We start from the raw sequence: 115,343 nt of genomic DNA, 5'->3' as shown, positions 1-115,343 counted from the left end.
TCTACAACCAGCCGTCCCACGCCTCCGGAGCCGTACGCCACGAGGGGAAGCGGAACGCGGCCGACGGCATGGCGGACGTGATCGGCGTCGACCTCGCGCGCGTGGAGCCCTCGATCGAGCGGATCGTCCTGGTCGCCTCCGCCGACGGCGGTGCCTTCGGACAGGTGCCGGGCCTCTACATCAAGGTGGCCGACGCCTCGACCGGAGCCGAGATCGCACGGTACGAGCCCCAGGACGCGTCCGTCGAGACGGCCTTCGTCCTCGGAGAGCTGTACCGGCGTCAGGGCGCGTGGAAGTTCCGCGCGGTGGGCCAGGGCTACAGCACCAGACTGGAGGGCCTGGCCACGGACTTCGGCATCACGGTCGACGAACCGCAGCAGGCGGCCGCGCCTCCGGCCGCCCCGGTCGCGGCCGTGCCTCCACCCGCGCCGGTCGCCGCCGCGCCCGCCGCCCCGTCACCCCCGCCGCCCGCTCCCGCTGCGCCCACCGCGCCCGTACGGCTGACCAAGGTCACGCTGACGAAGGAGGCCCCCACCGTCTCGCTCACCAAGCAGGGCGGAACCTCCGGGGCGATGCGCGTCAACCTCAGCTGGCAGGTCCGCAAGCAGTTCAAGGGCTGGGGCGCGAAACTCGGACGGGCCGTCGCCATGCACGGCGACCTCGACCTCGACCTGTGCGCGCTCTACGAACTCACCGACGGCCGCAAGGGAGTCGTCCAGGCGCTCGGCAACGCCTTCGGAGCGCTCCACCAGCCCCCGTTCATCCATCTCGACGGCGACGACCGCACCGGAGGGACCTCCGGCGAGAACCTCACCATCAACCTCGACCACCGCCAGCACCTCCGCCGCGTCGTCATCTTCGTCACCATCTACGAAGGCGCGCGCAGCTTCGCCGACCTCGACGCCACGGTCACCCTCCAGCCGCAGCACGGAGCCCCCATCGAGTTCACCCTCGGCGAGTGCACCGTCCCCTCGACCGTCTGCGCCCTCGCACTGATCACCAACACCGGCTCGGACCTCGTCGTCCAGCGCGAGGCCCGCTTCCTGGTCCCGGAGCGCGGAGTGAGCCCGCAGCGCACCATCGACCACACCTACGGCTGGGGCATGAACTGGACCCCCGGCCGCAAGTGACGCGCTCCGCGGCCGGGACCTTACGCGGCGCGCGTCGAGCCCGGCGGCGGGTGGACCCGGCCGCGGATGAGACCGCGCCGGTCCTCGGTCAGTTCTCCGGCGCGGCCTCGGGACGGGCGTAGGTACGCCCCTTCCAGGCCGCGCCGCGACCGCGGTAGTGCTGGACCGCGGAGTCGACGGTCATCAGCAGATACAGCAGGGCCGTGAACGGCAGCACGAGAGCGAACAGCGGCGACTGCCCGTAGTAGCGCAGCATCGGCAGATACGTCGCCGCCATGACCGCCCCCGCCACACCGCCCGCCCACGCCGCGACCGCGTCGCCCCCGACGATCCCGGCGGCCAGCGCGACCGACGGCGCGAGATACACCAGCGCGAGGCCCGCCACCGTGCCCGCCAGCAGCAAGGGGCTGTACCGGAGCTGGGCGTACGCGCTGCGCGACACCATCCGCCACAGATCCGCCAGCCGCGGATAGGGCCGTACGCTCTCCACCCGCTCGGCCAGCCCGAGCCAGATACGGCCACCCGACCGCTGCACCGCGCGCCCCAGCGACACGTCGTCGATCACCGCCTGCCGGATCGACTCCGGGATCCGCGCCCGCTCGGCCGCCTCCGCGCTGAGCAGCGCACAGCCGCCCGCGGCCGCCGCCGTCCGGGCCCCCGGCCGGTTGACCCGGCGGAACGGATAGAGCTGACAGAAGAAGTAGACGAACGCGGGCACCAGCAGCCGCTCCCAGCCGCCGGCGATCCGCAGCCGTGCCATCTGCGACACCAGATCCAGGTCATGGGCGTGGGCGGCGGCCACCAGCGTGCGCAGACTGTCCGGTGCGTGGGCGATATCGGCGTCGGTGAGCAGCAGATACCCCGGCTCGCTCGTCCGGGCCAGCGCGATGCCGTGCCGAAGCGCCCACAGCTTCCCGGTCCAGCCCGGCTCCGGTTCGCCCGGACGGACCACGGTCAGCGGCAGCCCGCCGTACCGCTCCGCGAGCGCACGAGCCACCTCCTCCGTTCCGTCCGTGCTGCCGTCGTCGACGAGGACGACCTCCGCCCGTCCCGGATACTCCTGACGGAGCAGCGACGGCAGACTCTCCGGGAGCACCGCCGCCTCGTCCCGCGCGGGCACCACGATCGCGACATCCGGCCACACCCCCGGGTCCTCACCACGCGGCAACCGCTGGTCCGTCCGCCAGAACAAGCCCTGCCCGAGTAGCAGCCACCCCCAGACGACCAGCGATCCGACGGCGATCCAGGCGAGGGTGCTCATGCGCCGAAGTCTGCCCCACCACAGCGATCGTGCACGTGCGGTCGACTATGGTGACCGGGTGAAGATCGCGCTCATGGACTCCGGAATCGGCCTCCTCGCGGCGGCCGCCGCGGTACGCAGACTGAGGCCGGACGCGGATCTCGTCCTCTCCTCCGACCCCGACGGAATGCCCTGGGGCCCGCGCACCCCCGACGACGTCACCGAACGCGCGCTCGCCGTCGCCCGTGCCGCCGCCGCCCATGGACCCGACGCCCTGATCGTCGCCTGCAACACCGCGTCGGTGCACTCCCTGCCCGCGCTCCGGGCCGAACTCGAGCCCGCGATTCCGGTCATCGGCACCGTCCCCGCGATCAAACCGGCGTCGGCGGGCGGCCGCCCCTTCGCCATCTGGGCCACCCCCGCCACCACCGGCAGTCCCTACCAGCGCGGCCTCATCAAGGACTTCGCCGGCCGCGCCGCCGTCACCGAGGTGCCCTGCCCCGGACTCGCCGACGGCGTCCAGTTCGCGGACGACCTCCGTATCGAACGGGCGATCGGGGCCGCCGCCGCGCTGACCCCCGCCGACGTCACGGACATCGTCCTCGGCTGTACCCACTACGAACTCGTCGCCGAACGCATCCGCGCCGCCATCGGACGACCCGTCGTCCTACACGGTTCCGCCGACGCCGTCGCCGCCCAGGCACTGCGCCGCGTCGCGGCCCCGGCTCTCGCGGAGGCCGGCCCCGGCGGCGGTCTCACCGTCATCCTCAGCGGCCGGGAGTCGGCGCTCTCCGAACAGGCGATGAGCTACGCCGAAGCCCGGCTGCTCCGGCAGGTGACCTCCCTGCCCCGGACCTGACCGCCCCGGGGCTCGACCGCCGTGTCCCCCCAGGGGGGTCATAGGTGAACACGTGATCCTTCCAGCAGACCCCATGCCGCCGCATCCGATGCTGGGTACCCTGCTGGCATGAGGGACCCTTCCCACGACTCGACGCCCCCCACGCACGCCGAGACAGTCCCCGAGATCTGGACCGGCCGTGCGACCAACCGTGTGCAGTGGCTGCTCGCCATCGCCGGGGCCGCGTGCATCGCGCTCGGCATCGAGCTGGCCGTCGTATCGAACTGGACCGGCGGCATCACCCCGCTGGTGATGTCCGTGGTCGGCTGTGTCACCGCGGGCCTGCTGATGCTCTACGGCACCCTCGCCTTCGTCCATGTCGCGGTGAAGGTGGACGGCGACGCCGTGGAGATCCGCTGCGGCCATATGGGGCTGCCCCGCCGCCGTATCCCGCTCGCCCATGTGGTCGGCGCGGAGTTCGAGCCCAAGGTCAACCCCAGACACTGGGGCGGCTGGGGCTACCGCTGGCGTCCGGGGCGGGGCACAGCCGTCGTCGTGCGCCACGGCGAAGGCATCGTCGTCACCCTGGGTGACGGCAGGACCTTCACGGTGACCGTCGACGACGCGGAGGCGGCGGTACGGGCCATCCGAGACCGGCTCGGTCCGGGAACGGGCACGCCCGCGCGGGTGTGAGCCCCGTCCGGCTCAACGCGAGGGCGCTTCCACGGTCGCCGTAGCCGTCGCCGTAGCCGTGCGACGGCCGGTCTCCCGGACGGTTTCCCCGGCCCCACGCGCCGTGGCCAGACCCGCGAGCAGACCCGCTCCCGTGGTCACCGGGGTGAAACTCAGCGCGTTGCCCAGATTGGCCAGAACCGCAAGCGCGGTGAGGGCCGCGCCGGCGCTCAGCACCACCGCGGTCGACCGGGGCGAGCGCGCCAGGGCGAGCAGCAACCACCCGAACGCAGTAGCGAGCAGGACCACTCCCACCAGGCCCTGGTCGGCCGCCTGCTGGAACAGCGCCGAGTGCGGCTTGCCGTCGGAGCCCGCCGACTGGAGAGCGGTGGTGCTCAGCCTGCCGAAGAGACCGGGCCCGGCCCCGCGTACCGGATCCTCCTTCGCGAGCGCGACCGCGTCCTGCCACAGGGCCACCCGGTGGGGGGTCAGCTGCCCCTCCAGCGACACCGTGAGCCCGTCCGGCAGCGCGTCCTCCGCGACGCCCCACGAGACCGCGGCCGCCACACCGGTCACCAGGGCGAGGCCGGCGAGCGCGACCCTACGCCACGGCATACGGGCCGCGGCCACCGAGCAGAGCAGCACTCCGGCACAGGCGGCGAAGCCCGCGGTGGACCCCACCGCGAGCCCGGCGGCGACGGAGGCGAGGGCGAGCAGCCGCAACGCGAGGCGCAGGGCCGGAGGGCGCGCGGCGGCAGCGGCGCAGCAGGCGGCGCCCGCGCTGAGCACCAGCAGCGCCGCCCCCGCTCCTGTGTGCCCCGGCTGGGCGGGAGCGCCCGTGTTCGCGCCCGGCACCCCGTCGGGTGAGGCCAGCGCGAGGCCGAGCGCGGCGAGCGACAGGGCCGTCGCGGCGGTGACCGGGAGCAAGGTGCCGGAGATCCGGCCGCAGGCGTACCCGGCGACGACGGCGAACACGGCGAGGAGCGCACCCTCGGGTCTGGCCTCGCGGCCGGCCGCGCTGATCAGCGGCCACGCCGCGCACAGACCGAGCACGACGACGCCGGCCATGTCGGTCGCACCGCCACGCTCCCGTACCGCCGCCCGGCCATCCGGTCCAGGCACCATCCCGCCGACCCCCCGACACACAGCTGTCCCCGTCGCCGGTCACGGGCCGGCACCGGCCGACGGCGTGAAGGCTGCACTTACGGTAACGGCAGGGACACGGGTTTGTGGATGGTGTCGGCAGATACGGGTGGGCACGGGGTGCGGTACGTGATGTCCGCCAGGCCGGTTCGCGGGAGTCGGGTGAGGTGGGACAGGTGATGCCCGGCCGGAGGGCCGTCGCACGGGCCGCGGGCCTCCGGACGACGGGCTGGTGAGGGTGATACCCCCCTCCCGTAGACTCCGGCGGGTGAGCGCCACCATCACTCCCGTCGACATCACGCAGCCCGACCCGGCCGGGCGAAGCCCGCTGTGGCGGAGGTTCACCCGGCCGGGGGGCGCGCTGCTGGCCGGGGTGCTGTTGTACGTGAGTTTCCCGCCCCGGCCTCTGTGGTGGCTGGCTCTGCCGGGGTTCGCTCTGCTCGGCTGGGCCTTGTACGGGCGCCGGCTGCGGGCCGGTCTGGGTCTCGGCTATCTCGCGGGTCTCGGGTTTCTGCTGCCGCTGCTGATCTGGACCGGCGAGGACGTGGGGCCGGTGCCGTGGATCGCGCTGGCGGCGGTGGAGGCGCTGTTCATCGCGTTCGCGTGCATGGGGATCGCCGCCGTCACCCGCCTTCCGGTCTGGCCGCTGTGGGGCGCGGCCGTGTGGATCCTCGGAGAGGCGGCGCGGGCGCGGGTGCCGTTCGGCGGCTTCCCCTGGGGGAAGATCGCCTTCGGGCAGGCGGACGGGGTCTTCCTGCCGCTCGCCGCGCTGGGCGGGACCCCGGTACTGGGCTTCGCGGTCGTCCTGTGCGGCTTCGGGCTGTACGAGAGTGTCCGGCGCGTCATGGCGTACCGCCGCTCCGGTGAACTGCCGCGCGGTCCGATGGCCGCCGCGCTGCTCACCGTTCTCGTCCCGGTCACCGTGGCGTTCGCCGCCCGGCCGCTCGTCGACGACTCGGCGGAGGACGGCACCGCGACCGTCGCCGCGGTCCAGGGGAACGTGCCGCGCCTCGGCCTCGACTTCAACTCCCAGCGGCGCGCGGTCCTCGACAACCACGCGCGCCGGACCGAGGAACTGGCGGCGGACGTGAAGGCGGGCAAGGTGCCCGCGCCCGACTTCGTGCTGTGGCCGGAGAACTCCTCGGACATCGACCCGTTCGCCAACGCCGACGCGCGGATCGTCATCGACCGGGCCGTCAAGGCGATCGGCGTGCCGACCGTCGTCGGCGCGGTCATCACCCCGGAGACGGGGAAGCTCCGCAACACCCTGATCGAGTGGGATCCCGAAACGGGCCCCGTCGACACGTACGACAAGCGCCATGTGCAGCCGTTCGGTGAGTACATCCCGATGCGGTCCTTCGTACGGATCTTCAGCTCCGACGTCGACCGGGTGCGGCGCGACTTCGGGCCCGGCGACGAGGTCGGCGTCTTCGATCTCGCGGGCACCCGCGTCGGCCTGGTCACCTGCTACGAGGCCGCCTTCGACGACATGGTCCGTGACACCGTCACCCATGGGGCCCAGCTCATCTCCGTCCCGAGCAACAACGCCACGTTCGGGCGCAGCGAGATGACGTACCAGCAGCTGGCGATGTCACGGCTGCGGGCCGTGGAGCACGGCCGGTCCGTCGTCGTCCCCGTCACCAGCGGGGTCAGCGCGGTGATCATGCCGGACGGGAAGGTGGTCCAGAAGACCCGGATGTTCACCCCGGACGCCCTGGTCGCCGAGGTCCCGCTGCGTTCCTCGCTGACCCCGGCGACCCGACTGGGTGTGTGGCCCGAGGCCGTGCTGGTGCTGATCGCCGCGGGCGGTCTCGGCTGGGCGGTGGCCGGGGCCGTACGGGCCCTCCGCGAACGGCGCGGCGCGGGCGGCGCGGAGGGCGCGGCCGCGGAGGGTTAGGGCGGCGGACCGCCGGGCCGTCGTTCCTCGGCCGCCGAGGTTCCGGCGGTTAGGGTCAGGGGCATGGCGACCCCCGACTTCATCCGCGACATCCGGGCCAAGGCCGGCCACCAGTTGCTTCTGCTGCCGGGCGTCAGCGCGATCGTCTTCGACGACGAGGGCCGGGTGCTGCTGGGCCGACGCGCCGACAACGGCCGTTGGTCGACGCTCGGCGGGATTCCCGAGCCCGGTGAGGAACCGGCCATGACCGCCGTGCGCGAGGTGTACGAGGAGACGGGCGTGCACTGTGTCGCCGAGCGGGTCGTGCTCGTCCAGGCCGTGCCCCAGCCGGTGACGTACCCCAATGGCGACCGCTGCCAGTTCATGGACATCACCTTCCGGTGCCGTGCGACCGGGGGCGAGGCGCGGGTCAACGACGACGAGTCCCTGGAGGTCGGCTGGTTCGGCTTGGACGCGCTGCCGGGGCTGAGGGAGTTCGGCCGCTTCCGGATCAAGCAGGCGCTGACCGACGGTCCGGCGTGGTTCCGGCCCACCCCGCAGCCGTGTGAGCCCCCGCGGCCGTGAGCCCCCGCCTCGCTGCCATGAGTCCACGCCCCGGCCCTGTGGCCGTGAGCCTGCGCGTTCCCGAGCCCTCGCGGCCGTGAGCGGGCCTCGGCCCCGGTACGCGCCTCAGCCCCTGTGGGGGAACGAGTGGTGCTCGTGCGTCACCGTCCAGCGCCCGCGTTCCTTGCGCAGCCCGATGGTCAGGCGCAGCCGGTTGCCGGGATCGTCGGCCAGCTCTTGGGGGGTGCCGCAGCGCAGCAGTGCGTACGCGTAGGCGACGTCCGCGCCCGCGGTGACGTCGAGGGAGACGATCTCGAACGAGGCGCCCTGCCGCTGCCAGTCGAAGAAGGGAGGCCAGACCTCGCGGTAGGCGTCGAGACCGCGCACCCCGTCGTCGGGCGGTGGTACATCGAACATCACGATGTCCTCGGCGTGATCGGCGAGCACGCCGGCCAGGTCGCCACCGTGCACCGCCCGCGCCCAGCGCTCGATGAGCGCCCTGATATCCGCCGTGTCCTCGGCCATGGACCGCTGCCCTTCGTTCGTGCGTGCGTGAAGTGAGGTTCGTACGCAGTGAGGTTCCTACGTGGAGTGCGGACCGCCGCGCCGCCGCCGACTCATCGGTCGACTCATCGGTTCCGGTGAAGACGGGGCCGCACCCGCCGGCTCCATTCCGGCGTGCCTCCATTGACCGCAAGCGTGTCAACCTTCGGTTGACGAAACTGGAGTGACAACCTAGGGTTGACGCATGGAGAATCCCGTACAACTCACCGGCGCGGTACGTCTCGACGAACTGATCGCCGCTATCAAGAAGGTCCACACCGACACGCTCGACCAGCTCTCCGACGCGGTCATCGCAGCGGACCACCTCGGGGAGGTGGCCGACCATCTGATCGGCCACTTCGTGGACCAGGCGCGCCGCTCCGGCGCGTCCTGGACGGATATCGGCCGCAGCATGGGCGTGACCCGGCAGGCCGCGCAGAAGCGATTCGTGCCGAAGGAAGGCGACGGGGCGCAGAAGCTCGACCCGAACCAGGGGTTCGGCCGGTTCACCCCGCGCGCCAGGAACGCCGTCATGGGCGCGCATCAGGAGGCCCAGGCGGCGCGCAACGAGAAGATCACCCCCGGCCATCTGGCGCTCGGCCTGCTGATCGAGCGCGAGGGGCTCGGCGCACGGGCGATCGTGGCGCAGGACGTCCTGCTGGACACCGTCCGGCAGGCCGCGACCGACGCGCTGCCCCCGGCCGTCGATGACGCGCCCGACCTGGTCCCCTACGACGCGTCCGCGCGCAAGGTCCTGGAGCTGACCCAGCGGGAAGCCCTGCGGCTGGGTCACAACTTCATCGGCACCGAGCACCTCCTGCTCGCGCTGCTGGAGTGGGAGGGCGGCGACGGACTGCTGACCGGGCTGGGCATCGACAAGGCGGCGGCCGAGGCGTATGTCGCCGACTCCCTGGCCGCCCTCGTGGACCCGGAGGACGGCAAGGCGGGCTGAACCCCGGCCCGCCGGTCTCCGGGCCTCGCGGCTCGACGGCCCTCGGGGCCTCTCGGCCGGCCGCGTGCGGAGGACGCACTCGGCCGGTCGAGCGCGCGGAGGCGGAACCTATACCGGGGTCCGCCTCCGTCGCCGTTCCCGGGCTTCGTGCAGGAGCGCGTCCGTGACGAGCCGGACCCCGCGGGCCAGCCGGTCGAGCTGCTCCAGCTCCACGGCGTACAGCCGGATGGTGTTCTCGACGATCTGGTCGGAGACACCCATCCTCGGCAGTTCGGCCCGGCAGGTCTGGAAGGCGGTGCGCACCGCCCGTATCTCGTGCTGGAGCTGTAGTTGGGCGTGGCGGGCCAGCACGGCGGGATGGCGGGTGAGCGTCGAGTATCCGGCGTAGCGGGCCGGGAGGAGATCGCGCAGCCAGCGGGTCGCCGTCCGCTCCCACTCGGGGCTGCCGGGCGAGGCGACCTGGACCGGCCAGTCGGGGCCGATCGTGGAGGGGGACTGGGGCATAGTCGTCTCTCCGAAAAGGCGGAAAGTCGGGTCGGGGTCACCGAACCGAAGATATTGGCGGCCTCGGCCCAGGGGTTGGCCGAGGCCGCCGAGTTGGGCATCCGCAGGGGGCGGAGCCCTGACGGAACACCTTGGTACTGACGCGAGGAGGTTGCGTCGTCCCCGGTGTCCGGTTCTACATGGCCCGCCGACGCTCGTCGGGACCGCTCGCACCGATGTCGCCCGTCGGTGCGAAGAGGTCCGGCCGTCGGCCGGGCTGGAGGTCGGTTAAGGCGGGATGAGTGGGCATGTGCATGTCGCGGTCTGCCCGCCTTCCTTGAGTGCATGGGTGGTCCAGAGGGCTTGTGGATCTCTGGGCCACTCAGGGCAGTAAATATATATACCGTCGAGTAAGCAAGGGTATGAAAAAATTCATGCAGGTCTGGAGGTGAAAAGTGCTGTTCTTCCAGGGGTGGAGGCGGTGGGGCGCGAGGGGGCGGGATCAGTCCTCGAGGAAGAAATTGTGCTGCTCAGCGGCTTGTTCGTAGCCTTCGAGCCGGGTCTGGGTGCGCTGTGGGTCGGCGTCGGCCATGGCCTGGAGGAGAGCGGCGGAAAGTACGCCGGGCGCCGCATAGGAATCGAAGACCAGCCGCGATCCGGTGGGGGCGACCAGCACCTCGTCGGCCTCGTCGACGAGCGGGCCGAGCGCCAGATCGGTGATCAGCGCGACCTTGAGCCCCGCGCTCCGGGCCGCCCGGATGGCCGCCAGGGTCTCATTGGCGTGCCGGGGCATCGCGAATGCCAGTACCCAGGTGCCGCCCGCCGCACGCGACTGCATGAGGGTGTCGTACGCCACGCTGCCCCCGCGGGTCACCGTGCGCACATCCGGGTGGATCCGCCGCGCCGCATAGGCGAAGTACTCCGCGAGCGAGACGGAGATGCGCAGGCCCAGGATCGTCAGGGGCACCGAGTGGGCCAGCTCGCGGCCGATGTCGAGCACCTGGTTGGTGTCGGCGAGCAGCCGGCGCATGTTCTCCAGGTTCCGGATCTCGGCGTCCACGGCTGCCTGCAGCTCATTGCGCCGGATCTCCTCGCGGGTGTCCGGCAGGCCCGCGATCGCGCTCAGCGCGATCGGCTGAAGGGCCTCCCGGAGCGCGGGGTACCCGCTGAAACCGAGCGAGGAGGCGAACCGGGTCACCGACGGCTGGCTGACTCCGACCCGGTCCGCGAGATCGGTGATCGAGAGAAACGCGGCCTCGGTGAGGTGGTCGGTGATGTACTGCGCGATCCGCCGCTGTCCGGGCGAGAGCCGATGGCCGCCGAAGAGGGCGAGGACCCTGTCCGACGGTGCGGGCCCGTCGTCGGGCTCCAGCCTTCCCGGCGTGATCGCAGACGCCTGTGCGCGTTCCTGCTGATCTGAAGCCACCGGTGTCACTCCTTCTCGTCCCACTGTCGCTCAACATAGCCCAGTCGCCTCGATCCTCAGAGGGCGGAGTCTCCCCTTCCGGTCCTCCGTCTCGGATGCCGGACGCTCCGTGGACGCCCGTGACGTGGGTCAACTCCCGTGTCCGCGAACCCGGTTGCATGAGAACCGTCGTTCTCCGCGAGCTGGGCGACGGCGGAGAGAATGAACGTTCTCTTTGCTCTTCGGTCCGCTGTCCCGATCATGGTGGGTTGACCCTCTGCGGCGAAGGTCGAGCACTGTCGCCGAAGGCCGGTGACCGCTGGGCCTTCTCACTGAAGGCCGAGTGATCGTTGAGGTCTGACTGTCTGGGGAGACGGTGGGGGAACCAGAGGTCCGGCCGGTGCATGTCCCGCCTGCGGGGTAGGGGCTGTTACGCATACGGCGACTCCTTCGGGGACATGCTCCCGCGTATGAATCGGAGCCGGACGCGTGCACTGGTGATCGCGCTACTGGCCGTCGGCTTCGTCGGCTACGCCCTGCTGCTGTGGCAGGGCCCGTGGTGGCTGGACGGCGGACGGCTACGCCGAAGGGATCTCCAGCCGGCCGATGGTGTGGTGATCACGGGGTTCCGCACGACGCTGATCGCCCTCGGCGCCGGTGCGGTCGCCGGGGCGGGCCTGTACTACACCGACCGTACGCTGCGACATACCCGCGACCGGGACCGCGAGCAGGCGGAGATCGCACGGGACGGCCAGGTGACCGCCCGTTACGTGGAAGCGATCAAGCTGCTTGCGTCGGAGCGTACGGTCGAGCGCCTGGGCGGCATCTACGCTCTGGAGCGGATCATGCGGGACTCCGCCAAGGACCACCTCACCGTGGTCGAGGTCCTCGCGGCATTCGTCCGGGACCAGGTATCGGTGGCGCCCGACACGGAGTTGGCCCCCACGGCGCAGCCGGAAGAGTCCGTCCAGGCCGCCTTGACGGTTCTGGGGAGACGGCCGCCGCTGGAGGAGCCGTTCCGCATAGACCTGCGACGCACGGACCTACGCGGAGCGGACCTTCAGGAGGCCCGGCTGGAGCGCGTACGCCTTGCCGGTGCGTGTCTGGAGGGAGCCAACCTGATCGGCGCACACCTGGAGGAGGGATGGCTGAGGGAGACCCGATTCGGTGGCGCGTGGCTCGACCGCGCCCACCTCGAAGGGGCCTACCTGAAGGGGGCCGACCTACGCGGCGCCAGCCTCAAGGCGACACACCTCAAAGGGACCCGCCTGTTCGACGCGGACCTGTCGACAGCAGTCGGTCTGACTCCGGATCAGGTGAGCGAGGCAGTGCTCGACGTGGAGACGAAGCTGCCTCCCGCGGTGGAGGGAACGGTTCGGGCAACCCCGTGAACAGACGCGATGCCGAGTATCCCGGCCCACAGCGACCGAACCGCTCCCAAAGCCGGAAACAGGCGCTCAGCCTTCGATGAGAATGCCCGATCTGCGCTGCGACAGGTCATTCGCTGCGACAGGTCAGGGGTCATGTCCGCGGGGCCTCCCGGCCCTCTTCCCCCGGTGGTGGTCGTCACCGCCGGAGGCGGCGTGGGCGGCGCACGCGGGTGAGGCGACGAATCTTTATGTCGACAGATCAATTCCGCCATGAATTGTAAGGGATTCAACGAGGTAATTCATTCGTTACGAAATGGCGCCTGGTGATCTCCTTCGGGTGAGGATTCTCCGGGAGATCTGAGGATTCCTTGTGGGTTTGTGGTAAGGGGAGTTGATAAGGCATATGCCTCTCGCTCATGAGCCGAATGCACAGGGTGCAACGGAGTCATCGGATACCCGGATGAGTGTTTTCTCACTCACTTGTTGATGAGTAGGGTGTGATCCCGTCGCCGGTGGCCCTCGGGGGCCGGTCGCATTCGGCCGGTCCGGAATGCGCGGGGGAGCGTGGGATCACTGGCGTCCGGGGAGACGGGGGGAGTAGAACGTGTCTGCCGGTTCATTCGACGGCCAGTTCGTCTGGCATCCGGCGGCCGATGACCATCAGCTCGCACGGGCGTGCGTCGATGTGAAGGCGGGCCGGTATCTGAGTTCGCGAGAGATCCTGCGCGAGGTCCGTGACGATTACGGAGTCCGGGCCCACCGCTCTCTGGTGCTGGCGTCCGAAGCCGCCGACTCCGATCTCGCCGAACGCTGGATGGGCGAGCGGCCGGGGCCCGACGCCGCACTGCTCTGGTCGCGGGTCGCGATGCTCCGGGCGCTGCGTGCGGCCGACGCGGGGGACCCTCACACCGGCACCCTCCTGGGCATCGCCACCGCCGCCTGCGAGCGGGCCGCGCGCCTGCTGCCCTCGGACCCCACGCCCTGGGTCGCCCTCCTGGCGCTGGCCCGGATCAGACGGGTCCGTGACCCCGCGCCCCAGGGGCTGCTGACCGCGCCTCGGGGCCCCTGGCGGCTCTTCGCCCGGATCCTGCGGCTCGACCCCTGGAACAGGGAGGCCCACCACCGCTTTCTCGCCTTCTTCTTCAGTCGGCACGGCGGCACCGCGAGCGCCCGCTGGGACGTCGCCTCCTTCCTCAGCCACCGGGCGCCGGCCGCCTCGCCGCTGCGGTTGCTGCCGCTCGTGACCCTCGCCGAGGAGTACGACCCCGCCGCCCTGCTGGCGTACCGCACCTGGCGGCAGGCCCCGTGGGTGGCGACGGCGCTGGGCGGCTACCGGGACTGGTTCCCGGAGGTGCCCGGTTACCGGTTCACCCCGGTCCTGGACCTGTCGTATCTGGCGCACGCCCTCTACATGGGCAGACAGGAGCGCGAGGCGCGTGAAGTGCTCGTCGCGATGGGGCCGTACGCGGCGCGCATGCCCTGGAGTGCCTTCGGTGACCCCAGTGACCAGCTGACCAGGGCGAGGCGCGCCTGCGGGCTTCCCGTGCCCGTCCGCTGACGCGTGGAGCCGGTGAACGGTCCGGCGGCCGGACTCGCCGACCGCCGGACGGTTCTGCCGGTCGGCGGTGTCCCGCGTGAAAGGAGCCACTGGGAGGAACGGGCCGGGCGTCAAAAGGAGCAGCGTGAAGAGGAAACAGAATTCTGAGGAAACAACGTGAGCACTGCACCGGCTGAACTTCTCAGCGGGTGAAAAGAAGACGAACTGAATCATCCACGGGCTGAATCACCATCCACCGCCCCGGTCTGTCCAGTACTCAGGGAAAGGACGCTTTTGTGTCCGAACGGACGACTGTCCTCGGGATCCGCGATCGTCGGCGGGACGGAAGAACCGTCGCTCTCGACGACGACGCGACCCTGCACGCGATGGGATATCCGCGAAGGCTCACCCGGAGATTCAGCGCGTTCGACAACTTCGCCGTTTCCTTCACCATCATCAACGTCATCTCCGGGATCTTCTCCGCGTTCGGGTACGGAATGGCGGCGGGTGGTCCGCTCAGCCTCGTCGTCGGCTGGATCGGGGTGTCGGTCATGGTGCTGTTCGTCGGTGCCGCCATGGGGGAGATCGCCTCGGCCTATCCGACGAGCGGAGCGCTGTACTTCGCCGCCGGCAAGCTCGCCAAGCGGCATCCCGGAGCCTGGTCCTGGTACACCGGCTGGCTGAACTTCGTCGGCCAGGTCGGCGGCACCGCCGCCACCGGCTACGCCGCCGCCACCTTCATCCAGGCGTTCATCGTCATGCGGTGGCCGGAGTACGAGGTCAGCGGAGAGCGAACGGTGATCATCACGGCGGTGATCCTGTTGATACAGGCGCTGGCCAACACCTACACCGTGCGACTGGTCGCCACCTTCAACCGCGTCTCCGTTTGGTGGCTGCTGATCGGTGTGACGGTGATCGTCGGATGCCTGGTGCTGATCCCGGCGGATCACCGGCCGCTGTCGTTCGCCACCCACTTCATGAACCACACGGGGTTCAGCAGCGGTCTGTACGCCGCGATGCTGGGGCTGCTGGTGACCAGTTGGACATTCACCGGATTCGACGGCAGTTTCCATATGTCGGAAGAGACCGTGAGAGCGACGGTCAACACCCCCAGAGGCATCATGCGTGCGATCATCTGCTCAGCCGTCGCGGGGCTGGTTCTCATGCTCGCACTGGTGTACGCGATCCATGACTACTCCGCCACGGCCGGGTCGTCCGCGCCGCCGGTACGGATCCTCGTCGACGCCCTCGGTGCCGTCACCGCCGAACTCCTCCTGCTGATCGTGATCGGGGCCATGCTGTTCTGCGGTCTCGCCAACATGACCAGCAACGCCCGCCAGATCTTCGCCTTCTCGCGTGACGGAGCGATGCCGGGATCGCGGCTGTGGCATTCCGTCTGCCCGCACACCCGGACCCCCGTGAAGGCCGTCTGGCTGGCCGCCGGCTGCTCCCTCGTGCTGACCGCTCCCGCCTGGTGGTCCCACACCGCCTTCGCCGCGATCATGAGCGTCAATGTCGTCGGCCTCTACGTCGCCTACGGCGTGCCCATCTTCCTGCGGCTGCGCCTGGGCGACGCGTTCGTGCCGGGCCCCTGGCACCTGGGACGCTGGGGCGTGCCCATCGCGTGGACGGCCGTGATCTGGATCGCCCTGAGCAGTGTGCTCTTCATGCTGCCCCACAGCTCCCCGATCACCGCCACCACCTTCAACTACGCGCCGATCGCCCTGGGCGTGGTCCTGCTGACGGCCACCGTGTGGTGGTTCGCCACCGCCCGCAGACGCTTCCAGGGCCCGGTGAGCTACGGCAGCCCCGACGAAGTGGCCGCGATGGACCTGATCTGACTCCCCACCACCCGGCCCGCCCTGATCCGTCTCAACCCGGCCCGCTCCCGACCCGGCCCGCCTCCGACCCGCACACCGGCTCCGCGCCCCACCGCCCCTGAAACCCATGCCCTGAACCCCTTGCTCACCCCATGGAAAGGGACAGACCCCATGAACGACCCACTCGCCCGCACCCGCGAGACCGCCGGTCTCACCGTCACCCGCGCATCGGCGCGCGACTGGCGCCGCGTCGCCGAATGGGCCGCCGCCGAAGGGTGGAACCCGGGCGACGAAGACGTCGACTGCTTCCACCCCACCGACCCGGACGGCTTCTTCATCGGCCGCCTCGACGGCAGCCCGGTCTCCGCGGTCTCGATCGTCGCCTACTCCGACCGGTACGCCTTCCTCGGCTACTACCTCGTCCGCCCTGACCTCCGGGGCCGGGGCCTCGGCCTCGCCACCTGGCAGGCCGCCATCCCCCACGCCGGAGACCGTCTCATCGGCCTGGACGCCGTCCCCGCCCAGCAGGACAACTACCGGCGCTCCGGATTCACCCCCGCGTACGGCACCGTCCGCTACAGCGGCCTGCCCCAGCGGACCGGCGACGTGGCCCAGGGGGTCGTACCCGTCACCCCCGGGCTGCTGGACGCGATCGCCGCGTACGACCGTGAGTGCTTCCCCGCCGACCGGAGCGACTTCGTCACCCGCTGGCTCACCGCCGCCGGGCACACCGCGTACGCCCGGCTGCGCGATGGGCGCGTCACCGGGTACGGAGCGATCCGGCCCGGCCGCGACGGCCACCGGATCGGCCCCCTCTTCGCCGATACCGCCGAGGATGCCGAGGCCCTCTTCGACAGCCTCACGGCGCGTCTCGGACCGGATGACGAGGTCTCCGTCGACATGCCCGAGACCCAGCCGGCGGCAGAGACACTCGCCCTGTCCCGAGGGCTGACGGCCCGGTTTCCCACCGTACGCATGTACACCGGACCGGCTCCCCGGATCCGTGCGGAGCGGGTCTTCGGCGTCACGAGCCTGGAACTCGGATAGCCGGCAGCCCTACTGAGACGGCGTCACCGGCGGGGTGGGGCGTGCCGGGAGGGGATCCGCCGCCCGTGACGCCGCTCGGGCGGGCGGCGTGACGGCGTCCGCGGCAGACGGGTTCCCGGTGTTCCGGCGCTTCACGGCCGCAGATACGCGAGGCCGGGATGCGCGGCGGTGTACGCGTCGACCAGGCGGTGGGCGACGCTCACCGAGTCGACCAGGGGATGCAGGGCGAACGCCTTCACCGCCGCGGCGCGCGAGCCGCTCCCGGCCGCCGCCAGCACCTCCCGTTCGACGGCCTTCACCGCGCACACCAGCCCCATGGCATGGTCCGGCAGCGGGGCGACGGAGACGGGGTGCGCTCCGTCCGCGTCGACGGAGCACGGGACCTCGACGACCGCCTCCGCGTCCAGCGCGGAGAGCGCGCCCCGGTTGCGGACATTGAGGATCAGGGTGGTGCGCTGGTGGTGGGCGATGGCCCGCATCAGAGCGAGGGCGACGTTCTCGTAGCCTCCGGACTCCAGATCGTCGGCGGCGCGCTCGCCGGCCCCGGCCGCCTCGCGGTTGTGCGCCATGTACGTGGCCTCGCGCTCCGCCCGCGTACGCTCCCAGGTCTCCAGCGCCGGGGTGCCGGGCCGGTCCATCGCCGCGTAGAACCGGGACTGCTGCTCGTGCAGAAACGCGCCGCGGGTCCGCTCGGCCTCCCGGTAGGCGCACACGGTCTCGCGGTTGAAGTAGTAGTAGTGCAGATACTCGTTGGGGATCGCGCCCAGCGACCGGAGCCACTCCGCGCCGAAGAGCCGGCCCTCCTCGAATGAGCCCAGCAGTTCCGGGTCACCCAGCAGCCGGGGGAGTTCGTCGCGGCCCCCGACGCGCAGACCGCGCAGCCAGCCCAGATGGTTGAGGCCCGCGTAGTCGACCCACGCGGTGTCGGGGTCCGCGCCCAGCGCACGGGCGACGCGCCGCCCGAGGCCGACGGGGGAGTCGCAGATGCCGATGACCCGGTCGCCCAGATGACGGGCCATCGCCTCGGTGACCAGACCGGCCGGGTTGGTGAAGTTGATGACCCAGGCATCGGGCGCGAGCCGGGCGACCCGGCGCGCGATGTCGACGGCGACGGGCACCGTGCGCAGCCCGTACGCGATGCCTCCCGCTCCCACCGTCTCCTGGCCCAGCACCCCCTCCGCCAGCGCGATGCGCTCATCGGCGGCGCGGCCTTCGAGACCGCCCACCCGGATCGCGGAGAAGACGAAGTCCGCGCCGCGCAGCGCCTCGTCGAGATCGGTCGTCACGACGACCTCCGGCGCGTCCGGCACCCCGGCCGCCTGGTCGGCGAGCACGCGCGCGATGGCGGCCAGCCGACCGGCGTCCAGGTCGTGCAGGACGACTCGGCGGATCCGGCCCTCGGCGCGGTCGCCCAGCAGGGCCCGGTAAACCAGCGGCAGCCGGAAGCCGCCACCGCCGAGGACCGTGAGCCTCATACCTCGATCACCCTCACTCCCTCGATCCTCGAACGCGGCGAAGCCCGCTGGGTGCGCCCGAGCCGTCTGTCACCGCCGTGCCGGGGAACGTGCCCGCCTCCGCGAGCGGGACGACCGCGCCCACGGCGGAGACGACGACCGCGCCCACGGCCGAGACCACGGCCCGCTCGACGGGGGCGCGGCCCGCTGGACGGGCGCGCGTCGGACCGGAGCCCAGCAGCCCGGACAGGCCGGTCACGGCCGCAGGGCCGCCGGAACGCGGAGCCCGAGGGATGGATCGATGTCGTCGCTCGGCAAGCACACTCGGCACGCTACTCGCCGAACTCGAACATATCCACGCAACTTCTCGCAGGCGGCATGCCGATCCCGTTCGGTGGGCGGCGCACGATCCAGGGCGCGGCATACGGGCGCGCGACGAGTCGGTGCACGGTCGAGCGGGGACGCGCGCACCTGCCCGGCGACCGGTCCGCGATGCCCGAGGTCCGTGACGGGTTCCGCGTCATGGACCTCGGGCCGGGTCCGTCACCGAGGCTGCCGGAACGCCTCCAGGATTCCCTCCGCCGCGAGGGTCGCCGTCAGTTCCCCGTCCCGCACCCGCTGTTCGAGACCGGGCGCGAGCGCCCGTACCGCGGGGTGCGTACGGAGCCGGTCCTTCAGCTCCTCGTGGACCATCGACCAGGCCCAGTCGATCTGCTGGTCACGGCGTTTGGCGTCGAGCCGTCCCGTCGAGTCGAGAAGAGCGCGATGCTGCTCCACCCGCTCCCACACGGTGTCGAGACCGGTGGACTCCCGGGCGCTGCAGAAGAGGACCGGGGGTGTCCACGCGGGGTCCGCCGAGTGCATCAGCCGCAGCGCGCCGGCCAGTTCACGGGCGGCGGCCCGCGCGTCCCGCTCATGGGGGCCGTCGGCCTTGTTCACCGTGATCACGTCCGCGAGCTCCAGCACCCCCTTCTTGATTCCCTGGAGCTGATCGCCCGTCCGCGCGAGGGTCAGCAGGAGAAAGGTGTCGACCATGTCGGCGACCGCCGTCTCCGACTGGCCGACCCCGACCGTCTCCACGAGCACCACGTCGTACCCGGCGGCCTCCATCACGATGATGGTCTCGCGGGTCGCCTTCGCCACACCGCCGAGCGTGCCCGCCGTGGGCGAGGGCCGTACGAACGCCGAGGGGTCGGTCGAGAGCCGTTCCATCCGCGTCTTGTCGCCGAGGATGGAACCGCCGGTACGGCTGGACGACGGATCGACGGCGAGGACCGCGACCCGGTGGCCGAGTCCCGTGAGCATGGTGCCCAGTGCGTCGATGAACGTCGACTTGCCGACACCGGGCACCCCGCTGATCCCCACCCGCCGGGCCGCGCCCGCGAACGGCAGCAGCTCCGTCAGCAACTCCTGGGCGAGCACCCGGTGATCCGGCCGGGTGGACTCCACGAGGGTGACGGCGCGGGCGATGTACGCCCGCGACCCGTCCCGGACGCCCTTGACGTAACTGTCGATGTCGATCGTGCGGCGCATCGGGGGCACGGCCTCACCGCTCATGGCCGAGCGAGACGCCCAGCTTCTTCACCAGGTCGTACGCAGCGTCCGGGATCACCGTGCCGGGCGGGAACACCGCCGCCGCCCCCGCCTCGTGGAGCGTCGGCACGTCCTGCGGCGGAATCACCCCGCCCACGACGATCATGATGTCCTCCCGGCCCTCCGCCGCCAGTTCCTCCCGCAGCGCGGGCACCAGCGTCAGATGACCGGCCGCCAGCGAGGAGACGCCCACGATGTGCACATCCGCCTCCACCGCCTGCCGGGCCACCTCGGCCGGAGTCTGGAACAGCGGGCCGACGTCCACGTCGAAGCCCAGATCCGCGAAGGCCGTGGCGATCACCTTCTGGCCGCGGTCGTGCCCGTCCTGGCCCATCTTCGCCACCAGGATGCGCGGACGACGGCCCTCCGCCGCCTCGAACTCCTCGACCAGCGTGCGGGTGCGTTCCACGGACGGGGAGTGACCCGCTTCGTTCCTGTACACACCGGAGATGGTACGGATCTGGCCCGAGTGCCGTCCGTACACCTTCTCCAGCGCGTCCGAGATCTCGCCCACGGTCGCCTTCGCCCGCGCCGCGTCCACCGCGAGCGCCAACAGATTGCCTTCGAGACCGGGTCCCGAACCGCTCCCGGCGGCGCGGGTCAGCGCCGCCAGCGCGTCCTGGCACGCCGTCTCGTCGCGCTCCTCGCGCAGCCTGCGCAACTTGGCGATCTGCTGCGCCCGCACCGAGGAGTTGTCGACCTTCAGCACGTCGATCTGCTCGTCACTGTCGGCGCGGTACTTGTTCACGCCGATGACGGGCTGACGTCCGGAGTCGATCCGCGCCTGCGTACGGGCCGCCGCCTCCTCGACACGGAGCTTCGGAATGCCCGCGTCGATCGCCTGCGCCATACCGCCGGCCGCCTCGACCTCTTCGATGTGCTGCCAGGCCCGGCGCGCGAGATCGTACGTCAGCCTCTCGACGTACGCGCTGCCGCCCCACGGGTCGATGACCCGGTTCGTCCCGGACTCCTGCTGGAGGAGCAACTGCGTGTTGCGGGCGATCCTCGCGGAGAAGTCCGTCGGCAGGGCGAGGGCCTCGTCCAGCGCGTTGGTGTGCAGCGACTGGGTGTGACCCTGCGTCGCCGCCATCGCCTCCACACAGGTCCGCGTCACATTGTTGAAGACGTCCTGAGCGGTCAGCGACCAGCCGGAGGTCTGCGAATGCGTGCGCAGCGACAGCGACTTGGGATTCTTCGGGTCGAACGTCCGCACCAGCTTCGCCCACAGCAGCCGCGCGGCCCGCAGCTTGGCGATCTCCATGAAGAAGTTCATGCCGATCGCCCAGAAGAACGACAGCCTCGGTGCGAACGCGTCCACGTCGAGCCCCGCGTCCAGCCCCGAGCGCAGATACTCCATGCCGTCGGCGAGGGTGTACGCCAGCTCCAGATCGGCCGTCGCACCGGCCTCCTGGATGTGATAGCCGGAGATCGAGATGGAGTTGTAGCGGGGCATCCTCTGCGAGGTGTACGCGAAGATGTCCGAGATGATCCGCATCGAGGGCCGGGGCGGATAGATGTAGGTGTTGCGGACCATGAACTCCTTGAGAATGTCGTTCTGGATGGTCCCGGCCAGCTTCTCGGGCGGTACGCCCTGTTCCTCGGCGGCGACGATGTACAGCGCCAGAACGGGCAGCACGGCACCGTTCATCGTCATCGACACGCTCATCCGGTCCAGCGGGATGCCGTCGAAGAGCTGCCGCATGTCGTAGATCGAGTCGATGGCCACGCCCGCCATGCCGACATCGCCCGTCACCCGCGGATGGTCGCTGTCGTAACCGCGGTGGGTCGGCAGATCGAAGGCGACCGAAAGCCCCTTCTGACCGGCGGCCAGATTGCGCCGGTAGAAGGCGTTGGACTCCTCGGCGGTCGAGAACCCCGCGTACTGACGGATCGTCCACGGCTGATTGACGTACATCGTGGGATACGGGCCGCGAAGGAACGGCGCGATACCGGGATACGTGCCCAGGAAGTCCAGGCCCGCGACATCCTCCCCGGTGTACAGGGGCTTCACCGAGATGCCCTCCGGCGTCTCCCACACCAGATCGGCGTCGCCCTTGCCGGTGGACTCCTTGACGGCCGTACGCCACTGGTCGTCGGAGCCGGCCGGCGCACCGGCGCCCAGCGCGATCGTGGTGAAGTCGGGGATGGTCATCGCGCCACTCCGATCCGGTCGAGTGCCAGGGAAAGGACGGCGACCGCGTCACCGCCCGCGACGACGAACTCGTCGACGCCGGCCCGCTCCCAGGTCTCACGCAGTTCGCCGGGACGCCCCGCGAGATAGACCCGCCGCGCGCCGGCGGCCTTCAGTGCCTCGGCCACCGGGCCGGCCTGCTCCGCGTACAGGGCGTCGCTGGAGCAGATGCACGCGATGTCCGCACCCGAGGCGCGGAATGCCTCGGCGGCCGTGGCCGCGTCGACGGAGACCGGGTCGTGGACCGGTTCGACGCCTCCCGCCTGGAAGAGATTGGCGGCGAAGGTGGCGCGCGCGGTGTGGGCGGACGCCGGACCGAGCGCCGCGATCAGGACCCGCGGCCGCGCGCCGGACCGGGCCAGATGGGCGTCCGAACGGGCGCGCAGCGCCTCGAACGCCTCGTCACGGCGCACCTTCGGGAGTCCGCCGGACGGCCGGGCGGGCGCGGGGTCGCGCTCCACCGGAGCCTCGGCGAGCAGCGGGAACTCGCTGACGCCGGTGATCGGCTCACGCCGTTTGGCGAGGTTCTCGCCACGGGCCCGCCAGGTCGCGCCGATCCGCTCGGAGACCAGCCCGCCGCGGAGCGCGGCGAGCTGTCCGCCCGCCCGCTCGATCTCCTGGAACCACTCCCAGGCGGCGTGCGCCAGTTCGTCCGTCAGCCGCTCCACGTACCAGGAGCCGCCGGCCGGATCGACGACCCGGCCCACATGCGACTCCTCCACGAGGATCGTCGAGGTGTTGCGGGCGATCCTGCGGGCGAAGGCGTCCGGCAGGCCGAGCGCGTGGTCGAAGGGCAGTACGGTCACCGCGTCCGCGCCGCCGACGCCGGCGGCGAGGGAGGCGACCGTGGTGCGCAGCATGTTCACCCACGGGTCGCGCCGGGTCATCATCACCGGTGAGGTCACGGCGTGCTGACGCTGGGCCCCGGCGGCGGACTCGGCGCCGCTCGCCTCGGCCACCCGCGCCCAGACCCGCCGGGCCGCGCGGAGTTTGGCGATCGTCAGGAACTGGTCGGCGGTGGCCGCGTACCGGAACTCCAGCTGTGCGCACGCGGCCTCGACCGGCAGTCCGGCGGCGGTGAGAGCGCGCAGCAGGGCGACGCCGGTCGCCAGCGAGCACCCCAGCTCCTGCGCGGCGGAGCCGCCGGCCTCGTGGTACGGCAGCGCGTCCACCGTCAGCGCCCGCAGTCCGGGCCGGGTGTCGTGGACGAGCCGGGCGAGTTCGGCCGCGGCGGCCGTACGGTCGGCGACCTCGTCGTACACGCCGGTCCGCGCGGCATGGCCCAGCGGGTCCGCGCCCAGATTGCCGCGCGCGTCGTCGACGCCCCGCTCCTCGTACAGCCGCAGCAGTTCGCGTGCGGCGGGCTCGAACGCGTCTCCGGCGTCGAGGACGACGGGCGCGAGATCGAGGAGGACACCGTCGAGCGCGGTGGCTATGCCGGAGACCGGCACACCGCTGTCACCGACCGAGAGCCAGAGGGAGGTGACCCCGTTCTCCAGATCGGCGAGCACCGCCTCGTTCGTCAGTACCGGGTCCGGGCGCTCGTGCCGCTGGCGCACGTCCCAGCCGGAGACCGAGCCGCCCTCGGGCCTGCCGCCCCTGGTGAACGGGGCGAAGCCCGGATAGCCGCCGCTGTCGGGGCTGTCGTCCGGTGTGTACAAGGGACGGGTCACGAGCCCGTCCTCCAGGAGCGTGGACAGCGTGTCCTCGGCCGCCGTGTCCGGAACGTCCTTGCCCGCCTTGCGCAGTACGCCGGCGACAAGACGCTGCCACTGCTCATGGGTGGCGTCCGGGAATTCGGCGGCCAGAGAGAACCCGTCGTCGGGGAGGACCGTCATGCTCGGATGCTAGGTCATGCACACATTCGTTCAGGAGGTCCACAGGCTGTGACCTTGCACTCGCCCCGATGGTCTTGATTTCTTCTTTTCTTCCTTTTGTCGCCTAAATGTCGGATGGGGTGGCGCGTCGTGGGGCGGTCCGGCGCGGGGGAGAGCCGAGGCGGCGGCGTCGCGGCAGGGTGCCCGCGCCCGCGTCCTCCGGCGCGGTTCCCCTTCGCCGGTGAGCCTCCCCGCGAAGCCCGTATTCGGACACCGTCGCCCGTGTGGACCTGGCCACACCGGCGAGGCGGGGCGCGGACCCCGGCCCGGCGCCGGCGGAGTTGTCGGCGGCGGGGGCGCGATCCGGGCGTGTCCCACGGCGGTTGGGGCGGCCGACGGTCCGGACCGCGGTTCTCGTCCGGTCGGGTGCGGTCGGGCGACGGCGACCGTACGGTAGGACCACGGGACCGGGAGCGGGCGCCAGGACCGTACTCGGCGGGGACCGCACCCCGGAACGCGCCCAGGAACGCACCCGGGAACGCACTCAGGAAGGCGGACGTGGTGATGGCCGGTGAGATCTCCTTCTTCGAACTCGGTGTGGGCGACTTCGAGAAGGCGCGTACTTTCTACGGCTCCCTGTTCGGCTGGACCTTCGGTCCCGGCGCGGCCGAGGGGGCCGGCTATGAGATCCGTACGCCCAACGTCCCCGGCGGAGTCCACGGCGGCGACAGCGGCGCCGGCCCCTACGTCTTCTTCCGGGTCGACGATCTCAAGGCCGCGCTCGACCGGGTCGTCGAACTCGGCGGCACGGTGGACGACTTCGACTTCGGGCAGGACGACGTGTCGGCGGCCCGTTACGGACGCTTCACGTTCTGCCACGACGACCAGGGCTCGCCCTTCGGACTGCACGAGCCGCCGAGGGACGCCTGACGTCCGTCGAGGACGCCGGTTCCGCTCCGGGTCCGTGCTCCGGGACCTGGCTTTCGGTTCCGGCTCTTCGCCCGGGTGACAGCGGGTGCCGTGCCGCGCGATGGAGCATCCTGTCCATGACACCCGGTCGATCCGGTCCGCGTCCTTCACCTCTGGGGAACATCCATGCGCATCGCCCTGAGCCAGCTCACCACCGGCCCCGACCCCGTGCGGAACCTCGATCTCGTACGGGAGCAGGCCCGGCGCGCGGCCGGGGCCGGGGCCCGTCTCATCGCCTTCCCCGAGGCCACCATGGCCTGCTTCGGCACCCGGCTCGCCCCGGTCGCCGAACCGCTGGACGGGCCCTGGGCCACGGAGGTGCGGCGGATCGCCGAGGAGAGCGGGCTCGTCGTGGTCGCGGGCATGTTCACCCCGGCGGCAGACGGCAAGGTGACCAACACCTTGCTGGCGACCGGCCCCGGCGTCGAGGCCGCCTACGACAAGATCCATCTGTACGACGCCTTCGGCTTCACCGAGTCCGCCACCGTCGCCGCCGGCTCCGAGGTCGTCACCATCGACGTCGAAGGCGTCCGCGTCGGCCTCGCCACCTGCTACGACGTCCGCTTCCCCGAACTCTTCCGCGCTCACGCCGACGCCGGAGCCGTCCTCACGCTGCTCCCCGCCTCGTGGGGCGACGGGCCCGGCAAGCGCGAGCAGTGGGAACTGCTCATCCGCGCCCGCGCGCTCGACGCCACGCTCTGGGTCGCGGCCGTGGACCAGGCCGACCCGGCGGCCTCCGGCCGGACGCCCTCCGCCAGGACCCCGGCCGGAATCGGGTTCAGCGCGGTCGTCGGCCCCGACGGCACCGTACGGTCGAGGCTGGAGGCGGGGCCGGATCTGCTCGTCGCCGATCTCGACCCGGCCGAGGTGGAGTCGGTACGGCGCGCCGTGCCCGTCCTGGCCAATCGCAGGCTCGGATAGCCGGAGCCCCCATGTGCTGGAGCGCGACGGCCGACCTCGTGGCGGGCACGGCCGTCTGTGCCGTCGGCGTGGTCTGTGTGGCACGGGTGCGGGACCTCCGCGATCTGCCGCTCGCCGCGCTGCCCCTGCTGCTCGGAGCCCATCAGATCGTCGAGGCCGCCGTCTGGCGCGCCGGCGGCGGGACCGGCCAGGCGACCGACGCCTGGGCCGTCATCGCCCTTCCGCCGCTGCCGCTCTGGGTGCCGCTGGGCGTCCTGCTCGCCGCTCCCGCCGCCGTAGGCACCCGGCTGGCCCTCCCGGTCGCCGCAGGGCTCGCCACGTCGGGCGTTCTCGCGTACCACCTGGCCACCCGGACGGTGACGGCCGAGATCCGCGGACGCACCGTCGGCTATCTGCTCGATCTTTCGCACCCGGCGGTGATCACCGCCGGATATCTGCCGGCCACCGTCGGCGCCCTGCTCCTGAGCGGTGACCCGGTGCTGCGGCTGCTGGGGATCGTGACCGGGGTCGGCGCGGTGGTGTGCCGGCTGCTGTGGCGGACGGAGTCCGTCTCCACCTGGTGTGCGGTGGCCGCCGTGGCATCGGTCCTCGTCCTGGCCTGGGTGCGGCGGCGTCCGCGGGGCGCACGAGCGGCCGATGGAGCCCGCCTCTCGTCGGGGGCCGGCCCGTCGCGTACGGAGTGAGTTCTCCGCGTGACAGCGGGAACACTCCGGGCGTCGGGGGCGCGGACCCGCTCGCCGGTCCGACTCGCTTTCGGGACCGGACCGGGCGAGCCTGGAGTTGTCACTCCTCGGCAGGAGAAGGCAGCCGCGGAACTGCGCGGGACATCGCGCACGGACAGGGCGGAGAGCGAGGGATCACGGTGAACAGCACCGAGCAGCACGCCGAGCCGGTGGTGGTGACCATCTGCGGGTGCACCACCCAGGACGCCCACGCCGTCTTCCAGGTGCTGAGGCGGGCCTACACATCCGATCGCGAGGCCGAGGACCGGCCGGAGTACGTCTCCGAGGGCCACGAAACGGTCTGGACGGCCACCTTCGACGTGGCCACCGGGTCCGGCGCTCCGGCCGGGTCCGTCGCCCTGACCGAGGCCGTGGAGACCGAGATGCAGGGCGGCTACTGGGCCGTCGACCAGATGACGGTCACCCTCGCCGCGGCCTTCGACGTCGAGATGCAGGGCATGGCGGCAGGGGACCAGGAGAAGGCCGTCCAGCTGCGGCTGGCGAGCCGGGCCGCGTGACGGGGCGCGCCGCGCGACCGGGACTCCGTCTTGCGGGACGGCCGCGGGCGCGCGAATGTCGAAGGGCCGTGGGCGGATGCGCCGACCGCCGGACGTATCCGCCGGTGGTCGGCGTTCCGGCGACGGCCCGCGGGGACCAGCCCGTAGAACCGGCCTGCGGGTACCGGCCCGGCGAACCAGCCTGCGGGTACCAGTCCGTGACAGGCGGAACACGGGAGATGCCCGGCGCACGACACCGTTCGGGAGACAGCGCTCGAGGAGGACAGCACCATGCCCATCGCCACGGTGAATCCGGCCACCGGTGAGACGCTCAGGACCTTCGAGCCCATCGGGGCGCAGGAGACCGAACGGCGTATCGCGCTCGCCGACGCCGCCTTCGTCGAGCACCGCACCACGGACTTCGCGACCCGCGCCCGGCTGCTGAACCGCGCCGCCGATCTCCTGAACGAGGACGAGGACCGTATCGCCCGCACGATGACCGCCGAGATGGGCAAACCGATCGCGGCGGCCCGCGCCGAGGCGGCCAAGTGCGCCAAGGCGATGCGCTGGTACGCCGCACACGCGGCCGGACTCCTCGCCGACGAACAGCCCTCGGCCGCCGACACCGAGGACTCCGGGGCCCTCCGGGTGACCGTGCGCTACCGGCCGCTGGGCGTGGTGCTGGCCGTCATGCCGTGGAACTTCCCCCTCTGGCAGGTCATGCGGTTCGCCGCGCCCGCCCTGATGGCGGGCAACACCGGACTGCTCAAGCACGCGTCCAACGTGCCGCAGACCGCCCTGTACCTGGAGGAGCTGTTCCGGCGCGCGGGCTACCCCGAGGGCTGCTTCCAGACACTGCTCGTGGGTTCCGGGGCCGTGGAGGGCATCCTGCGCGACCGCCGAGTGGCCGCGGCGACCCTCACCGGAAGCGAACCCGCCGGACGGTCCGTCGCCGCCGTCGCGGGCGACGAGGTCAAGCACACCGTGATGGAACTGGGCGGCAGCGACCCGTTCATCGTGCTGCCGTCGGCCGACGTCGAGAAGGCCGCCGCCACCGCCGTGACGGCACGGGTCCAGAACAACGGACAGTCCTGCATCGCGGCCAAACGGTTCATCGTCCACACCGACGTCTACGACGCTTTCTGCGCGCGCTTCACCGAGGGCATGCGCGGCCTCACGGTCGGGGACCCGGCCGACGAATCCGTCCAGGTCGGCCCGCTCGCCACCGAACAGGGCCGCGCCGACCTCGAAGAACTCGTGGACGACGCCCTCGAACGGGGCGCGACGGCCCTCTGCGGCGGCGGCCGGCCCGAGGGCCGGGAGAAGGGCTGGTTCTACGAACCCACCGTCCTCGCCGGAGTCGACGACCGGATGCGCATCCACCGCGAGGAGGCGTTCGGCCCGGTCGCCACCGTCTACCGGGCGGCGGACCTCGCCGAAGCCGTCGCCCTCGCCAACGACACCCCCTTCGGCCTCAGCTCCAACGTCTGGACACGGGACGAGGCCGAGATGGAGCGGTGCGCCCGCGACATCGAGGCCGGCGGCGTCTTCTTCAACGGAATGACGGCCTCCCACCCCGCGCTGCCGTTCGGCGGCGTCAAGCGTTCCGGTTACGGCCGGGAGCTGTCGGGCCACGGCATCAGGGAGTTCTGCAACATCACCACGCTCTGGTACGGGCCCGGGAACTGATCCCCGACGGACCACACGAGGACCACACATGTCGCATACGACGGCCACGAACGACGTCACCACGACCGCCGGGACCGGCCCCGCCGGGGCCGAACCGACCGGAGCCCACCTCACCGCCACCGAACTGGCGGCCCTCGACGCCCACTGGCGCGCCGCCAACTATCTGGCCGTCGGGCAGATCTACCTCATGGCCAACCCGCTGCTCACCGAGCCCCTGCGCCCCGAGCACGTCAAACCCAGGCTCCTGGGCCACTGGGGCACCTCGCCCGGACTCAACCTCGTCTACACCCACCTCAACCGCGTCGTCTCCGGCCGTGGGCTGGACGCCCTCTGCGTCTGGGGGCCCGGCCACGGCGGACCGGCCGTACTCGCGGGCTCCTGGCTGGAGGGCACGTACTCCGAGACGTATCCCGACGTGACCCGCGACGGCGCGGGCATGGCGCGGCTGTTCCGGCAGTTCTCCTTTCCCGGCGGCGTGCCCAGCCATGTCGCCCCGGAAACACCCGGCTCCCTCCACGAGGGCGGCGAACTGGGCTACTCCCTCGCCCACGCCTACGGAGCCGCGTTCGACAACCCGCATCTGCTGGTGGCCTGTGTGATCGGGGACGGGGAGGCGGAGACCGGACCGCTCGCCGCGTCCTGGCACTCCGACAAGTTCCTCGACCCCGTGCACGACGGAGCCGTGCTGCCGATCCTCCACCTGAACGGCTACAAGATCGCCAACCCGGCGGTACTCGCCCGTCTCCCCGAAGCCGAACTCGACGAACTGCTGCGCGGCTACGGCCATGAACCCCTCCATGTCACCGGCGACGAGCCCGAGGCCGTCCACCGGGCCATGGCGGCGGCGATGGACCGGGCCCTCGACCGGATCGAGGAGATCCAGCGCGCCGCCCGCAGGGACGGTGTACGCGAACGGCCGCACTGGCCCATGATCGTTCTGCGTACCCCGAAAGGGTGGACCGGCCCCGCCACCGTGGACGGCACCCCCGTGGAGAACACCTGGCGCTCCCACCAGGTGCCGCTGTCCGGCGTACGCGACAACCCGGACCATCTGCGGCAGCTGGAGGCGTGGCTCCGCTCCTACCGTCCCGAGGAACTCTTCGACTCCGCCGGACGGCCCGTGCCGCGGGTCCTCGGCTGCGTCCCCACCGGCAGCCGCCGGCTCGGAGCCTCCCCCCACGCCAACGGCGGACTGCTCCTGCGCGAGCTGCCCCTGCCCGCCCTGGACGAGTTCGCCGTCGAGGTGGACAAGCGGGGCACGGGCCGGCACGAGCCCACCAGGGTGCTCGGCTCACTCCTCGCCGCCGTGATGGAGGCGACCGCCGAACGCCGGGACTTCCGCGTCGTCGGCCCCGACGAGACCGCCTCCAACCGTCTCGACGCCCTGTACGGAACCACCGGCAAGGCATGGCAGGCGGCGACGCTCCCCACCGACGAATGCCTGTCCCACGACGGACGGGTGATGGAGATCCTCTCCGAGCACCTCTGCCAGGGCTGGCTGGAGGGCTATCTCCTCACCGGCAGGCACGGACTGTTCTCCTGCTACGAGGCGTTCGCGCACATCGTCGACTCGATGGTCAACCAGCACATCAAATGGCTGAGGACCTCCCGCCGCATCCCCTGGCGCCGCCCCATCGCCTCTCTCAACTACCTGCTCACCTCCCACGTCTGGCGGCAGGACCACAACGGCTTCTCCCACCAGGACCCCGGCTTCGTGGACCACGTCCTCAACAAGAGCCCCGAAGTGGTCCGCGTCTATCTGCCGCCGGACGCCAACACTCTTCTCTCCGTGGCCGACCACGCGCTGCGCAGCCGCGACTACGTCAATGTGATCGTCGCGGGCAAACAGCCCTCCTTCGACTGGCTCACCATGGCCGAGGCCCGCGCCCACTGCGCCCGCGGAGCCGGGGTCTGGCCGTGGGCCGGCACGGAGAACGGCACCGGAGAACCCGATGTGGTGCTGGCCTGCGCCGGGGACGTCCCGACGCAGGAGACCCTTGCCGCCGCCGAACTGCTCCGCCGTCACGCGCCCGACCTGGCCGTACGCGTGGTCAACGTCGTCGACATGGCCCGGCTCATGCCGAACGGGGAACACCCGCACGGCATGACGGACTTCGAGTACGACTCCCTCTTCACCCGCGACAAGCCGGTGATCTTCGCCTACCACGGCTATCCCTGGCTGATCCACCGGCTCGCCTACCGCCGCGCCGGCCACCCCAACCTCCATGTCCGCGGCTACAAGGAGGAGGGGACGACGACCACGCCGTTCGACATGGTCGTCCGCAACGACCTGGACCGGTACCGCCTCGTCATGGACGTCGTCGACCGCGTTCCCCGGCTCGGCGCACGCGCGGTGGCGCTGCGCCAGACGATGGCCGACGCGCGCTCCCGCCACCACGACTGGATCCGGGAGCACGGCACGGACCTCCCCGAGATCGCCGACTGGAGCTGGAGCGGCTGAGACACCCGTACGGCCCCGAATCCCCAGGTTCGCGCGTCCCATGACAGGCCGGTCCTGGGACAGCGGAGCGGCGGAGCAGCGGAGAGGAGGAGTCGTGGAACTGCGGAACTCGTTCACCGTCCCCGCGCCCGTCGAGATGGCGTGGCAGGCGCTGCTCGACATCGAGTGGATCGCGCCCTGTATGCCGGGGGCGACCCTGCGGGAGTACGACGGCGAGACCGTCACGGGCGACGTCAGAGTCAGGCTCGGAACGGTCACCGTCGACTTCCGGGGGACCGCGGTCTTCCTGGAGAAGGACGAGAGAGCGCACCGGATGGTTCTGAGCGCGCGCGGCAAGGAAACGCACGGCCCGGGGAAGGCTTTCGCGGTCGTCACCTGCACCTTGGCCGGGTTCCGGGGCGGAACCGAGGTGACCGTCGTCACGGATCTGACGGTCATCGGCCGCCCGGCCCGGTTCGGCCGGGCCACCATGGTCGATGTGGCCGACAGGCTGGTCGGCCGGTTCGCCGACTGCCTCGCGGGTCGGCTGGCCGATGACACCGGCGTGGGAATTCCGGCAGGAGCCACCGGGTACACCCCGTACACGTCGTACGACCGGTATGCCGGGCCCTCCGTGACCGGCGACGGTGTGTACGAGCCCGAGCCGATCGACCTCCTGCGTACGGCGGGTGTCCCGGTCGCGAGGAGAGCGGCGGAGGTCCTCGGCGCGGTCGCCCTCGCCGTACTGACCGTCCTCGCCGTCCGGCGCGCCCGCGGACGACTCCGCCTCTGCGGCGGTCATCACCGAGGCGGCTCTCGGGCGTTCCGCCGTGGCGGGTGCCGACGCCTCGCAGGGCCGCCACCGTGTCGTTGGCCCGCTCGCCGCCGTCGAACCCCTCACACGGCCGCTCGGGGTACGGCCCGAAGGTGCCGACCGGCGGAGACGACTCGCTGATCTGCCGTTCCTCGTCGCCGGGTCGCGCACCGGGCACACCACCGTCCTGCGGTCCGGCCGCTCCCACCGGACGCGGTGCGGCGGTGTCCCGCCGGGGTTCAGTTCCCGACCGCGCTGTGGGGCGCGGCCACCGGGGTGCCGAGCCGCGAGCCGGCCGGGGGACCGGCGGGGGGCTCGATCGGGGCGTCGACCGGGGGACAGGCAGGGGCGTCGATCGGGCGGACACGGGCGTCCGGGTCGATCCAGTTCACCGGAACCGGGTCGAGGAACGCCTCGGCGTGGGAGACATGGCCCCGCTGCTTGACCGACGACGGCAGCGGATCGCGGATCAGCGACTCCTCGGGCAGCCCGCACGCGAAGAGCAGCTCCGCCGTCTCCTGGACGAACATTCCCGGCCCGCAGAGGTAGACGCTCTCACCGGGCCAGTCGCGTCGCGCCCGCAGATGGGCGTGCAGCCGTTCCGCGGCGCGCGTCTTGCCCTCGTCGCGCTCCTGGTACCACCAGTAGGCGCTCAGATACGGGTGCTCGCCGATCAGGTCGTCGAGCGCGGCGCCGTCGTAGAAGTGCGCCTCGCCGCGGGCCACGGCGTCGATCCGGATCCGGGGGGTCGGTCTGCGGCGGAGCAGCTCGTCGAGGACCGATTTGATCGGCGCCCACCCCGTCCCGGCGGCGATGAGCGTGACGGCGGGTGTGCCGGGGGCCGGGGTGAGAGCGGACCCGGAGGCCGGCCCGAGCCGCAGCCGCGTGCCGGGCCCGGTGCGGTCGCACAGCACATTGCTGAGCAGGCCGTTCGGCACCCGGCCCACATGGAATTCGAGCACCCGCTCCCGGTCCTCGCCTCTCGCCCCGCCCGCTAGCGAGTACGGCCGCCACACTCCGGGCAGTTCCGGGTGCTCGACCGTGGCGTACTGGCCGGGCAGCCAGGGGTACGGGGTGCGCACGGCGGCTCGGAAGACCGCCGTGTGATCGCCGTGCAGACGGTGGGAGAGGACGGTCGCTTCCCAGAACGCGGGCTCACGGGCGGCGGCCGACCGGTGTGCGCCGCCCGTCATCATCCCGGCGATCTCCCCGTACACCCGCTGCCAGGCCGTCTCGGTCCGCTCGTCCCACAGGCTCGGGCTGTGATGGCGTACGGCGGCGAGGAGGCTCGCCCCCACGGCCGTGTAGTCCCCGTCCACGATCCCGAACTTGCGGTGATCCCGGCCGAGCCGTTCCAGATGGCCGGGGAGTCCGGGGTGGCCGAGATGCTCCACCACCCGGATCAGGGTGGCGAAGAGCCGTTCGTACTGATCGTCCATCGCGGCGGGGAACAGCGCCCGAAGATGGGGCTGGCCCGCGAACAGATGCGCGTAGAAGTACCGCACCACATGCCCAGCCCGCCTTCTGACGCGCTCCAGGCTGGCTCTGACCAGGGTGATGTCGTCGTGTGCGGTGCTGTCGTCGTCCATGTGGTTCCCCCGAGGCCGCACGTTCCGCGCGCCTACTGAACGCGCGAGTAGTGCCGAGCCAGCGCACCGTATCAACTCGGGGGCGGAAATGAGCCGTTGAATGCTTAATTTGTTCCGGCCGAAGCGTTTTCGGCCTTCCGGCCGGAACATATGTGACGACCCGTCTCAGATGCCCTGCCAGTCCGGTTTCGCGGCGTACGTGGCACGGAAGTAGTCGGAGAGTTTGAGCCGCGCGGCCGCCGCTTCGTCCGCCACCACGGTGGCGTGCGGGTGGAGTTGCAGGGCCGAGGCGGGTACCAGGGCGGAGAGCGGGCCCTCCACGGCGAGCGCCACGGCGTCGGCCTTGGCCGCGCCGGTGGCCAGCAGCACCAGGTGGCGTGCCTCCAGGATGGTGCCGATTCCCTGGGTGATCACATGGTGCGGAACCTCGTCGACGCCGGAGAAGAACCGCGCGTTGTCCAGCCGGGTCTGCTCCGTGAGCGTCTTGAGCCGGGTGCGGGAGGCGAGGGAGGAGCAGGGCTCGTTGAAACCGATGTGACCGTCGGTCCCGATGCCGAGCAGTTGGAGATCGACTCCGCCGGCCTCGGCGAGCGCCCGGTCGTACGCCGCGCACGCCGCCGCCATGTCATCGGCGGTGCCGTCGGGGCCCATGAAGGAGGCTTCGGTCAGTCCGAGCGGCTGGACGACCTCCCGCAGGACCACCGAGCGGTAGGACTCGGGGTGGCCGTAGGGCAGTCCCACGTATTCGTCGAGCTGGCATATCCGGGCGCCGGAGATGTCCGCCTCGGCGGCGCGCACCTTGGCGGCGAGCGCTTCGTACACGGGCAGCGGTGTCGACCCGGTGGCCACCCCCAGCAGGGCGTTCGGTTTGCGTCTCAGCAGCTCGGCCATGGCTTCGGCGATGAGTTCCCCGCCGGCGGCGGCATCCGGAACGATGACAACTTCCACGGAGGTCCCCGTCTCTGTGTGGGCTCTGTGCGTGCCCTCGATGCGCACGGTGGTGTAGACCAATCTACCCGGTGGGTGGGGGTCCTGTCGCGTGTAGGGGTCAGGTATTCGGCCGGCGAGCCGCCGTGACGCGTGCCGCGACACGTCGAATCCGCCCTCGCCGTGCCCACCCGGCCCGGCTCGCCGACCCCGTCCGCGGAGGTGTCGGCCGAACCGTCGGTGCACCACCCGACCGATCGGATGCCGTGGTTCTTCGATGAACTCTCGTGCCCGTGACCGGGAGGCCCGCGATGGACGACACCGACCACCGGCCCGACTACCCACCCAGAACCCCGCCGCCGCCGAAGAAACCGGTCCGGCCGCCGCGGCCCCCCGCTGCCGGGCGAGGCCGGTGCCCGAGCGCTCGTCCCGCGCCCGTGGCCGTACGGCGGGCGCCCGGCGGACGACCTCTCCGACCGGCACGGACCCCTCACCCCGGTGCCCCGCGTACTCCCCGGCGTCAGGCGTGGCGGGGCGGGCCGTCGGCGGATCAGCCGCCGAGGCTGTCGTAGAACCCCTTCTGCGCCGGGTAGTAGGTCTCGAACTCCGGCAGCGTCGACGCGCCGTCGTACACCGCGGTGAACATGTCCAGGTAGTACTCCCAGCCGGGGCCGATCTCACCAAGTCCTGTGCCCCTGATGCCCGCGGAGAGATGGTGGGACAACTCGACGGTCGTCCGCCCGTCCTCCTCGGTCAACCGGACGTCCAGAGACCAGGTTCCCGCCTCGTCGTCCAGTGAGAGAGCCAGTCGGCGCGGCGGTTCGCACGCGTCGATCCCCACGTCGGACCACGGCGTCCCCTCCTCGAACCCCATCTGCACCTCGATGCTCCGACCGGGCCCGGCCTCGCCCTTCCAGGAACCGAACCAACGCGCCGTCCGATCCGGCTCGGTGAGGTGCGCCCAGACGTCCGTCAGGGATCCGGAGAGCGTGCGGCTCAGCACCAGATCGCGGCCGTCGGGGGTGTCCAGCAGACGGCCGGTGGGTTGTGGGGATGTCATGGCTCTGTCTCCTCCGGAATCGACGCACCCTCACACGAGGGCACTGACGATTTCAGGCTAGGGGCCGCCACTGACATCGCCGCCCGAGGAGCGGGAGGAGCCGGAGAGGGGTGTCAGAACAGAGGCAGCTGACCGGGGAAGACGGGAATCACCGCCCCGTCCAGCGACGGCTGGAGCGCAGGGTCGTACGGAGCCTGCCGTCGTGAGCCGGGACAGGACACCAACTCGGCACCGGTACGGGAGTTGACCGGGTCGTGCCGGGCGAACCGGCCGGCGACCACGGCGATTTCGCGGCGGCATACCGGGCAGAGACGACGTGGAGCGGACATGCCCCCAGTCTGCCCCACCTTCTCCTCACCTCCTGTCGCCCCCGCCGCGAGCCCGGCCTCGGTCGCCCCGCCCGTCGGCGGCGGGTCCGGGAAACCGCTCAACGGACGTCGACCAGCCGTGCGAAGACGACGACATTGGCCTCGTAGCCCGTCTCCTCCGAGTACCGGCCCCCACAGGTGATCAGCCGCAGTTCCGCTTCCGGCCCGTCGCGGTAGACGCGGTCGGCCGGAAAGTCGTCGAGGGCGTGCGTCTCGACGTCGTGGACGGCGAACACGGCCGTGCTGCCGTCCTCCCGGAGGATTTCGACACGGCTGTCCCGCTTCAGCGTGCCGAGCCGATGGAAGACGGCGGGCCCCGCTTCGTTGTCGACATGGCCGACGACGACGGAGGTGCCGCGTTCACCGGGTGCCACGGCGTCCCGGTACCAGCCCGTCAGATTGCTCTCGGACTGCGGCGGGGCCTCGATCCCACCGTCCCCGTCCAGCCCGACTCCGGTCACCGCCGCGTCCACGCCCAGAGACGGCACGGTGATCCGCCTCGGCGGGGAGTGGGGAAGCGGACCGGGCGCGGGCGGCTGCGCGTCCGCCGTGTCCCGGCGCGGCGCCGCGGCGGTGGTCGTGTCCGGGCCGGGCGGGCTGCCTCCGCCTGTTTCGGCGCTCAACAGGAAGACGCCGAGCAACAGGACGGACAGGAGCGTGAACCAGGTATGGCGTCGGGAGGCCGACTGCATGGCGTACCGGTACGCGGCTCAGGCGCCGTTCCGGGCACGGCGCAGCAGCAGCACGCCCGCACCGCCGACCGCGCCCGCGACCAGGACGGATCCCACGACCGCCCGCGCCGGGCCCGCCTCGGAGATGCTGCCGCCGGTCCCCGCCCTCACACCGCCGTCCGGCTTCGACAGGGCACTCGGCGTCTGTGTGCCGGTTCCGGCGTACGTACCCTTGCCCATCGGTGAATCGGACGCGCCGACCGTGATCCTCGCCGTGCCCCGCTCGCCCTCGCAGTCGAAGGCGACCTCGTACACGGCGTTCGGCTCGGCGTTCTCGGAGATCGTCGCCGTGCCCGGCAGGCCGTCGGTGAGCGTGACGGTCTCGAAGACGCCCGACGACGCGGTCACCGTCGGCGCCTCGCACTCCGTCGCATGGAGCGTCACGGTCTCACCGGACGCGACCCGCTCGGGGGTGACGGTGAAGCCGAACGAGGTGATGTCCCCCGCGTTCGTCGCCGCGCTGATGTCCGTGTCCGTGCCTGTGTCCGTGTCCGTGTCCGTGTCCCGAGTCACGTCCTCGTCGCCGACGGGTACCGGGACCGGCGCGGGTGTCGCGGCCGCGACGCCCGCGCCGAGGGCGCCGAAGACCAGGAAGGCGGTGCCGAAGAGGGCGAGGGACGCGTCACGTATGCCACCCATGGGCAGGTCTCCGATGGTAGGAAATGCGCCATATTCCGACAGACGCTAGGAGGGGGACCGGGACGTCGCCACCGGCGGTGGGCCGAATGGCTGACGCCACCGGCCGCCCGTCCGCGCTCGGAGGGCGTATCGGAGGTCGTGGGGGAGCGCACCCCGCGCGTGTACGTTCCGGGGCCGTACGGCACCCGGCTGCCGACGGGGCCGGCGCGCCCTTCGCCCTGCCCCTGCCTGCTTCTGCCCGCCCGGCCCCGTCCCTGACCGCCTCGCGCCGACCGGTCCGTCCCGTAGCTGCCAGATGCCGACTACCGGCCGCCGCGCGTCCCGGTCTCGGACCTGCCCGGCTCCCGCGCCCGCCGTCCCGTAACACCCGCATCCGCGCTGACCGGCCGCTCACACCTTCCGGTAGGAGTACGCCTCCGAGGCCGCGGCCTCGACCGCGTCCAGGTCGCCGCCCGCCGAAGCGGTCACCACGGCGGCGACGGCTCCTTCCAGGAACGGCGCGTCGACCAGACGCGTACGTTCAGGGAGTTCGCCGCCCTCGGCGAGCAGCGCCTTCACGGTCAGCACGGCACTTCCGAGATCGACCAGCACGGCGACGCCGGCGCCCGCGTCGACCGAGGCCGCCGCCCCCGCGATGAGTTCGGAGCTGGTGCCGAGGCCGCCGTCCGGGGCACCGCCCGCGGGGGCGACGGGCGCGGTCTCGCCGCCGCCCGCGAGCCCCTTGGCCAGCGTGGCGACCGCCTCGGCCGCCTCCCTGCTGTGCGAGACCAGTACGATCCCCACCCGCTCGCCGTCGCTCATCCGCCCACCGCCCGCGCGAGGGCGGCGACGATGAGCGCGGACGAGGCGGCTCCCGGATCCTCGTGCCCGATACTGCGTTCGCCCAGATAGCTGGCCCGGCCCTTGCGCGCCTGCATCGGCACCGTCGCCAGTGAGCCCGCCTCGGCGGCCTCGCGCGCCGCGGCGAACGAACCGGTGGTGTCGCCGAGGGCCCCGACGGCCGGTTCGAGCGCGTCCAGCATGGTCTTGTCGCCTGACTTGGCGCCGCCGAGCTGTGCCACCGCCGCGACACCGCTCGCCAGGGCCTGTGCGAGCTGTGCGGGCGTCACCTCGATCCCGTCGCCGAGCGCCTTGCCCGTGCTCCGCAGCAGCGTTCCGTACAGCGGACCGGACGCTCCGCCGACCGTCGAGATCAGTTCGCGCCCGGCCAGGACCAGCACGGCGCCCGGCGTCGCCGGATCCTTCTTCTCCAGCGCCGCCGTCACCGCCGCGAACCCGCGCCGGAGATTGCTGCCGTGGTCGGCGTCGCCGATCGCCGAGTCCAGCTCGGTGAGACGGCCGGCCTCACGGTCGATCAGAACGGCCGCGCCGGTCAGCCAGCGGCGGAAGAAGTCGGCGTCGAGCACATGAACTCCCAGTGTTCGGTGGACCCCGGCCCGGTCAGCGGCCCCAGCGGAGCGCCGGAGTCTCCACCGGAGCGTCCCAGAGCCGCAGCGTCTCCTCGTCGGCCTGGCAGATCGTCACCGAGCAGCCCGCCATGTCGAGAGAGGTCACATAGTTCCCGACGAGGGTACGGGCCACGGCCACCCTGCGCTCGGCCAGTACCCGCTGCACCTCCGCATTGAACCCGTACAGCTCCAGCAACGGAGTGGCCCCCATGCCGTTGACGAGCACCAGGACCGGCCCCGACGGCGGGCGGTCCTCCAGCACCGCGTCCACGGCGAAGTCCGCGATCTCCCGCGAGGTCATCATCGGCCGCCGCTCCCGCCCGGGCTCCCCGTGGATGCCGATCCCCAGCTCCAGCTCGCCGGGAGGGAGATCGAAGGTCGGTGTCCCCTTGGCGGGTGTGGTGACCGCGCTGAGCGCCACACCGAAACTGCGCGACCGGTCGTTCACCCGCCGCGCGATCGCCTCCACCCGCTCCAGCGGCGCACCCGCCTCGGCTGCCGCACCCGCGATCTTCTCCACGAACAGGGTGGCGCCCGTACCGCGCCGGCCCGCCGTGAAGAGACTGTCGGTCACCGCCACATCGTCGTCGACCAGCACCTTGGCCACCCGTACGCCCTCGTCCTCGGCCAACTCGGCGGCCATCTCGAAATTGAGGACGTCCCCGGTGTAGTTCTTGACGACGAACAGCACCCCCTCCCCGCTGTCCACGGCCGCCGCCGCCCGCACCAGCTGATCGGGCACCGGACTGGTGAACACCTCTCCGGGGCAGGCCGCGGAGAGCATCCCGGGCCCGACGAACCCTCCGTGCAACGGCTCATGACCCGACCCGCCGCCGGACACGAGCCCCACCTTCCCGGCCACGGGCGCGTCCCGCCGTACGATCACCCGATTGTCCACATCGACGGTGAGTCCCGGGTGTGCGGCCGCCATCCCCCGGAGCGCGTCGGCGACGACGCTCTCGGGAACGTTGATCAGCATCCTCAACTGTTTCTCCTCCGCAGACTGGTGGACAGCGCCCTGAACTGTGTTCTCGCAGCTCAGGGCATGTGTAGATGGTTGTGGATCTTGGCGGTCCATGGTGGTCGGGGGCGGGTTGCGGCCGGAACCGATGCCGACCCGATGCCGGCTTCTGTTCTGGTGCGTCAGGTTCTGTGAGGCTGGTCTGTGCTGGTCTGTGCTGGTCTGTGCTGGTCTGTGGTTTCGGGCGCGAACACTCGGAATCCAGTATCAGGCGGGAGTGTCTCTGTGCGTGGGTCGATGACCGGCCACGGTGAGCGCTCGGCGCTGTCCGCCCCGCCCGTCCTCCGTGCGGCGGCCCTCCGGAGCGAACCTGCGCGGGTTGCCCGGGGGAGTAGCCCTCCCGGGTGGCGCGGTGGTGCGAGGCCACCCGCATGCGAGGGCGTCAAGAGGCGGACGCACCACGAGCCGCCAAGCCCCACCAATACATGAATTGCAAAACTCTGCAATTCCCTACATGCTGTGTTGGCCGTGTCCGGAGATGGCCGGGGCACGGCATCAGACGACGCCTCCGAGGACTCGGGGTGGTGAAGGGAGTCCGACGACCGTGCCGGTTCCGCTGTATCAGGCCAAGGCAGAGTTCTTCCGGATGCTCGGGCACCCCGTCCGCATCCGCGTGCTGGAACTGCTGCAGGCGGGGCCGATGCCGGTCCGAGACCTCCTCGCCGCGATCGAGGTGGAGCCGTCGGCGCTGTCGCAGCAGCTGGCGGTGTTGCGCCGCTCGGGCATCGTGACCGCTGTCCGGGAGGGCTCGACCGTGGTCTACGAGCTCGCGAGCGGGGACGTCGCAGAGCTGATGCGGGCCGCGCGCCGGATCCTGACCGACATGCTGGCCGGGCAGAACGAACTCCTCGCCGAGCTGCGGGAAGCCGAGGTCTCCGCCCGGTGAGTACGCTGACTGCCCGGTCCTGGGACCGGGTCTCCGCTCTGCTGCCTGCCCGCGCCGACTTCGCCGTCATGGCCCGCGATCCTCGCCGTGACCTCCTCGCCGGACTCACCGTCGCCATCGTCGCGCTGCCGCTCGCGCTGGGCTTCGGTGTCTCCTCCGGGCTCGGAGCCGAGGCCGGGCTCGCCACCGCCGTGGTGGCCGGCGCGCTCGCGGCGCTGTTCGGCGGCTCCAACCTCCAGGTCTCCGGTCCCACCGGGGCGATGACGGTCGTACTGGTGCCGATCGTGGCCCAGTACGGGCCGGGCGGGGTGCTGACCGTCGGGCTGATGGCCGGTGCCCTGCTGATCGGGCTCGCGCTGCTGAGGGCCGGCCGGTACATGCGCTACATCCCCGCCTCGGTGGTGGAGGGCTTCACCCTCGGCATCGCGTGCGTCATCGGCCTCCAGCAGATCCCCAACGCTCTGGGAGTGGTCGCGCCGGAGGGCGACAAGGTCCTGGTGGTGGCCTGGCACGCGATCGAGGAGTTCGCCCGGAGCCCCAACTGGACCGCCGTCTGCCTCGCCCTGGCGGTGGCGGCCATGATGCTGCTGGGCGCCCGGTGGCGGCCCACCGTTCCGTTCTCCATCGTCGCGGTCGCCGCCGCCACCCTCACCACGCAGCTCTTCCACCTGGACGCGGCCGCCCCGATCGGCGACCTGCCCTCCGGACTTCCCGCCCCTTCCCTCGCTTTCCTCGACCTGTCCGCGGTGGGTTCGCTGCTCGCCCCCGCCGTCGCGGTCGCCGCGCTGGCCGCGTTGGAGTCGCTGCTGTCGGCGACCGTCGCGGACGGGATGACGGTGGGCCAGCAGCACGACCCTGACAAGGAACTGTTCGGGCAGGGCGTCGCGAACCTGGCCGCCCCGCTGTTCGGTGGCGTCCCCGCCACCGCGGCGATCGCCCGTACCGCCGTCAACGTCCGCTCCGGAGCGGGCTCCCGTCTCGCCGCGCTCACCCACGCCGCCGTCCTCGCGGTCATCGTGTTCGCCGCCGCCCCGCTGGTCTCCAAGGTCCCCCTCGCGGCACTGGCGGGGGTGCTGCTGGCCACCGCGATCCGCATGGTCGAGGTCGGCGCGCTGCGGGCGATGGCCCGCGCCACCCGCTCCGACGCGATCGTCCTGGTCCTGACCGCGGTGGCCACGCTGGCCCTCGATCTCGTCTACGCGGTGATCATCGGCCTGGTCGTGGCGGGAGCCCTCGCCCTGCGGTCCGTCGCCAACCAGGTCCGGATGGACCAGGTCGACTTCCGCCCGGACCTGCCCGGCGAGCACAGCGAGGAAGAACACGCGCTGCTGGCCGAGCACATCGTGGCCTACCGGATCGACGGCCCGCTCTTCTTCGCCGGCGCCCACCGCTTCCTCCTCGAACTCTCCGAGGTCGCCGACGTCCGGGTGGTGATCCTGCGGATGTCGCGGGTGTCGACGATGGATGCCACCGGGGCCCTGGTCCTCAAGGACGCGGTGGAGAAACTGAACCGGCGCGGCATCGCCGTCATGACCTCCGGGATACGCCCCGGCCAACGCCGAGCCCTGCAGTCGGTCGGAGCCCTGGACCTGCTGCGACTGGAGGGCCGGGAGTACGCCACCACGCCGCAGGCCATCGCCGGGGCCCGCGCCCACCTGCACCGGGCCGGGCTCCTGCCCGCCGCTCCCGTCACCGAAGAGGCTTCCCGATGAGCACTCCCACCCCACGCCACATGGTCGAGGTCTCCGGCACCGAGGCACTGTGGCTCCTCGAAAGCGCCGCCCACGGCCGCCTGGTGTACGTCCAGCGCGAGCAGCCGGTGCTCCGTCCGGCCGTGCATGTCTTCAAGTACGGGCAGCTGGTCGTCCGCACTCCGGCCCAGGCCGCAGCCCTGGCGGTGCGGGCCCGGCTCACCTATCAGTCGGACACCGTCAAGGCGGCCGGCGGCACCGGCTGGACCGTGACCGCCACGGGCCCGGCCGAGGTGATCACCGATCCGGACGAGGCCGCGCACTACCGCCGTACGCTGCCCGGCTGGGCACACGGCCCGCACGACACCCTCGTCCGCATCCGCCCGCAGACGGTGACCGGATTCCGCCTGGCCCACGCCGAGGCCGCCCGGTGAGCACAGAGCTCGAATTCCTGCCCCTGCGGCACGTCCTGACGGTGCCCACGATGGGCTCGGCGGTCCGGATCGCCCGCGAGACCACCGAACAGGTCCTGGCCGAGTGGGGCGTCAGCCGACGCCATCCCACCGTGGATCCGGCGCTGCTGATCCTCTCCGAGCTGGTCACCAACAGCGTCCAGCACGCCGCCGGCAGGTCTCCGAACGTCACCGTGATCTACGCCGCCGGTACGGACACGTTCGCGTTCGGCGTCCACGACCGTCACCCCTACCAACCGGCCCTCTTCGGTGCGGTGACGGGAACGGGCGGCGGCGGGCTGGGCACCGTCATGGAACTCACTTTGGGCCTGGGCGGCACCGCCGTCATACGCGGTGACGCGGACGGCGAGGGCAAGAGCATCTGGATCACCCTCCCCCTGTGAAGGACGGAGGCAGCGGCGGATGACCATGGAGTGGTACGACAACCGCCCACCCCGACCAGGGCGTTCACTCCCCGGCCGGCCATCCGGGCTCCGGAGCGGTCGACGCTCGCCGCCCACCGGACGGCTGCCGATGAGCGGCGCCAGTGGTGCGGCGAGGCATGGCCGGGCGAGCAGGCGGTGACGACATGAAACCTGATGTCAGTGATGCACAGGAACGTACAAGGCAAGGGAAGACGATGACCGATGTGACCGAGACACTGCCGCCGTGCCCCGAATGCGCCGGCGTGTACACCTACGAGATGGGCGCGCTTCTGGTCTGTCCCGAATGCGCCCACGAGTGGTCGCCGACCTCCGCCGAGTCCGAGGGCGGCGGCGAGGACGGGGTGATCAAGGACGCGGTCGGCAACGTGCTCGCCGACGGCGACACCGTCACCGTGGTCAGGACGTTGAAGGTCAAGGGCAGCCCGTCCGGGATCAAGGCCGGCACCAAGGTGCGCAACATCCGTCTCGTGGCAGGCGTCGACGGCCACGACATCGACTGCAGGATCGACGGCTTCGGTCCCATGCAGCTCAAGTCCAGCGTGGTCAAGAAAGCCTGACCAGGCGCCCCGGCCCGCGCTGGTGCTGCGGCCGGAGGGGTTTGCCGTCGGCGCGCGGCGTCCGGTGCGGTGCGGTGCGGCGCAAGGCAGAGGTCCGCGGCTCGTACTCTCCGTACTCGCGCGGTCCGGCAACGCGGCGTGGGGGTACCTCCCGGGCCGCAGGGCCCAAGCATGGGGGTACCTTCCGGGCCGCAGGGCCCAGGGGGAGCAGGGCGTCGCGGGCCGGTGAACGTCTCCGGTCACCGCACCAGGCCGCCCACAGGGGCAGGCGGTCCCGTCCCGAGCGGCGAGGCGCCTGCCCGTGGCAGGCACATGGGACGGAACCGTACGCGGAGTTCATCCGGGAGGTCGGCGAGACGGCCGGACGGTCGCCGCGCCCGGACAGCTCACCGAGGAGGGCGCGAGCCCGGCCCGGCGCCGTGGCGGCACCGGCCGAAGAAGTCCGGCCTCACGCAGGCCGCGGCTGCCGGGGTGCCCCACCTCGTCGGCCCTGACGTCACGGAGTACCCCGTCCGCCGTCGGCCCTGACGTCACGGAGCACCGCGTCCGCCGTCGGTCACGGCTTCCGTGCCACGCCGCCCCACCCGGCCCGCACGGTCAGCCGACCGGTAGTGGCGTCGGGGTGCCAGTTCGGCCAGGACACGTACCCCGGCTCTACGAACCGCAGCCCTTCGAACAGTGCGATCGTCTGTTCGGGCTCGCGGAAGATGTAAGGAATGGCGCCACTCCGGTTGTATTCGTCCTGAATGGCCCGGTGCTCCTCGTCCGCGGCGGTCGAGTGGCTCAGCGACAGGTAGCTGCCGGAGGGCAGACGGTCCATGAGCCGGCGCACCAGCCCCAGAGCCTCGTCCCAGTCGACGATGTGCCCGAGTACGTCATTGATCACCAGGGCGACAGGCCGGCTCAGATCCAGGGTCTTCACGGCACCGTGGAGGACGGTTTCGGTGTCGCGCATGTCGGCGAGGATGTAGTCCACCGCGCCCGCGGTACTGCTCTCGCCCATGGCCTCGACGTGCCGCAGGACGAGCGGGTCGTGGTCCACGTACACCACACGGGACTCCGGGGCGACGCGCTGGACGACCTCATGGGTGTTGTCGGCCGTGGGGAGCCCGGCGCCCAGGTCGAGGAACTGCCGTGTCCCCGCCTCACGCGCCAGGTAGGTCACGGCGCGGACCAGGAAGGCCCGGGACTCCCGGGCCATGGGGCGGATGTCCGGATATCCGGAGCAGTAGGCGTCGCCCGCCGCCTGGTCGGCGGGGTAGAAGTCCTTGCCGCCGAGCCAGTAGTTCCACACCCGGGCGCTGTGGGCCACGGACGTGTCGATCTCGCCCGGCTTCATGGGTTCGGTCATGCGGGGTCCTCCCTGGACTGTCTGGGATGGGGCGTGATCACGCGGGATCGGTCCGGCAACCGGCGGAACGCGGTCACCGGTGAGGCGGCATCCCGGATATCGGCTGTCGAGGCCCCTTCCCGGTCCCCGTGATCCGGTGTCCCGGGCACGGCGACCCCGGAGAAGGCGGGTGCGGGCACGCCGGTCGGGGCCGGCGGGGCTCACGCCGGCTGGGCGCCGGCTTTCCCGACGAACCGTCAAGGTGGCTCCGCTCCTGTCGTCGGCGATGGCCGGGGTGTCCAGTATCGAAGAGACCCCACATGATCGGGAAGCGCGCTTCCGGCCCGCCGCGTGCTTCCGCGTTCCTCTGACGGAGTGTCGCCGTTTCCCTCTGGCCCATCCCGAGCCGCGTCGGCGATCGCGGGACGGTAGGACGGAGACGACGGAAGGAAGTGGTTCGCGATGCAGATCGTTGTCGACCTCAATCGCTGCCAGGGCTATGCGCAGTGTGTGTTCCTGGCTCCGGAGGTCTTCGAGCTCCATGGCGAGGAGTCGCTGATGTACGCGCCGGCCGTCCCCGACGAACACCGGGAGCGGGTGGGCCGGGCCGTGGCGGCCTGCCCGGTCCAGGCGATCTACGCCGGTGAGCCGGCGGGCACCGATGTCCGGTGAGCCGCGCGGCGGGCGCATCGTGGTCGTGGGGGCGTCCCTGGCCGGGCTGCGGGCGGCCGAGGCCCTTCGGGAGAAGGGGTTCTCCGGTGAGCTGACCATCGTCGGGGACGAGCCCCGCCCGCCGTACGACCGGCCCCCGCTGTCCAAGCAGGTACTGCTGGGCCGGGTGTCCGCGGACGACGTCGGCCTGCCGTGGCGCCGCGCGGTGGACGCGCGGTGGAGACTCGGGACGCCCGCCGCCGGGCTCGACCCCGCGAGGAAGCGCGTGCTGCTCGCCGACGGCGAGGAGCTCCCGTACGACCGGCTGCTGATCGCCACCGGAACACGGGCGCGTCCCTGGCCGCACCCCGACGAGGCCGCTCTGGACGGGGTGCTCACGCTGCGCACCGTCGGCGACGCCCGTCTGCTGGCCGCTCGTATGGACGCCGAACCCCGCCGGATCCTGGTGATCGGCGCCGGATTCACCGGTTCGGAGATCGCCTCCGCCTGCCGGGAACGCGGACTGGAGGTCACGGTCGCCGAGCGCGGGCCGGCGCCGCTGGTCGGCGCGCTCGGGGGGACCCTCGGCCAGCTCGCCACCGTCGCCCAGCTGTCGCATGGGGTCGATCTGCGCTGCGGGGTGACCGTCACCGGGCTCGTGGGCTCCGACGGCCGCCTCACGGGCGCGGACCTGTCCGACGGCAGCCGGATCGAAGCCGACGTCGCCGTCGTCGCCCTCGGCGCGGTCCGCAACACCGAATGGCTTGCCGGGTCGGGGCTCGCGGCAGGGCCCCGAGGCGTGGCCTGTGACGCGGGATGCCGTGCTTTCGACATGTACGGCATCGTCACCGACGACATCTTCGTCGCGGGTGACGTCGCCCGCTTCCCGCATCCGCTGTTCGAGTACCAGATGCTCTCCCTCGAACACTGGGGGAACGCGGTCGCGCAGGCCGAGGTGGCCGCCCACAACATGGTCAGCCCGGGGCCGGACAGGCGACCGCATCTGGCGGTGCCCGTGTTCTGGTCGAGCCAGTTCGGACTCAACATCAAGTCCGTGGGCGTGCCGACCTTCTCCGACCAGGTGATGCTCGCGCAGGGCTCGCCGCGCGAGCGCAAGCTGGTGGTGGTGTACGGCTACCGCGGGCGCGTCACGGCGGCGGTCAGCGTGAACCGGGCCAAATGGCTGGAGTACTACCAGCATCTGATCGAGACGGCCGCGCCCTTCCCGCCCCCGCCCGGCGCGGCCGACGGCCCGACGGCCCCGGCCCCCGTCCCCTCCGACGTTCCGGACCCCGCCGTCCTCTCGCACGGTCCCACCGTCGCGCTCACCGGCCATCTGCCCGACCGTCGCCTCGCCGTCGTCCGCCGGGACGGCTGAGCGGCCCGACACCCTCACCGACGAGGAGCACCCGACTGGTGCCCGCGACAGAAAGGGTCCACCAGTGACCTCGGACACCCTCTACGACCGGATCACGGACTACGCGAACCGCGCCGACCCCTACCCCCTCTACGCCGAACTGCGCGAGAACAAGGTCGCACGGCAGCACGACGGCACCTATCTGGTGGGCACCTACCACGAGATCACCGCCCTGCTCCACGACCCCCGGATCAGCTCGGACACCCGCAACCGCACCGACCCGGAGCAGTACGTGTTCCGCGACGAGCTCCTGCCGCCGTCCTTCATCGCCCTCGACGATCCCGAACACGACCGGCTCCGCGGCATCGCGATGCGCCCCTTCGGCCCGCCCCACACCCCCGGACGCATCGACGCCTTGCACGCCGACATCACCGCCATCGCCCGTGAACTCATCGCGGGGCTCCGGGACAAGGGCAGCGTCGACCTCGTCGACGACTTCGCCTACCCACTCCCGGTCACCGTCATCAGCCGGCTGCTGGGTGTGCCCCACGACGACATTCCCCGTGTCCACGCCTGGACCACGGTCATCATCGCCAGCCTCGACTTCAGACCCGGTGAGGATCCGGTCGAGCGCCGCGAGGCCGCGTCGGAGGCCCGTGTGCAGATGGCCGAGTACCTCGGGGAGTTGGCCCGTGACCGACGCGACAACCCCGGCGACGACATGCTCTCCGCACTGGTCAACGACATCGGACCCGAAGGGCCCCTCACCGAGATGGAGTTGAAGACCACCGCGGTCCTGCTGCTCATCGCCGGGCACGAGACCACGGTCAACCTCATCACCAACGGCATGCTCACCTTCCTGCGCCACCCCGAAGAACTCGCGCGGCTGCGCGACGAACCCGAGCTGATGCCGGCGGCGGTGGAGGAACTCCTCCGCTACGAACCCCCGGTCCAGCTGCTGCCGCAGCGCACCCCGCTCACCGACATCGAGGTCGGGGGCACCACCATTCCCAAGGGCGCGCCGCTGATTCTCGTCCTGGCCTCCGGGAGCCGTGATCCACTGCGGTTCGAGCACCCCGACCGATTCGATCCGACCCGCCCGGACAACCGGCACCTCGGCTTCGGCAGCGGTGTCCACAGCTGTTACGGCGCGCCTCTCGCCCGTATCGAGGCACAGATCGCGCTGACCGAGATCCTGCCCCACCTCGGTTCGTTCCGGCTGGCCGCCGACCCGCCTCCCTACCGTCGCAGCCCCGTCCTCCGCGGCCCCCGCCATCTGCCGGTCGAACGCGGGGGCGCGGGCTGAGGCTCCGGACCCCGGCCCACCTGCGGCGCAGGGGCCCGGGATGCCGAAGGACGTGTCCGGGGTTTCAATGGTGGGTGGCTCGACTTCAGAGTCAGCACGAGGCGCCGGTTCGGTTCGGTACGAATGCCCGGCCGGCAGCCGCAGCCGCGTGGAGCGGCCTCGGGCCGACAGCCCGTCTCTCGTCCGGATCCGGTCGTTTCGGCCCTCAAGGGTCTTTCCCGTCAGGAATGAGGAACCGGCATGAAATCCATCCGTGTCCGTCGCACTGCCATGGCCGCCACGGCGGCTCTCTCCCTTCCGCTGTCCCTGGGCCTGCTGTCGCCGCAGGCGCTCGCCGACACCGCGACACCGAGCCCGACGACACCCAGTGCGTCCGAGCCCTTCGGGCCGGGATGCTCCTCGCTCCCGAAGAGCGGGACCGGCAGCGCCATGGAGATGGCGAAGGAGCGGGTGGCGACGGCGATCGACACCAACCCGCATCTGTCGATGCTGGCGGACGCGGTGAAGAAGGCCGATCTGACCAGCACGCTGGACAAGCTCAAGAACAGCACGGTCTTCGCGCCGACGAACGCCGCGTTCAACACGATGGGCAAGGCGAAGGTGGATGCCCTGCTCAACGACAAGGCCCAGCTCAAGAAGCTGCTGACCTACCACGTGGTCGAGAAGGACATCAAGCCGGCCGATCTCCCCCACGGCAGCTTCACCACCCTGGAGGGCAGCAAGCTGACCACCTCCGGATCCGGTACCTCCTACAAGGTCAACGGCACGGTGCCCATCAGCTGCGGCAACATCCACACCTCCAACGCCAAGCTGTACATCGTCGACGGCGTGCTCGCTCCGCCCTCGTAGCCGACCGCGGTTCTCTGCGGGTCCGCAGGCGTCACCGTGCCTGCGGACCCGCACGGCTGCGCGCTTACGGAGGTCGGAGGCGGTGCGGGATCCGGCACAGAGCCCGGTAGCCCGGGGCGGGCGGGGCCCGGCGGGGCCGGGGTTGTGCGTCAACTGTCAAGGCCGCTGCGCGGATCGGCAACGACATACCCCGTGAGCTTGCGGATCCTGATGGCGGGCCGGCGTACGAGACGCCGGCCTCCGGCTATCGGAAGGGGTAATCATGCGCACCCGCAAGATCCTCGCAGGGCTCGCCCTGGGCTCGGCGCTGGCGCTGGGCGGCCTGGCGTCACCGGCTCAGGCGGTCCCTGGAGCCGCCGCGGAGACCTCGCCCGCCGCCGTCGCCGCAGCCGACTGGTCGTGCAGCACCATCGCGAACCAGTACATGTACTTCCAGCCGAACACCCCCATGCACGCCGCCCCACTGGGCAGTTCCCAGGTCTACGCGTGGTTCTCCAGCCCGCAGTTGATCAACGGTTCATGTGTGAACAAGCACGGCAACCAGTGGTGGCGCACGGACTACGGCGCCGTCTACGGCTACATCTACAACGGCTACCGGACCGGCTGACCGGCCGTCACGGCACATCCGCCCCGGACACGGCGGCGGGCCCGGCAGGACATGCGAGGCGCTGCCCTGAGACGGTTCGTCCGAACCGTCTCAGGGCTTCCGCGTGCTCACGCCGATCGCGCTCGCGGCGTCGGCCGGGCTGGACACGGTCGCCGTACGCGGTTCGGCCGCCCGTTCGGCAGGCATCCGTCCAACGTCTTACGCCGTGACGTTCTCACGCGCCTCACAGAGATTAGCCATGGCCGCAACCGGAGCCACACGCGGGTGACCGGCCTCCGGGCGGCCCCGCGTCGTCGCACGGCTGCCTTCCGTACGCGTCCTCGGATGTCCCGCTCGTCCGCCGGTCCGGGAGGGGCCGAGGGCCGGCCGCATGGACGCCCTGGGTCGCCGAGGCTCCCACCCGCCCCCGGACGGGCCCGCCACCCGCTCCCTGCCACAGCGGCTCCCGCCGTCCCCGTATCTCTCGCGGATCTCTCCCGGAGATGAATTTCCGGTCAGCCCTTGACGAACTTTCGGTCAGCAATCCACAATTCCAGTCACGCCCGGTCATCTGTGGGCGATTGCAGTCAGGAGTTGTCATGCTTCCCGCAGAGCGTCATCGGCGGATCTCCGCCGTCGTGGACCGCGTGGGCACTATCAGCACCGAGGATCTCGCGGACCAGCTTCAAGTGTCGGCCGAGACGGTCCGCCGTGACCTCGGCCAGATGGAGAAGCGGGGCGCGCTCCGCCGGGTGCGCGGCGGGGCCGCGTCCCTCGCCGTGGCCCTCAGCGTCGGCGGCGAGGAGGCGTCCTACACGGACCGCGCCCAGTCGGGGACACGCGCGAAGGCCGCCATCGGCGCCGCCGCGGCGAGCCTGGTGCGGCCGGGGACGACCCTCGTCATCGATGTCGGAACGACGGCCGTGGAGATCGCCCGCGCGCTCCCGCTGGACTTCCGCGGCACCGTGGCGACCCCGTCCCTGCTCGTGGCCGGCATCGTCTCGGCGCTGCCGCACGCGACCGTGCTGCTGCCCGGCGGCCGGCTGCGCGGCGGCGACCTCGTCTGCTCCGGCCCCGAGACGGTCCGGTTCTTCGCCGAGCTCTACGCGGATCTGGCCTTCATCGGCTCCGGCGGCATCGACGCCTCCGCCGGCGTGACCGACTTCCACTACGAGGAGATCTCCACCAAGAAGCAGATCCTCGCCAACAGTGCCCGCGCGTACGCCGTCGCCGACGGCAGCAAGTGGGGACAGGTCGCCGGACACCGTGTATGCGCGACCGGCGACTGCACGGGTGTGATCACCGACACGTCCGCGCCGAACGAGCTGATCGCGGCCGTGAGGGAGACGGGATGCGAGGTGATGGTGGCCTGAGAAGTCACCACGGCATTCGCACGGTCAACCTCTTGAGTTCCTGTTCTCTATATTGAGCAGGGTTTTGAAAGGAAACACTCCCATGGCCACCCATGAATCAGCGATCACCGGCGGCGCAAGACCGCAGGAACCGGGTACCGGCGGTCAGCAGGAAATGAAGCGCGAACTCACCCGGTACGCGTCCTTCGCCATGGCATTCGGATTCGTGTCGATCGCCACCGGAATCTTCACCACCTACGGATCCGTGCTGAACAGCTCCGGGCCGCGAGGAATATTCGCCTGGCCCATAGCCGTCATAGGCCAGCTCTCCGTCGCGCTCGTCTTCGGCGCCCTCGCCGCCCGCATCCCCATCAGCGGCTACGCCTACCAGTGGGTGTCCCGCCTGGTGAACCCGGTGTGGGGCTGGATCATGGGCTGGATCTCCTTCTCCTTCCTCGGCGTCGTCGTGGTCGCGGTCGACTACACCATCGCCTCGACGATTCTCCCGGAACTCTTCCAGTACCAGGGAACCCAGCAGAACGCATGGGCGATCACCGCCGTCGTGATTCTGCTGCAAGCCGTGCTCGTCGCCTGGTCCACGCACTTCACCCACCAGGTCAACAAGACCGCCGTGACCATTCAGCTCGTCGGCATGATCGCCTTGACCGTGCTGCTCTTCGCGGTCGGCGCCTTCACCGGGAAGCTCGACTTCTCCACGCTGTTCCAGACCGCTCCCATCCCGGAAAGCGGCTACTACAGCCTGGGCACCGCCGGTGAAGCCGGACCGTTCGCACTCGCATTCCTGCTCGGCGCTTTCACGATCGTCGGCTTCGAATCCGCGGCCAACCTCGCCGAGGAGACCCGCGACCCCGCCCGGGTCATTCCCAAGGCCATGGTCCAGGCCGTGCTCTCGCTCGGCGTCCTCGGCTTCCTCTTCCTGATCGCGATCACCGCGCTGATCGAGGACCCCGTCGCCATGGCCCAGTCCGCCACCCCCGTCGCCACCGTCATCACCGAGGTCCTCGGCTCCGGAGTCGGCAAGGCGCTGCTGGTCCTGGTGGTCGTCGCGATCTTCTCCTGCGGTCTCGTCATCACCATGAGCGGCACCCGACTGGTGTGGGCGATGTCCCGCGACGAGCGCTTCCCCGGCTGGCAGTCGCTGCGCAAGATCCACCCCACGCGCGGCACACCCCTCAACGCCACCCTGTTCATCTTCTTCGTCGCCCAGATCATCCTGGCGAGCTTCGCGATGTCGACCGACGCGCTGTTCTCGCTCTTCTCCGCCGCGACCCTGCTGCCCGCCATCATCTACGCGGGCACGGTCCTCATGTACGTCGTCAAGCGCAAGTCGCTGCCGCCGACCCAGGGCTTCTCGCTGGGCCGCTGGGAGATTCCCGTGATCGTCGTCGCCTCGGTCTGGCTCGCGTACGAACTGCTGATCTTCCGTGACGCGTCCTTCCGCGACCCGTGGATGTACGTCCTGGTGCTCTTCGCCATCGGCGGCGTCTACTTCGCCTACCTCCTCGTACGCCGCGGAGTCTCCGGACTGACCATGCCGGACATGGCGGACGTCGACCGGGCACTGGACGCCGACAAGACGGTCCCCGCCCCCGTGACCGCCGAGACGGCGGCGCTCTCCGCACCGGACGAGGTGACCGGACGATGACCGTCGTTCTCGCCGTCGACCAGGGAACCTCCGGCACCAAGGCGGTCGTGGTCGACGGCTCCGGCGAGGTCCTCGCCATCGCCGAGGCCGAGCTGCGGCCCCGCTACGGCGACGGCGGAGTGGTGGAACAGGACCCGCGGGCCATGCTGGCGTCCGTCCTCGACACCGGCCGCCGCGCCGTGGCCGAGGCCGGACGCACCATCGACGTCGTCGCCCTGGCCAACCAGGGCGAGACCGTCCTCGCCTGGGACCCAAAGACCGGTGAACCCCTGTCCGAGGCGATCGTCTGGCAGGACAGGCGCGCCGAATCCGTCTGCGCGGAACTGAGCGAGCACGCCGAGTGGGTCGCCGCCCGCACCGGACTCGTACTCGACTCCTACTTCTCCGCGCCCAAGATGGCCTGGCTGCGCCGGAACGTCACCACCGAAGGCGTGGTCACCACCTCCGACACCTGGCTGGTGCACCAGCTGACCGGTGAGTTCGTCACCGACGCCGCCACCGCCAGCCGCTCCCTGCTCACCGACATCGACGCCGTCGAGTGGGCCCCCGAGCTGATCGACCTGTTCGGTCTCGGGGCGGAGCGGCTGCCCCGGATCGTCGCCTCCGACGAGATCATCGGGACGACGCGCGCCTTCGGCGGCGAGATCCCGGTGGCCGGACTGATCGTCGACCAGCAGGCCGCCCTCCTCGCCGAGGGGTGCGTCGACGTCGGAGAGGCCAAGTGCACCTTCGGCACGGGAGCCTTCCTGCTGGCCAACACCGGCACCACGGCGGTCCGCTCCACCTCCGGACTCACCTCCTCCGTCGCCTGGCGGACCGCCGAAGCCACGCCCTACTGCGTCGACGGCCAGGTGTACACGGCCGCGTCGGCGATCCGCTGGATCCGCGACCTGGGCTTCATCAAGTCCGCCGGCGATCTGGACGCGGTGGCGGCGAAGGAGTCGGACGGCACCCTCTGCGTCCCCGCCCTGGCGGGCCTCGCGGCCCCCTGGTGGCGGCCCGACGCCACCGCCACCTTCACCGGCATGACCCTGTCCACCCGCCCCGAGCATCTGGTCCTCGCCGTCCTCCAGGGCATCGCGGCCCAGGTCGCCGCCCTGGGCGAGCTGGTCGAGGCCGACCTCGGCACCCCGCTGACCCGGCTCCGCGCCGACGGCGGCCTCACCCGCAGCCGAACCCTGATGCAGGCACAGGCCGACCTGGCCCAGATGCCCGTGGACATCTATCCCTCCGCCCACGCCACACCGCTCGGAGCCGCCGCACTGGCCCGCCTGGCGATGAACCCCGCGATGACCCTCCGCGACGCCGTCGGCGCGTGGCAGCCCTCGGCCGTGTACGAGCCGCGGTGGTCGGCGGACCGGGCGGCGCAGTTCCGCAGTACATGGACGGCGGTCGCCGAGGCCACCGTCCGCAAGGGAGATCTGACATGAGCAACACCCCCGGCCTCGATCCCGCTCCCATCCACGACGTCGTCGTGATCGGAGGCGGGATCGTCGGCGCGGCGATCGCCCGCGAGCTGGCGGGGAACGCGGTGTCCGTGGCACTGGTGGAAGCACGCGGCGACATCGGCGACGGCACGAGCAAGGCCAACACCGCCATCCTGCACACCGGCTTCGACGCCACGCCGGGCACCCTCGAATCCCGCATGGTGGCCCGCGGCTACGAGCTGCTGTCCCGGTACGCGACCGAGACCGGCATCCCCGTCGAGCACACCGGAGCCATCCTCGTCGCCTGGAACGAGGAGGAGCTCCAGGCCCTGCCCGGCCTCAAGGAGAAGGCCGAACGTAACGGATACCGGGAGTCCCGGCTGATCGGGCCGGACGAGGTCTACGCGGCCGTCCCCGCCCTGGGCGAAGGCGTCCTGGGCGGTCTGACCGTGCCCGGCGAGTCGATCATCTGCACCTGGACGACCAACCTCGCCCTGGCGACCGACGCCAAGGAGCGCGGCGTCACCGTCCTGCTCGACCACCCCGTCACGGCCGTCACCGCCGACGCCGAGGTCACCACCCTCCACACCGAGGCCGGCCCGGTCCGGGGCCGCTGGATCGTCAACGCCGCCGGTCTCGGCGCGGACCGCGTCGACGCCCTCTTCGGACACGAACGCTTCACCGTCACCCCCCGGCGCGGCGAACTCTTCGTCTTCGACAAGCTGACCCGCGGACTCGTCGACAAGATCGTGCTGCCCGTCCCCACCTCCCGCGGCAAGGGCGTCCTCGTCTCGCCGACCGTGTACGGCAATGTGATGCTCGGCCCCACCTCGGAGGACCTCACCGACCGCACCGCCACCGGAACGTCCGAGGACGGCTTCGCCTTCCTCCTCACCAAGGGCGCCCGGCTCATGCCGAGACTCCTCGAAGAGGAGGTCACCGCGGTCTACGCCGGTCTGCGGGCCGCCATCGACCACCCCGACTACCTCATCGAGGCCGACACCGCCCAGCGGTACGTCCTGGTCGGCGGCATCCGCTCCACCGGACTCACCGCGGGCATGGCCATCGCCGAGTACGTGAGGGACCTCCTCGCCGACTCCGGACTCGCTCTCGAGAAGCGGGACGACCTGCCCGAGCCGCCGCGCATGCCCAACATCGGCGAAGCCGGCGTACGCCCCTACCAGGACGACGCCAAGATCGCGGAGGACCCGGCCTACGGCGAGATCGTGTGCTTCTGCGAGCGCGTCACGGCCGGCGAGATCCGCGACGCCTGCCACGCCCCGCTCCCCGCCCGCACACCGGAAGGGCTGCGCCGCCGCACCCGGGCCATGAACGGACGCTGCCAGGGCTTCTTCTGCGGCTCCGCCGTCCAGCAGCTCATGAACGAACACAGCGCACCCGCCGACCACGCGCGGACGTGCCACGAGGTGACCCGCTGATGAACACGCCCGCGACACCCCCCACCACCCTCACCCCGGACGTCCTCGTCATCGGCGGCGGCCCCGCCGGGCTCACCACGGCCGCCGCCCTCGCACCGCGCATCGGCGGAGAAGTCCTCGTGCTGGAGCGCGAGAAGGAAGCCGGCGGCATCCCCCGCCACAGCGATCACACCGGCTACGGGCTCCGCGATCTGCACCGGCTGATGACCGGCCCCGCCTACGCGAAGCGGCTCACGGCCGACGCCTCCCGCGCCGGAGCCGTCATCAGGACCGGTGCCATGGTCACCCACTGGGCCTCCGACCACGCCGTCGACGTCACCAGCCCCCAGGGCCGGTTCAGAGTCGAGCCCAAGGCCATCGTCCTGGCCACCGGAGCACGGGAACGCCCCCGCACCGCCCGCCGCGTCCCCGGCGACCGCCCCGCGGGCGTCTACACCACCGGCCAGCTCCAGAACGCCGTCCACCTCCACCACCAGAAGGTCGGACAGCGCGCCGTCGTCGTCGGCGGCGAACTCGTCAGCTGGTCCGCCGCCCTCACCCTCCGCGAAGCGGGCTGCTCCGTCGCCCTGATGGTCAGCCAGTACGAACGGACCGAGTCGTACGCGGCCTTCAACCTCGGCGGCAAGGCCCTGCTGCGCGTCCCCGTCGCCAACCGGACCCGTGTGGTCCGTGTCATCGGCAGGCCGCGCGTCGAGGCCGTCGAGATCGAGGACCTCGACACCGGAGCGCGCCGCACCGTCGCCTGTGACACCGTCGTCTTCACCGGGGACTGGATCCCCGACCACGAACTGGTGCGCGACGGCGGCCTCGAACTCGCCCCCGACACGCTCGGACCGCTCGTCGACACCGCGCTGCGCACCAGCCGGCCGGGCGTCTTCGCCGCGGGGAACCTGCTCCACCCCGTCGACACCGCGGACATCGCCGCGCTCGACGGGAGGCACGTCGCCGACCAGGTGAAGTCCTGGCTCGACGGCGGCGGTCGTCCGAAGGAGCCGACGCCGGGTGTGCGGCTGCTCGCCGAAGCCCCGCTGCGCTGGGTCTCGCCGGGAGTGCTGCGGCCGGGTGACCCGGCTCCGCCCCGCGGGCGTCTGCTGCTGTGGACGGACGAGTTCATCCGCGTACCGCGCGTCACCGTCTCCCAGGCGGGCCGTGTGGTCTCCGAGAAGACCCTGGCCTGGCCCGCCGCGCCCGGCCGTGTCTTCCGCGTGCCGTGGTCCGTCATCCGCGGCATCAGCCCGAACAAGGGGCCGGTCACCATCGCGGTCCGCTGAGCGGGCGCACGCCTCCGGCGAGATCCCCGAGCGTGCCGTACCGGTGCTCTCCCGCACCGGGAGGCCACCGGCCGGGGCGGGCGCGGACATCGCCCTGCCCCCGGTGACCCGGACCGGGGGTCCGCGTACGGCGGTCCCATGGCGCGGCGGTCCCGCGATCCGGTGAACCCGAGTCCCGTGCCCGGCCCCCGTCGCGATCGCGGGGCCGGGCGTCCGACGGGCGTGTGCGACGATCGGCCGCATGAGCGCCACCACGGGACGACGAGTCGGACGGCCGCGTGCGTCGCAGCGGCCGGAGAGCGGACTGTCCGTACGGGACGAACTCCTCCGGGCAGCAGTGGAATTGTTCACCACACGCGGCTACGCGGCGACCACGACGAGGGCGGTCGCGGAGAGCGCCGGGATGCGGCAGGCGACGATCTACCACTACTTCACGGGAAAGGAGGATCTGCTGGCGGAACTCCTGGAGTCGACCGTGGCCCCGTCCCTCGCCCTGGCGCGCCGTCTCCTCGCGGACTCCGGCCGCCCGGCCGAGGACCGTCTGTGGGAACTGTGCCGCTCGGACGGCGAACTCCTGTGCCGGGGCCCGTACAACCCGGGCGCGCTCTATCTCCTCCCGGAGGTGCGCGGCGAGCGTTTCGCGGACTTCCACGCCACACGGGCCGAACTCAAGGCCGCGTACGGCGAGTTACTGGCGGCGACGGAGGCCGGCGGCGGACTCGACGCCACCGAGCGCGCGCTCCGGACGGATCTCGTCTTCGGTCTGGTCGAGGGCCTGATCCTGGTCCACCGCGACGACCCGGCCCGTGGGCCGGACGGCCTGGCCACGGCGATGGCGGACGCGGCGCTGCGTATCGCGGGCGCGGGGCGGTGAACGCTGTCCCGTTCGCGGGCGCGCGGCTGTAAGGGCCGTCCCGTGCCGTGACGGCCCCGCTTGCCGGACGGGCGATCGCACTCTCCGGAGGCGAGGGCGGCCGCCCCTTCCGGCCCGGCGCGGCGCCGTTACCCGGTAGACCCACCCGGGCTCAGCGGTCCTTGACGGTGACGCCGAGCGCCTGTGCGAACAGCGGCGCCAGGTCCATCAGCTGCGGACTGCTGATCGTGGCCCCCTTCAGCGACTCTCCACCGTCGGCGATTCCCAGCTGCGCGACGGTGCGCAGATCCACCTTGCTCATCCGCGACGTGGCGAAACGGACGCTCTCCAGGGTGGAGCCGGGGAAGGTGACCCTCTCCAGCCGCGCCCCGGTGAAGTCGACGTCACGCAGCAGACAGTCCACGAACGAGACGTCGAAGAGCGTGGCCGCCCGCAGATTGACCGAGTCGAGCTTGCAGTTGTGGAACGTCACCCGGCGCAGCTCCGCGCTGAACATCTCCAGCCCCGCCAGCGAGCCCGCCACGATCTCCGCGTCCATCCATCCCGTCTCCACCAACTCGGTGGCCACCCAGCGGACCGTGTGCAGCCACACCTCGTTGAAACGGGCGCGCCGCATCCGTCCCCCGGCGAAGACGACCGAGGTGAGCGCCGACTCGGTGAAACGGACGCCGTCCGCGTCGAGGTCGTCGAACGTCTCCTCGTCCAGACGAACGCAGTCGAGATCGCCCTCCCGCTCCAGCCCGCCGGCGAAGGGGACCAGATGATGCACATACGGAAGCTGCGACAGACGGCGCGGTTCGGGCATGACGGACCTCATGGCTGGCTCGGATGGACGGCTGAGGGGCGGCCGGGCGGCGCGGGGCATGCCCGCCCGCCGGGAGAGCCGGCCTACCCGGCCGGCCGCGTCCGCCCCTCACACTACCCCGGCCGAGAGGTGATCGAATGCCCTGAACGGCCTTCCTTTCAAAGGCTCCGAGGCGGCTCCTGAAGGGCCCTCTCGCAGCCTTTTCGAAACCTGAACGTCGGGCCGTATGGAAAGGGGCGCGAAAGGCGCTCAGGCGGCGATCTGTGGCTTCGTGGTCATCGGGTCAGCAGCTTCAGCACCGCCTCCGCCACGCCCGCCGCCGACGCGGGGTTCTGACCCGTCACCAGCCGTTCGTCGACGACCACATGTGCCTGGTAGATCCCCCCGTCACTGTGGCGCGCACCGCGCTCCGCCAGCGCGTCCTGGAGGAAGAAGGGCACGACGTCGTCCACACCGCTCTCCCGCTCCTCGGCGTTGGTGAACGAGGTGACGTTCCTGCCGTCGATCAGAAACCGACCGTCGGGCAGCGTGAGGTCCAGCAGTCCCGCCGGACCGTGGCACACGGCCGCCACCGCGCCGCCCGCCGCGTACACGGCGGACCCGACACGGGCCAGCGCGGCGTTGCCGGGGAAGTCCCACATCGCGCCATGGCCCCCGACGTACAGAACCGCGTCGTAGTCGGCCGGGTCCACGTCGTCGAGCCGCGCGACGACGTCGAGATCGATCTCCTCCAGGAAGGCGCGCTGGACCGGATCGGAGATGTCGGCGCCGTCGATCGGGGGACGGCCGCCCCGGACGGACACCAGCTCGACGCGGCAGCCGGCGTCCGTGAACACCCGCCAGGGATGCGCCGCCTCGGAGAGCCAGAACCCGGTCTCCCGGCCGGATGAGCCCAGTTCGCCGTGGCTGGTGAGCACGAAGAGGATCGCCGGGGTGTGAGGTGCGGACATCGTCTCTCCTGAGTGTCGATCGGTTGGAGTCGGTGACGGCCGGGTCTCCGGGGCGCGACCGCCGCGTCACGGCCATGACGGCCGGTCCCGGCCCGCCAGGGATTACGGGACAGCCCTCAGCCGGGGGACTGGGCGGTACGGCGGATGAGAGCCGCGGCCCGTTCGGCGATCGCGAGCGTCGGAGCGTTGGTGTTCCCCCTCGGCACGGCGGGCATCACCGAGGCATCGGCCACCCGGAGTCCGGAGACCCCTCGTACCCGCAGCTCGGGGTCGCACACCGCCGTCTCCGCTCCGCCCATCGCGCAACTGCTCGTCGGATGGTGCATGGTGACGACGTTCTGACGGATCCACTCCCGTATCTCCCGGTCGGCGCTCCCGGTCCGCGTCCCCGGCGCCGTCTCACCCGCCGTCAGTCCGGCGAACGGCTCGCGGGCGGCGATCTCACGGGCCATGCGCACCCCCGCCGCGAGGATGTCGACGTCGGTCTCGTCGGCGAGATACGCCGGGTCGATCGCGGGGGCGTCCGCGGGGTCGGACGAGGCGAGCAGGATCCGGCCACGGGAGTGCACCTCGGAACAGGTCACCAGGACGATGACGCGTTCCGCGTCGTCACCGGCGGCGGGAGAGGGAATCGCGGGCGGGACGACGTGGTACTGGAGATCCGGCGCGGCCAGTCCGTCACGAGTGCGCAGAAAGCCGCCGCTCTCACCGCCGTTGGAGGTCAGCGGCCCGCGCCCCAGCACCCGCCACAGCAGCTCGCTGCCCCGCCCGCCGCCCGCGGGCCCGGGAACGCGCCACACCATGTCGACGCGCGGATGGTCCTGGAGCCCCACACCCACCGACGGCGAGTCGACGACGGCGTCGATGCCGTGCTCGGCGAGATGCCCGGCATCGCCCACGCCCGACAGCATGAGCAGCTGCGGCGAGCGGATCGCTCCGGCGCACAGGATCACCTCCCCGTCCGTACGGGCCTCGTGCTCGACGCCGTCCCGGAGATAGCGCACGGCGGTGGCGCGTCCCCCTTCCACGACGATCCGGGTCGCCAGCGCTCCCGTCGTCACCGTGAGGTTGTCCCGCCCGGCCGCCGGGCGCAGATAGGCGTCGGCCGCCGACCGGCGCCGGCCGCACCGCTGGGTGAGCCGGTAGAAACCCACGCCGTCCAGTTCGCCGGAGCCGTCGGGCGTGTCCGCGGCGAACCCGTCGTTGGGGCTCAGTCCGTACGACTCGGCGGCGGCCACCCAGGCGCGGGTCAGCCGGTTGCGGTGACGGTGGGTCTCGACGCCGAGCGTGCGTTCCACCGTACGGAAGTACGGCAGCAACTCGTCGAAGCCCCAGCCCGCGCAGCCGTACTCCTCGCGCCAGGAGTCGAAGTCCGCGCGGCTGCCCCGCACATAGATCATGGCGTTCGTCGACGAGGTGCCGCCCAGGGTCCGGCCGCTGGGCCAGTACACGCTGCGGTCGGCCGCATGGCGCTGGGCGACGGTGGAGTAGGCCCAGTCGTAGGGGCTGTGGAACAGCTTCCCCATGGCGGCGGGGACGCGGATGTCGTCGGAGTCGTCCGGCGGTCCGGCCTCCAGCAGCAGGACCCGGCACGCGGGGTCCTCGCTCAGCCGGGCGGCGAGCACACAGCCCGCGCTGCCCGCGCCGACGACGATGTACGTGTACGGACGCGTCATCCCTTCACCGCCCCGGCCATGATCCCGCCGATGAGCTGCCGCCCGAGCAGGGCGAAGACCAGCAGTACGGGAAGAGTCGCGAGCGCCGTCCCGGCGAGGATCAGCGAATAGTCCTGGAAGTAGCCGGCCGAGAGCGTGGAGATGGCCACCTGGACGGTGGGGTCCTCGGGGGTGAGCACCACGAGCGGCCAGAAGAAGTCGTTCCATGCCTGCATGAAGGTGAAGACGCCGAGCACGGCGGCGGCCGGCCGGATGGCGGGCAGGATCACATGCCAGTACACGCGGAAGGTGTGACAGCCGTCCATCCGCGCCGCCGCGATCAGCTCGTCCGGCACGCCCTCGCTGATGAACTGCCGCATCCAGAAGACCCCGAAGGCCGTGACCATGCCCGGCACGATCACCGCGGGCAGCGTTCCCGCCCAGCCGAGCCGCCCCATCAGGATGTAGAGGGGGATGATGCCCAACTGCGTGGGGACCATCATGGTGCCGATCACGATCATCAGCAGTGCCTGACGGCCGCGGAACCGGAGCTTGGCGAAGGCGAACCCGGCGAGCGAGCAGAACACCAGCACCGAGACGGTGATCGCGCCCGCCACGATGGCCGAGTTGACCAGCGCGAGCATGAAGTCGGTGGTCTCGAAGACCCGCCGGATGTTCTCCACCAGATTTCCGCCAGGGATCAGCGGCGGGGGAGTGCGGGCGACGGCCTCGTTGTCGTGCGAGGCGACCACGGCCGTCCAGTACAGAGGGAACGCGGACGCGAGGACGACGGCGGTCAGGATCGCATAGGTGAACGGTCCCGCCTCGTTGAGCCGTGTCAGCCGTGGACGACGGCGCGGCCGGAGCTTCCCGCCGCCTCTGGTGTCCGTGGCGGACGTGGCGCCCGTGGCGGCCGTGTCGTCAGGGGGGCCCGCCCCGCCGGCCGGAGTCCCGGTCGCGGGGGCGTTCCCCGCGCTGTTCACCGTCATCGCTCTCCGTTCCTCTCCGCGAGTCGTCGTCGGCGTCGTCGACATCGTTGGGTCGTGGGGGTGAGCGGCCGTCAGCCGCTGCTGCGGATCCGCCGGGTGATCAGATAGTTGACGGCCGCCGCCAGGACGATGACCAGGAACATCACCCAGGCGATGGTGGCCGCGTAGCCGAAGTCGAACTCGCGGAAGCCCTGCTCGTACAGGTAGATCGTGAGTGTCTGGAACTGCCGGTCCGAACCACCGGTGACGCCGCCGGGCGTCGGATCGAACAGCAGCGGCTCCGCGAACAACTGGAGCCCCTGGATCGTCGAGACGATCACGGTGAAGATGATGACCGGCCGCAGTGACGGAATGGTGATGTGGCGGAACATCTGGAAGCCGCTCGCGCCCTCCGTCAGCGCCGCCTCGTACCGCTCACGGGGAACCGTCTGCATCGCGGCGAGATAGATGAGCGCGTTGTAGCCCGTCCAGCGCCAGATCACCATCACCGAGATCGCGATATGCGACCCGGCCCGGTCGCCCTGCCAGTCGACGGGGCCGACGCCGACGAGGTCCAGGCTCCAGTTGACGAGCCCGAAGTCCTTCCCGAAGAGCTGGGTGAAGATGATCGCCACGGCCGCGACCGAGGCGACGTTGGGCAGGATCACGCCCATCCGGAACGCCGTCCTGGCACGTAGCCGGACGTTGAGCATATGCGCGAGTCCGAGCGCGAGGAGGAGCTGAGGGACGGTGGAGAGCACCCAGATGGAGACGGTGTTGAGGAGCGCGTTCCAGAAGTACTCGTCGGTCAGGAGCCGCGCGTAGTTGCCCAGGCCGACCCATTCGTCGGGGCTCGTGCTGATGAGCTCCCACTCGTGCAGCGACACATAGAGCGTGTAGCCGATGGGGAAGAGGCCGAAGCCGAAGAAGAGCAGGAAGAACGGGGAGACGTAGAGGTACGGAGAGAGCTTCTCGTCGAGCCGCCGCCAAGGCGATCCCCGGTCGGGTCTGCCGCCCTTCCCGGCCCCGCTCCCCGGCGCGCTTCCCTCTCCCTTCTCCTTCCCCTCCCTGTTCCTTCTCTTCTTCCCGGCACCGGCCGGGGCCGGGTCCGGGGAACCCGCCCCGGTCCCGGCTCCGGCCTCGGCCGTGGCGCCGCTAGTCAGCAGCCTTTTTCGCATCGCTCACAGCCTTCTTCCAGGCTTCCTCCGGTGTCTCACTGCCCTGCTCGACCCGGCGGATGCCGTTCTGGATCGCCAGCCGTACGGCGGCGGCCTTGGGGCCCTGGTACTGCGGTTTCAGCGCCTTGGCCGAGTCGGTGAAGATCTTCCCGATCGGCGCGTTGCCGAAGAACGGCTTTGTGAAGCCGGTCATGGCCGGGTCCTCGTACACCTTCGGAGTGGAGGGCAGATTGCCGATCTTCTTGAAGACCTTCATCGCCTGCTCCGGCGCGGTCAGCCACTGGGCCAGCTTGTACGCCTCCTCGGCGTTCTTGGACTGCTTCGGCACGGTCAGCCACGAGCCACCCCAGTTACCCGCGCCGCCACCGGGCACCGATGCGATGTCCCACTGGCCGGACGTCTTGGGCGCTTGGCTCTGGATGAAGGCCGTCACCCAGGCGGGACAGGTGACCGTGGCGAACTTGCCCTGCTGGAACGCGGTGCCCCAGGCCGGGCTGAAGGCGGCGATGTTCGCGGAGAGACCGGCTTCCGTGGCCCTCGTGGCCAAGTCGAAGGACTCCTTGACCGCCGGGTTGCTCTCGACGATGAGGGAGTCGTCCTCGTCGTAGAACGCCTTCGGCCGCTGTCCGAGGACCGCGTTGAACATCAGCGCGCCGCTGTCGAAGAACTTCGCCCCGGTTTTCGCCTCCATGAAGCGTTCACCGGTCTTGATGTAGCTGTCCCAGTCGGGCCAGAGCTTGGAGACCGACTCGCGGTCGCTCGGCAGGCCCGCCTTCTCGAAGAGGTCCTTGCGGTAGCAGATGGCGAGTCCGCCGACATCCGTGCCGAGCCCGATCTGCGTTTTGGCGTCGGCCTTCGACTGCTCCCACTTCCACGGCAGCCACTGGTCCTCGAGCTTCTCGGCGCCGAAGTCGTACAGATTGTTGAAGTTCTGCGGCTCTGCCGTGAACTGGCCGAGGAAGTCACCCTCGATGGCCACCACATCCGGAGCGCCGCGGCCCGAGGCGAGCCGGGTCGCGAGCTGCGTGTGATGCGTCTGGTAGTCGCTCACCCGCTCCACGATGGTGACATTCGGGTTCTGTTCCATGTATTCCTTGTACAGATCCTTGAAGCCGAAGTCGTTGAACGTGCCGATCGTGAGACGGACCTTGGCGTCCTTGCCTCCGTCGCCGCTCCCACCCCCGCCGCATCCCGCGAGCGCCGCTACGAGCGTGCCCACGGCCACGAGGACGACCGGCGCGCGTCGGCTCCCTCTCGTCCGTCGCGATCCCTCCATCTGAACGCCTCCTTCGCCTGGCGTGAGGGTCCGGGCTGTATGTCCCCGATGTGATGGCCCTCCCGGGTGTGGGTGAATCTAACCCCGCACTCCTTCCAGGGCAATAGATAGGAAGGGGTGCTTACCAAGTCGTGTCTTTCCCCCGTCGGCCCCGGTCGGCCCCGGTCAGCCGTTCCAGATCGCGGGGAGGTTGTGCCGGTGCTCGTGCAGCAGCGCGTCCAGCAGGGCGAGGGCCGGCGCCCTGTCCTTGACCAGGGGATTGGCCATCAGGGCGAGGCGAGCGGCCCGGCGGTCGCCGGTCAGGGCGGCGGAGACGGTGAGCCGCTCGTACGCCTTGACCTGCTGGACGAGTCCGAGCAGCTCGGGCGGGAGCGGTCGGCCGCTCAGCGGGGTGGCGCCATTCGCTCCGATACGGGCCGACACCTCCACCGCCGCGTCGTCCGGCAGGCCGGGGATCGTCCCCTCGTTACGGACGTTGACCGCCTGGACGTCGCCGCGGTCGTCGTGGAGCGAGGCGATCAGCTGGACCGCGGCCTCGCTGTAGTAACTGCCGCCGCGCCGGGTGAGCAGCTCGGGCTTGGTGTCGAGCGACGGGTCCCGGTACAGCTCCAGCAGCTCGGTCTCGATCCGCATCACCTCGCGCGCGCGGATCCTCCCCGCCCGCTGCGAGGCCAGCATGTCGGCCGTGCGGTAGTAGAACCGCAGATAGCGCGACGGCACCGCGCCGAGGTCGTCGAGGAGGTCGCGGGGGAGTTCGAGGTGGTCGGCCAGGGCGTCGCCGTGCACCGCGAGCAGCTTCGGCAGGACGTCCTCGCCGTCCACGCGCACGGCGCGCTCCCAGGTGAGGTGGTTGAGCCCCACGTGCTCCAGCTCCACCCGGTCCGCGTCGACGCCGAGCAGCCCGGCGAACCGCCGCTGCAGCCCGATCGCCACATTGCACAGCCCGATCGCCCGGTGGCCGGCGTCCAGCAGGGCCTGGGTCACGATCCCCACCGGGTTGGTGAAGTCCACGATCCAGGCCCCCGGTGCCGCGTGCCTGACCACCTGCTCGGCCAGGTCCAGCACGACGGGGACGGTCCGCAGCGCCTTGGCGAACCCGCCCGCGCCGGTCGTCTCCTGGCCGATGCGGCCCTCGGAGAGCGGGATGGTCTCGTCCAGCAGCCGGGCGTCCTGGCCGCCCACGCGCAGTTGTACGACGACGAAGTCCGCGCCCTCGACCGCCTCCGGCACGCTGGTGGTCGTGGTGAGCCGGCCCTCCCAGCCGCGCCGCCGCAGAATCCGCCCGGCGACCGCGCCGACGGTCTCCAGCCGCTCGGCGGCGATGTCGTGCAGCACCAACTCGTCCACCCGGATCCGGTCCCGGAACCGGGCGAGTCCGTCGACCAGCTCGGGTGTGTAGGTGCTGGCCCCGCCGATCACGGCGATCTTGACCGTCATTCGGATCACTCCTCATTGCTGGATGCAAACACTGTAGATAGTTATGATCCCTTACTATAGTCGCTGAGTGACAGAGCTCTGCGGACTCGGGATGACGGGGCACAGGTGACACGGGACACGATCACGAAGGCGGCCGTCCTCGCGGTGGACGGCGGCAACTCCAAGACAGATCTGGCGCTTGTGGCGTCCGACGGCTCGCTGATCGCCGCGGTACGCGGACCGGGCACGTCCCACCAGCGCCTCGGCGTGCAGGGAGCCATGCACGCCCTACGGGAAGGAGTGGCCCTGCTGCGCGCGAAGGCCGGCGCTCCGTACGGCCCGGCACGGCCCGAGGGCCCCTGCGGTCCGCACATCGGGCCGCCGGGGCCGCCCGGCCCGGCGGCCGTGCCCCCGCACGACGACCCGCTCGCCCGGATCGGCGTCTTCTGCCTCGCGGGCATCGACCTGCCGGTGGACGACCACCGGGTCGGCTCCGCGCTGCGGGCGGAGCGGCTCACCGACTCGCTGCTCCTCAACAACGACGCCTTCTCGGTGCTCTGGGCCGGCTGCCCGGAGAAATGGGGCGTCGCGGTCGGCGCGGGCACCGGTCTCAACTGCGTCGGCATCGCGCCGGACGGACGCCAGCTGCGGTTTCCGGCCCTCGGCCGGATATCGGGCGACTGGGTCGCGGGCGGACGGTGGCTGGGCGTACGCGCCCTCGGCCAGGCCGTACGGGCCACCGACGGCCGCGGCCGGCCCACCATCCTGGAACACGTCGTTCCGGCGTACTACGGACTGCCCACCCCGATGGCGGTCGCGGAGGCCGTGTACACCTCCCGTATCGAGGAACGCCAGCTCTTCGCGCTCGCGCCGACCGTCTTCCGCGCGGCGGCCGAGGGGGACGCGGTAGCGCGCGAACTGATCGATCAGATCGTCGACGAGATCGTCACCTACGTCGCCACGGCGGTACGCCGTCTCCGACTCGCCGACGCCGAGGTCCCGGTCGTCCTCGGTGGCGGCCTCTTCAACTCAGGCGACCAGAAGTTCCTGGACGGTGTGCGCGAGGGCGTCGCCGCCGTCGCTCCGCGCGCGCTCATCCGCGTACTGGAGTCGCCGCCGGTCCTGGGCGCGGCGCTGCGAGGACTGGCCTCGCTCGGCGACGCGGCACCGGACGCGGCGGCGCGGATCGCCGCGGCCTTCGCGAACCGCCCGACCCCGACCCCGGCGCGCGACGGCGCGCTCCGACCGGCGGCGGTCGACGGAGGACCGGCATGAGGGCCGGTGCGGGGACCCGTGCGGGGGTGTGCGCGCGGTCCGGCGCCGCGCGCGGTTCGGGGTTCTGTGTCCCGCTTGGCGCCGGAGTCCGTGAGGGATCGCATCTGCGGCGCGATGCGGCAGCCCCTGCGACCGCCCCTGCGACCGCCGCGGTACGCGCCGCCACCGGCCCGTACGCCGAGATCGACCGGAGCCCGCACCCCGCCCCGGAGCCGGGGACTCAGCCCCCGGTCGCGGCTCCGCTCACGGCGTCCGCCGCGGCCGACGGCTCACGCAGGAGCCGGTCCCACGCCGTCGAGACCGCGCTGCCGACCGCGCCGTGCAGCACCGCGTCCGTGCCGAGCATCGAGTTGACGACCTGCACCGACAGCGGGGTCAGCGACCGCAGCGCCGTTTCGAGCGGATGCATCAGCAGATCGCCGTTGTGGCCGACACCGCCGCCGAGCACGACGACCTCGGGGTCGACGACCGCCGCGACCGTGGAGACGGCCCGTGCCAGCAGCCGCGCCTCCGTCTCGACGACCTCGCGCGCGAGCGGATCGCCCTTGCGCGCGAGGGAGAAGACCGCACGGAGCGTCATCGGGCGCTCGACGCCGCGCGCCGCGCCCAGCCGGGCGATCGCGTCGGAGACCGCGGGGCTGGCGAACCAGCCGCGCCACGGCGGACCGTTCTCCGCCGCGCCGTCCAGACCGATCGGGAGGTACCCGATCTCACCGGCGAGCCCGCGGGCCCCCCGGTGCAGTCGGCCGTCGATCACCAGGCCGAGGCCCACACCCGTGCCGACCGAGAGATACGCGAAATTGTCGCACTGCCGGCCGTACCCCTTCCACAACTCGCCCAGCGCCGCGAGATTCACGTCGTTCTCGATGTCGACGTCCGTCTCGAACTGCGCCCGGATCTCCTCGACGATGCCCTGGCGCTCCCAGCCCGGCAGGTTCGCCGCCAGCATCATCAACCCGCGCGCGGGATCGACGACTCCGGGGCTGCCGACGGTCACCTGGTTGACCCGGGGCCAGTCGACGTCCCTCTCCCGCATCACCGTTCGGGTGATCGCCCCGATCTGGCTGAGCAGGGTCTGGTTGCTGCGCAGTCGGACGCGCTCGTCATGACGGGCGACGATGGTGCCCGACAGATCGGCGAGCGCCGCCCGCACCCAGCGGCGTCCCACGTCGATTCCGACGACCCAGGCGGCTTCATTGTTGACTTCATACAGAACGGCCTTCGGGCCCTGGTTCCCATGCGTCGAACCGGCCTCGCGGATCAGTCCGGCGGAGACGAGATCGGTGAAGACCTGCGAGACGGTCGGCTTGGACAGCCCCACCACACGCGAGACCTGGGACCGCGACAGCACGCCATGGTGCTGGATCGCGTCGATCACCGACCGCTGGTTGATGGCGCGGACCATCGAGGGATCGGCCTTGGCGAAGGTACGGCGCTCGACGAACGTGGTCCCCACCTCCTCACAGGCGACAGATGAGCGCGCCAATCGTACTCACACATCGGACGGTCGATCATGAACGATCCCACCAAGGGCACGGTGCCCCAACAGCTGGACGCCCCGCTGGAGCTCGATCCGGCGGCGTGGCCGCAGCGTGACACCTACCGTCTGCTGACCGGTCTGGTGGTGCCGCGCCCCATCGCCTGGGTCTCCACGCTCGGCCCGGACGGCGTCCCGAACGTCGCCCCGCACTCGTTCTTCAACCTCGTCGCCCACGACCCGCCGCATGTGCTCTTCAGCGCGACCGACGTACGCGACACCGTGCGCAACATCCGTGCCTCCGGTGACTTCGTGGTCAACACGGTTTCCGAGGACCTGGTCGAGGCCATGAACCTCACCTCGGCCGACTTCCCGCCGTCGGAGGACGAGTTCCGCTGGGCGGGCCTGACGGCCGCGCCGTCGGCACGGGTCCGGGCACCGCGGGTGGCGGAGGCGAAGGCACACCTCGAATGCCGTCTGGCGCGCGAGATCGAGGTCGGCGGCGCGACGATCGTCATCGGGGAGGTGGTGCACATTCACGTCGACCCCTCCGTCTGGCGTGACGGCCGGGTCTCCCCGGAACTCCTCGCGCCCGTCTGCCGGCTGGCCGGCTCGGCGTACGCGTCGCTCGGCGAGGTGTTCGCGATCGCGCGACCGCGCTGGGATCCGGAGGAGCAGGCTCCCACGAACGTCCGCAGGAAGCCCGAGGAGCGGTGATGCACGCAGGAGAGGAGCGGTGATGCTCGCGGGAATAGCGGCCGGACGAACCCACTTCAGATGCGCGATCGGCACGGGACCGGGCGATGTCCACGACAGTGCGGAGTTCCCGACCACGACACCCGACGAGACCGTGGACCGGGTGACCCGTCATCTGGCCCGGCAGGGGCGACGGTACGGCGGGATCACCGCGCTCGGCCTCTCCTGCTTCGGCCCGCTCGGGCTGCGGCCCGGTGAGCCGGACTACGGCCGGGTGACCTCCACGCTGATGACGGACTGGCAGGAGTACGACCTGGTGGGCGCGGTGCGGCGGATGCTCCCCGTCCCCGTCGTCCTGGACACGGACGTCAACAGCGCGGCCATGGCCGAGTGGTCGGCCGGCGCGGGACGGGGGCGCGGCACCGTCGCGTACCTCACGGTCGGCACCGGCCTCGGGGCGGGCGCGGTCGTGGGCGGGCTCCCGGTTCACGGTCGCGCGCACCCGGAGATGGGCCATCTCCCGGTGGCCCGCCATCCGTCCGACGAGGTGATCAGCCGCTGCCGGCACCACCGCGACTGTCTGGAAGGGCTCGCGAAAGCCGGGTCGATCGCCGCCCGGCTCGGTCTGAACCCCTCCGCGCTGGGCGGGCTGGACGACGCCGCGCTGCAGCGGCTGCCCGACGAGGCGGTCCGGCTCGAAGCCTGGTATCTCGCCCAGCTCACCACCGCCCTCACCTACCTCCTCTCCCCGGAGCGGATCGTCGTCGCGGGCGTCGTCATGGCGGTGCCGGGAATGCCGGCCGCGCTGCGGGAGGCGACCGCCGAACGGCTCGGCGGCGACCCCGGCGTGGCACCCGTCGTCCGGCACATCGACGACTACATCGTGCCGTCACCACTCGGCGGCCGGGCCGAACTCCTCGGGACTCTCGCGCTCGCCAGGACCGCCGCCGAGGGTCCGGCCACGACACTCAATGGTTAACCACTTTCCCTAACTACAGACATCAGTCGGATCGGAGTGTCAGGCTGTATCCGCATAGAAGGCGGTATACGCCTGATGAAAAGTTAGGGAACCTTTCGCATAAACGACATAGACATCACTCTCAAGACACGGAAGGCTGACGCCATGGGCACCTCTACCGAAGGCATCCGGCATGTACAGAATCTGATAGGCGGCACCTGGCGGCCCGCCCGGTCCGGTCTGACGCTCTCCCGCGAGAACCCGGCCGACACCGATCAGACGGTCGCCACCTGCCCCGCCTCCGCGGCCGAGGACGTCACCGATGCGGTGGCGGCGGCCAAGGCGGCGGCGCCGGGCTGGGCCGCCACCGATGTGCGGGAGCGGATCGCGATCATCGGCCGGGCGCTGGGCATCCTCGGCGATCGCGCCGCCGAACTCGCCACCGCCGATGTGCTGGAGTCCGGGAAGACCCTCAGCGAGTGCGAGGGCGAGATCGCCCGCGCCCTCGCGGCGACCGCGTACCAACTGGAGATCGCGCCCGGACTGCTCTACGACGAGTTGTCCCTGCCCTCCGGCCTCGACGTCGAGATGACCCGCTCGCCCGTGGGCGTCGCCGCGCTCATCACCCCGTGGAACTACCCGTTCAGCGCGGTCATCCGCAAGACGGTCCCCGCGCTGGTCGCGGGCAACGCGGTCGTCGTCAAGCCGTCCGAACTCACGCCGGTGACCGCCGAGATGACGGGCCGCGCCCTGACCGAGGCGGGCCTGCCGCCCGGCGTCTTCAACCTGGTGTACGGCACCGGGCAGGACGTGGGCGCGCCGCTGGTGGACGATCCCTCGCTCGGGGCGATCTCCTTCACCGGTTCCACCCGCGTCGGACTCGCGCTCTCCGGCGAGACGGGCGGCCGGGATGTGAAGGTCCAGGTGGAGATGGGCGGCAAGAACCCGCTCGTCGTCCTCGCCGACGCCGATCTGGACCGCGCGCTCGACGCGGCGGTCGCCGCCTCGTACACGGCCGCGGGGCAGTGGTGCATCGCGACCAGCCGGATCATCGTGGAGGAGGGGGTCTTCGAGGAGTTCCGGGACCGTTTCGTCGCCCGTACCAGGAAGGTCCGTGTCGGCGACGGGCTGTCTCCGGACGCCGACATGGGGCCCGTCAGCTCCAAGGCCCAGTACGACAAGGTGCTTTCCCACCTCGCCGCCGGCGCCCTCAGCGGGACGGTCCTGGTCGGCGGCGGGGCGTACACCGGCGACGGCGTCGCCAACGGCTACTACATCGAACCCACCGTCGTCGAACGCCCCGACACCGACTCGCCCCTCGTCCAGCAGGAGGTCTTCGGCCCGGTCGTCTGCCTGCTGTCGGCCGCCGACCTCGACGACGCCATCCGGCTCGCCAACGACACCTCGTACGGTCTGTGCGCGGCCGTCTTCACCGAGGACATGGACCGCGCCCGGCGCTTCGCCACCGCGGTCGACGCGGGCCGGGTCGGAGTCAACATGCCGACCTCCGTCGGCGACCACCATGTGCCGGGCGGCGGCCGGAAGAACAGTGGTCGCGGCGAGTACGAGGGCGCGGGTGACGGCATCGTCTTCTTCACCCACCTCAAGCCGGTCTTCATCCCCCGCTGACCCCGGCCGACCCCGCTGACCCGCGGATCCTGCCGACCCCGTTCACCCCGCCGCCCCACTGCCCCGCGGATCCCGCTGACGGAACCCCGCGCCGGGCAGCAACGGCCGCCGCGGGACCACGGCCGGGCCCGGTCCTCTCTTCCCCGGTGGACCGGGCCCACGGCCGTGACCGGCCGTCGGGAGTCCGGCGGACGTGCCCTGCGGACGTGCCCTGCGGAGGGGCCCTGCGGACAGGCGCGGTCGACGCCGGCAGGACACGGCGATGCGGACAGGCCGGTGATTTCACCCGAACGGCCGACCTGTTCCGCCCCGATCGGGGCCTTCGGCCAGGGCCGGTCGGCACCGGACCGGGGACCTGTGGCCGCCGTGCGAGGACCGGAGGCCCCTCGCACGCGCGCGCCCGAACACTCATGCTGTTGGGGGATCACCGACGATCCCGTCCGTTCCTGGAGGTGTGCACCATGCCCAGCACCGTCACTGTCGGCCTCGACGGCTCCCGAGAGAGCCTGGCCGCCGCCGCATGGGCGGCCCGCGAAGCCGCGTTGCGCGGTCTGCCACTGCGACTGGTCAACGTCTGGGAGCCCGTGCCCATGGCCGCACGGGCAACGCTCCTCGGCGTCGACACCCAGCAGCACTGGGCGGAGCGGATCCCCCGTGAGGCCGCGCAGGAGGTGCGGAGCCGCCACCCCGAGCTGGACGTCCGGATCGACCAGCTCACCGGCCGTCCCGGCGAGAAGCTCGCCGAAGCGGCCGCCGAATCCGCGCTGCTCGTCCTGGGCTCCCGTGGACTGAGCGGCTTCAGCGGCTTCCTCGTCGGCTCGGTCGGGCAGGCCGTCCTCGCGGACGTCAAGAGTCCGGTCGTCTTCGTCCGTGCCCCCGAGTCCTCCTCGGACACCGAGCCGGTGACCACGGACGGCCCGGTCGTCCTCGGACTCGACGCCAATGAACCCGACGACGCGCAGATCGAGTTCGCCTTCGAGGCGGCCGTACGCCGTGGCACCACGCTGCGGGTCATCCACGGCTGGACCCTGCCGCCCTACTTCGCCTACGGCCTCCCGCCCGACCCGGTGCTCGACGCCGAACTCGCCAAGCAGGAGACCGCCACCCTCAAGGAGGTGCTCGCCCCCTGGCGGGAGAAGCACCCGGACCTGCGGGTCGTCGAGGAGTCCACGGTCGGCAAGCCGGTCGACCTGCTGGTGGAGGCCGCCAAGGAGGCCGCGCTGCTGGTCGTGGGCCGCCGTATCAGGCGCGCGCCCTTCGGGGGCCGCATCGGTTCCGTCGCCCACGCGGTCCTGCACCACGCCTCAGCGCCCGTCGCGGTCGTTCCCCACAAGTAGCCGGCCGCATGTGCCGTGCCGCTCCCCGGACGGTGAGAGTCGTCCAGGGGAGCCGGGACCCGGGATCCGGCCGGGTCTCTCACCGGCAGGGCCTCTCTCCGGCCGGTCGGTCGCGGCCCTGCCCGCAGGGGGCACGGCCTCCCGGCCGCTACTGCGTCAGACCGGCCGCATGGTCGGGGACGTACGTCTGCAGATCCTTCGGCGGCCTGACGTACCCCGTGGACGGCGGCCGGTCGGGGATCTCGATCACCGGCAGCGGGACCTCGCCGTAGGGGACCGAATCCAGCAGATGGGCGATCATATTGAGCCGCGCCCGCTTCTTGCTGTCGCTCTCCACGATGAACCAGGGCGCGTCGGCGATATCCGTGTGCACCATCATCTCGTCCTTCGCCCGCGAGTACGCCTCCCAGCGGGTGATGGACTCCAGATCCATCGGCGACAGCTTCCACCGGCGCGTCGGATCCACCAGCCTGCGCCGGAACCGGTCCTCCTGGACGGCGTCGCTCACCGAGAACCAGTACTTGCGCAGCAGGATCCCGTCCTCGACCAGCATCCGCTCGAAGATGGGGCACTGGTGCAGGAACCTCTGGTGCTCCTCCTTGGTGCAGAAGCCCATCACATGCTCGACGCCGGCCCGGTTGTACCAGCTGCGGTCGAACAGGACGATCTCCCCCGCGGCCGGCAGATGCTCGACATACCGCTGGAAGTACCACTGACCGCGTTCACGTTCCGTGGGCTTCGGCAGCGCGGCGATCCTCGCGACACGCGGATTGAGATGCTCCGCGACCCGTTTGATCGTGCCGCCCTTGCCCGCCGCGTCCCGCCCCTCGAACACCACGACGAGCCGGGCGCCCTCCGTGCGCACCCATTCCTGGAGCTTGACCAGCTCGGTCTGGAGCCTGAGCAGCTCCTCCTCGTACACCGCACGGGGCAGTGTCGTCACCGAACGCTCTTTCTTACCGGCCATGCAGCCTCCACGCCTCCCCAGCCCGATTCCCAAACTCCGTACCCGTCGACCTTACGGAGTCCTCGCACGGCACGAACGCGACCGGCCGGGGAACATCTGCTCGGTTCCGGTCGTTTTGGTTGTGGGTGTACGGGTGGTGCCGACCGGGCCCCGTACCCGCTCCCATCCCTCTCGGCCGACGATCCGGACCGCTCATGGACATATCCCGAGCCGTTCCCCGCGCGCTCGCCGGAGCGCTCACCGCACTGCTCGCCGCCGCCTGCACCACCGCAGGCGGCGGGGCCACGGACGCCCAGGCCGACCCACCACGGGCGACGGCCGCCTCCGGCCCCCCGTCGGCCCCCGCCTCCTCCTCCCCGGCACCGGGACCGAGTGCGGACCCGAGCCATGACGCGAGCCGGGGTCCGATCCGGGACGCGAGCCGCGATCCGATCCGGGACGCGAGCGCCGAAGAGACCCGGACGGCGAATCCCCGGACACAGAGCGCGACGATGTCCATCGCGGCCCTCGGGCTCCGCGATCTGCCGGTCGTCCCGTACGAGGGGACGACCGACGACCGGGCGGGCACCCGGATCCAGGACCGCGGAGTCGCGGCCAGCCCGTACGGCGAGCGCGGCGGAGTCGGCCCCGGCGAGATCGGGAACTACCTGGTCACCGCGCACCGGCTCTCCGCCGGCGGCCCGCTGCGCGAACTCCCGTCCCTCAAAGAGGGCGACCTGGTGAGCGTCGCCCTGGACGGCCGGGTCTACGAGTACGAGATCACCGAGACCCGGAAGACCTCCTTCCGATCCGACCGCTCCCTCGCCGAACAGCGCGCAGCGGTCCCCGGCAGGCCCGGCGAGACCCCCACCCTGGCGATGATCACGATCTCGACTTGTGCGACCCCCGAGGACAACGCGGCAGGGAATTTCTGGCGCGACGAGAACAGCAACCCGGAGCACCGCATCGACAAGATCGGCGTACTGCGAGCCGGGCCCGAAGCGCCCTGATCCGGCCCGCCTCCGCCCGGCCCGGCAGCACCGGTCCGGCAGCACCGGTCCGGCCGTGTCGCCCGCCGTACGCCCGCTCACGCCCCGGCCGGTTACGCCCGGGTCCAGGCGAGCAGCTCGTCCGCGCCCCAGGTGTTGATCACCCGCTCGGGCGGCACCCCGGCCCGCTCCGCGCGGGCACACCCGATGATCTGCCAGTCGAGCTGGCCCGGAGCGTGCGCGTCCGTGTCGATGGAGAAGTGGACCCCCGCGTCGACCGCGAGACTCAGCAGCCGCATCGGCGGGTCGAGCCGCTCCGGCCGGCTGTTGATCTCCACGGCCGTACCGGACGCGGCGCACGCCTCGAAGACGGCCGCCGCGTCGAACCGCGACTCCGGCCGCGTCCCGTCCCGCCCCGGCCGGCCCCCGCGTGACCTCTCCCGTCCGATGACCAGCCGCCCCGTGCAGTGCCCGAGGACGTCCACCAGCGGATTCCGCACGGCCCTGACCATACGGCGGGTCATCTTCGCCGGCTCCATCCTCAGTTCGGAGTGGACCGAGGCCACCACGACGTCCAGCTCCGCCAGCAACTCCGGCTCCTGGTCGAGGGATCCATCAGGCAGGATGTCGCACTCGATGCCGGTCAGCAGCCGGAAGGGCGCCCATCGGCGGTTCAGTTCGGCCACGACCGCCAGTTGCTCGCGCAGCCGCGCGGCGGTGAGACCGCGGGCGACCGTCAGCCTGGGGGAGTGGTCGGTGAGCACGGCCCACTCGTGCCCCAGCGCGATCGCCGTCCGGCCCATGTCCTCGATCGGACTGCCGCCGTCCGACCACTCCGAGTGGAGATGGCAGTCGCCGCGCAGCAGAGCCCGCAGACTCCGCCCGCCGTCCGCGAGGGGCGCCGACGCCTCGTCCTCCAGCCGCCTCAGATACTCCGGTACCGCGCCCGTGAGCGCTTCCCGTACGATCGCGGCCGTCTTCGGGCCGACGCCCTTGACCGACTCCAGCGCCCGCGATCCCGCGAGCCCGGCGATCTCGGACCGGGACATCTCCGCCAGCGCGGCCGAAGCGGTACGGAAGGCACGGACCCGGTAGGTGTCCGCGCGCGAGCGCTCCAGTAGAAACGCCACCCGGTCCAGCGCTTCCACAGGGTCCATCGTCGGCTCCTTCGCGCACCCTCGCGGCACGGTCGCCGCGCCCCCGGACCAGGCCGGAGTCCCCTCCCACTCTCGCCCGCCGAGTGCGCGTCGGCACGTCGGCGCCCGCCACCGGTCCGCGGGCAGGGGCGGGAGTCCGGCAGTCCGGCAGTCCGGCCGTGAACCCCTTGATCACCGACATCGTCCGGGGCCGCTCGCGCCCCGCCACCGCGTCCCGACGGCCCGCACTCGGCCGGTAGGGTCATGATCTCGTGCTTTCATCTGAAAATCAGCCGCTCGCTGTGCCGGGGATGGGACGAACGGGCACTCCACACCCATGAGTCACTTCCGCTCCGCCGCAGGCAGTGCCTGAACCGCGTCGGCCGGGCCCGGCGTCGGTGATCGGGTTCATCGGCAGGCACTACCGCGACCCCGTCGTCGTCCAGACGCTGCGCTCCACCGCTGCCGCGACCATCGCGTACGTCGTCGCCCTCTGGCTCACCAACGAGCCCGCCCCGCTCACCGCGCCCCTCACCGCCCTGCTCGTGGTCCAGGTGACCCTGTACTCCACGCTCACCACCGGCATCCGTCGGGTGAACTCCGTCGTCGTGGGCGTGCTGATCGCCAGCGGGTTCAGCCTGCTCGTCGGGCTCAGCTGGTGGAGCCTCGGCCTGATCATCCTGGCGTCACTGGTCGTCGGTCATATGGTCCGCGTCAGCGAGTTCGTGCCCGAGGTGGCCATCAGCGCCATGCTCGTCCTCGGCGTCACCCGCGTGGCGGCCACCGCATGGGACCGGGTGCTCGAAACACTCATCGGGGCGGGAGTGGGGCTGCTCTTCAACGTGCTGTTCGTACCGCCCGTATGGGTGGGGACGGCCGGGGCGTCCATCGAGGACCTGTCCCGCCGGATGCGGCGGTTGCTGCTGGCCATGGGCGAGGAACTGCACACCCCCGCCTCCGTCGAGACGGCCGCGGCCAGACTCCACGAGGCACGCCGCCTCGACAACGACGTCGCCGACGTCGACGCGGCACTGAGGCAGGCCGAAGACAGTCTCAGGTTCAACCCCAGGGTCAAGGAAGGGCTGCTGAACCGGGTCGTACTCCGTACCGGACTCGACACGCTGGAGATCTGCGCGGTGGTGCTGCGCGTCCTTGCCAGGACCATGACCGACCTGGCCAGGCAGCGCGATGACGAGGACCTCTTCCCGCGGGAGGCCGTACTCGCCATCGAGGAACTGCTGGCCCATGTCGCCGACGCACTGGTGAGCTTCGCCGTCCTGGTGACCACCCAGGTCTCCGAGAGCGCCGAGGCCGCCGAACGCCGACTGGCGGGGGAACTGGGGGCCGCCGCGGCCGGCCGCGAACGCACGGCGCGCCTCCTCCTCGTCGGCGTACAGCGGCATCCGCGCCACTGGCAGCTGCACGGCGCGCTCCTCGCCGAGATCGACCGCATCCTCGACGAGCTGGACCCGGAGCACCGTTCCCGGCGGCTGATGGAGGAACTGGACCGCAGCGCCCGCGAGACACGGGAGAGGCACCCGCGACTGGCCGCCGCCCGCGGATGGATGACCGGCAGACGACGGGAGCGCGCCGAGGCCCGCTGACCACGGCACCGGCGTACGGCCCGATGCGGCGTTCGGACGACGGCTTGCTCGGACGACGGCTTGCTCGGACGACGGCTCGCTCGGACGACGGCTCGCTCGGGCGCCTCGGGGCCCGCCGTTCCACTTCTCGGGCCAGGGGGTGCGGGAGGGGCAGGCGCAGGGGACGCGGCACGCATCAGGGGCGCGGGAGCGCTGAGGGGCGAGGGGAAGGCTGGACGGATCCGGGTGCTCAGATGCGGCCGGTGACGGTGAACAGCGCGCCGTCGGGGTCGCGCACCGTGGCCTCGTCGGCCCCCTCCTGTGTCGTACGCCGGTCCAGGATCGCCCCGCCGGCCCCCAACGCCGCACGGACCGTGGCCTCCACGTCGTCCACGGGGAAGTGGACGTCCCAGCGGGGCCTGAGCAGCGGATCGGGCGCCGCTCCCTGGGCCCCCGAGCTGAGCCGCGCCAGCACATGGCCATGGCTGACCAGCACCACTTCGTCGTTCTCGAAGGCGACGTCACAGCAGCCGGGACACTCGCTGGCCCAGTCGAGGATCTCTCCGTAGAAGATCGCCGCGTCGAACGCGTCACGGGTCCGCAGCAGCAGCCACGCGGGCGCGTCCTTGTGCCCGGACTGCCAGTCGGGGATCAGCGCCCCCTCCCAGATCCCGAAGACGGCCCCGTCCCGGTCGGCGGCCAGTGCGCCACGCCCCAGCGAGAACGCGAGGGGGCCGACGGCGACCGTGCCGCTGCGCTCCCTGATCCGCGCGGCGGCCACATCCGCGTCCGTGATCGCGAAGTACGGGGTCCAGGCGACCGCGACCTGCAGCTTCGGCGCGAGCGCCCCGATGCCGGCCACCGGAGCGCCGTCCAGCACGGCGACGCTGAACTCGTCCCCCAGCTTGGCCTTGCGGAACTCCCACCCCAGTACAGCGCCGTAGAAGTTCTGGGACGCCTCCAGATCCCGGGCCATGAGACTGACCCAGCAGGGCGCGCCGAACACCTCCGCGCTCGATGTCAGACCCGGCACTGAATCCGGTCTCGTTTTCCTGTCCATCACACTCATGTCCTGAGAGGTACGGCGGTGTGCGCGATGTCCGCGACGCGCCCGGCGTATGGCGACGGGCCAGGGGTGGGTACGCGGCCGACACCCGGACGTACTCATCCTCCACTCCAGAGCACGTCCACGCGAGTCGCGCGCCTGCCGGGAGTGCGGCGAGCGCGGCGGGCGGAAGGCTCGGGGAGCGGCCCCGCCCCGGTTGCGGAGCGCCGCTCCAGGGGGCCGGATGGTGCGGACACCGTGCGGTACCCGCGAGGTCCACGAGCCACACCCCGGTACCACCGGACGGAAGGAGCACGGCTGCCATGACGCAGGCCGAGAACGAGCACAGGGGCATCGACGCCGCCCGCCTGGGCGAGCACGAGCTGATCCGGGAACTGGAGGCCATCCACCGGAGCCGCCACGACACGCTGCTCCACGGATCGGCCGCCGCGCTGTCCGCGCACACCACCCGGATGGCCGAGCTGGAGGCGGAGTATCTGCGCCGTCATCCGGACCGCCGGGTGGCGGCGGGCCGGACCCGTGCGGGCGCTCGCGCGCGCAGCAGACAGCCGGAATGACCCGCCGAGCGGTGATCCGCGGGTAGCGGGCCCGCGCGCTTCGGCAGAGCAGGCTCTTTGCCCGCCTCCGCCGTGATTCCGTCTTCCCTCCGTCCCGGTCCGGACGCCCTGGTCCGCATGAGCCGGTCCGGACGCCCCAGGCCGTCGGTCACCGGAACCGTCGGCGCGATCCACCACAGCGCCTTACGGAGGTCGTTCGGCGAACTGGATCCGGTGCGTGCCCACAATCCCTGGGCCGGGGCTGGTGCGTGCCCACAATCCCTGGCCGGGGCGCGCCGGGGGAGCGCCGTGCGCTGTGCCGGGGGCGAGCGGACGTATTCTCCGTGCGGTTGCGGAAGCGGTGCTCCCCGAAGTCACCCGACGCGCCGGTACAGTCGCGGCGGCACCGCCGGGGGACGCTGCTTGCCACGAGCCCGACCAGCCGTGATCCGGGAGACCTGGTGGACCGAGGCAGAGCGGGGACGAGGCCCGCACCGACTGCTCCCTTGCCCGTCCGACGCGTTCAGTCAGCCCTGTCAGCCCTGTCAGCCCTGTCAGCCCTGCCGGCGCTGTCGGCGTTATCTGTGTTCTCGGTGTTCTCGGTGTTGTGCGTTCTGGTGGCCGGGGCTCATCCCCCGGCCGTCGCCGCCACCGGACGGGCCCCTCGTACCGGGACCACCGCCGAAACACGACAACCGGTCGCGCTCCCGCCCGCGAGCGGCCCAGCCCGCCGGACGTGGGCCGTCGTGGCGGGCGACGGCGCCGAGACCGCGCGCACCTCACGGGTGATCGCACCGGGCATCCGCCTCACCTCGTACGACCGGATCGAAGCCGCCGCACGGCTCCGTGTCGACATGCTCTCCGTCGATCTCGACGGCAGCGGCGCGGAGGTCGGCTATCTCTCGGCCGGAAAGGTCACCGGCCGCGACACCCTGTCCCGGCTCGCCGCCCGACACCGTCCCGGCCCCGGCCGACGCACCGTCGCCGCGGTCAACGGCGACTTCTTCGACATCGGCCGGACGGGCGCGCCCCAGGGCCCCGGCATCCGGAACGGCGAGATCACCCACTCGCCCGTCGCAGGAGCCGACCGGGCCGTCGGCATCGGCCCCGGAGGCGCGGGGCGTGTCCTCCGGCTCTTCTTCGACGGCACCCTGACCCTGCCGTCCGGACGCCGGCCGCTCAACGCGTACAACGCCGCGAAGGTGCCTGCCGGGGGCATCGGCGTGTACACCCCGGCCTGGGGAGACGCCGACCGGGCCCTGACCGTGGGCACGGCGGCTCCCGTCGCCGAAGCGGTCGTCAGAGACGGGAAGGTCGTCTCCGTCGCCGCCCGGCCGGGGCGCGGGCCCGTCGCCGCGGGCACCACCGTCCTCCTCGGCCGGGAGTCCGGAGCCGGGCAGCTCGCGGCGCTGCGCCCCGGCGACCCCGTGTCGCTGGAGTACCGGCCGCGCGCGGGGAGCGGACCGGTCCCGCGTACGGCGGTCGGCGGCCGTGAACTCCTCGTCGTCGACGGGGTCGCGCGGAACCACGAGGGCAGGGGCAACAACGCCGCGGCCCCCCGCACCGCCGTCGGCTTCTCCGCCGACGGGCATGTCATGCATGTGATCACCGTCGACGGACGGCAGGTCCACAGCGGTGGGATCACCCTCACCGGACTCGGCCTGATGATGAAACGGGCCGGAGCCCACAACGCGCTCAACCTCGACGGCGGCGGCTCGTCCACGCTCGTCGCCAGGGAACCCGGCGGGGACTCCCTACGACTGGAGAACAGCCCCTCCGGCGGGAGCGAGCGCGCGGTCCCCAACGGACTCGTTCTCACCGTGCCCGACGACAGCGGACGACGGCCCGGCCACCGGGTCGCGACCGGGAATCCGGCCGCGGACACGTTGACCGACTCCCCGGTCAGGAGCGGCCACCCCAAGCGAGTCCCCGGACTGAAGCGAGGACGCGGCAGGGGCCGCCGGGTCGCTCGGCGCACCCCACCCCATGCGGACCGTCCGGCGTCGGGTGACGTTCACCGTGCCGCCGGAGGCCGCCGGGCTCGCCCCGCTTTCGCGCCGGCCTCCGATACCCGGCCTCTCCATTTGTGATCCGCCGCGTGCGCCGCGTCCACCGAAGACAAGCCGAATCGGGATTCCCCACGTAATCGGACTTTATGTCGGCGCGAGGAGCACAATCGAGTGAGGGGGTGTGTGAGCTGCGAACCCAGAGGTGATCAGATGGCAGCGAAACGGCCCCGATCCCGATACGCCCCGGACCAGGGACTCACCACTCGCATGGTGACGACCATGTTCTTCATCGGGCTGCTCTACGTCGTCTTCGTGGGCGTTCTGCTCGCCCTGCTGAGGGGCGCGTGGCCGATCATCGTGCTGGTGGCGGGCGGCCTGTTCATCGCGCAGTTCTGGTTCAGCGACCGGATCGCCGCCCACAGTATGGGCGCGCGGGAGGTCACCCCCGAGCAGGCGCCCGAACTGCACGGCGCGGTCGATCGTGTCTGCGCGCTCGCCGACATGAGCAAACCGAAGGTCGCCATCGCGGAGAGCGATGTGCCGAACGCGTTCGCCACCGGACGGAGCGAGAAGACGGCCCTGGTCTGCGCCACCACCGGGCTGCTGCGGAGACTGGAACCGCAGGAACTGGAGGGAGTCCTCGCGCACGAGCTGTCGCATGTCGCCCACCGCGATGTCGCGGTGATGACGATCGCCTCGTTCCTCGGCGTCCTGGCCGGTGTGATGACCCGGATCGGCCTGTACGGCGGACTGAGCCGGGCCGGCCGCAGCAACAGCAACACCGCGCTCGCCGTGGCCCTGATCCCCCTGGTCAGCGCCGCGGTCTACACGATCAGCTTCCTGCTCACCCGGCTGCTCTCCCGCTACCGGGAACTCTCCGCCGACCGGGCCGCCGCCCTGCTCACCGGCCGTCCCTCCGCACTCGCCTCCGCGCTCACCAAGGTGACCGGCGAGATGGCGCGGATCCCCACCCGGGACCTGCGCAAGGCGGAGCCGTACAACGCCTTCTGGTTCGCCCCCGCGTTCTCCTCGCGGGAGAGCCTCAGCCGACTGCTCTCCTCGCACCCCACGCTGGAACAGCGGCTGGATCAGCTGGCCCGCATCAGCGCCGAGCTGGCCCGCCCGTGACCCCGAGGACCGCCGCACCCGCCTCCCTCCGCACCCGCCTCCCTCCGCACCCGCCTCCCTCCGCACCCGAGCCCGTGGCCGGTGCGGGGCCGTACCGCCCGGAACTCGCGCGGCCGCGCACCGGCGCCACCGTGAACCGGCACCGCCCCTGCGCCTGTGGCGGAGACCTGAAGACCGCGCGATCCGAGTTCATACCGACCGAAAAGGTGGTTCCGTGGGACTTCTCGATACGATCCTCGGCCGCAGCAAGCCCGTACGCCCCGACCTCGACCAGCTCTTCGCCCTGCCGTCCGCGGCGATCACCCTCCAGGCGGGAGCGGGACTCACCCCGACCGGCACCGGGTCGGTCTGCTTCGCCAGCGTCGAGGGCGGCGCCTTCGCCCGGATCCAGCAGGACGTACGGGATCTGCTGGACGCCGACGCCGGACGCGGCGGCGTCCCGGTCGAGTTCAGCCGCGACGCGTACGGCTACACCTGGCTCCTCGTCCGGCAACCGGCCGATGACACGGCCTCCCTGGTCAACGATCTCCACGCGGTCAACACGCTGCTGGAGGACGGCGGATTCGGCCCCCAGTTGCTCTGCTCCCTGATCGCGTTCCGGGAGGCCGCGGGCGAAACCGGCGGTCGGCCGCTGGCGCTCGTCTATCTCTACAAGCGCGGCACGTTCTACCCCTTCGCGCCGATCCCCGGTGCGGTGGAGAGACGGGACAACGCCCTGGAACTCCAGGCCCGGGCGCTGCTCACGGACGATCTGCGGGTCGAGAAGGATCTCGCCCGGTGGTTCCCCGTCTGGGGCGCACCCGGACTCTCGGGCTGAACCGCCCCGGACCGGCGGGCTGAAACGCCCCGGACCCGCAGGCTGAACCGCTCCCGTCCCACGGGCTGAACCCCATCCTCACGCACCCGCCGAGGGCAGCCCCGACCGGTCCGGCAGGCGCGACCGGTCCGGTCGGCCGAGGCTGCCCTCGGCGTGGGCGGCGATTGCTCGTCCGGAGCAGTCCAGCAACGCACCGACTCACCGTCTGCGGCAACCTGATGGTGTCCGGGGTGCCGGCGGTCTCAGGGCACTGCCGAGCAGAGCGAAACAGGCAGCAACGCTGGAGTCGGTCCGACGAGCGCTGGAGGACGCGGTGGTCACGAGACGGCGTGTCGTGCAGGCAGCGGCCGGCGGAGCGGTCGCGCTCCTTCCGGTCGGTTACATGGCTCCGCGGCTCTGGACGTCGGCCGGCGGGGGCGTTCTGGATCCGGGGAAGGTGGACAAGTACGTCACGCCGCTCGTCGTACCGCCCGTCATGCCGCAGGCCGGGGGTGGCGACGCCGATGGCGTCGAGCACTACGAGATCGGCGTGCGGCAGTTCCAGCAGCAGGTGCTGCCCTCCGGTCTGCCGGCGACGACCGTGTGGGGATATGGATCAACTCGGCATTCGGGCAGTTTCCACTACCCCGCGTTCACCATCGAGGCCCGTGCCGGAACACCTGTACGGGTGAGGTGGAAGAACCAACTGTTCGATCGCTCGGGCCGTTACCTGCCGCACCTGCTGCCGGTCGACCCCACACTGCACTGGGCGAACCCTCCCGGCGGAACCTCGGACCGGGACATGCGCCCCGAATTCCGCTCGACACCCGGGCCGTACTCGGGCCCGGTGCCGATCGTGACCCACCTGCACGGCGGGCAGAACACGGAGGAGAGCGACGGCTACACCGAAGCCTGGTACCTTCCCGACGCGGTCAACGTTCCTGCGGGATACGCTGAAGTCGGCTCCTTCTACGAGGAGTTCAAGGACAAGTTCGAAGACCGGTTCGGCGACGCCTGGCGCCGGGGGGACGCCGTGTTCCAGTACGCCAACGCGGAGAGGCCCTCGACCTTCTGGTTCCACGATCACGCCATGGGTGTGACGCGGCTGAACGTCTACGCCGGACTGGCGGGGTTCTACCTCCTGCGAGGCGGACCCGCGGACCTTCCCGAGGGAGTGCTGCCGGGTCCCGCACCCCGGTTGGGGGATGTGCCCGGCCGGAAGTACTACGAGATCCCTCTCGTCATCCAGGACCGCTCCTTCCACGCCGACGGCAGCCTCTACTACCCGGCCGGACGCGCCGCCTTCGACAAGTTCAAGGGCCCCTACATCCCGGCCAGCGACATCCCGCCGATCTGGAACCCCGAGTTCTTCGGCGGCATGATGGTGACCAACGGGAGCACCTGGCCGGTCCTTCGAGTCGAACCGCGCCGCTACCGGTTCCGGCTTCTCAACGGATGCAACTCGCGGTGCCTGATCCTGAAGATCGTCACCCGCCCGCTCGCCCATCGGCCCGCGGCCCCGGCCCTCCCGTTCTGGCAGATCGGCAGCGAGGGAGGCTTCCTCCCCGCGCCGGTACAGCGGGACGAGGTGCTCATCGCCCCCGCCGAGCGCGCCGATACGGTCGTCGACTTCACGTCCCTACCCGTCGGTACCGAGTTGTATCTCATCAACGAGGGCCCCGACATGGCATTCCAGGGCGGGAAGGCGGGTAAGGACTTCTCCCCGGCGGACCCGGCCACCACCGGGCAGGTCATGAAACTCGTCGTCGAAGCGCTCACCGCACCGGACACGACCGTGAAACCGTCCCAGCTGTCGCTTCCCTCGTTCGAGCCGCTGGGGAAGGAGAGCCGCACCCGACAGCTCTCCCTCAGTGAACAGAACTCCGCGTCGCTGCCGCACGTCGGCCCCCGGCAGATGCTGCTAGGGACCCTGGACCGGAACGGAGCCGCCGTCCCGAAGTACTGGGACGACCCCGTCACAGAGAATCCGGCCGTGGGCGCGACCGAGATCTGGGAGATTCACAATTTCACGAAGGACGCCCACCCGATCCATGTCCACGAGGTCCAGTTCCAGGTCCTCGACCGGCAGCAGACCGGCCATGGCGCCCGGCCCGCTGAGCCGTGGGAGAGAGGGCTCAAGGACACGGCACTCGCCTACCCGGGTGCGGTGATGAGGCTGAAGGCGACATTCGACCGGGCGGGGCGATACGTCTGGCACTGCCACATGCTCGAACACGAGGACAACGAGATGATGCGCCCCTACACCGTCGGATGACGATGCGGTCCATGCCGCCAGGCAGGCCGAGTCACCGGTGTCCGGGCCCTTCGACGAGGCCGGGTCGGGCCCTTGGACGCGGCCGGGCCGGTCGGCTGAACCGCCCGCTGGATCAGGCCGTGCACGGATAGCACAGGCACGTGCGCGGATGTCCATGGAGTCCGGTGCGGCCGTGCCCGCATCCTGATGCCTGGCAATCCCCCGGATTCAGGAGGACTCATGCTCGGACGATCACGGTTACGGATCCGCCTCGCCGTCGCGCTCGCCGCGACGGCCCTCGCCGTCGGCGTCGCCCAGGCGCCCGCGAGCGCGGGCGAGGCCAGAGCCCTGGCCTATCGCGACGGGATCAGCTACGGCAACTGCTGGGGCGGGTTCGTGAACATCGACGTCGTCGCCGACGGCACTCATGGCGGCCGCGACAACTGGGACGTCTCGGGATACGGCAATGTGTGGTCGAACACCAACTGCGCCAGCTGGATCGACAAAGGCATCATCCAGTGGAGCGGGCAGCTGTGGCGGTCAGGCGCCTGGGAGAACTTCGGCTGGGTAGAAGCGCCCTGGTACGGGACCTACTACAACGTCACGGCCGAGGACTCACGCAATGTGCACTTCCGCGTCTGCAACGTCAAGAACGGCGTCGTGTCCGGGTGCGCGGCGCTGACCTGACCCGACCCCGAACATCACCCCGCCCCCTCCTCGCTCGCGCGGGAGGGGGCGCTTCGCGTGTTCCCCGCGCGTGGGCGGGGTGTGCCGTGCCGCGCCGCGACCGTCCCGTGCTCGTCGGCGGCTTCCGCCAGGTCACATCTTGAGAGCGATGGCCCGTCCGGGGCCCGGCACACGGCCCACCCCGTACAAACTCCACAGCCACAAGGCCATACTGGACGGGCCGGGGAGGGCGGAGCGGAGCGACGGGGGCGACAGCACGCGATGGCGGAAACGAGGCTGATCCAGGGCCGGTACCGGCTGCTCGAACTGATCGGGCGCGGCGGCATGGGCGAGGTGTGGCGGGCGGTCGACGAATCCCTCGGACGGCGGGTCGCGGTCAAGTGCCTCAAACCGATGGGACCCCACCACGACGCCTCCTTCTCCACCGTCCTGCGCGAGCGGTTCCGGCGCGAGGCACGCGTCGCCGCCGCCCTCCAGCACCGGGGGGTGACCGTCGTCCACGACTTCGGCGAGTACGAAGGCGTGCTCTACCTGGTGATGGAGCTGCTGGAGGGACGTAACCTCAGCCAGCTGCTGGAGGAGAACAGACAGCGCCCGCTGCCCGTGCACGAGGTCGTCGACATCGCCGAGCAGGTCGCCGACGCGCTCGCCTACACCCATGAACGCGGCATCGTCCACCGCGATCTGAAACCCGCGAACATCATGCGGCTCACCGACGGAACGGTGAAGATCTGCGACTTCGGCATCGCCCGCCTAGGCGAGGACATCGGCTACACCTCCCGCCTCACCGGCACCGGCGTCGCCATGGGCACCCCGCACTACATGTCACCCGAGCAGATCGGCGGCGGCGCGATCGACCACCGCAGCGATCTCTACTCGCTGGGCTGTGTGCTCTACGAGATCGCCACCGGCGTCCCGCCCTTCGACCACGAGGACGCCTGGGCGGTCCTCGTCGGGCACCGGGACACCCCGCCCCAGCCCCTGCGCACCCACCGGTCGGACATCCCCGACCACTTCCAGAAGATCGTGCTCGATCTGCTCGCCAAGACTCCGGACGGACGGCCCGACGACGCCAAGGACCTGCGGCGGCGGATGGCCCGCGACGGCCACGCCTATCTCTCGCTCTCCCCGCCGGCGGCCGTCCCCGGCACGGCCGGACTGCCGCCGTGGACGCGGGGGATGACGGGCGGCCACCAGGCGACGGCGACCGCGCTGCGGCCCGTGGTGCCCGACCACACGGCCGGCCTGACCGGCGAGTGGACGACCACCGCCGACCCGCGCGGGACGACCCTGACGCCGCCGGTGACCGGACCCGGGCGGCCCACCCCGTCGCCGGAGGTGCTGGCGGTGCTCGCCGGCCGGCACAGCGCGGGTCTCAGGCTCGGCCGGCTCGGCCGCTGGGAGGAGGCGGGCGAGGTGCATCGCGCCGTCGCCGCCGAGCGGGAGCACGCGCTCGGCCCCGGCCATCCGGACACGCTGGCCAGCCGGTACGAGGTCGGCTTCACCCTCAGCAGGACCGGCCGCTCCGAGGACGCCCTGCGCGAGTTCCGCAAGGTCGCCGAGGGCCGTGAGCGGGCCCTGGGAGCCGATCACCCCGACACCCTGGCCGCGCGCCAGGAGTCCGCGTACGTCCTCGGCCGGCTCGGCCGCCACTTCGAGGCGCACGACGTGTACGCCTCCGTACTCGCCTCCCGTGAGCGGACGATGGGGGCCGACCACCCCGACACCCTGCGCTGCCGGCACAATCTCGCCTTCAACCTCAGCAGGCTGGGACGGCTGGAGGACTCGTTCGCGATGGCGTGCGAGGTGGCCGCCGCCCGCGTCCGCGTCCTCGGTCCCGAACACCCGGACACCCTGGTCACCCGGTACGAGGTGGCCTACGCGCTCGGTCAGCTCGGGCGGTGGACCGAGGCGCTGGAAACCTACCGCGAGGTGGCCGCCGCCCGTGCCCGTGCCCTGGGAGCCGACCACCCCGACACCCTCGCCGCCCGCTACGAGATCGGGATCAGCCTCGGCCGCCTCGGCCGCAGCGCGGAAGCCCTCGATCTGTACCGCGCGCTCGTCGAGGACCGCACCCGGCTGCACGGCCCCGACGACCCCGAGACCCTGCGCGCCCGCCACGGCATCGGGGTGAACCTCGGCCGTCTCGCGCGCTGGGACGAGGCCCTCGCCGAGGCGCGCGACATCGGCGTCCGGCGCGAGCGGGTGCTGGGAGCCGACCACCCCGACACCCTCGTCAGCCGCCGGGAGGTCGCCGTCGGCCTCGGCTGGCTGGGCCGCTGGGCGGACGCCCTGACCGTCTACGGAGAGGTCGCCGCCGCCCGCGAGCGCGTCCTCGGCCTCGACCACCCCGACGCCCTGGCCAGCCGGAACGACGAGGCGCACTGCCTGGAGCAACTGGGGCGGCACACGGAGGCGGTGGAGCTGTACCGGCGGGTCGCGGCCCTGCGCGAGCGGCGCGGCACGCAGGGGCGGTAGGGCGTGAGTCGCAAGCAGCGCCGCGGGACCTGCGGTGTCCGGTGCGTGCCATCGCCAGACGGAGGGCCGCCCTCGTACGGGACACGCTCGGGCGATTCCGACGACGCCGGGGTCCCTCCCGCGCCGAAGGCAGCGGGGGAGAGTGTGCGTGCCGGGCGTCGCAGGCCGGGCGGGACTCTCGGAACACGCCCTACGGCTCCGCCGTGACGCCACGGTCTTCCCGGACCCTTCGGAACGCGCGGTGCGCCGCGAGCCGGTGCGCCCTTCCGGCGCGGCCGGGTCCGCGCCGGACCGGGTCCGCTCCGCACGAGCCCCGCGCCGGACCGGGGCCGGCGGGCCCGCCGGCGGTTAGTGTCCGATCATGCCCGCACTCACTTCGTACGATGTCGTGATCGTCGGCGGCGGTCACAACGGTCTGGTCGCCGCCGCCTACCTCGCCCGCGCCGGGCTCTCGGTCCTGGTTCTGGAGCGCAGCGCCACGACCGGCGGAGCGGCCGTCTCCACCCGCCCCTTCGCCGGAGTCGACGCCCGGCTCTCGCGCTACTCCTACCTGGTGTCCCTGCTGCCCGAGAAAATCGTGCGCGACCTCGGGCTGAACTTCTCCGTACGCAAGCGCACCGTCTCCTCCTACACCCCCCGCGGCACCGGAGGGCTGCTCGTCGGGGCCGGACGTACCAGGGACTCCTTCGCCGCGCTGACCGGCGGCGACCGGGAGTACGCGGCCTGGCGGGACTTCTACGGGATGACCGGCAGGGTCGCCGAGAGGGTCTTCCCGACCCTGACCGAGCCGCTGCCCACCCGCGACGAACTGCGGGCGCGCGTCGACGACGAGACGGCGTGGCGGACGCTGTTCGAGGAACCCATCGGAACGGCCGTCGAGCGGCGGTTCTCCCACGACCTCGTACGAGGTGTGGTGCTCACCGACGCCCTGATCGGCACGTTCGCCGACGCCCGTGATCCGGGACTGGTCCAGAACCGGTGCTTCCTCTACCACGTCATCGGCGGCGGAACGGGCGACTGGGACGTTCCGGTCGGCGGCATGGGCGCGTTCACCGACGCCCTGGCCGCAGCCGCCCGGAGCGCGGGGGCGGAGATCGCGACCCTGCGCGAGGTGACCCGCGTCGAGACCGACGGAACCACGGCCGAGGTCTCCTTCCACACACCCGACGACACCGGGGCCGGGACCGACGCCGCGACCGGGTCGGGGGGCGGGGCCGAGGGCACGGTCACGGCCCGCCGGGTACTGGTCAACGCCTCGCCGCGCGAACTGGCCCTGCTGCTCGGCGAGGAGCCCCCCGCCCCCGCCGAAGGCGCGCAGCTCAAGGTGAACATGCTGCTGCGGCGGCTGCCGCGCCTGAAGGACCGTTCCGTCGATCCCCGCGACGCGTTCGCCGGGACCTTCCACGTCTCCGAGGGATACGAACAGCTGGCGACCGCGTACCGGGAGGCCGCCGCGGGCGCACTGCCGAGCGCGCCGCCCTCGGAGATCTACTGTCACTCCCTGACCGACCCGTCCATCCTCGGCCCCGAACCAGCGGCCCGCGGCTACCAGACGCTGACCCTCTTCGGACTGCACACCCCGGCACGGCTCTTCGCCGCCGACAACGACCGGGCCCGGACCGAGCTGCTGGCGTCCACCCTCGCCGAACTCGACGCGTATCTGGAGGAGCCGATCACCGGCTGTCTCGCTCTCGACGAGAACGGCGCGCCCTGCATCGAGGCGAAGACGCCCCTCGATCTGGAGCGCGAACTGCGGCTGCCCGGCGGCCATATCTTCCACCGGGACCTGTCGTTCCCGTACGCCACCGAGACGACCGGCCGGTGGGGCGTGGAGACCGCGCACGCCAATGTGCTGCTCTGCGGAGCGGGCGCGGTCCGCGGCGGGGGAGTGAGCGGGGTGCCCGGTCACAACGCGGCGATGGCGGCGCTCGGCCGGTAGCCGCGCACCGCCCGAGGCCGCTGCCCGAGGTCGTCGCCCGAGGTCGTCGCCCGCGCGGAGAACGCGTTCCCGGCGGGCGCCTGCCTCACTCCCGTGACGCCGTCCAGCCGTCGGCCTCGATACGGGCGGCGTCGCGGGGCCGGGCCTCGTCGAAGACGGTCCGGCCCCGGTCCTCGACCCGGATCGCGTTCACGTACACACCCCGTCCGGTGGCGAGCCGTTCGGTCGTGTACCGCCAGCGCAGCCGCGGTGCGCCGCCGCTCCATGCCGGGAGATCCGCAGTGAGCCGGTGCCAGACCCGCCCGGACCAGCCGGACACCGAACCCGTCGGGTGCTCCCGCGGCCCGGCTCCCGCCCCTGCGGTGGTGAAGGGCACCGCCCACCAGGTCGCCCCGCCGTCAGGCGAACCCTCCAGACGGAGCGCGTCCCCGTCCGGCGCGATGTCCCACCACAGCGAGCAGCGCAGCCGGGCGCGCCCCGCGCCCTGCCCGGACGCGGGCAGGCGCAGGGCGGGCAGCGTGAGCGTGGCGGAGGCCGGGCCCGCCGCACCCGAGAACCAGGCCGTCCTGCCCCGGTCGGGGCGGACGGCGACGGCACGGGCCAGGGCGTTGGCGGCCGCGACCCGCGGCGCGCTTCCCGAGCGCCGGCTCCGCACGGGATGGACCGAGTTGCCGAGCAGGATCAGAAACGAGTCGGTGCTCGGGTCGAGCACCACGCTCGTACCGGTGAAACCGGTGTGGCCCGCGGTGCGCGGGGTCGCCATCGCGCCCATGTACCAGTGCTGGTACAACTCGAAGCCGAGGCCCTGCCCGTCGCCGGGGAACGCGGAGTTGAAGTCGGTGAACATCAGGTCCACGGACTCCGGACGCAGCACACGGGAGCCTCCGTAGCAGCCGCCGTTCAGGAGCGTACGCGCGAGGATCGCGAGGTCCCAGGCGTCGGAGAAGACTCCGGCGTGGCCCGCGACTCCGCCGAAGGCGTACGCGTTCTCGTCGTGCACCTCGCCCCAGACGAGCCCCCGGTCGAGCCCCGACCACGGCGGCCGGGCGTCCTCGGTGGCGGCGATCCCCGGCCGCCAGGACGGCGGTGGATTGAACCGGGTACGGCGCATCCCGAGCGGAGCGGTGATCTCCTGGTGGAGCAGGACGTCCAGAGTGCGCCCGGAGAGATGCTCCAGGATCAGCTGGAGCGCGATCATATTGAGGTCGGAGTAGCGGTACGCGGTACCCGGCGGGCTCGTCGGACGCTCGTTCCACAGCATCCGGAGCCTGCCCTCCCGCGTCGGCTCCCGGTACAGCGGAAGCACGGCGCGGAACCCCGAGGTATGGGTCAGCAGCTGACGTACGGTGATGTCCCTCTTGCCCGCGTGCCCGAACTCCGGGAGATACGAGGCGACCGCGGCCTCCAGCTCCAGCTCGCCGCGCTCGATCCGCCGCACGGCGAGGATCGAGGTGAACAGCTTGGAGACGGACGCCAGATCGAAGACCGTGTCCTCGGCCATCGGGATCCGCCGGTCAGCCGGGAGTTCCACGGCCGTGTCGGTCTTCTCGTCGTACGAGGCGTAGCGGACCGCGTGGCCGATCGCCCGGTGCAGCGCCACCGTGCCGCCGCGCCCGGCGAGGAGCACCGCGCCCGCGTACCACGGGTACTTCGGGGAGGGACGGAGGTACGCCTCCGTGTCGGTGACGAGCTGTTCGAGCCGATCGGCGATCAATCCCGCGCGCTCGGGCGAGCCGTGTCCGAGCGTGGGCCCCCCGGCTCCCGTACCGCCCCCGGATCCCGTTCCGCCCCCGGATCCGTCCACCGCCGCCTGCGCGAAGGAAATCGGCGCGAGAACGAGCGCCCCGCCCACGGCGAGCAGCCCGCCGCCCAGCCTTCTCCTGCCGATCCCTCTGCCCTCCGCCGCCGCTTCCTCCGTCACCCGGAATCCTCTCCCGCCCGTATGCGTCCCGCACGGTCGACCAGCCCCAAAGGGCCTGACGTACCATCAGAGAATCTCTTCCCTCGCACGCGGCTGCGGCATTCCGCCGCCCATGGAGACGGAGCTGAGCCAGCGGCCGGCGATCGAGCACGCCATCCTCGGCTGCACGCGGTTCCCGGCGGTCGCGTACGCATGTCACCGACGCGCGGGTCTCCGCGGAGGACCCCCGTTGGCGCAGTACCTCGCGCGCCGTACCACCGCTGCTGGCAGCGTGGCGGGCATGAAAACCGGCACGGCGGCGATCGCCTCGCAATGGACCACCTGGGTGCCGGTCGCGGCGGTGGTCGCCCTCGCGCTCGCCTGGGGCCGTGAGCTGCCCGGATGGGCCGTCCTCGGCATCGGCCTCTTTCTGATCGGCTCCGTGCTGGCCGCCGTGCACCATGCCGAGGTCGTCGCCCATCGGGTCGGCGAGCCCTTCGGATCACTCGTGCTCGCGGTCGCGGTGACCATCATCGAGGTCGGACTGATCGTCACCCTGATGGCGGGCGGCGGAGCCAAGGCGTCCACGTACGCCAGGGACACCGTCTTCGCCGCCGTCATGATCACCTGCAACGGCATCGTCGGACTGTCCGTCCTGGTCGCCGCCTTGCGCACCCGAGTCGTCGCCTTCAACGCCGAGGGCTCCGGCGGAGCCCTCGCGATGGTCTGCACGCTCGCCACGATGACGCTGGTGCTGCCCACCTTCACGACCGGCCATCCCGGCCCTGAGTTCACCGGGGACCAGCTGGCCTTCGCCGCGGTCTCCTCGATCCTGCTGTACGCGCTCTTCGTCGGCGTGCAGACCGTGCGCCACCGCGACTACTTCCTGCCCGTGGAGCGCGACGGCCACAAATGCGACCCCGACGCGCACGCGCCCCCGCCGAGCGCCAAGCAGACCAGGCGGAGCCTCCTGCTGCTGTTCCTGGCGCTCGACTCCGTCGTCGGCAACGCCAAGCTCGTCTCCCCTTCCATCGAGAGCGGAGTGCAGTCGGCCGGACTGCCCACGACCGTCGTCGGCGTCGTCATCGCCCTGCTGGTGCTGCTGCCCGAGACACTCGCAGCGGTGCGCGCCGCCCGCCGGGACCGGATGCAGACCAGCCTCAATCTGGCGTACGGCTCCGCCATCGCCAGCATCGGGCTGACGATCCCGACCATCGCCCTCGCCTCGATCTGGCTGCCGGGACCCCTGGTGCTCGGCGAGAACGCCACCCATATGGTCCTGCTCGTTCTCACCGCCGTGGTCAGCGCGCTGACCGTGATGCCGGGCCGGGCGACGCTGCTCCAGGGCGGGGTCCATCTGGCGCTGTTCGCCGCGTTCGTCTTCCTCTCGTTCAGCCCATGAGCCATGCCCCTTCTCGCCGGCCGGTCAGGCGGGCCCCGGACACGGCCTCCGGACGCCGGTGAACGGGCACCCGCCGCCTGGCCCGGCCGGACGTGCGCTCGTACCGCGTCTACCGCAGATCCACGATCCTCTTGATCTTCCCGACCGATCGCTCCAGCGCCTCGGGATCCACGATCTCGACCGTCACCGACAACCCGACGCCGTCCTTGACCGCCGCGCCGATCTCCCGGCTTGCCGCCTCGCGCTGCTCGGGCGTCGCCCCGGCGCGTGCCTCCGCCCGTACAGTCAGCGCGTCCAGCCTGCCCTCACGGGTCAGCCGCAACTGGAAGTGCGGGGCCACATGGGCGGTGCGCAGCACGATCTCCTCGATCTGGGTGGGGAAGAGGTTCACTCCGCGCAGGATCACCATGTCGTCGCTGCGGCCGGTCACCTTCTCCATCCTGCGGAAGACGCGGGCCGTGCCCGGCAGCAGCCGGGTGAGGTCCCGTGTCCGGTAGCGGATGACCGGCATGGCCTCCTTGGTCAGGGAGGTGAAGACCAGCTCGCCCGGCTCCCCGTCGGGCAGCACCTCACCGGTGAACGGATCCACGACTTCCGGAAAAAAGTGGTCCTCCCAGATGTGCAGACCATCCTTGGTCTCCACGCATTCCTGCGCCACCCCCGGTCCGATGACCTCCGAGAGCCCGTAGATGTCGACGGCGTCGATCGCGAACCGTTCCTCGATCTCGCGCCGCATCTCCTGCGTCCACGGCTCGGCCCCGAAGATGCCGACCTTCAGCGAGGTCGTCCGGGGATCGACCCCCTGTCTCTCGAACTCGTCGAGCAGGGTCAGCATGTACGAGGGAGTCACCATGATGATCTCCGGGCGGAAGTCCTGGATCAGCCGCACCTGGCGCGAGGTCATGCCCCCGGAGGCGGGGATGACGGTGCAGCCCAGCCGCTCGGCGCCGTAGTGCGCGCCGAGCCCGCCGGTGAACAGCCCGTATCCGTAGGCGATGTGCACCTTGTGGCCAGGACGGCCGCCCGCGGCGCGGATCGAGCGCGCGACCACGTCGGCCCAGGTGTCCAGGTCGCGCTCGGTGTAGCCGACGACGGTGGGCGCCCCGGTGGTGCCGCTGGAGGCGTGGACGCGCCGTACCCGTGACTGGTCCACCGCGAACATCCCGAAGGGATAGTTGTCCCTGAGATCGGACTTGGCGGTGAAGGGGAACCGGCCCAGATCGGCGAGCGTCCGGCAGTCGTCCGGGCTCAGCCCCGCCTTGTCGAAGGACTCGCGGTAGAAGCGGACGTTGTCGTAAGCATGGCGAAGGGTTGCCCGCAGCCGCTCCAGTTGGAGCGCCTCCAGCTCCGCGCGACTGAGCCGCTCCCCGGCGTCCAGCAGGTCCCTCTCGCGCGTCATGCCACGCAACCCCTGTCCCAAATCGGGCGACCGATCATTCGGTCGTTCTGTTGTGGAACAGTAATTCAGTCCGTCCGCGCTCGTGGCAAGGGGATGGGCTCCACTTCTTCCGTACGAACGCACCGGCCGCGGCCTGCTCTCCCCGCCCGCCGCCTGATCCCGACTCCCGGTCCGGCCCGTTCCGGACCGGATCCGGGCATGATCGGCCGGCTGTCTCCGCGTCTGTCCCGCGAGGCCGTCCCCGGAGGCGTCCCCGCGATGTCCGCGACCTGTTGAGGACGGGAGCCGATCGCTAGGCTGACCACGAAACCATGCGGGAGGAGCACGGACGTGGCCGAAGGCACCACCACCACGGAGACGTTGTCGGGATGGGAGAAGCCCGAACTCGACCTCAGCAACGCCGACTGGCAGTCGGGCAGCCAGGGGGCGGGAGACGTCCAGATCGCCTTCGTGGAGGGTTTCATAGCCATGCGCAACGGCGGACGGCCCGGCACCCCGCCGCTGATCTTCGCCCCCGCCGAGTGGCGCGCCTTCGTGCTGAACGCACGCGAAGGGGAGTTCGACCTCACCTGACCGCCTCGGCGCGCCCTCGAGTCCCGATGCTCGTGTACGTACGCGGCTGAACGGAACGGGAGCGGTTCCCGTATGACTCCTCGCACCCCGGATCCCCGGAGTGCGCAGCGTCCCGACAGGGTTCCGTGCCACGAGCGTGAGGATCAGCCATGAACGACGCCGTCCACCCTTCACTCCAGGCCCTGCCCGACGGTGAGGCCGAACTCCGTCTGGTGGTCCGGCTCCCGTGGGAGGACATGGCCCCACTGGGCCAGGAGGCCGGTCGGCTGGCCGCGCGGCTCCAGCGCCCCGTCAGCCCCGACGAGGCGGTCGGCCACCGACTGCGCACCCGGAAGGCAGGCCATGCCGGGCCCACGGGACAGCAGGGCGTGCCGTCGCCCGTGTTGTCCGCGCTGACCGGCCGTACCCCCGGTGAGCACGTCCGCCAGGCGATGGACAGGATCAACGGAACAGCCCCCGCGGGAACCCCGCACCCGACGCGGACATCGGCCTGAGAAACCCGAGCACTTGAGAAGCCCAAGCACCTGAGAAACTCGAACACCTGAGTGACCCACGCCCCCGAGAAACCCGAACGCCCGAGCGAACCGACTCGCCCAGTCCTGACCCGTGCGCCCACGAGTACGGGTTCCAGTGGGGCGCGCGCTCTCGCCGTCCACCGGACCGGCCGTGGCCGATTGTATGGTCTGGCACCCCCAACTCCCCTCTCAACAGCAACTTTTCGCCTACCCGGCTCCACAGGGGCCGTCCGCTGGCGTAATCTGAGCTGCCTCTAGGACGTGTTGTCCGGTGGCCCCTGCACCGTGCCGGGCGTGGCCGGGGCGTGGGGGTTTGCACATGACGCGACGGGTCGGCGCGGCGAAGCGGCGTCTCTTCGAGCGGGAAGCCGAACTGGCCGCCGCCGAGGAGGCGCTGAACGAGCTGACGGGGGCGCGTCCCGACGACCGGAACACAGGACGCGGCCACCCTCGGGGTTCGCTGCTCGCCTTCGCCGGCCACGCCGGTCTCGGCAAGACGACCCTGCTCACCGAGGTGCGTCACCGGGCCGCCGCCAAGGAGTGCACCGTGCTCTCCGCCCGTGGCGGCGAGCAGGAGCAGCAGGTCGCCTTCCATGTGGCACGCCAGCTGATCCAGCCTCAGCTCGCGGGCTCGTCCCAGGCCGAACTCCGGCTCCAGCTGGGCAGTTGGTACTCCATCGTCGGCCCGGCGCTCGGACTGTGCACCGCCGAGGACGGCTCCCCTCCCGACCCGCAGGGACTCCGGGACGGGCTGGACTGGGTCCTCACCCATCTCGCCGTACAGCGCGCGCCGCTCGTCCTCGTCCTCGACGACGCGCACTGGGCCGACCCCGAGTCCCTCGGCTGGCTCGCGTCGTTCGCGCCCCGCGTCGAACAGCTGCCGATGCTGCTCGCCGTCGCCTACCGGCCGGAAGAACTCCCCGAGCACGCCCACCAGTTCCGACATCTGCCCGGCAGGGCCGGCCAGCGGCCCATCGACCTGGAACCCCTCACCGCTCCGGCGGTCGGCAGACTCGTCCGGGAGTGGCTCGGCGCGCACGCCGACGACGCGTTCTGCCGCGAGACCTGGGCCGTCACCGCGGGCAACCCCTTCGAGACCATCGAACTCATCGCGAAAGTACGCGACCGGGGCATCGCACCCACCGAGTCAGGCGCCCCGGAACTCCGTGATCTCGCCGCCGCGGTCAAGGGCAGCGGACTGATAGCCCGGCTCGAACGCCTCGGCCCCTCCACCGTCCGCTTCGCCTGGGCCGGAGCGGTCCTCGGCACCGAGATCCAGCCCGCGCTCGCCGCCGGCGTCGCCGGCCTCGGCACCGAAGAGGCCGCGGGGGCGGTGGACCGGCTGCGGGAGGCCCGTATCCTCACCGCCGCCCCGGCCGCCGACGGCACACTGGAGTTCGTCCACCCGCTGATCGCCACCGCCGTCTACCGCGCGATACCCGACGGCGTCCGCGTCGCCCTCCACGGCCAGGCCGCCTGGTCCGTCATCGACGCCGGACTCGGCTCCACGGCCGCCGCCCGCCATCTGCTGGAAACCCATCCGGAGGGCGACCCCTGGGTGGTCCAGCATCTGCGCCAGGCGGCCGGCGAGACCCTGCGCGCCGGAGCCCCCGACGCGGCCCGCCGCTATCTCGCCCGAGCGCTGCGCGAACCGCCCGCCCCCGACGACCGGGCCGCCGTCCTGTACGAACTGGGCTGCTCCTCCCTGCTCACCGAGCCCGCCACCACCGTCAACCATCTGCGGGCCGCGCTCCAGGAACCCATCGCCGACCCCGCCCTGCGCCACAACATCGTCTACCGCCTCTCCCAGGTCCTCGCCCACTCCGACCGGCTCGCCGAGGCGACCGAGACGCTCGCCCGCGAGGCACGGCTCACCACCGACCCGCGCACCCGGCTGCGGATGCGGGCCGAGAAGTTCATGTGGGACGCCTTCCGCGCCGACGAACCCGAATCCCCCGCCCGCTCACGGCGGCTGGCCAGACTCGCCGACCGGCTCACCGGGCGCGACGTCACCGAGCGGTACATCATCGGCCTCCGCGCCTGGGACGCCACCCTGCGCGGCGAGCCCGCGCCCGTCATCCTGCACCACGCGGAACGCGCGCTCCACGGCGGACTCAGCTGGGCCATGGAGGACCGCGGCTTCGAGGTCCCCGCTCTCGTCGCGCTCACCTTCGTGTACGCCGACCGGCCGGGCCGCGCCGAGGAACTGTTCGCCGCAGGGACCGCCGAGTTCGAACGCCAGGGCTGGCGGGGCGCGCATCTCGCCTTCGCGAACACCCTCCTCGCCTACATCCGCTACCGGCGCGGACGCCTCGCCGAGGCCGAGGACTTCGGCCGGGCCGGGCTCCGTCTCGCCGAACGCGTCGGACCCCGCACACCCGCCGAGTGGTACTCCGTCACCACCCTCGTCGAAGTGCTGCTGGCGCGAGGGCGCGTGGCGGAAGCCGTCCAGGTCGCGCGCGACCACGACTTCGGCGAACCCTTCCCGGCCGCCGTCACCTTCCCCGACTCGCAGACCGTGTACGGCGAACTCCTCCTCGCCCAGGGGCGGGTGAAGGAAGCGGCCGCCGAACTGACCTCGGTGGGCCGACGGCTCGAACCCCGCGGCATACGCAACCCCACCTGGTGCCCCTGGCAGCTCCACCTCGCCCTCGCCGAGGCCCCCGAAGCGCCGGAGCGGGCCAGGACCATCGCCCTCGACGCGGTGGAGCGCGCCCGCCGCTTCGCCGCGCCCTCGGGAATCGGGCAGGCGCTGCGGGTCGCCGCCGAGGTCTGCGGCGGCCACGAGCGCACCGCCCTGCTGAAAGAGGCCGTCGCCCGGCTGGATCGCTCACCCGCCGCGTACGAACTCGCCCGGGCCCTCGTCGCCCTCGGCTCCGATCTGCTCCGCACCGGCAACCCGCAGGACGCCGCCGACCATCTGCACCGAGGGCTGGAGACGGCGGACCAGTGCGGTGCGGACGCCCTCGCGGACACCGCCCGCGACGAACTCGCCGCCGCCGGACTGCGCCCGCGCCGGCTCCGCGCCATCGAGACCGACGACCTCACCACCCGTGAGCACACCGCGGCCGTGCTGACCGTCCAGGGCTGGGACAGACAGGCCGTCGCCTCCGCCCTCCACATCGACGAACCCTCCGTGACCCGACTCCTCTCGGCCGTCTACCGCAAGGCGGGCACGGACGAGTCGGGCCTCGCGGAGTTCCTCGGCGACCGTCCGGCCGCCCCTCCGGGAGCCGACCTGGTCTGAGCCCGGCCCGCACCGCGCCTCCGCCGCGCTCGGCACACGCCGAGGAGACCGGCGACCGAAGGGCCGGCCGACGCCTGCCAGCCACGGGGAGGTCCGGTGCTCGGGCGAACCCGGCGGCCTCCTCCCCGGCGGCCCACAGCCCCGCCCCGACCCTCGGGCGAACCGCCCCGGACCCCACGCGGGAGGGGACGGGCCTCCGTGTCCGTCCACCGAGAGGCTGTGCCCGGCGGACGCCCGCCCCGTGCTCCGCGCGACCGTTCGGGCGTTCCCGGCCGAGCCGTCCGGGACGCCGCCCCGGCTCGGCCGGGGACGCCCTTACCCGTACCATTGCGGTATGTCCTTCCTCCGCCGCCGCAACGCCGCCACACCCGCGGGCCCGGACTTCGACGTCCTGGCCATGGACCCGGGGGACTGGCCCGGCAACCTCGGCGCGGGGCTGCTGCCCGCACCCGACGGGACCTGCCAGGGAGTCTTCCTCCGCTACGACCTGTTCGGCGGTCGCGGACCCGCGATGATCATCGGCAATCTGCCCGAGGGCTCCCCGGCGCGGGAGACCGAGGAGGGGCAGATCCCGTTCGAGGTGGCGCAGCTTCTGGTGGCCTTGGAGAACGAGGAGCCGGTGCATGTGGTGAGCACGGAGGACATTCCGGTGATGCAGGGGGACAACCTCCTGATCGTGCGCAGGCTGAAGCTCTCCGAGAGCCGGATCTCCTGCGTGCAGTTCGACCGCAGCGACCAGGTCCTGGTGACCATCGCCAGCTGGGACCGGCCGATCACCGACGATCTGTACGCGCTGCTCAAGCCGCTCCCCGCGGAACTGTTCCAGCAGGGCTGACCCCACCCGGCGGACACCGGACCAGCACCGGGACCGGACTGGCACCAGGACCGGACCGGGACCGTGCCCCGGACCGCGCGCCGCGCGAGCCCACACCGGCTCCACGGCGCGCGATCGTCACTCCGGCCCGCCGGGCGCGCCGACGCCCGGTCCGCGCGCCGCCCTCAGCGCGCCAGCAGGGCCGCGACCCGCGCCGCCGCCGTGCCCAGCCCGGCCGGCCGGCCCAGCAGCGCCGTGCCCGCTCCCGAGCGCACCTCGTCCTCGCGGTAGCGGCGAACCCCCCGGTGCCAGTTCAGAATCCCCGCGAGCCAGTCCTCCAACTCGCCCACATAGGCGTCGAGCGCCCTCCGCGCGCTCTCGTCCAGGTCGAAGTCCTCGTACAGCAGGGGCAGCTCATGCTCCTTGACATGGAGGAACTGCCGCAGCCGCCCGCGCATCAGATCGTCCACGATGCCGACGGCGGCCGGATAGTCGCACCCGAAGAACGTCTGCACCACCAGCACCGCATTGTGCAGCTCGCCCTCGACCTCGATCTCCTTCTGGTACGAGAAGAGGTCGTTCATCAGACACGCGTAGTCCGCTGCCGAGTTCTCCAGAGCGGTCACCGTTCCGCTGCTCAGGACCTCGGGCGGAAGTTCGCTCTCGTGCCGCAGCTTGGAGAGCAGCATCGTCAGATCCGATCCGAAGGTGCACCGCCGCATCTCGACATAGTCGACCGGGTCGGGGACGCGGTGCTGCGCCTGGTTGTGCAGCTCCCAGAGCCAGCTCTCCAGCATCACGTCGATGGCGGTACGCAGCTTCCGCCGCGCGTCCCGGCTCATCGGGCCGGTGGTGCGCACCCACAGATCGGCGAGCGCGCGCTCCATCGGACTCACCGCCGACGCCGGAGCCGACGCGGGCTCGTCGACCGGCATGCACGTCATGAGCCGCTCGTTGCAGAGTTTCGCCCCCACGAGATTGCGCGGCCGGCCGAACACCATCGGGTAGTAGTCGTCGGCGTACGTGCCCCAGGTCAGCCACTCCGCGCTCAGCTCCAGCTCCTCGGCGGTGGCGTCCGGGTCCAGCCCGGCCGCGCAGAGCGCGAAGTCGAAGCCGCGCAGCATCGGCCCGTCCCAGATGTCGCCGAGCAGACCCATCCGGTCCGCCCAGGCGACGGACTTGTCCCGCGCGTCCTCGTGGTGCGGGCTGACGGAGAGCGGGAACGGAAGGTCGAACTCCGGCAGCAGCGAGGGCCCGGTCCGCTGATGCGGAACATGGGTGAAGGTCCGCAGCCGGGCCGCGGCCGGGCGGCCGAACAGGGCCCTGACGTCGAGCGCGGACGTGCCGAGGACGCCGGCGACCAGGGACCGCCCGGTGTCGACGCCCTTGTTCATATAGCGGCTGGAGCGCATATGCCACTCCTGTCCGCCGGCCTGCCAGTCCTGCAGGCCCTTCGCGTACAGCGCCACCGCCGCGCACTCGGCCGGAGTGAGCCTGTTCTCCAGACAGAGCGCGGGGATCTCGGTGAGAGCGGTGTTCTCGAACTGCTGGAGCCGGGACGTCAGCAGATCGTTGACGGTCTCCGCCGCCTCCTGGGTCGTACAGCCGAGGAAGGTCTCCAGCACGAGGACACCGTTGCTGAGTTCGCCCTCTTCCTCGACCTCGCGCTGGTACGAGAACAGGTCGTTGCGCAGATGCACCCCGTCGGCGAAGGCGTCGGTCAGCACGCGCAGCGGACGGGACAGCGCCACCGACGCCGGAAGCTCCGCCCCCGCCGCGAACTCCACGAGCTGGGCGGACCAGGGCGCGCCGCCCACCTTGCGGCGCATCTCGATGTACTCGACCGGGTTGGCGATCCGCCCCTCGTTGATGTTGGACAGCTCCCAGAGGGACTCGTTGAGGAGATTCCGCGTCGACTCGGCGAACCGGGCCCGCCACTGCGGACCCATGTGCGGCACCGTCCGCGCCCAGAGGTCGGCGAGCCCCGCCTCGACGGGGTTCGTCGGCTCGGGCGTCTCCTCGCCGGGGTCCATCGGCATGAACGCGGGCAGCCGGTCCAGATACGCCTTGCCGCCCTCCCGGTCCTGGCTGCGTTTGAAGATCTCCAGGAAGTGATCGTCGAAGAAGAAGACCCACACGTACCAGTCGGTGACCAGCGACAGCACATCGGCGTCGCAGTCCGGGTGGGTGTACGAGCACAACCCGGCGTAGTCGTGCGCTTCGAGGTCGTGCTCCTCCCAGATGCCGGATCCCTCCAGCATGCCCATCCCGCGCGCCCACTCCCTGGTGTGGGTCCGAGCCGTCTCGATATGCGGATTGAGCCGTGCCGGATACGGCACATAGAAGTCGGGCAGGACGAACGGCTGAGCCATACGTGCCGGGCCTTTCGGATCGGGCGGAAAGCTACCGGCCAGGCTCTACCCCTCGCCCGTACGGACCACGCACCGAGATCCAATAGTCACACCGGCATATAGTCGGACACGGTGCGCCATCGGGCCCCTGACCAGTGACGCACGCGGATCGTCGCAGTGGCGCCATCGTTCGTACGGGTGTCCTCCCGTACGTGTGTGCGGCCCGGTCGCTCACACGCTCACCCTGTATGCCCCGCCCTCCTCACCACCCGTACGTCCGCCGCCTTCACGAAGGCGACCCGGTGCCCGAACTGGATCTCGTAGTACTTCTCCCGACCGCGCACCACCCGGTGAGCCGAGGTGTCGAACCCCTGCGCGTACAGAAACTCACCGGGCACCTTGCCCCCGGACACATACCTCTGGCCCGCCGGAAGCCGGTACGGCAGCGGGGACGCCGGCTGGACCGGCACGCCCGCCGGATAAGCCGCCGCCTCCGGGTAGGCACGCCCGTACACGGGGATCTCGGCGAGGCCCGGCCTCGGCGTCAGGAGAACCCCGCGCGCGCCCACCGCCGTCCGCTCTCCGCGCGGATTGCGGAACCACGCCTTCAGGCCCAGATACCAGATCGCCGTCCACTCACCCCGGCGCTCCGCCACCGCGTACCGCTGGCCCGTCGACGCCCGCGCACCCGTGTCATGGACCCCGGTGGTGGAGTCGCCGCCGTCGGGCCGCAGACCGATGTCCTTGATCAGCGGAGCTCCGGCGGAGGGCGCCGTATGCAGCCTGACCGCGCCGGAGCCGTGGGGCGGACACGCCCGGCCGGCCGTGTCGCAGCCGGTGTGGAGAGGCCGGTGCGCGGCGTACTCGGGGAGGATGGTGACCAGTTCGGCGTCCGGTCCGGCGGTGGGGACGAACGGCGCGCCGAGCAGTTCGAAGTAGTGCGCCCAGTCCCAGTACGGGCCGGGGTCGGTGTGCATCCCGCGGATCTGCCCGGCCGTGGGGCCCGGCACATTGTCGTGTCCGATGATGTGCTGCCGGTCCAGCGGAATGCCGTAACGCTTCGCCAGATACCGCACCAGGCGGGCCGAGGCGCGGTACACGGCCTCCGTGTACCAGGCGTCGGGCGCGGCCAGGAACCCCTCGTGCTCCAGCCCGACCGAGGCCGCGTTCACATACCAGTTGCCGGCATGCCAGGCCACGTCCTTGAGCGGCACATGCTGGGCGATGTGCCCGTCCGACGAGCGCAGGGTGTACTGCCAGGACACATACGCCGGATCCCGCACCAGCCGGACAGCCGAGTCCCAGTAGCCCTCGACGTCATGGACGACGATGTACCTCACCCGTTGGGACCGGGGCCGGTCCGCCTGGTCGTGGTTGCCGTAGTCGCCCTCGCCGAACTCCTCGTACGGCGCGGGGATCCACTCGCACGCCACCGTCCGCGGACACTCGGTCCTCCGGGCGTCGGCCGTGCGGAGCCCGAGCCGGGCCGCCCGCGCGGGATCGGGCACCGCGCCGGGGTCGGCCGGCAGGGTGACGCGCTCGCCGCTGTCGGTGGTGCGGGAAACGCCCGTACGGATCACCTCGAACACCTCGTTGGCGTACGCCGCCGCGGTCGCCGTGTCGTCCGCGGCGGAGAAACGCGCGACCGCGCCGTACCAGTCGGCCGGACTCCCGCTCGGGGGACCGCCCAACCGCCGCTGGGCGTCCGCGAGGAGAGCCGCGCCACCGAGCACATTGGCCGCCGGACGCTCGCGTAACCGCCTGGCGTCGATACCGGAGAGCCGGGCGGCCCGCTCCAGGGTCCGGAGCCCGGCGGGCAGCGGTGACAGTTCGTGCCGAGCGGAACCGGCAGGCCGCAGCGGTGCGCGGGAGTCGTCGCCGCGTAGGTCCCCGGTGCCGTGCCCGGTGCGCGAAAGCCCGGCCGCCGCGGTCCGGGCGTCGGTGAGATGCATCGGACCGTAGCCGCCCGTCACGCTCGGCGCGCCACCGTGTGTGTCCCACCGGGACTGGAGGTACGACACGCCGAGGAGCACGCTCTCCGGCACGCCGTAGCGCTCGGCGGCCGACGCGAACGCCCGCTGGAGCGCGCCCGCCGGGGCAAGGCCGCCCGGTACGGCGTGCGCGGGCGGGCCGGCCGGGAGCAGCGGGAGCAGCAGCACGGCCGATGCCGCCGTGCTCCCGGCACTCAGCAGCCGACGGCCCGCGCCGCGCCGACGAGGGCTGCCGGGAGGGACGCCCCCGGATCGTTCGTACCGGTCGGGGCGTCGGGGGTGTGGGGCGGCGGATCCATGCAAGGCGGCCTCCGGGGGCGGACGGTGCGCGGCGGGCTGCGGCGTCGGACGGTCCGTCAATCATGCGTCGGCGCACGGGCTCTGCCCGTCAGGACACGTGTCGGCGGGTTGCGTCGCCGAGGCCGCGCGGTCGGGTCCGTATGCCGTACGCCGTCACCAGCGCAGACAGGTGACGGCGTACGGAACGCGCGGGACACGCGCAACGTACCCGGATCGCCCGGGGCACCCGGAACCGCGAGGCCGATGGTGCGGCGGGGTCGGGTGCCCCGGGCGTTCCAGGTGCGGGCGTCCGTACGAGGCCGGGCGCGGGCGTCATACGGGCTCGGCCCGCGCCGTTCCCGCGGGCCGCCCGGCCACCGCCTCCGGCTGGGCCTGGATCGCCGTGATCGCGACCGTGTTCACGATGTCCCCGACGAGAGCGTCGCGCGACAGATCGTTCACCTGCTTGCGCAGCCCCTGCATCACCGGACCGACCGCCACCGCGCCCGCCCGCCCGGTCGAGGCGAATCGCGAGCGGCCACGCACGCGTCGTCGTCGTCACGTCCCGAGCGCGTGTACTGGGCGCTGAGCCGCTCGAGGATCCGGCCGGTGCCGGTGCCGGTGCCGGTGTCCGTAGTGGACGCGGTGGGCGACGGCGTGTCCTCCGGGCCCTCCGCCCGGGGAGGCAGGAGCCGGCGTGTCGGCCCCCGAGGTCGCCCAGTTCCGTCCGACGGCGTGTCGGTCGCCGACGGCCCCCGGCCCGCGGACCACGCCCCGGCCGGTCTCCGCCGGTCCGACGGAGGGTCAGCGGGTGCCGACCGCGGCCCGAACCGCCCGCCGTGCCATGGCGCAGTCGTCGTGCAGCCGCCTCAGCAGCAGCCGCTGCACCTCACCGGACGACGGGCCGCCTGGCGCGGAGCCGTTGCCGCCGCCCACGGGCGTGGCCTCCCGCATCGTCCGCTGGACCGCCGTCTCGTAGGTACGGATCTCCCGTGTCAGCACGAGCATCAGATTCACCAGGAACGCGTCGCGCGCCGCGGGCCCCTCCCGCTGTGCGAGCTGGCTGATCCACCGCCGCTCCGACGGGGCGTCCCCGAGCACCGACCACAGGGTGGCCAGATCGTAGCCCGGCAGGTACCAGCCCGCGTGCTCCCAGTCGACCATCACCGGGCCGGCGGGCGACAGCAGGATGTTGGAGAGCAGCGCGTCACCGTGACAGAACTGCCCCCTGCTTCCCCGGCCGCTCGCGTACGCCAGCCCGTGCAGCAGCTTCTGCAGATCCCCCCGGTCGCGATCGGTGAACAGCCCCAGCTCGTGGTAGCGCGCGATCCGGGAGGCGTAGTCGAGGGGGGCCTCGAACAGCCCGGCGGGCGGTCGCCAGGCGTTGAGCCGGGTGATCGCGCCGACCGCGGCCCTGACATCGGCATGGGGCGGGGCCTCGGCCGGGTGCCGGGTCAGGGCCGCCGCACGGCCCGCCATCCGCTCGATGACCAGTGCGCAGTTGTCCGGGTCGGCGGCGATCAGCCGCGGAGCGCGCACCGGGGGACGGTGCCGGACGAACGCGCGGTAAGCAGCTATTTCGTGGCGGAACCGCTCCGCCCACACGGGCGAGTGGTCCAGCAGGCACTTGGCGACCGCCGTCGCGCGTCCGGTCGTGCCGACGATCAGTACGGAGCGTCCGCTGCGCCGCAGCACCTGCACCGGGTTGAACTCCGGGCAGATCCGGTGAACCGAGGCGACCGCCATCCGCAACTGCGCGCCCTGAGGGCCGGACAAGTCGATTCTCCCGCTGAGGGGCTGGCCCACCACCGCGCCCGGCCGCCGATACCGACCGGCGTGCGTGGGGTCGAGATACGGTCCGGTTCCGGCCGTGACAGCGGAGCGCTGCGGCCGGTGCGGGGCGGACACGGAGGACGATGCTGCGTACATGGGGTGACAGATCCCTTCGTGCGCCGACAGTCTGCGTGCGCGACCCCGCCCCGGCGGCCGGTCACACCCTGGGGAGTGCGATCGGCTACCGGGCCGGGGTGGCGCGTTCCTACGTCACACCAGAGCGTGGGTGGCACACCATCTGGCGAACCCTGGCGAACCCTGGCGAATAGTCGCCACGCCACTGACGGAGGGTTACTGTCAACTCAGCCGAGAACCTGGGGGCTTTACGTGACCGGAGGACCCAACACCCGCCTGAACGACCTGTTCGGCCTGGCCGGATGGTCGAAGGGGGAACTCGCGAGGCTGGTCAACCGGCAGGCGGCGGCCATGGGCCATCCGCAGCTGGCGACCGACACCTCGCGAGTGCGGCGGTGGATCGACATGGGGGAGACCCCGCGCGACCCCGTGCCGCGAGTGCTGGCGGCTCTGTTCACCGAGCGGCTCGGCCGTGTCGTGACCACCGAGGATCTCGGGTTCGTACGGAGCGGGAGAGCGGGCAGACGGAAGGACGGACGCGGCGCCGAGAACGCCGCGAACCCAGACGGCCTTCCCTGGCCGCCCGACCGGACGGCAGCGGTCCTCACTGAATTCACGGGAATGGACCTCATGCTCAACCGACGCGGCTTGGTGGGCGCGGGCGCCGCGCTCGCCGCAGGCTCCGCACTCAGCAGTGCCATGCACGACTGGCTGCACACCGACCCCGCACTCGTCGGGGACGCCCCCTACACCGACACTCTTCTGCACGCCGACCCCGCTGGGTACGACCGCTATGAGGCCGCCCCCATCGGGTCGCAGGAGATCGAGGCACTGGAGCGTTCCGTCGAGGTGTTCCGCGCGTGGGACGCCGCACGCGGCGGCGGACTCCAGCGCAAGGCGGTCGTGGGGCAGCTCAACGAAGTGGGCGGCATGCTCGCCTACCGACATCCCGACCATCTCCAGCGGCGTCTGTGGGGCGTCGCCGCCAACCTCGCCGTACTCGCCGGCTGGATGTCCCACGACGTCGGCCTCGAACCCACCGCCCAGAAGTACTTCGTCATCGCCGCCCACGCGGCGCGCGAGGGCGGCGACCGCCCCCGCGCGGGTGAGGCGCTCTCCCGCGCCGCCCGGCAGATGGTCCATCTCGGCCGGCCCGACGACGCCCTCGACCTGATGAAGCTCGCCAAGTCCGGCTCCGGGGAACAGACCCTGCCGCGTACGCGGGCGATGCTGTACACCATCGAGGCGTGGGCGCACGCGTCGAAGGGGCACGGCCAGGCCATGCGCCGCACTCTCGGTGAGGCGGAGGAACTGTTCGTGTCCGACAAGAACGATGTGCCGCCGCCCAGTTGGATGCAGATGTTCGACGAGGCGGATCTGCACGGGATGGAGGCGCTGGCCTACCGCACGTTCGCCGAACACGATCCCTCGGCCGCGGGCATCGCGCAGCGCCACGCGAAGAAGGCGCTGGAACTACGTGCAGGCGGACGGCAGCGCTCGAAGATCTTCGACTTCATCTCACTGGCGTCGGCTTGCTTCATCGCCGACGATCCCGAGGAGGCCGACCGGTACGCCAGGCTCGCGCTGGTCTCGATGGGGGAGACCTCGTCGCACCGGACCTGGGACAGGCTCCGGGAGATGTACCGGCTGACCGGGCAGTACGCCAAGTACGAGAAGATCGCGGATCTGCGGGAGGAGATCCGGCAGGCGCTGCCCGACAGCCCGTCGAAGAGAGCGAGGGCCGCGGAGATCTAGGCTCGGTCGTGGCGTCCTCGGCGCGGAAGACGGGACTCCTGCGGCGCGGCCCGCGTGACGCCTCAAGGCAGGACCCGGTTCCGGGACATGGACCCGGAACCGACTCCCGTGCGTGGCGAACCCCTGCGGACCGGGCCGATGCCGGCGCGGCCGCACGGACAGTCCGTCACGAACCGATGCGCGCGACCATCACACAGGCATCGTCCTGACGGTCGTCCGCACCGAACAGCTCGACGACTATGCGTACGGCTGCCCGTGCGTCCCGGACCGCGGCGAACCGTGGTGCCAGCGCGAGCAGCCGCTCCCTGTCGTCGTCGCGGACGCCGGTACGCGTCAGCCCGTCGGTGTGCAGCACCAGCAGATCGCCCGGCAGCAGCTCCACCTCGGCCTGCCCGTACTCCGCGCACGAGGTCGCGCCGAGCAGGACCCCGTCCGGCGGGGGCAGCACCCGGCCCGTCCCATGACGGAACAACAGGGGGGCCGGGTGTCCCGCCTGCGCCCATGACAGGGTCCGGCTCGCCGGGTCGAACCGGCAGCACACGGCGCTGCCCAGGGCGGGCTGGGCGGATGTCTCCATCAGCTGATTGAGATGGAGCATCAGCCGCGCGGGCTCGATGCCCGCCACGGCCATACCGCGCAGCGCGCCGAGGAGCATCGCCATGGACGAGGTGGCCGTGACCCCGTGCCCCGTGAGATCGCCGACGCTCAGCAGGGAAGCGCCCGAGGGCAGTTGCAGCGCGTCGTACCAGTCCCCACCGATCAGCGCGCTGTTCGCGGACGGAAAGTAGTGCGCCGCCACGTCGAGTTCCGCCGCGCCGCCCAGCGGGAACTGGAGCGAACCCCGCCAGGGCGGCAGCACCGCTTCCTGCATCTCGACCGCGATCCGGTGCTCGGTGCGCTCGAAGTGCCGGTGACGGTCGAACGAGTCACGGCTCTCCCGTACGGCCGCCTCACTGCGGCGCAGGGCGCTCACGTCCCTGAGCACCGCCCACATGGAGGCGGTCGAGCCGTCGGCGTCCAGTACGGGCTCGCCCGTCATATGGACGGTGCGCACCTCGCCGTCGGGCCGGACCAGGCGGAACTCGCCGTCGATCGGGCGGCCGTCGACGAGACAGCCGGTCACCATCGCGGTGAGCAGGGACTGGTCCTCCTGGTGCACCACGGACGGCAGCTCGTCCAGGGTCATGGGGCCGTTCGCGGGGGAGCGCCCGAGGATTCGGTACAGCTCGTCGGACCAGCTCACCTCGTCGGTCAGGAGATTCCACTCGGCGCTTCCGACCCGGCTGAGGAGCGATCCGGCTCTCCGCGCCCGTTCGGAATCGCGTTCGGTCAGAGGGCGGACGTCCTGCGGGGCGTCGGTACCGGTTCCGTCCGGGACGCCCTCCCTCAGCTGCCCCAGGTGGGCTCCGAGGTCGTCCAGCTGATGGACCGCCAGATCGCAGAGCGCCCGCTGCCACCGGCCGTGCGGGTCGTCCTCGTCCGTGAGGGAGTCCCGGCGTACGGCGTCCACGTCTCCTCGCAGCCGGCGCGTCCGGGTGATCAGGGAGTCGACGGCGCCGCGCTCCGGCGGCTGCGGGGCTGGACGGTCCGCGAACACATGGGACGGCATGTCGTACTCCGATACAGGCGTGGCCTCGGCCAGGTCTGAGACACGGTCTGAGCGATGGACCGTTACGACTGTTGCACAGGGAGCGAAAGCTCGTAAGGCATTCGGCAACACTCGGCAAGGTGGTGCCACAGGCATATGCCATGGGCGTGGCGGTCCGTGTTCTCCTGGTGATGATCAACACCTGTGTACCCTGTCGGACCGCCTCAGCGGAAGAGGCCGGGACCAGAAGACCTCCATGCCGGCCGTCGCCCCTGAGCAGGGGACGGCGGATGGGGCGGCGGAGGGGACGGCGAGCCGGGCGTGATCCGGGTCGACGAGGTGTCAGGGACGCTGCTCGCACCGGGACTCGTCAACATGACCCATGTGTCCGAACCCGGCGGCCGCCGCGCCCTCCGCAGCTCCCTGTGGCGGCATACGGCCCAGGGGCGGCGGATGTCCTTCCACCAGGGGGCGCCGACCCGGCACCGCGTAGCGGGAATCGGAGAAAACCGCTGGTCAGGGTCATTGTCAGTGGTGGGCTTCACTATGGGATCCATGACGATCACACCTGCGGCGCCCCTCTCACCCACCTCGCCCGCCGCTCCCGCCGGGGCCGCTGTGCCGGCCGGCCCCGCCGCGTACGCGGAGGCGGTCGAGACCGCGGTGAGTGCCGCCGCCGCGTACTACGCCTCGGGGGAGAGCGCCCTCGACGACGACGCGTACGACCTCCTGGTGCGTGGTATCGCGGCCTATGAGGAGGCCCACCCCGACCAGGTGTCGCCCGACTCGCCGACCGGGAAAGTCGCGGGCGGCGCGGACGTGGGGGATGTGCCGCACACCGTGCCGATGCTGTCCCTGGACAACGTCTTCTCCGCCGAGCAACTGCTCTCGTGGACGGCCTCCCTCGAACGGCGGATCGACCGGCCCGTCGAGCGGTGGAGCGTCGAGGCGAAGCTGGACGGCCTCGCGGTAGCGGCTCGTTACGAGGAAGGCCGGCTCGCCCGGCTGATCACCCGCGGCGACGGCACCGCGGGAGAGGACGTCTCCCACGCGATCGGCACCATCACCGGCCTGCCCGACCGGCTCGCCCAGGCCGTCACCGTGGAGGTGCGCGGCGAAGTCCTGATGACGAACGAGCAGTTCCAGCGAGCCAACATCGTGCGCACAGCCCACGGCGGCTCCCCGTTCGCCAATCCGCGCAACGGCGCGGCGGGCACGCTGCGAGCCAGGGACCGGGAGTACCGCGTCGAGATGACCTTCTTCGGATACGGGGTGCTGCCGCTGCCCGGGACCGCGCGAGCACTCGCCGAAGAGCTGGGACAGTGGCCGCACAGCACCCTTGTGGAGTACATCGGGACCCTGGGCGTGCACACGGCCGCGTCCACCCCCGTCGCACCCCGCGTCCTCGCGGACGCCGAATCCGTCCGGGCCCGGATCGACGAGATCGCGGCCCTCCGGCCCGAGCTGCCGTTCGGCATCGACGGCATCGTCATCAAGGCCGACGCGGCGGCCGACCGGGCCGCCGCCGGATCCGGTTCACGGGCGCCGCGCTGGGCCGTCGCCTACAAACTGCCCGCTGTGGAGAAGATCACCACACTGCTGGACGTGGAGTGGAACGTCGGGCGCACCGGGGCCATCGCGCCCCGCGCCGTACTGGAGCCGGTCGAGATCGACGGATCGACCGTCACCTACGCCACCCTCCACAACCCCGCGGACATCACCCGCCGGAATCTGCGCATCGGCGACAAGGTGATGGTCCACAAGGCCGGGGACATCATTCCGCGCGTCGAGGCGCCGGTCGTCCACCTGCGGACCGGGAGCGAGAAGCCGATCGCCTTCCCCGAGGTGTGCCCGCAGTGCGGCTCCGGCATCGACGCCTCCGAACAGCGCTGGCGCTGTGTGCGCGGACGTGACTGTCGGCTCGTCGCCTCCGTCTCGTACGCGGCCGGCCGCGACCAGCTCGACATCGAGGGCCTCGGCACCACTCGCGTGGTCCAGCTCGTGGACGCGGGCCTGGTCGGTGACTTCGCGGACCTCTTCACTCTCCGCCGCGAACAACTGCTCGGTCTGGAGCGGATGGGTGAGACCAGCACGGACAATCTGCTGGCGGCCATCGCGACGGCGAAGACCCGCCCGCTCTCCCGGGTGTTCTGCGCCCTCGGCGTTCGCGGCACGGGGCGCTCGATGTCCCGCCGTATCGCGCGCCACTTCGCCACCATGGAGCACATCAGGGCCGCCGACGCCGAAGCGCTTCAGCGGGTCGAGGGCATCGGCGTCGAGAAGGCGAGGCTGGTCGTCGCCGAACTCGCGGAGCTGGCACCGGTCATCGACAAGCTGATCGCCGCGGGCGTCTCCATGACCGAGCCCGGCGCGACCCCGCCCGCCGCCACGGCCGACGGGGATGCCGACGACGGGCACACCGACCCCGCCGCCGGGAAGGGTCCGCTGGACGGGATGAGCGTCGTGGTCACCGGAGCCATGACGGGAGCGCTGGAGAAACTCACCCGCAACCAGATGAACGAACTCGTGGAGCGGGCAGGAGGCAAGTCCTCCTCCTCGGTCTCCCGGCGCACCTCGCTCCTGGTGGCCGGAGAGAACGCGGGCTCCAAGCGGGCGAAGGCCGAACAGTTCGGCACCCGGACGGTCACGCCCGACGAGTTCGCCGGGATGGTGGCGCAGTTCCTGGAGTGACCGCCGCCCGGACCGGCCGACGGTGAGGGGTGACGGCACGCGCTCCGCACGGCCGCCGGTCGACGTCGATCCGCCGCGCCCGGCCCAGGGCGGGCGATGCCGCCCCCGTGGGCGAAGGCCGGCCGGTCCGTGTCCCTCAGCGTGATGCCTCTTCACGGCCATGGTGAGGTTAGGGTGGCCTAAGTTATGGTGTGGTTGTTCCGGGAGGGCGTGGCGGGACCGAGGGAGGGAGTCGTCGTGGGGCATGGCTGGGAGGGCGTCGTCCTCAAGCTGATGCGCGGCAGGGACTTCGTGTTCACCGTGACCGGCGCGGAAGACGTCGCCGAGCACTTCCGGCGGGTCCACTTCACCGACGGCGGCATGCTGGCCCTGACCGGAATCCACCCCACCATGTGGGTCCGCGTCTGGTTCGACAACGCAGGGAAACCGCATCAGCGCGCCTACACCCTGGTGGACCCGGACCCTGAAGCGGGCACGTTCAGCCTGGAGTTCGCCCTGCACCCCGGCCGCGCGAGCGAGTGGGCGCGCAAGGCGCGGCCGGGCGACACCGTCGAGGCGACCCTCCAGGGCACCGGCTTCACCGTCCCCTCACCCCCGCCGTCCCGGCTCTTCGTCATCGGCGACCCCGCCTCGCTCCCCGCGATCAACTCCCTGCTCGACGCGCTCCCCGAGGTCCCGGCGACCATCTGGTTCGAGACCTCGCACGACACGGACGACCGACCGCCGCTCCGGCTGGACGCCACACGGCACGAACTGCGGACCGTCCCACGTCGGGAGGCCGGGAAGTACCTCGTCCGCGAAGTCAGGTCGGCGCTTCCGGGCCTGCTGGGCGACTCCTCGGGGGCGTACCTCTGGATCGCCTGCGACACCGTGACGACGCGTACCCTCGCGACGTACGCGCGCAAGGAACTCGCCCTTCCCAAGCACCGGGTCAACGCCCTCGGATACTGGCGCCCGGCGACCCGGTCCGCTGCGGCCGCGTCCGCTCCGGGCCGTACCGCCACGCCGGACACCCGGCGCGGTGACGGGGCCGGGTGCGATGATCAGCCGGGGCGTTGACGCTCCTTCCCGGCCCGAGTCAGGAGACGCCATGCCCGCCCCGCCCCGCTTCACTCTCGCCACCGTGGTCCTCGACTGCGGCGACGCCCACGCCCTCGCCGACTTCTACCGGCGGCTGCTCGGCTGGGAGGTGAAGGCGAGCGAGCCCGACTGGGTACTGCTCCGCGACCCCGCCGGCGGGGTCGGGCTCGCCTGCCAGGGGGAGCGGGACTACGAGCCCCCGCGCTGGCCCGAGGAGCCGGGAGCCCAGCAGAAGATGCTCCATCTCGACATCCGGGTCGAGGAACTGGACCCCGCCGCCCGGCGCGCCGTGTCCCTCGGCGCGCGCGAGGCCGCCCTCCAGCCGAACGATGATGTGCGCGTCCTGCTGGATCCCGCGGGCCACCCCTTCTGTCTCTTCGTCGACTGACGGCCTTCATCGGCCGAGCGGCCACATGTAATACTCCCTACATGAGTTCACCCATGACCAGGGCTGGTCAGGCGGCACGCGGGGAAGGCATACGGATCAGCAGGGCTACCGCGCGGGACTCCAAGCGGCTCACGGCGATGGTGCGCCGCTCACGGGCCTACGAGGGCCGGTACGCCTCGATCGTCGCCGGATACTCGGTGGGGCCCGACTACATCGAGACCCATCAGGTCCATATGGCCGTCCGCGCGGACGGCGGCCTGCTCGGCTTCTACGCCCTGCTGCTGACCCCGCCCGAACTGGATCTGATGTTCGTCGCGGACGAGGCGCAGGGCCTCGGTCTGGGCCGGCGGCTCATCGGCCATATGCTCGGCGAGGCGCGCCGCGCCGGGCTCTCCACCGTGCGGGTCGTCTCCCACCCGCCCGCCGAGGGGTTCTACCTCGGCGTGGGCGCGGAACGGACCGGAACGGTCCGCGCGGATCCGCCGGTGGTGGGCTGGGACCGACCCGAGCTGGCCTTCTCGATCACGAAGGACGGAACGGGTGGGAGCCGTCGCGGGTGCACGGCAGCGTGAGGATCTCCGTTCCGGTCTCCGTCACGACCAGCGTGTGCTCGAACTGCGCGGTCCGCTTCCGGTCCTTCGTCAC

General features: G+C 71.6%; 95 protein-coding genes and 1 pseudogene (1 of these 96 running past the window's edge). 58 read left to right on the top strand and 38 right to left on the bottom strand.

Going from position 1 to position 115,343, the window contains the following annotated elements:
• A protein-coding gene (locus ACWEFL_RS24145) for a TerD family protein (RefSeq protein ID WP_451716220.1) crosses the window boundary here: on the top strand, positions 1 to 1,130 show its 3' portion. It extends 157 nt beyond the left edge of the window; 1,130 of the gene's 1,287 nt are visible here — the last part of the coding sequence; the start codon falls outside the window, past its left edge; its stop codon occupies positions 1,128 to 1,130.
• 88 nt (positions 1,131 to 1,218) lie between these two features.
• Here the strand turns inward: ACWEFL_RS24145 and ACWEFL_RS24140 are convergent, their stop codons facing one another.
• Entirely contained in the window at positions 1,219 to 2,391 is a 1,173-nt protein-coding gene (locus tag ACWEFL_RS24140; protein WP_451716217.1) for a glycosyltransferase, read from the bottom strand.
• On the opposite strand from ACWEFL_RS24140, the gene ACWEFL_RS24135 reads away from it, so the two are divergent.
• Both ACWEFL_RS24135 and ACWEFL_RS24130 read left to right on the top strand, forming a co-directional pair.
• Positions 2,390 to 3,229, top strand: coding sequence for a glutamate racemase (locus ACWEFL_RS24135; protein WP_451716215.1), 840 nt, complete (start codon positions 2,390 to 2,392; stop codon positions 3,227 to 3,229). The genes ACWEFL_RS24140 and ACWEFL_RS24135 overlap by 2 nt on opposite strands.
• A gap of 108 nt (positions 3,230 to 3,337) precedes the next feature.
• Positions 3,338 to 3,901, top strand: coding sequence for a hypothetical protein (locus ACWEFL_RS24130; RefSeq protein ID WP_451716212.1), 564 nt, complete (start codon positions 3,338 to 3,340; stop codon positions 3,899 to 3,901).
• A 12-nt stretch (positions 3,902 to 3,913) separates the two neighbouring features.
• Here the strand turns inward: ACWEFL_RS24130 and ACWEFL_RS24125 are convergent, their stop codons facing one another.
• Positions 3,914 to 5,005 (bottom strand): O-antigen ligase family protein, encoded by a 1,092-nt coding sequence (locus ACWEFL_RS24125; RefSeq protein ID WP_451716211.1) that lies wholly within the window; start codon positions 5,003 to 5,005, stop codon positions 3,914 to 3,916.
• A 286-nt stretch (positions 5,006 to 5,291) separates the two neighbouring features.
• Here ACWEFL_RS24125 and lnt point away from each other — a divergent pair, with 286 nt between their 5' ends.
• Together lnt and ACWEFL_RS24115 are read left to right on the top strand one after the other, a co-directional pair.
• Positions 5,292 to 6,920 carry an apolipoprotein N-acyltransferase gene (lnt, locus tag ACWEFL_RS24120; RefSeq protein WP_451716209.1) on the top strand — a complete coding sequence of 543 codons (1,629 nt, stop codon included), beginning with the start codon at positions 5,292 to 5,294 and terminating at the stop codon, positions 6,918 to 6,920.
• Positions 6,921 to 6,983: 63 nt separating this feature from the next.
• Positions 6,984 to 7,484 carry an NUDIX hydrolase gene (locus tag ACWEFL_RS24115; RefSeq protein ID WP_451716207.1) on the top strand — a complete coding sequence of 167 codons (501 nt, stop codon included), beginning with the start codon at positions 6,984 to 6,986 and terminating at the stop codon, positions 7,482 to 7,484.
• 105 nt (positions 7,485 to 7,589) lie between these two features.
• Here ACWEFL_RS24115 and ACWEFL_RS24110 read toward each other — a convergent pair whose 3' ends face one another.
• Positions 7,590 to 7,988 carry a nuclear transport factor 2 family protein gene (locus tag ACWEFL_RS24110; RefSeq protein ID WP_451716205.1) on the bottom strand — a complete coding sequence of 133 codons (399 nt, stop codon included), beginning with the start codon at positions 7,986 to 7,988 and terminating at the stop codon, positions 7,590 to 7,592.
• A gap of 223 nt (positions 7,989 to 8,211) precedes the next feature.
• Here ACWEFL_RS24110 and ACWEFL_RS24105 point away from each other — a divergent pair, with 223 nt between their 5' ends.
• Complete coding sequence (locus ACWEFL_RS24105) at positions 8,212 to 8,958, top strand: Clp protease N-terminal domain-containing protein (protein WP_451716203.1); 747 nt, start codon at positions 8,212 to 8,214, stop codon at positions 8,956 to 8,958.
• 108 nt (positions 8,959 to 9,066) lie between these two features.
• On the opposite strand, the gene ACWEFL_RS24100 is transcribed toward ACWEFL_RS24105, so the two are convergent.
• Positions 9,067 to 9,462, bottom strand: coding sequence for a hypothetical protein (locus ACWEFL_RS24100; RefSeq protein ID WP_451716200.1), 396 nt, complete (start codon positions 9,460 to 9,462; stop codon positions 9,067 to 9,069).
• A 481-nt stretch (positions 9,463 to 9,943) separates the two neighbouring features.
• On the bottom strand, positions 9,944 to 10,867 hold the full coding sequence (locus ACWEFL_RS24095) for a MurR/RpiR family transcriptional regulator (RefSeq protein WP_451716197.1): 924 nt from the start codon (positions 10,865 to 10,867) through the stop codon (positions 9,944 to 9,946).
• Positions 10,868 to 11,316: 449 nt separating this feature from the next.
• On the opposite strand from ACWEFL_RS24095, the gene ACWEFL_RS24090 reads away from it, so the two are divergent.
• The 4 genes from ACWEFL_RS24090 (at position 11,317) to ACWEFL_RS24075 (ending at position 16,620) form a co-directional block, all read left to right on the top strand.
• Entirely contained in the window at positions 11,317 to 12,237 is a 921-nt protein-coding gene (locus ACWEFL_RS24090) for a pentapeptide repeat-containing protein (RefSeq protein WP_451716194.1), read from the top strand.
• Between the two features lie 583 nt (positions 12,238 to 12,820).
• Positions 12,821 to 13,774 carry a hypothetical protein gene (locus ACWEFL_RS24085; RefSeq protein WP_451716191.1) on the top strand — a complete coding sequence of 318 codons (954 nt, stop codon included), beginning with the start codon at positions 12,821 to 12,823 and terminating at the stop codon, positions 13,772 to 13,774.
• Between the two features lie 365 nt (positions 13,775 to 14,139).
• The gene (locus ACWEFL_RS24080) at positions 14,140 to 15,594 is read left to right on the top strand and encodes an amino acid permease (protein ID WP_451716308.1); all 1,455 of its coding nucleotides are present in this window, start codon (positions 14,140 to 14,142) and stop codon (positions 15,592 to 15,594) included.
• 150 nt (positions 15,595 to 15,744) lie between these two features.
• Positions 15,745 to 16,620 (top strand): GNAT family N-acetyltransferase, encoded by an 876-nt coding sequence (locus ACWEFL_RS24075; RefSeq protein WP_451716188.1) that lies wholly within the window; start codon positions 15,745 to 15,747, stop codon positions 16,618 to 16,620.
• Positions 16,621 to 16,751: 131 nt separating this feature from the next.
• Here ACWEFL_RS24075 and ACWEFL_RS24070 read toward each other — a convergent pair whose 3' ends face one another.
• From ACWEFL_RS24070 to ACWEFL_RS24050, 5 genes are all read right to left on the bottom strand, one after another.
• Positions 16,752 to 18,095 (bottom strand): 6-phospho-beta-glucosidase, encoded by a 1,344-nt coding sequence (locus ACWEFL_RS24070; RefSeq protein ID WP_451716185.1) that lies wholly within the window; start codon positions 18,093 to 18,095, stop codon positions 16,752 to 16,754.
• A 13-nt stretch (positions 18,096 to 18,108) separates the two neighbouring features.
• The gene (locus ACWEFL_RS24065) at positions 18,109 to 18,333 is read right to left on the bottom strand and encodes a hypothetical protein (protein ID WP_451716182.1); all 225 of its coding nucleotides are present in this window, start codon (positions 18,331 to 18,333) and stop codon (positions 18,109 to 18,111) included.
• Positions 18,334 to 18,617: 284 nt separating this feature from the next.
• Complete coding sequence (gene meaB, locus ACWEFL_RS24060) at positions 18,618 to 19,607, bottom strand: methylmalonyl Co-A mutase-associated GTPase MeaB (protein WP_451716305.1); 990 nt, start codon at positions 19,605 to 19,607, stop codon at positions 18,618 to 18,620.
• A 13-nt stretch (positions 19,608 to 19,620) separates the two neighbouring features.
• On the bottom strand, positions 19,621 to 21,819 hold the full coding sequence (scpA, locus tag ACWEFL_RS24055; RefSeq protein WP_451716179.1) for a methylmalonyl-CoA mutase: 2,199 nt from the start codon (positions 21,817 to 21,819) through the stop codon (positions 19,621 to 19,623).
• Positions 21,816 to 23,696 carry a methylmalonyl-CoA mutase family protein gene (locus ACWEFL_RS24050; RefSeq protein ID WP_451716176.1) on the bottom strand — a complete coding sequence of 627 codons (1,881 nt, stop codon included), beginning with the start codon at positions 23,694 to 23,696 and terminating at the stop codon, positions 21,816 to 21,818. The genes scpA and ACWEFL_RS24050 overlap by 4 nt, the downstream gene beginning before the upstream one ends.
• Before the next feature lie 543 nt (positions 23,697 to 24,239).
• Here ACWEFL_RS24050 and ACWEFL_RS24045 point away from each other — a divergent pair.
• From ACWEFL_RS24045 to ACWEFL_RS24015, 7 genes are all read left to right on the top strand, one after another.
• Complete coding sequence (locus tag ACWEFL_RS24045; RefSeq protein WP_451716173.1) at positions 24,240 to 24,605, top strand: VOC family protein; 366 nt, start codon at positions 24,240 to 24,242, stop codon at positions 24,603 to 24,605.
• Positions 24,606 to 24,770: 165 nt separating this feature from the next.
• Positions 24,771 to 25,565, top strand: coding sequence for a carbon-nitrogen hydrolase family protein (locus tag ACWEFL_RS24040; protein ID WP_451716171.1), 795 nt, complete (start codon positions 24,771 to 24,773; stop codon positions 25,563 to 25,565).
• A gap of 11 nt (positions 25,566 to 25,576) precedes the next feature.
• Positions 25,577 to 26,248: a DUF6629 family protein gene (locus tag ACWEFL_RS24035; protein ID WP_451716168.1), complete on the top strand. Its 672-nt coding sequence runs from the start codon at positions 25,577 to 25,579 to the stop codon at positions 26,246 to 26,248.
• A 179-nt stretch (positions 26,249 to 26,427) separates the two neighbouring features.
• Positions 26,428 to 26,805 carry a hypothetical protein gene (locus ACWEFL_RS24030; protein WP_451716165.1) on the top strand — a complete coding sequence of 126 codons (378 nt, stop codon included), beginning with the start codon at positions 26,428 to 26,430 and terminating at the stop codon, positions 26,803 to 26,805.
• Positions 26,806 to 27,075: 270 nt separating this feature from the next.
• Positions 27,076 to 28,473: an NADP-dependent succinic semialdehyde dehydrogenase gene (locus tag ACWEFL_RS24025; RefSeq protein WP_451716163.1), complete on the top strand. Its 1,398-nt coding sequence runs from the start codon at positions 27,076 to 27,078 to the stop codon at positions 28,471 to 28,473.
• Positions 28,474 to 28,501: 28 nt separating this feature from the next.
• Positions 28,502 to 30,934, top strand: coding sequence for a phosphoketolase family protein (locus tag ACWEFL_RS24020; protein ID WP_451716160.1), 2,433 nt, complete (start codon positions 28,502 to 28,504; stop codon positions 30,932 to 30,934).
• A gap of 94 nt (positions 30,935 to 31,028) precedes the next feature.
• Entirely contained in the window at positions 31,029 to 31,868 is an 840-nt protein-coding gene (locus ACWEFL_RS24015) for an SRPBCC family protein (RefSeq protein ID WP_451716158.1), read from the top strand.
• Positions 31,869 to 31,966: 98 nt separating this feature from the next.
• Here ACWEFL_RS24015 and ACWEFL_RS24010 read toward each other — a convergent pair whose 3' ends face one another.
• The 9 genes from ACWEFL_RS24010 to dhaK all read right to left on the bottom strand — a co-directional run bounded on the left by ACWEFL_RS24010 (position 31,967) and on the right by dhaK (position 39,474).
• The gene (locus ACWEFL_RS24010) at positions 31,967 to 33,316 is read right to left on the bottom strand and encodes a globin domain-containing protein (protein ID WP_451716155.1); all 1,350 of its coding nucleotides are present in this window, start codon (positions 33,314 to 33,316) and stop codon (positions 31,967 to 31,969) included.
• Positions 33,317 to 33,481: 165 nt separating this feature from the next.
• A complete protein-coding gene (locus ACWEFL_RS24005) occupies positions 33,482 to 34,264 on the bottom strand; it encodes a glucosamine-6-phosphate deaminase (protein ID WP_451716153.1) in 783 nt (260 codons plus the stop codon).
• A 529-nt stretch (positions 34,265 to 34,793) separates the two neighbouring features.
• Positions 34,794 to 35,303: an SRPBCC family protein gene (locus ACWEFL_RS24000; RefSeq protein WP_451716150.1), complete on the bottom strand. Its 510-nt coding sequence runs from the start codon at positions 35,301 to 35,303 to the stop codon at positions 34,794 to 34,796.
• A gap of 113 nt (positions 35,304 to 35,416) precedes the next feature.
• Positions 35,417 to 35,632, bottom strand: a complete 216-nt coding sequence (locus ACWEFL_RS23995; RefSeq protein ID WP_451716148.1) for a hypothetical protein — start codon at positions 35,630 to 35,632, stop codon at positions 35,417 to 35,419.
• Positions 35,633 to 35,730: 98 nt separating this feature from the next.
• Positions 35,731 to 36,363, bottom strand: a complete 633-nt coding sequence (locus ACWEFL_RS23990) for a class F sortase (RefSeq protein WP_451716145.1) — start codon at positions 36,361 to 36,363, stop codon at positions 35,731 to 35,733.
• Positions 36,364 to 36,381: 18 nt separating this feature from the next.
• On the bottom strand, positions 36,382 to 37,041 hold the full coding sequence (locus tag ACWEFL_RS23985; protein WP_451716143.1) for a hypothetical protein: 660 nt from the start codon (positions 37,039 to 37,041) through the stop codon (positions 36,382 to 36,384).
• 390 nt (positions 37,042 to 37,431) lie between these two features.
• Positions 37,432 to 37,842 (bottom strand): PTS-dependent dihydroxyacetone kinase phosphotransferase subunit DhaM, encoded by a 411-nt coding sequence (locus ACWEFL_RS23980; RefSeq protein ID WP_451716141.1) that lies wholly within the window; start codon positions 37,840 to 37,842, stop codon positions 37,432 to 37,434.
• Entirely contained in the window at positions 37,839 to 38,447 is a 609-nt protein-coding gene (gene dhaL, locus ACWEFL_RS23975) for a dihydroxyacetone kinase subunit DhaL (protein WP_451716138.1), read from the bottom strand. Before dhaL ends, ACWEFL_RS23980 begins: the two co-directional genes overlap by 4 nt.
• Before the next feature lie 34 nt (positions 38,448 to 38,481).
• Positions 38,482 to 39,474, bottom strand: coding sequence for a dihydroxyacetone kinase subunit DhaK (gene dhaK, locus ACWEFL_RS23970; protein ID WP_451716136.1), 993 nt, complete (start codon positions 39,472 to 39,474; stop codon positions 38,482 to 38,484).
• A 580-nt stretch (positions 39,475 to 40,054) separates the two neighbouring features.
• Here dhaK and ACWEFL_RS23965 point away from each other — a divergent pair.
• From ACWEFL_RS23965 to ACWEFL_RS23945, 5 genes are all read left to right on the top strand, one after another.
• The gene (locus ACWEFL_RS23965) at positions 40,055 to 40,396 is read left to right on the top strand and encodes an ArsR/SmtB family transcription factor (RefSeq protein ID WP_451716134.1); all 342 of its coding nucleotides are present in this window, start codon (positions 40,055 to 40,057) and stop codon (positions 40,394 to 40,396) included.
• 68 nt (positions 40,397 to 40,464) lie between these two features.
• Positions 40,465 to 42,108, top strand: a complete 1,644-nt coding sequence (locus ACWEFL_RS23960; RefSeq protein WP_451716302.1) for a SulP family inorganic anion transporter — start codon at positions 40,465 to 40,467, stop codon at positions 42,106 to 42,108.
• Positions 42,105 to 42,521: a pyridoxamine 5'-phosphate oxidase family protein gene (locus ACWEFL_RS23955; RefSeq protein WP_451716132.1), complete on the top strand. Its 417-nt coding sequence runs from the start codon at positions 42,105 to 42,107 to the stop codon at positions 42,519 to 42,521. The genes ACWEFL_RS23960 and ACWEFL_RS23955 overlap by 4 nt, the downstream gene beginning before the upstream one ends.
• Complete coding sequence (locus tag ACWEFL_RS23950; protein ID WP_451716130.1) at positions 42,518 to 42,943, top strand: ATP-binding protein; 426 nt, start codon at positions 42,518 to 42,520, stop codon at positions 42,941 to 42,943. Before ACWEFL_RS23955 ends, ACWEFL_RS23950 begins: the two co-directional genes overlap by 4 nt.
• Before the next feature lie 245 nt (positions 42,944 to 43,188).
• The gene (locus ACWEFL_RS23945) at positions 43,189 to 43,542 is read left to right on the top strand and encodes a zinc ribbon domain-containing protein YjdM (RefSeq protein WP_451716299.1); all 354 of its coding nucleotides are present in this window, start codon (positions 43,189 to 43,191) and stop codon (positions 43,540 to 43,542) included.
• A 556-nt stretch (positions 43,543 to 44,098) separates the two neighbouring features.
• On the opposite strand, the gene ACWEFL_RS23940 is transcribed toward ACWEFL_RS23945, so the two are convergent.
• Positions 44,099 to 44,893, bottom strand: a complete 795-nt coding sequence (locus ACWEFL_RS23940; protein ID WP_451716128.1) for an SAM-dependent methyltransferase — start codon at positions 44,891 to 44,893, stop codon at positions 44,099 to 44,101.
• Between the two features lie 441 nt (positions 44,894 to 45,334).
• On the opposite strand from ACWEFL_RS23940, the gene ACWEFL_RS23935 reads away from it, so the two are divergent.
• From ACWEFL_RS23935 to ACWEFL_RS23885, 11 genes are all read left to right on the top strand, one after another.
• Positions 45,335 to 45,544 (top strand): ferredoxin, encoded by a 210-nt coding sequence (locus ACWEFL_RS23935; RefSeq protein ID WP_451716127.1) that lies wholly within the window; start codon positions 45,335 to 45,337, stop codon positions 45,542 to 45,544.
• Positions 45,534 to 46,901 carry an NAD(P)/FAD-dependent oxidoreductase gene (locus tag ACWEFL_RS23930; protein ID WP_451716124.1) on the top strand — a complete coding sequence of 456 codons (1,368 nt, stop codon included), beginning with the start codon at positions 45,534 to 45,536 and terminating at the stop codon, positions 46,899 to 46,901. The genes ACWEFL_RS23935 and ACWEFL_RS23930 overlap by 11 nt, the downstream gene beginning before the upstream one ends.
• A 64-nt stretch (positions 46,902 to 46,965) precedes the next feature.
• Positions 46,966 to 48,186, top strand: coding sequence for a cytochrome P450 (locus tag ACWEFL_RS23925; RefSeq protein ID WP_451716121.1), 1,221 nt, complete (start codon positions 46,966 to 46,968; stop codon positions 48,184 to 48,186).
• Between the two features lie 240 nt (positions 48,187 to 48,426).
• On the top strand, positions 48,427 to 49,035 hold the full coding sequence (locus ACWEFL_RS23920; protein ID WP_451716118.1) for a fasciclin domain-containing protein: 609 nt from the start codon (positions 48,427 to 48,429) through the stop codon (positions 49,033 to 49,035).
• Between the two features lie 262 nt (positions 49,036 to 49,297).
• Positions 49,298 to 49,642 carry a hypothetical protein gene (locus ACWEFL_RS23915; protein WP_451716116.1) on the top strand — a complete coding sequence of 115 codons (345 nt, stop codon included), beginning with the start codon at positions 49,298 to 49,300 and terminating at the stop codon, positions 49,640 to 49,642.
• A 578-nt stretch (positions 49,643 to 50,220) separates the two neighbouring features.
• Complete coding sequence (locus ACWEFL_RS23910; RefSeq protein WP_451716113.1) at positions 50,221 to 50,994, top strand: DeoR/GlpR family DNA-binding transcription regulator; 774 nt, start codon at positions 50,221 to 50,223, stop codon at positions 50,992 to 50,994.
• Positions 50,995 to 51,076: 82 nt separating this feature from the next.
• A complete protein-coding gene (locus ACWEFL_RS23905; protein WP_451716110.1) occupies positions 51,077 to 52,639 on the top strand; it encodes an APC family permease in 1,563 nt (520 codons plus the stop codon).
• Positions 52,636 to 54,069 (top strand): FGGY family carbohydrate kinase, encoded by a 1,434-nt coding sequence (locus tag ACWEFL_RS23900; protein ID WP_451716107.1) that lies wholly within the window; start codon positions 52,636 to 52,638, stop codon positions 54,067 to 54,069. The genes ACWEFL_RS23905 and ACWEFL_RS23900 overlap by 4 nt, the downstream gene beginning before the upstream one ends.
• Entirely contained in the window at positions 54,066 to 55,505 is a 1,440-nt protein-coding gene (locus ACWEFL_RS23895; RefSeq protein ID WP_451716104.1) for an FAD-dependent oxidoreductase, read from the top strand. Before ACWEFL_RS23900 ends, ACWEFL_RS23895 begins: the two co-directional genes overlap by 4 nt.
• Entirely contained in the window at positions 55,505 to 56,776 is a 1,272-nt protein-coding gene (locus ACWEFL_RS23890) for an NAD(P)/FAD-dependent oxidoreductase (RefSeq protein WP_451716101.1), read from the top strand. Before ACWEFL_RS23895 ends, ACWEFL_RS23890 begins: the two co-directional genes overlap by 1 nt.
• Positions 56,777 to 57,017: 241 nt before the next feature.
• A complete protein-coding gene (locus ACWEFL_RS23885; protein WP_451716097.1) occupies positions 57,018 to 57,650 on the top strand; it encodes a TetR/AcrR family transcriptional regulator in 633 nt (210 codons plus the stop codon).
• 151 nt (positions 57,651 to 57,801) lie between these two features.
• Here the strand turns inward: ACWEFL_RS23885 and ACWEFL_RS23880 are convergent, their stop codons facing one another.
• The 7 genes from ACWEFL_RS23880 to ACWEFL_RS23850 form a co-directional block, all read right to left on the bottom strand.
• Positions 57,802 to 58,455 carry a pentapeptide repeat-containing protein gene (locus ACWEFL_RS23880; protein WP_451716094.1) on the bottom strand — a complete coding sequence of 218 codons (654 nt, stop codon included), beginning with the start codon at positions 58,453 to 58,455 and terminating at the stop codon, positions 57,802 to 57,804.
• A 275-nt stretch (positions 58,456 to 58,730) separates the two neighbouring features.
• Positions 58,731 to 59,405, bottom strand: a complete 675-nt coding sequence (locus ACWEFL_RS23875) for a type 1 glutamine amidotransferase domain-containing protein (RefSeq protein WP_451716091.1) — start codon at positions 59,403 to 59,405, stop codon at positions 58,731 to 58,733.
• A 116-nt stretch (positions 59,406 to 59,521) separates the two neighbouring features.
• Positions 59,522 to 61,081: a GMC family oxidoreductase gene (locus ACWEFL_RS23870; RefSeq protein WP_451716088.1), complete on the bottom strand. Its 1,560-nt coding sequence runs from the start codon at positions 61,079 to 61,081 to the stop codon at positions 59,522 to 59,524.
• The gene (locus ACWEFL_RS23865) at positions 61,078 to 62,049 is read right to left on the bottom strand and encodes a carbohydrate ABC transporter permease (protein ID WP_451716085.1); all 972 of its coding nucleotides are present in this window, start codon (positions 62,047 to 62,049) and stop codon (positions 61,078 to 61,080) included. Before ACWEFL_RS23865 ends, ACWEFL_RS23870 begins: the two co-directional genes overlap by 4 nt.
• Positions 62,050 to 62,120: 71 nt before the next feature.
• The gene (locus tag ACWEFL_RS23860) at positions 62,121 to 63,206 is read right to left on the bottom strand and encodes a carbohydrate ABC transporter permease (RefSeq protein WP_451716082.1); all 1,086 of its coding nucleotides are present in this window, start codon (positions 63,204 to 63,206) and stop codon (positions 62,121 to 62,123) included.
• Positions 63,184 to 64,482, bottom strand: coding sequence for an ABC transporter substrate-binding protein (locus tag ACWEFL_RS23855; protein WP_451716079.1), 1,299 nt, complete (start codon positions 64,480 to 64,482; stop codon positions 63,184 to 63,186). Before ACWEFL_RS23855 ends, ACWEFL_RS23860 begins: the two co-directional genes overlap by 23 nt.
• A gap of 165 nt (positions 64,483 to 64,647) precedes the next feature.
• Positions 64,648 to 65,919, bottom strand: a complete 1,272-nt coding sequence (locus ACWEFL_RS23850; protein WP_451716077.1) for a 6-phospho-beta-glucosidase — start codon at positions 65,917 to 65,919, stop codon at positions 64,648 to 64,650.
• A gap of 105 nt (positions 65,920 to 66,024) precedes the next feature.
• Here ACWEFL_RS23850 and ACWEFL_RS23845 point away from each other — a divergent pair, with 105 nt between their 5' ends.
• Entirely contained in the window at positions 66,025 to 67,173 is a 1,149-nt protein-coding gene (locus ACWEFL_RS23845) for an N-acetylglucosamine kinase (RefSeq protein ID WP_451716074.1), read from the top strand.
• Between the two features lie 220 nt (positions 67,174 to 67,393).
• Here the strand turns inward: ACWEFL_RS23845 and ACWEFL_RS23840 are convergent, their stop codons facing one another.
• The gene (locus tag ACWEFL_RS23840) at positions 67,394 to 68,629 is read right to left on the bottom strand and encodes an ROK family transcriptional regulator (RefSeq protein ID WP_451716072.1); all 1,236 of its coding nucleotides are present in this window, start codon (positions 68,627 to 68,629) and stop codon (positions 67,394 to 67,396) included.
• 57 nt (positions 68,630 to 68,686) lie between these two features.
• Between ACWEFL_RS23840 and ACWEFL_RS23835 the strand changes: the two genes are divergently transcribed.
• The 4 genes from ACWEFL_RS23835 (at position 68,687) to ACWEFL_RS23820 (ending at position 73,270) form a co-directional block, all read left to right on the top strand.
• Positions 68,687 to 69,367 (top strand): flavin reductase family protein, encoded by a 681-nt coding sequence (locus tag ACWEFL_RS23835; RefSeq protein ID WP_451716070.1) that lies wholly within the window; start codon positions 68,687 to 68,689, stop codon positions 69,365 to 69,367.
• A gap of 22 nt (positions 69,368 to 69,389) precedes the next feature.
• The gene (locus tag ACWEFL_RS23830) at positions 69,390 to 70,325 is read left to right on the top strand and encodes an ROK family protein (RefSeq protein ID WP_451716067.1); all 936 of its coding nucleotides are present in this window, start codon (positions 69,390 to 69,392) and stop codon (positions 70,323 to 70,325) included.
• Positions 70,326 to 70,469: 144 nt separating this feature from the next.
• Positions 70,470 to 71,933 (top strand): aldehyde dehydrogenase family protein, encoded by a 1,464-nt coding sequence (locus tag ACWEFL_RS23825; RefSeq protein ID WP_451716064.1) that lies wholly within the window; start codon positions 70,470 to 70,472, stop codon positions 71,931 to 71,933.
• Positions 71,934 to 72,394: 461 nt separating this feature from the next.
• Positions 72,395 to 73,270 (top strand): universal stress protein, encoded by an 876-nt coding sequence (locus tag ACWEFL_RS23820; RefSeq protein WP_451716062.1) that lies wholly within the window; start codon positions 72,395 to 72,397, stop codon positions 73,268 to 73,270.
• A gap of 148 nt (positions 73,271 to 73,418) precedes the next feature.
• On the opposite strand, the gene ppk2 is transcribed toward ACWEFL_RS23820, so the two are convergent.
• The gene (ppk2, locus tag ACWEFL_RS23815; RefSeq protein WP_451716060.1) at positions 73,419 to 74,237 is read right to left on the bottom strand and encodes a polyphosphate kinase 2; all 819 of its coding nucleotides are present in this window, start codon (positions 74,235 to 74,237) and stop codon (positions 73,419 to 73,421) included.
• A gap of 194 nt (positions 74,238 to 74,431) precedes the next feature.
• Here ppk2 and ACWEFL_RS23810 point away from each other — a divergent pair, with 194 nt between their 5' ends.
• On the top strand, positions 74,432 to 75,226 hold the full coding sequence (locus ACWEFL_RS23810) for a class E sortase (protein ID WP_451716057.1): 795 nt from the start codon (positions 74,432 to 74,434) through the stop codon (positions 75,224 to 75,226).
• A 92-nt stretch (positions 75,227 to 75,318) separates the two neighbouring features.
• On the opposite strand, the gene ACWEFL_RS23805 is transcribed toward ACWEFL_RS23810, so the two are convergent.
• Positions 75,319 to 76,362, bottom strand: a complete 1,044-nt coding sequence (locus ACWEFL_RS23805) for a PHP domain-containing protein (protein ID WP_451716054.1) — start codon at positions 76,360 to 76,362, stop codon at positions 75,319 to 75,321.
• 344 nt (positions 76,363 to 76,706) lie between these two features.
• On the opposite strand from ACWEFL_RS23805, the gene ACWEFL_RS23800 reads away from it, so the two are divergent.
• The gene (locus ACWEFL_RS23800) at positions 76,707 to 77,945 is read left to right on the top strand and encodes an FUSC family protein (RefSeq protein WP_451716052.1); all 1,239 of its coding nucleotides are present in this window, start codon (positions 76,707 to 76,709) and stop codon (positions 77,943 to 77,945) included.
• A 229-nt stretch (positions 77,946 to 78,174) separates the two neighbouring features.
• On the opposite strand, the gene ACWEFL_RS23795 is transcribed toward ACWEFL_RS23800, so the two are convergent.
• Positions 78,175 to 78,984 (bottom strand): VOC family protein, encoded by an 810-nt coding sequence (locus tag ACWEFL_RS23795; RefSeq protein ID WP_451716049.1) that lies wholly within the window; start codon positions 78,982 to 78,984, stop codon positions 78,175 to 78,177.
• A gap of 308 nt (positions 78,985 to 79,292) precedes the next feature.
• Here ACWEFL_RS23795 and ACWEFL_RS23790 point away from each other — a divergent pair, with 308 nt between their 5' ends.
• The 8 genes from ACWEFL_RS23790 (at position 79,293) to ACWEFL_RS23755 (ending at position 90,817) form a co-directional block, all read left to right on the top strand.
• Positions 79,293 to 79,547, top strand: coding sequence for a DUF6158 family protein (locus ACWEFL_RS23790; RefSeq protein ID WP_451716047.1), 255 nt, complete (start codon positions 79,293 to 79,295; stop codon positions 79,545 to 79,547).
• A 725-nt stretch (positions 79,548 to 80,272) separates the two neighbouring features.
• On the top strand, positions 80,273 to 81,616 hold the full coding sequence (locus ACWEFL_RS23785) for a phosphodiester glycosidase family protein (protein WP_451716044.1): 1,344 nt from the start codon (positions 80,273 to 80,275) through the stop codon (positions 81,614 to 81,616).
• 129 nt (positions 81,617 to 81,745) lie between these two features.
• On the top strand, positions 81,746 to 82,663 hold the full coding sequence (gene htpX, locus ACWEFL_RS23780; protein ID WP_451716042.1) for a zinc metalloprotease HtpX: 918 nt from the start codon (positions 81,746 to 81,748) through the stop codon (positions 82,661 to 82,663).
• A gap of 214 nt (positions 82,664 to 82,877) precedes the next feature.
• Positions 82,878 to 83,480 (top strand): PspA-associated protein PspAB, encoded by a 603-nt coding sequence (gene pspAB / locus ACWEFL_RS23775; protein WP_451716038.1) that lies wholly within the window; start codon positions 82,878 to 82,880, stop codon positions 83,478 to 83,480.
• Positions 83,481 to 83,862: 382 nt separating this feature from the next.
• Positions 83,863 to 85,734 (top strand): multicopper oxidase family protein, encoded by a 1,872-nt coding sequence (locus tag ACWEFL_RS23770; protein ID WP_451716035.1) that lies wholly within the window; start codon positions 83,863 to 83,865, stop codon positions 85,732 to 85,734.
• 219 nt (positions 85,735 to 85,953) lie between these two features.
• Positions 85,954 to 86,400 (top strand): hypothetical protein, encoded by a 447-nt coding sequence (locus ACWEFL_RS23765; protein ID WP_451716032.1) that lies wholly within the window; start codon positions 85,954 to 85,956, stop codon positions 86,398 to 86,400.
• A gap of 261 nt (positions 86,401 to 86,661) precedes the next feature.
• Positions 86,662 to 88,878, top strand: a complete 2,217-nt coding sequence (locus ACWEFL_RS23760; RefSeq protein WP_451716029.1) for a tetratricopeptide repeat protein — start codon at positions 86,662 to 86,664, stop codon at positions 88,876 to 88,878.
• A gap of 361 nt (positions 88,879 to 89,239) precedes the next feature.
• Positions 89,240 to 90,817 (top strand): phytoene desaturase family protein, encoded by a 1,578-nt coding sequence (locus tag ACWEFL_RS23755; RefSeq protein ID WP_451716026.1) that lies wholly within the window; start codon positions 89,240 to 89,242, stop codon positions 90,815 to 90,817.
• Positions 90,818 to 90,902: 85 nt separating this feature from the next.
• Here the strand turns inward: ACWEFL_RS23755 and ACWEFL_RS23750 are convergent, their stop codons facing one another.
• Complete coding sequence (locus ACWEFL_RS23750; RefSeq protein WP_451716023.1) at positions 90,903 to 92,738, bottom strand: serine hydrolase; 1,836 nt, start codon at positions 92,736 to 92,738, stop codon at positions 90,903 to 90,905.
• Positions 92,739 to 93,018: 280 nt separating this feature from the next.
• Between ACWEFL_RS23750 and ACWEFL_RS23745 the strand changes: the two genes are divergently transcribed.
• The gene (locus tag ACWEFL_RS23745) at positions 93,019 to 94,119 is read left to right on the top strand and encodes a calcium:proton antiporter (protein ID WP_451716020.1); all 1,101 of its coding nucleotides are present in this window, start codon (positions 93,019 to 93,021) and stop codon (positions 94,117 to 94,119) included.
• Positions 94,120 to 94,228: 109 nt separating this feature from the next.
• On the opposite strand, the gene paaK is transcribed toward ACWEFL_RS23745, so the two are convergent.
• Entirely contained in the window at positions 94,229 to 95,518 is a 1,290-nt protein-coding gene (gene paaK / locus ACWEFL_RS23740; protein WP_451716018.1) for a phenylacetate--CoA ligase PaaK, read from the bottom strand.
• Positions 95,519 to 95,848: 330 nt separating this feature from the next.
• On the opposite strand from paaK, the gene ACWEFL_RS23735 reads away from it, so the two are divergent.
• The 4 genes from ACWEFL_RS23735 (at position 95,849) to ACWEFL_RS23720 (ending at position 100,688) form a co-directional block, all read left to right on the top strand.
• Complete coding sequence (locus tag ACWEFL_RS23735) at positions 95,849 to 96,091, top strand: DUF397 domain-containing protein (protein ID WP_451716016.1); 243 nt, start codon at positions 95,849 to 95,851, stop codon at positions 96,089 to 96,091.
• 149 nt (positions 96,092 to 96,240) lie between these two features.
• Entirely contained in the window at positions 96,241 to 96,585 is a 345-nt protein-coding gene (locus ACWEFL_RS23730) for a hypothetical protein (RefSeq protein ID WP_451716015.1), read from the top strand.
• Positions 96,586 to 96,925: 340 nt separating this feature from the next.
• On the top strand, positions 96,926 to 99,853 hold the full coding sequence (locus ACWEFL_RS23725; protein WP_451716012.1) for an ATP-binding protein: 2,928 nt from the start codon (positions 96,926 to 96,928) through the stop codon (positions 99,851 to 99,853).
• 334 nt (positions 99,854 to 100,187) lie between these two features.
• Positions 100,188 to 100,688: a hypothetical protein gene (locus ACWEFL_RS23720; protein WP_451716011.1), complete on the top strand. Its 501-nt coding sequence runs from the start codon at positions 100,188 to 100,190 to the stop codon at positions 100,686 to 100,688.
• Between the two features lie 164 nt (positions 100,689 to 100,852).
• Here the strand turns inward: ACWEFL_RS23720 and ACWEFL_RS23715 are convergent, their stop codons facing one another.
• The 4 genes and pseudogenes from ACWEFL_RS23715 to ACWEFL_RS23700 form a co-directional block, all read right to left on the bottom strand.
• Complete coding sequence (locus ACWEFL_RS23715; RefSeq protein ID WP_451716009.1) at positions 100,853 to 103,039, bottom strand: terpene synthase family protein; 2,187 nt, start codon at positions 103,037 to 103,039, stop codon at positions 100,853 to 100,855.
• Between the two features lie 218 nt (positions 103,040 to 103,257).
• The gene (locus ACWEFL_RS23710; protein WP_451716296.1) at positions 103,258 to 105,207 is read right to left on the bottom strand and encodes an N-acetylmuramoyl-L-alanine amidase; all 1,950 of its coding nucleotides are present in this window, start codon (positions 105,205 to 105,207) and stop codon (positions 103,258 to 103,260) included.
• 414 nt (positions 105,208 to 105,621) lie between these two features.
• A pseudogene (locus ACWEFL_RS23705) lies at positions 105,622 to 105,798 on the bottom strand (phosphate acyltransferase); the annotation flags it as partial.
• A 294-nt stretch (positions 105,799 to 106,092) separates the two neighbouring features.
• The gene (locus ACWEFL_RS23700; RefSeq protein WP_451716007.1) at positions 106,093 to 107,217 is read right to left on the bottom strand and encodes an aminoglycoside phosphotransferase family protein; all 1,125 of its coding nucleotides are present in this window, start codon (positions 107,215 to 107,217) and stop codon (positions 106,093 to 106,095) included.
• A 231-nt stretch (positions 107,218 to 107,448) separates the two neighbouring features.
• On the opposite strand from ACWEFL_RS23700, the gene ACWEFL_RS23695 reads away from it, so the two are divergent.
• Positions 107,449 to 108,951 carry a DNA-binding protein NsdB gene (locus ACWEFL_RS23695; protein WP_451716004.1) on the top strand — a complete coding sequence of 501 codons (1,503 nt, stop codon included), beginning with the start codon at positions 107,449 to 107,451 and terminating at the stop codon, positions 108,949 to 108,951.
• Between the two features lie 166 nt (positions 108,952 to 109,117).
• On the opposite strand, the gene ACWEFL_RS23690 is transcribed toward ACWEFL_RS23695, so the two are convergent.
• A complete protein-coding gene (locus tag ACWEFL_RS23690; RefSeq protein ID WP_451716002.1) occupies positions 109,118 to 110,560 on the bottom strand; it encodes a PP2C family protein-serine/threonine phosphatase in 1,443 nt (480 codons plus the stop codon).
• A gap of 534 nt (positions 110,561 to 111,094) precedes the next feature.
• Between ACWEFL_RS23690 and ligA the strand changes: the two genes are divergently transcribed.
• The 4 genes from ligA to ACWEFL_RS23670 all read left to right on the top strand — a co-directional run bounded on the left by ligA (position 111,095) and on the right by ACWEFL_RS23670 (position 115,270).
• Positions 111,095 to 113,230 carry an NAD-dependent DNA ligase LigA gene (gene ligA, locus ACWEFL_RS23685; RefSeq protein WP_451715999.1) on the top strand — a complete coding sequence of 712 codons (2,136 nt, stop codon included), beginning with the start codon at positions 111,095 to 111,097 and terminating at the stop codon, positions 113,228 to 113,230.
• Positions 113,231 to 113,467: 237 nt separating this feature from the next.
• Positions 113,468 to 114,289 (top strand): siderophore-interacting protein, encoded by an 822-nt coding sequence (locus ACWEFL_RS23680; RefSeq protein ID WP_451716293.1) that lies wholly within the window; start codon positions 113,468 to 113,470, stop codon positions 114,287 to 114,289.
• Positions 114,290 to 114,320: 31 nt separating this feature from the next.
• On the top strand, positions 114,321 to 114,698 hold the full coding sequence (locus ACWEFL_RS23675; protein WP_451715996.1) for a VOC family protein: 378 nt from the start codon (positions 114,321 to 114,323) through the stop codon (positions 114,696 to 114,698).
• A gap of 41 nt (positions 114,699 to 114,739) precedes the next feature.
• Positions 114,740 to 115,270: a GNAT family N-acetyltransferase gene (locus ACWEFL_RS23670; RefSeq protein WP_451715993.1), complete on the top strand. Its 531-nt coding sequence runs from the start codon at positions 114,740 to 114,742 to the stop codon at positions 115,268 to 115,270.
• The last annotated feature ends 73 nt before the right edge of the window (positions 115,271 to 115,343 follow it).

This window comes from Streptomyces sp. NPDC004838 (assembly GCF_053600955.1).
This window is presented reverse-complemented; position numbering and strand designations above follow the sequence as displayed.

Coding starts and splice junctions, on each gene's coding strand:
- ACWEFL_RS24135 (WP_451716215.1), top strand. CDS start 2,390: ATGCGCCGAAGTCTGCCCCACCACAGCGATCGTGCACGTGCGGTCGAC.
- ACWEFL_RS24140 (WP_451716217.1), bottom strand. CDS start 2,391: ATGAGCACCCTCGCCTGGATCGCCGTCGGATCGCTGGTCGTCTGGGGG.
- ACWEFL_RS24130 (WP_451716212.1), top strand. CDS start 3,338: ATGAGGGACCCTTCCCACGACTCGACGCCCCCCACGCACGCCGAGACA.
- ACWEFL_RS24125 (WP_451716211.1), bottom strand. CDS start 5,005: ATGGTGCCTGGACCGGATGGCCGGGCGGCGGTACGGGAGCGTGGCGGT.
- ACWEFL_RS24115 (WP_451716207.1), top strand. CDS start 6,984: ATGGCGACCCCCGACTTCATCCGCGACATCCGGGCCAAGGCCGGCCAC.
- ACWEFL_RS24110 (WP_451716205.1), bottom strand. CDS start 7,988: ATGGCCGAGGACACGGCGGATATCAGGGCGCTCATCGAGCGCTGGGCG.
- ACWEFL_RS24105 (WP_451716203.1), top strand. CDS start 8,212: ATGGAGAATCCCGTACAACTCACCGGCGCGGTACGTCTCGACGAACTG.
- ACWEFL_RS24100 (WP_451716200.1), bottom strand. CDS start 9,462: ATGCCCCAGTCCCCCTCCACGATCGGCCCCGACTGGCCGGTCCAGGTC.
- ACWEFL_RS24090 (WP_451716194.1), top strand. CDS start 11,317: ATGAATCGGAGCCGGACGCGTGCACTGGTGATCGCGCTACTGGCCGTC.
- ACWEFL_RS24080 (WP_451716308.1), top strand. CDS start 14,140: ATGGGATATCCGCGAAGGCTCACCCGGAGATTCAGCGCGTTCGACAAC.
- ACWEFL_RS24075 (WP_451716188.1), top strand. CDS start 15,745: ATGAACGACCCACTCGCCCGCACCCGCGAGACCGCCGGTCTCACCGTC.
- ACWEFL_RS24070 (WP_451716185.1), bottom strand. CDS start 18,095: ATGAGGCTCACGGTCCTCGGCGGTGGCGGCTTCCGGCTGCCGCTGGTT.
- meaB (WP_451716305.1), bottom strand. CDS start 19,607: ATGCGCCGCACGATCGACATCGACAGTTACGTCAAGGGCGTCCGGGAC.
- scpA (WP_451716179.1), bottom strand. CDS start 21,819: ATGACCATCCCCGACTTCACCACGATCGCGCTGGGCGCCGGTGCGCCG.
- ACWEFL_RS24050 (WP_451716176.1), bottom strand. CDS start 23,696: ATGACGGTCCTCCCCGACGACGGGTTCTCTCTGGCCGCCGAATTCCCG.
- ACWEFL_RS24045 (WP_451716173.1), top strand. CDS start 24,240: ATGGCCGGTGAGATCTCCTTCTTCGAACTCGGTGTGGGCGACTTCGAG.
- ACWEFL_RS24040 (WP_451716171.1), top strand. CDS start 24,771: ATGCGCATCGCCCTGAGCCAGCTCACCACCGGCCCCGACCCCGTGCGG.
- ACWEFL_RS24035 (WP_451716168.1), top strand. CDS start 25,577: ATGTGCTGGAGCGCGACGGCCGACCTCGTGGCGGGCACGGCCGTCTGT.
- ACWEFL_RS24025 (WP_451716163.1), top strand. CDS start 27,076: ATGCCCATCGCCACGGTGAATCCGGCCACCGGTGAGACGCTCAGGACC.
- ACWEFL_RS24020 (WP_451716160.1), top strand. CDS start 28,502: ATGTCGCATACGACGGCCACGAACGACGTCACCACGACCGCCGGGACC.
- ACWEFL_RS24010 (WP_451716155.1), bottom strand. CDS start 33,316: ATGGACGACGACAGCACCGCACACGACGACATCACCCTGGTCAGAGCC.
- ACWEFL_RS24000 (WP_451716150.1), bottom strand. CDS start 35,303: ATGACATCCCCACAACCCACCGGCCGTCTGCTGGACACCCCCGACGGC.
- ACWEFL_RS23995 (WP_451716148.1), bottom strand. CDS start 35,632: ATGTCCGCTCCACGTCGTCTCTGCCCGGTATGCCGCCGCGAAATCGCC.
- ACWEFL_RS23990 (WP_451716145.1), bottom strand. CDS start 36,363: ATGCAGTCGGCCTCCCGACGCCATACCTGGTTCACGCTCCTGTCCGTC.
- ACWEFL_RS23985 (WP_451716143.1), bottom strand. CDS start 37,041: ATGGGTGGCATACGTGACGCGTCCCTCGCCCTCTTCGGCACCGCCTTC.
- ACWEFL_RS23980 (WP_451716141.1), bottom strand. CDS start 37,842: ATGAGCGACGGCGAGCGGGTGGGGATCGTACTGGTCTCGCACAGCAGG.
- ACWEFL_RS23960 (WP_451716302.1), top strand. CDS start 40,465: ATGGCCCGCGATCCTCGCCGTGACCTCCTCGCCGGACTCACCGTCGCC.
- ACWEFL_RS23955 (WP_451716132.1), top strand. CDS start 42,105: ATGAGCACTCCCACCCCACGCCACATGGTCGAGGTCTCCGGCACCGAG.
- ACWEFL_RS23940 (WP_451716128.1), bottom strand. CDS start 44,893: ATGACCGAACCCATGAAGCCGGGCGAGATCGACACGTCCGTGGCCCAC.
- ACWEFL_RS23935 (WP_451716127.1), top strand. CDS start 45,335: ATGCAGATCGTTGTCGACCTCAATCGCTGCCAGGGCTATGCGCAGTGT.
- ACWEFL_RS23930 (WP_451716124.1), top strand. CDS start 45,534: ATGTCCGGTGAGCCGCGCGGCGGGCGCATCGTGGTCGTGGGGGCGTCC.
- ACWEFL_RS23920 (WP_451716118.1), top strand. CDS start 48,427: ATGAAATCCATCCGTGTCCGTCGCACTGCCATGGCCGCCACGGCGGCT.
- ACWEFL_RS23915 (WP_451716116.1), top strand. CDS start 49,298: ATGCGCACCCGCAAGATCCTCGCAGGGCTCGCCCTGGGCTCGGCGCTG.
- ACWEFL_RS23910 (WP_451716113.1), top strand. CDS start 50,221: ATGCTTCCCGCAGAGCGTCATCGGCGGATCTCCGCCGTCGTGGACCGC.
- ACWEFL_RS23905 (WP_451716110.1), top strand. CDS start 51,077: ATGGCCACCCATGAATCAGCGATCACCGGCGGCGCAAGACCGCAGGAA.
- ACWEFL_RS23900 (WP_451716107.1), top strand. CDS start 52,636: ATGACCGTCGTTCTCGCCGTCGACCAGGGAACCTCCGGCACCAAGGCG.
- ACWEFL_RS23895 (WP_451716104.1), top strand. CDS start 54,066: ATGAGCAACACCCCCGGCCTCGATCCCGCTCCCATCCACGACGTCGTC.
- ACWEFL_RS23890 (WP_451716101.1), top strand. CDS start 55,505: ATGAACACGCCCGCGACACCCCCCACCACCCTCACCCCGGACGTCCTC.
- ACWEFL_RS23885 (WP_451716097.1), top strand. CDS start 57,018: ATGAGCGCCACCACGGGACGACGAGTCGGACGGCCGCGTGCGTCGCAG.
- ACWEFL_RS23880 (WP_451716094.1), bottom strand. CDS start 58,455: ATGCCCGAACCGCGCCGTCTGTCGCAGCTTCCGTATGTGCATCATCTG.
- ACWEFL_RS23875 (WP_451716091.1), bottom strand. CDS start 59,405: ATGTCCGCACCTCACACCCCGGCGATCCTCTTCGTGCTCACCAGCCAC.
- ACWEFL_RS23870 (WP_451716088.1), bottom strand. CDS start 61,081: ATGACGCGTCCGTACACGTACATCGTCGTCGGCGCGGGCAGCGCGGGC.
- ACWEFL_RS23865 (WP_451716085.1), bottom strand. CDS start 62,049: ATGACGGTGAACAGCGCGGGGAACGCCCCCGCGACCGGGACTCCGGCC.
- ACWEFL_RS23860 (WP_451716082.1), bottom strand. CDS start 63,206: ATGCGAAAAAGGCTGCTGACTAGCGGCGCCACGGCCGAGGCCGGAGCC.
- ACWEFL_RS23855 (WP_451716079.1), bottom strand. CDS start 64,482: ATGGAGGGATCGCGACGGACGAGAGGGAGCCGACGCGCGCCGGTCGTC.
- ACWEFL_RS23850 (WP_451716077.1), bottom strand. CDS start 65,919: ATGACGGTCAAGATCGCCGTGATCGGCGGGGCCAGCACCTACACACCC.
- ACWEFL_RS23835 (WP_451716070.1), top strand. CDS start 68,687: ATGAACGATCCCACCAAGGGCACGGTGCCCCAACAGCTGGACGCCCCG.
- ACWEFL_RS23830 (WP_451716067.1), top strand. CDS start 69,390: ATGCTCGCGGGAATAGCGGCCGGACGAACCCACTTCAGATGCGCGATC.
- ACWEFL_RS23825 (WP_451716064.1), top strand. CDS start 70,470: ATGGGCACCTCTACCGAAGGCATCCGGCATGTACAGAATCTGATAGGC.
- ACWEFL_RS23820 (WP_451716062.1), top strand. CDS start 72,395: ATGCCCAGCACCGTCACTGTCGGCCTCGACGGCTCCCGAGAGAGCCTG.
- ppk2 (WP_451716060.1), bottom strand. CDS start 74,237: ATGGCCGGTAAGAAAGAGCGTTCGGTGACGACACTGCCCCGTGCGGTG.
- ACWEFL_RS23810 (WP_451716057.1), top strand. CDS start 74,432: ATGGACATATCCCGAGCCGTTCCCCGCGCGCTCGCCGGAGCGCTCACC.
- ACWEFL_RS23805 (WP_451716054.1), bottom strand. CDS start 76,362: ATGGACCCTGTGGAAGCGCTGGACCGGGTGGCGTTTCTACTGGAGCGC.
- ACWEFL_RS23795 (WP_451716049.1), bottom strand. CDS start 78,984: ATGGACAGGAAAACGAGACCGGATTCAGTGCCGGGTCTGACATCGAGC.
- ACWEFL_RS23790 (WP_451716047.1), top strand. CDS start 79,293: ATGACGCAGGCCGAGAACGAGCACAGGGGCATCGACGCCGCCCGCCTG.
- htpX (WP_451716042.1), top strand. CDS start 81,746: ATGGCAGCGAAACGGCCCCGATCCCGATACGCCCCGGACCAGGGACTC.
- ACWEFL_RS23770 (WP_451716035.1), top strand. CDS start 83,863: ATGGCTCCGCGGCTCTGGACGTCGGCCGGCGGGGGCGTTCTGGATCCG.
- ACWEFL_RS23765 (WP_451716032.1), top strand. CDS start 85,954: ATGCTCGGACGATCACGGTTACGGATCCGCCTCGCCGTCGCGCTCGCC.
- ACWEFL_RS23760 (WP_451716029.1), top strand. CDS start 86,662: ATGGCGGAAACGAGGCTGATCCAGGGCCGGTACCGGCTGCTCGAACTG.
- ACWEFL_RS23755 (WP_451716026.1), top strand. CDS start 89,240: ATGCCCGCACTCACTTCGTACGATGTCGTGATCGTCGGCGGCGGTCAC.
- ACWEFL_RS23745 (WP_451716020.1), top strand. CDS start 93,019: ATGAAAACCGGCACGGCGGCGATCGCCTCGCAATGGACCACCTGGGTG.
- paaK (WP_451716018.1), bottom strand. CDS start 95,518: ATGACGCGCGAGAGGGACCTGCTGGACGCCGGGGAGCGGCTCAGTCGC.
- ACWEFL_RS23730 (WP_451716015.1), top strand. CDS start 96,241: ATGAACGACGCCGTCCACCCTTCACTCCAGGCCCTGCCCGACGGTGAG.
- ACWEFL_RS23725 (WP_451716012.1), top strand. CDS start 96,926: ATGACGCGACGGGTCGGCGCGGCGAAGCGGCGTCTCTTCGAGCGGGAA.
- ACWEFL_RS23720 (WP_451716011.1), top strand. CDS start 100,188: ATGTCCTTCCTCCGCCGCCGCAACGCCGCCACACCCGCGGGCCCGGAC.
- ACWEFL_RS23715 (WP_451716009.1), bottom strand. CDS start 103,039: ATGGCTCAGCCGTTCGTCCTGCCCGACTTCTATGTGCCGTATCCGGCA.
- ACWEFL_RS23700 (WP_451716007.1), bottom strand. CDS start 107,217: ATGTACGCAGCATCGTCCTCCGTGTCCGCCCCGCACCGGCCGCAGCGC.
- ACWEFL_RS23690 (WP_451716002.1), bottom strand. CDS start 110,560: ATGCCGTCCCATGTGTTCGCGGACCGTCCAGCCCCGCAGCCGCCGGAG.
- ligA (WP_451715999.1), top strand. CDS start 111,095: ATGACGATCACACCTGCGGCGCCCCTCTCACCCACCTCGCCCGCCGCT.
- ACWEFL_RS23675 (WP_451715996.1), top strand. CDS start 114,321: ATGCCCGCCCCGCCCCGCTTCACTCTCGCCACCGTGGTCCTCGACTGC.
- ACWEFL_RS23670 (WP_451715993.1), top strand. CDS start 114,740: ATGAGTTCACCCATGACCAGGGCTGGTCAGGCGGCACGCGGGGAAGGC.